Source organism: uncultured Marinobacter sp. (assembly GCF_913055835.1).
Classification (GTDB): domain Bacteria; phylum Pseudomonadota; class Gammaproteobacteria; order Pseudomonadales; family Oleiphilaceae; genus Marinobacter.
The window spans coordinates 1-91,583 of record NZ_CAJXKQ010000015.1 but is presented as its reverse complement, the minus strand read 5'-3'; the positions used below and the strand labels follow the sequence as shown (position 1 = coordinate 91,583).

Below are 91,583 nucleotides of genomic sequence, written 5' to 3'. Positions count from 1 at the left end.
GGTGCAGCTTCCCGGGACACGCTGTAAATACGTCCATGTACGCTTGACTGCAGCATCCATGCTGCAGACAGTCCCGGGAAGCTGCACCCGCCCCACCCTTCAAACTGTATTCGGGGAGTCTGATGAACTCCCCCTCCGCTCCTGGCACCAACGACACGGCCCGGAGCAACTAAATTAAAAGTTATCAGGCATCTTGGCCTTGGCCCGCGCTGCTTCGCGGGAAATCAGACCCTTCTGAAGCAGCCGCTCGAGGCACTGATCCAGAGTCTGCATGCCGAGGGAACCACCGGTCTGGATCGACGAATACATCTGCGCGATCTTGTCTTCCCGGATCAGGTTCCGGATCGCGGAGGTGCCGATCATGATTTCGTGCGCCGCGATCCGGCCACCGCCCATTTTCTTCATCAGGGTCTGGGAAATAACGGCCTGCAAGGACTCCGACAGCATCGAGCGAACCATGGACTTCTCTTCCGCCGGGAACACGTCGACCACCCGGTCAATAGTCTTGGCGGCGGAGGTGGTGTGCAGCGTGCCGAATACAAGGTGGCCGGTTTCCGCGGCTGTTAGCGCCAGCCGGATGGTTTCCAGATCCCGGAGCTCACCAACCAGGATGATGTCGGGGTCTTCCCGCAGGGCTGAACGCAGCGCTTCGTTGAAGCCCAGGGTATCCCTGTGAACTTCCCGCTGGTTGACCAGGCACTTCTTGGAGTCGTGTACAAATTCGATGGGGTCCTCAATGGTGAGGATGTGCTCGTAACGGGTGTCGTTGATGTAGTCCATCATCGCCGCGAGGGTGGTGGACTTACCGGAACCGGTGGGGCCGGTTACCAGCACCAGCCCACGCGGTACGGACGAGATATCCTTGAACACCTGGCCCATACCCAGGTCTTCCATGGTCAGGACCTTGGAAGGGATGGTCCGGAACACTGCACCGGCGCCACGGTTCTGGTTAAAGGCGTTAACACGGAAACGGGCAACACCGGGTACTTCAAAGGAGAAGTCGGTTTCCAGGAATTCCTCGTAGTCCTTGCGCTGCTTGTCGTTCATGATGTCGTAGATCAGCCCGTGGACTTCTTTATGCTCCATGGGCGGCAGGTTGATGCGGCGAACATCACCATCAACACGAATCATCGGGGGCAGGCCGGCAGAGAGGTGCAAGTCAGACGCACCCTGTTTCGCCGAAAAGGCAAGCAGTTCAGTAATATCCATAGGAATCCTCGGAAGGCTTTTTCTTTTATCCCGGTAGCTTCCGCCCGGCGAGGCCCCGGCGCGGTTCACTTGGCATTTCAGTGACCTGCGGGTAACGTGTCACCGTACAAGTGACAGACCGAGCGTGGCAATCTCACACTATGAGCAGCATAGCAGACAACATCGGGAGCGTAACCCGACGCATACAAAAAGCAACATTGCAGGCCGGGCGCGAGCCGGGGGCCGTGCATCTGCTCGCCGTGAGTAAAACCCGACCGCCGGAAGATCTGCGGGAAGCCTTTTCGGCCGGGCAGCGTGCCTTCGGTGAGAACTACCTTCAGGAAGCCCTGGAAAAGATCGAGGCGCTGTCTGATCTCGAAGACCTGGAGTGGCATTTCATCGGCCCGATCCAGTCCAACAAGACCCGGCAGATTGCCTCTGCCTTCGCCTGGGTGCACAGCGTGGACCGCCTCAAGATCGCCCGCCGTCTCAGCGAACAGCGGGCCCCCCAGTTGCCACCATTGAATATCTGCCTACAGGTCAATATTAATGAAGAAGACAGCAAATCCGGCTGCACTATTGAACAGCTGCCGGATCTGGTGGCGGAAATTGGCGAATTGCCAAACCTCAGTCTGAGAGGACTGATGGCAATTCCGGATCCGGATCAGCCCGAAGCAGGATTGAGAGCCAGTTTTAGAAAGCTGGCCAATACCCTCAAGCAACTGAAGGCAGATCATCCAGACGCGGGCCCGCTCGACACACTGTCCATGGGCATGTCCGGCGATCTGGAAGTCGCGATTGCGGAGGGCGCTACCTGGGTACGGGTGGGCACTGCACTTTTTGGCGAACGCCCAGTAAAGAGCTGAACCGACCGGTTCCTGCTATGATCAGGGCCGGACGTTTAAACGATCAACCGGGGAGTTAACCTTGAGCACATCACCAACCATTTCTTTTATTGGCGCCGGCAACATGGCCAGCGCCATCATTGGCGGTATGCTGGATAACGGCTATCAGGCCGGCAATATCTGGGTGAGCGCGCCGGATGACGCGCACCTGCAAACGATCCGCAAGCGCTTCGGCGTAAGCGTAACCACAGACAACCGCTACTGCGCCCAGCTGGCCGACATGGTAGTCCTGGCGGTGAAACCACAGGTAATGGCAGATGTCTGTCGAGACATCGCGCCAGTGGTTCAGAATACCCGCCCTCTCATGGTCTCCATTGCCGCCGGCCTGACAGCCGATACTCTGGATGGCTGGCTCGGAGGCGGCTTACCCATGGTTCGGGTGATGCCTAACACACCGTCCCTCGTCGGCAAGGGGGCCGCGGGCCTGTTCGCCAACAAGGAGGTGAAAGACAAGCAGAAGAAGATGGTGGAATCGGTGTTTGAAAGCATCGGCTCGGCCCTCTGGGTTGAGGACGAAAATCTGCTACATGCCGTTACCGCCCTCTCCGGCAGCGGCCCGGCCTATTTTTTCCTGATGCTCGAGGCGCTTGAAGAAGCTGCCACCGAAGCTGGCATTGCCGCCGGAACCGCAAGAGAGCTGGCCATCCAGACCATGGCAGGAGCCGCCGAGATGGCCGCCCGAAGCGAGCACGACCCGGGCCAGCTCAAGCGTAACGTGATGTCTCCTGGCGGAACCACCGAGCAGGCCATCAACACCTTTGAAGAGGGTGGCATGCGTGACCTGGTGGCCAAAGCCTACAAGGCGGCGTTCAAGCGCTCGGAAGAAATGGCCAAAGAACTGGCGGGCAAACAGTAACCGATAACGGAGACACGGCTTCATGCTGGCAGACATTCTGATTACCATCCTGCTGATCGCATCCACCTTCTACATGACCATTGTGCTGCTGCGGTTCCTGCTTCAACTGGCGCGGGCAGACTTCTATAACCCCATCTCCCAGTTCGTGGTCAAGGCTACCAACCCGCCGCTGCGTCCACTGCGTCGCTTCATCCCCGGCTGGGGCGGCGTTGATGGTGCCTCATTGGTTCTCGCGGTCATCATTCAGGGCATCACTTTCTTCCTGATACTGGTTGCCCTGAACGGCGGCATCCCCGCCGTTAATCCGGTTACCCTGCTGGTATGGGCCGTCCTGAACGTCCTGGACCTGATCGTAAAAATCTACTTCTGGTCTGTTATCGCCGTGGTAATCGTCAGCTGGATCGCGCCCGGCAGCGGCCACCCCGCGATTCAGCTGGTTGCCCAGATCACAGAGCCGGTGATGCGCCCGGTGCGAAACATCATGCCTTCCATGGGCGGACTGGACCTGTCACCCATCATTGTGTTCCTGATCCTGAACGTAATTTCGGTGGTGATAGAGCACATGAAAATGGCCGCCGGCCTCGGCTCCATCGGTCTGGGTATGTAAACCCCGTCTCAAATATACACTTTGTAACACTTAGCCACGAAATCCATAATTCCGGGGCTGCAAACTCAACCTTATGTTTTTGCGGCCCTTTTTTGTTATATTCATTAGGCCTCAACCAATCCCTCCAGCTACTGCCCACCGCAAACATAGATAGAACAGGATAGTATTAACGGTAATTAATCCGTCACCCGTGAGCACTCCGTTTTGCCCGGGATACCCGGAAGTCGCGCAGAAGGAAAATCCGATGAACCAACAGGGAACTCTGTCGCAGCAGGTAGAGGCTTATCACAACTGGAAAAAGGAGCTGATCCGGCAGATCGGCCGTTACCGGCTGTGGCTGCAGGATAACAATCTGTTTTCCGACGATGTCAGCACCCGCATCCGCCATGGCCTGGAGCTGCTGATCGAGGATGAGCTCACCATTGCGTTTGTCGGGGAGTACTCCCGCGGGAAAACCGAGCTGATCAACGCCCTGTTCTTCTCCGAATACGGCCAGCGCATGCTGCCCTCGCAGGCAGGGCGCACTACCATGTGCCCCACCGAGCTGTTCTTCGATCGCAGTGCCAACGAGAATTACCTCCTTCTGCTGCCCATTGAAACCCGGAACGGCGACCTGTCCCTGCAGCAGCTACGCAAGCAGCCGGAACGTTGGGTCAAACATGAACTCGATGAGCGCGATCCCGAAATCATGCGCGAGGTGCTGGCCGAGGTTGCCCGGGTGAAAAGCGTACCGCCGGAGGAGGCGCGGAAGCTCGGCTTCGACGAGGATATGCTGGAGCATGACCGCAATAATCCTGGCAACGTTCTGGTGCCCGCCTGGCGCAACGCGCAAATCAGCATCCGCCACCCTCTGTTCGAGCGCGGGCTGCGCATTCTCGACACTCCGGGCCTTAATGCTCTGGGCTCAGAGCCGGAACTGACCATCAGCATGCTGCCCCGCGCCCATGCCGTCATCTTTGTGCTCAGTGCCGACACCGGTGTGACCGCCAGCGATATGACCATCTGGAAGGAACACATCGACACCCAGCACGCGGATCACCGCGCCGGTCGTTTTGCCGTTCTGAACAAGATCGATGTGCTCTGGGATGACCTTCAGGGTGAACGCCACACCAAAGAGGCCATTGAACGCGTGCGCGGCTACACCGCCGATCACCTGGGGATGCGCCAACATGATGTGATCCCGGTTTCCGCCAAACAGGGGCTGGTTGCCAGGGTCAGGAAAGACAGCGACCTGTTTGAACGCTCCAATGTCGGCCAACTCGAGCAGTTGATTATCCAGCGCATCCTGATGCACAAGGAACAGCTGATAACCCAGAGCCTGATCAATGACCTTCTGGGCATGCTCCAGAACAGCCAGGCGGCGATGCAATACCGCCTGGAATCCCTGGAAGAAGAACTCCAGGCCTGCGGCGGTGTCACCATGGACAAGGCGGCTTTGAGCCGTTTGGCCGAGCGAGCCCAGAAAGACTACGACTTCTATTACAAGAAGCTGATCACGCTGCGCTCGAGCCGGCGCCTGATGGACTCCCAGGGTGACCTGCTGAAAAAACTGGTAAGTGAGGATCGGTTCGAAGCCCACGCAGAGCGTATCCGTACCAGTATGTCGAAGAGCTGGACTACCGCCGGCATGAACCGCGCCATGGACCAGTTCTTCGAATTGCTTGAAAGCGACCTGACCAATCTGTTGAGCGAAGGGCACCTGGCCGAGAAGATGGTCGGCGCCATTTACCGCCGCTATAACGAAGACAACAGGGCCCGTCATCTTGAGCCCATCCCGCTCCGGGCCGGGCGTCACGTAATCGCCATCCGGGAGTTGCGCAAGAAGGCCCGACGCTTCCGTATCAGCCCGAAAAATCTGCTGACGGAGCAATCGGTTCTCGTTCGCCGTTTTTTCAACGTCATGGTGGGCGAAGCCCGCACCCTGCACGCTCGCGTGCGCCATGACGTTGAACGCTGGCCGTCCGAGGCCTTGTTGCCGATCATGCAGTACTCCATGGAACAGAAACAGCTGCTGGAGCACCAGATCCGGCGCCTTCGCGACATGGTTCGTAACGACCGGGACAGCCGGACCGAGCGCCAGCGCCTCACCAACACCATTGCTGATCTGCGCAAACAGCTGGAATTGGCCGATGCCATGCAACGCCAGATCCGCAAACCGGCCCCCACCCTGATCCAGCAAAAAGTGGTGAACATCTCCGGGGCCGTCTGAGGTCCCGTCAGAGCAACTATTCAGGCGGTTGCAGCCATCCCGCCCCGGCTTTAAACTGCTGGGCTGGCGATGGCGTTGTCATTGCTTTTCCAGACACTTAAGGACCGAACCAGGAACCACTCGCGCCGATGCCTGATACCCTGCCTGCGGATTCTGTCGGGATTGTCACCCCGCAGACCTATCATTTCGACGCTCCGATCGATCTGGCCTGCGGCCAGACCCTGGAAAACTATGACCTGGTGGTGGAAACCTACGGCATCCTGAATGCCGATGCCAGCAACGCGGTCCTTATCTGCCACGCCCTGAGTGGGCACCACCATGCAGCCGGCTATCACTCGGCCGAAGACCGCAAGCCTGGCTGGTGGGACAGCTGTATCGGCCCCGGCAAACCCATCGATACCGACCGTTTTTTTGTTGTCAGCCTGAACAACCTGGGGGGCTGTCACGGAAGCACAGGGCCGAACAGCATCAATCCAGAAACCGGAAAACCCTTCGGCCCGGAGTTTCCGGTGATTACCGTGGGCGACTGGGTCAAGAGTCAGGCACTGCTGGCGGACCGGCTCGGCATCCAGTGCTGGGCGGCCGTCGTTGGCGGTTCCCTCGGCGGCATGCAGGCTTTGCAGTGGAGCCTGGACTACCCGGATCGCCTGCGGCATGCCGTGGTCATTGCCTCCACACCCCGGCTGACCGCCCAGAATATAGCCTTCAATGAAGTGGCCCGGCAGGCCATCACTTCCGACCGGGAATTTCACGAAGGACGCTATTACGACTTTGATACCGTTCCGCGGCGCGGCCTGATGCTGGCAAGGATGGTGGGACACATCACCTATCTGTCCGATGCCTCCATGGGTGAAAAATTCGGCCGCGAACTTCGCGATCAGGCCTACAAGTTTGGTTACGATGCGGAATTCCAGGTTGAGAGCTACCTTCGCTATCAGGGCGAGCGATTTTCTGAGTCTTTCGACGCCAATACCTATCTGCTGATGACCCGGGCGCTGGACTACTTTGACCCGGCCTACGAGTTCGGCGGTGATCTTTCGAAAGCGCTGGCAGCGGCCAGTTGCGAATACCTGGTGTTGTCGTTCAGCACCGACTGGCGCTTCACGCCCGCCCGTTCCGAGGAAATGGTGAACGCCATGATTGCTGCCCGCCGGAAGGTCAGCTACGCCGAGGTGGATGCGCCCTGGGGTCACGACGCGTTTCTGATTCCGACCCCCAGATACACCGACATTTTCAACGCTTACATGGACCGGGTAGCACGGGAGGTCGGAGCATGAGACCAGACCTCGAAATCATCCAGCAGTGGGTTCAGCCCGGCCACCATGTTCTGGACCTGGGCTGCGGCGACGGCACCCTCCTCGACTTTCTCCAGAGAGAACGGGGCGCCAGCGGCTTTGGCCTGGAAATCAACCCGGAGCACATCACTACCTGCATGGGCAGGGGGGTGGCGGTAATCGAACAGAACCTGGACACCCAGGGATTGGGCAATTTCGATGACGGCAGCTTCGATATCGTCCTGATGACCCAGGCGCTTCAGGCGGTCCGGCGCCCGGACAAGGTGCTGGATGAGATGCTCCGGGTTGGCAGCGAAGGCATTGTGACCTTCCCGAACTTTGCTCACTGGCGACTCCGCTGGGGGTTGACGTTGAGCGGACGTATGCCCGAATCCGAGGCACTGCCGTATAAATGGTATAACACGCCCAACATCAGGCTGTGCACCTTCAAGGACTTTGAGGCTCTGTGCCGGCAAAAGGGCATCCGGATCAAAAGCCGTCGGGTGGTGGACGGCCAGCACCAGAACAGTTGGCTGGCGCGCCTGTGGCCGAATCTGTTGGGTGAGATTGCCATTTACCGAATCACACGGGAGACATAGTGATGATTGCGAAAACCTTCTCCACATTCCGCAACCTGCTGGTAATTGCTCTGATTGGCCTGTTCAGCCTGCAGGCACAGGCCGGTTCGAAAGATTTCGGGGAGTACACGGTGCTCTGGAGTGTTCTACCCAGCACGTTCCTCGCTCCTGAAGTCGCCAAGGCGAACAATCTCCAACGCAGCAAGGGCATCGGAATCGTCAATATTTCCATCATGGAGGAAAACGAGGACGGCTCCATGTCTCCGGTGAGTGGCCAGGTGGAAGGCAAAGTCACCAACGATGTCCAGCAAGTACGTTTTCTGGCGTTCCGCCGCATCCAGGAGGGCGATTCCGTGTACTTTATCGCCGAGTACCAGTATTCCTCCGGGGAGTTGATGACCTTTAATGTTACCGCCCGTCCGACCGGACATCAGCAGGACCTGGCGGTGCGGTTTGCCCATACACTGTTCAGCGATTAGGCCGGTATGACCAACAGACTTGTGATTGCCAGCAATAACAAAGGGAAAATTGCCGAACTGACTGAGTTGCTCTCCCCCCTGGGCATGGAGCCGGTTGCCCAGGGCGATCTCGGCGTTGGTGAAGCCGAGGAGCCGGCGATTACCTTTGTTGAAAACGCGATCCTCAAGGCCCGCCATGCCGCCCGGGAAACCGGGCTTCCCGCCCTGGCGGACGACAGCGGGCTGGCGGTGGATGCGCTCGGAGGCCGGCCCGGCGTCCGCTCCGCCCGATTTGCCGGCGAGGAGGCGAACGACCAGGACAATGTAAATGCCCTCCTTGAGGCCATGGCGAACGTTCCGGACGGGCAACGGGATGCTCAGTTTCATTGTGTGCTGGTGTACCTGCGTCACGCCGACGACCCGACACCCATCGTTTGCCATGGCCGTTGGCCGGGATCGATCCTCAGATCACCGCGCGGCGATGGCGGCTTTGGCTATGACCCGGTATTCCTGGTTCCAGAGCATGAGTGCAGCGCGGCCGAACTGTCCCGCCCCGAGAAAAGCCGCATCAGCCACCGCGGACGGGCCCTGAAAATCCTTATGGAACAGCTCAAGGCCGAGGCCTGACCCCGTTGAACGACGTGCAGACCGGGAAAAGTCAACAGCCAGCGGCGGTTCGGCCGCCGCTGAGCCTGTATATTCACGTGCCGTGGTGTGTGCGAAAGTGCCCCTACTGTGACTTCAACTCCCACGCTTTTACCGGGACCCTACCCGAGTCCGTCTACCTGAAGGCCCTGCTCGAAGATCTCGATCAGGACCTGGGGTTCGCCACCGACCGACCGATAGAAACCGTGTTCATCGGGGGTGGCACCCCATCCCTGATGAGCGGCGAATTCTACGACCGCCTGTTCCGGGAACTGCGGGCAAGGCTCACCTTTGCGCCGGATGCCGAAATCACCCTGGAAGCCAACCCGGGAACACTGGAAGCCGGCCGTTTCGAACTCTTCCGGAAGGCGGGCATCAACCGCCTGTCCATCGGAGTCCAGAGTTTCAATCCCGAACACCTCGAAGCCCTGGGGCGCATTCATGACACCGGTGCCGCCCACAGGGCCATCCAGACCGCTCGCCAGGCCGGCTTCGACAATTTCAATATCGACCTGATGCACGGCCTGCCCGGCCAGACCCCGGAGCAGGCCCTCAATGACATCGAGACCGCCCTGGTCTACGAACCACCGCACCTGTCCTGGTATCAGCTCACGCTGGAGCCAAACACCGAGTTCTACAGTCGGCCTCCAGATCTGCCAGACGACGATCATCTCTGGGACATCTACCGCCGAGGGTCTGACCTGCTGCACCTGCGGGGCTACCAGGATTACGAAGTTTCGGCCTGGAGCCTTTGCGGAAAGGCATCCCGCCATAACCTGAACTACTGGACGTTTGGCGACTATCTGGCCCTGGGGGCCGGCGCCCACGGCAAAATCAGCCTGGCCGATGGCAGTATCCGTCGATACTGGAAGACCCGCCAACCTGAAGCCTACCTGAACCGGATCGGCAGCCGCACTGCCGGCACCGATGTCATCGCGACGGAAGATCTGCCCCTGGAATTCATGATGAATGCCCTGAGGCTGAAAGAAGGAGTGGATGAAAGCCTTTTTTCCAGGCGAACGGGTTTACCCCTGACCATAGTTGGAGTAAAACTTGAACAACTACGAAATGAAAAGCTGCTGGTAAGCGACCGGCTCCAGGCAACCAACCTGGGCCAGCGATACCTCAACAGCCTGTTGGAGCGTTTTCTGTAATGGACTCTGCACCCGGAGTGGCTGCCTTTCCGAGAAGCCTGAAAGCAAGCCTGGTGGTGGCTGCCGTGCTGCTGTTCGCTTTGCTTATGGTCAACCAGCCACTGCAAACCGCTTCCGCCCCCCAAGGTATTGTCAGCTACCAACTGGCCGGTACCGCCGATCAGGCACACGCCATTTTTCGCAGCTGGGGAAGCGACGGGGTTGCCTGGGCAAAGGTTTCACTCTGGCTGGACTTCCTGTTTATTCCCGCCTACATGCTGGCCCTGATACATCTCACAAGGCATTTCACCCGTGATAGACCCGGTATTCGTGAGCGGGTCGGGGCCCGATGGGTACGAGCCCTTTTCGCAACCGCCGGCCTCAGTGATGGCGCCGAGAACATCCTGTTGCTGAACAATTTCAATCCACCCACCGACGAAATGAGCCTCTCCGCCACCCTGTGCGCGCTCATCAAGTTCACGGCGCTCACCCTCGGCATCGCCGGACTGGTGATTATCCGGGCGTCCAGGCGCCATCCCCTGGCGAATCACTGACGCGATTCAAAGGCTGTCAGTTGGTGCGGTAAAACAACAGATCCCAGACACCATGCCCCAGGGTCTCGCCACGCTTTTCAAACTTGGTGATCGGACGGTCGTCAGGGCGCGGTGAGTACCCCCCGGACTCCTGAGTGTTGGCAAAGCCCTCGGACTCGCTCATCACCTCGAGCATGTGCTCGGCGTAATTCTCCCAGTCGGTCGCCAGGTGCAGGATGCCACCCACCCTCAGCTTGTGACGGACCCGCTGGACGAACTCATGCTGGATCAGTCGACGCTTGTGGTGCTTTTTCTTGTGCCAGGGGTCCGGGAAGAACACCATCACCCGGTCCAGGCAGGCATCCGGCAAGCAAAGATCAATCACATCGTTGGCATCGATACTGTAAATCCGGACGTTTTCCAGGCCACGATCCTCTATCTCCTTGAGAAGCGCACCAACACCGGGCTGATGGACTTCAACGCCGATAAAATCCTGCTCGGGAGCCGCTTCAGCCATCTCGGCAAGGGATCGGCCCATTCCGAAACCGATTTCCAGGTTAAGCATGTTGTCCCGGCCAAAGACCTCCCGCGGATCGATCATGCCGTCTTCGCGGCTCAAGCCATACTTCGGCCAACTGCGTTCGAATGCCTTTTTCTGGCCTTCCGTCATCCGGCCCTGGCGCAAAACAAAACTACGCACACCGCGGCGGGTGGTGACCGGCGAATCAGCGGCCTCTTTGGAATCTTGCGGTTCTTTCTGGTCTGTCATCTGCAATCCTTAACCGCAGGCAGCGGGTCATGGTTAACGGAATTTGGCACTAGTTTACCAGAGTGTCCCGGCTCAGGCGGAAACCACCGAGTTACGACCCTGTTGCCGATCCAGTTGCCGGTAGCCCAGCGCCTCGACCAGGTGGTTCTGCCCTGGCTCCCTACAACCTTCCAGATCCGCCAGCGTCCGGGCCACCCGAAGAATTCTGTGTAACGCCCGGGCGGAGAGCCCCAGCTTCTCCATGGCACCGGTGAGGAGCTCCTCACCCTGCCGGTCCAGTCGGCATGCAGCCTGCAGCTCGCGCCCTGACAGGGCGGCATTCAGGCAACCTCGCTCTGTCTGACGGGCTCTGGCCGCCAGAACGCGCTCCCGGATCGCGGCGCTGGTCTCGCCGTCCCCGCCCTGGCGCATCAGTATGTCGCCACCCTGCACCGGCACCTCCACGTGCAGATCAAACCTGTCCAGGAGCGGGCCGGAAATTTTCGATCGGTAACGCGCAACCTGTTGCGGCGTACACTGACACTCGATGGTGGGATGACCACTATAGCCACAGGGGCACGGGTTCATTGCCCCCACCACCTGAAATCGGGCTGGGAAATTCACCTGCCGCGCCGCACGGCTGATCGAGATCTCACCGGTTTCCATTGGCTCCCGCAACACTTCGAGAACCCGACGTTCGAACTCTGGCAATTCGTCAAGAAAAAGTACGCCCCGATGAGCCAGGGAGATTTCCCCGGGCCGCGGGCTGCTTCCGCCACCCACCAGGGCAACTGCCGATGCGGTATGGTGAGGCGATCGGAAAGGTGGCTGCCGCCAGCCCCCGGAACGGACGGGAAGCCCGTATACCGAATGGACGCTGGCAACTTCCATGGCAGCAGCATCATCCAGCCCGGGAAGAATGCCCGGAAGCCGACTGGCGAGCATGCTCTTGCCGGTTCCGGGCGGACCGAAAAACAGCAGGTTGTGACCACCGGCCGCAGCCACCTCCAATGCCCGCCGGGGAACTCGCTGACCGCGAACGTCCGAAAGATCCGGCACCTCGCCCTCGTTAACCGGCGGCTGCTCCAGGGAAGACCTGGGCACTGGCACCAGACGGGCGCGCCCACTCAAATGCTCACACACCGCCAGCAGGTGACCGGCAGCCAGCACGTCACCCTGGCTGGCCAGGGCCGCTTCCTCGGCATTGCCGTGGGGAACCAGCAGGCTCCGCTGATCCTTCCGGGCAGCCAGTACAGCCGGCAATACACCTCTGAGCGGCCGCAATGCACCATCAAGGGACAATTCGCCGAGAAATTCGCAATCAGAAAGACTGTCCGCCGGGATCTGGCCAGAGGCGGCCAGAATGCCCAGGGCAATGGGCAAATCAAACCGGCCACCCTCCTTGGGCAGATCAGCGGGCGCGAGATTAATCGTTATCCTGCGGGCAGGAAACTCGAAACCGGCGTTCAGCAGCGCGCTTCGAACGCGCTCCTTGCTCTCTCTTACACCGGTTTCAGGCAGTCCCACGATGGAGAGCGCAGGCAGGCCGCCTGAGAGATGGACTTCAACGGTAACGGCGGGGGCTGACACGCCAATGGAGGCGCGGGAGTGAACAATAGCAAGCATGACGACCATCCATGGTAGTAGGGGGATACGCTTGCCCGGCATCCTGCCGGGCGTCTCCGGGATTTATTGTTTCTGAAGGGAATTTTCCAGTTCGGCCACCCGCTTCTCGAGTTCGTCCACCTTTTCACGGGTCTTCAGCAAGACCGCCTGCTGAGCGTCGAATTCTTCCCGGGTAACCAGTTCCAGACGGGATAGAACAGCCATCACAGTGGCCCGGGCCTGGGTTTCGAAATCTTCCCGGGCAGCACGGGCCATATCGGGGACGAACTGGCCAAACTGACCCTGCAACTGGGCAAAAATATCCTGTGGACCTTTCACACATCACCTCACAAATTGCTGGAACATCCGGCTTCGACTAAAAGACAGGGCCTGTTGCCGGTTTGCGGGAGTGTATCACACCGCAGCCCCTGCCATACTGTAGGTGGTCAACCCTATAATGGGGATGTGACGGCCAGGAGGCCGCTCCAATTTGGCTCACTGGCTGGCTGCCCGCTTCAATTTGGTGCACAAGTTTGCGCCATTCTGGTACGCGGATATCGTAGCCTATTGTTTTTAAATTATTTTTTTGCGTTGGCATACCCGATGCTAAAGCTCTCGTACGCAATCCGCACAATTGGTGTGCGAGGTGGCAGCATCCCGAACTCAACAATCGGCCGACGGGCCCTCACTGTTGGGACGGCTTTACCAAGGAGAAAGCAATGAAACTTGTGACAGCGATCATCAAGCCTTTCAAGTTGGATGATGTCCGTGAGGCACTATCCGAGATTGGCGTGCAAGGCGTAACCGTCACTGAAGTCAAAGGCTTCGGTCGGCAGAAAGGCCACACAGAACTCTATCGTGGCGCAGAATACGTGGTGGATTTCCTGCCCAAGGTGAAGGTTGAGGTTGCCATTGGCGACAACCTGCTGGACCAGGTTATCGAGTCCATCACCAAGGCAGCCAACACCGGCAAGATTGGTGACGGCAAAATCTTCGTGACTGAACTGGAACAGGCCATCCGGATCCGGACTGGCGAAACCGGCGAAGAAGCGGTCTGAACCAGCTCTGATATTTCGAACAGCCAACGCAAAAAATTTATAACCTGAAAAGCCTCGTGCGGAGGGCTTCATATGGAAAGCAATCTAAATCACATTTTTGAACTCCAGTATGCGCTGGATACCTTCTACTTCCTGATCTGCGGTGCCCTGGTCATGTGGATGGCCGCTGGCTTCGCCATGCTCGAAGCCGGTCTGGTGCGTGCCAAGAACACCACCGAGATCCTCACCAAGAACGTTGCCCTGTTTGCAGTTGCCTGCACCATGTACCTGATCGTTGGTTACGACATCATGTACGACGGCGGTATCTTCCTGAGTGGCGTAACCACGGTCGCGGAAATGGACGATGCAGCCATTGCCGGCGTCATCGCTGCCTCCACCGAGGCCGGCTTCGCCGAAATGGGCGAGTACAGCGGTGCGTCTGACTTCTTCTTCCAGGTCGTCTTCGTTGCAACCGCGATGTCCATTGTGTCCGGTGCCGTGGCCGAGCGTATGAAGCTCTGGGCCTTCCTGGCCTTTGCTGTTGTCATGTGTGGCTTCATCTACCCGATGCAGGGTTCCTGGACCTGGAACGGCGACGCGGTCTTCGGCATGTACGAGCTGAGCTACAGCGACTACGCCGGTTCCGGTATTGTTCACATGGCCGGCGCGGCCGCTGCCCTGGCCGGCGTACTGCTGCTGGGCGCTCGTAAGGGGAAGTACGGTGCCAAAGGCGAGATCCGTGCCTTCCCGGGCGCCAACCTGCCCCTGGCCACTCTGGGTACCTTCATCCTGTGGATGGGCTGGTTCGGCTTCAACGGCGGTTCAACCCTGAAGCTCGGCGGCATCGGTGTTGCGAACGAAGTGGCTAACGTGTTCCTGAACACAAACGCCGCAGCGGCTGGCGGTCTGATCGCGGCCCTGATCGTCGCCCGCCTGATGTTCGGCAAGGCCGACCTGACCATGGCCCTGAACGGTGCTCTGGCTGGCCTGGTTGCCATCACCGCCGAGCCGGCGGATCCGTCTCCCCTGCTCGCAACCATCATCGGCGCCATCGGTGGCACCCTGGTTGTGTTCTCCATCGTGACCATGGACAAGCTGCGCATTGACGATCCGGTCGGTGCCATCTCTGTACACGGTGTCGTGGGTATCTGGGGTATCTTCGCGGTTCTCCTGTCCGACGCAGACGCCACCTTCATGGGACAGCTGGTTGGTATGCTCACCATCTTCGTCTGGGTATTCGTTACCAGCCTGATCGTCTGGAACATCTTGAAGGCCGTCATGGGCATCAGGGTTTCCGAAGAAGACGAGTACGAAGGTGTGGATCTGTCCGAGTGCGGTATGGAAGCCTATCCGGAGTTCGTCAGCGGCAAGCAGTAATCGCTGACAAGAGTAACGCTAAAGGGGCGCCATCTGGCGCCCTTTTTTTGTCTGCCGATTGTATACCTAACCTTCTTCCGGGCGGACCTCGTCTTCCAGTGCATCCACCATGAACTGGGGCATCGCCAACGCGCCCCGATGCACTCCGGCATTGTAGTAACGAGTCACGAACGGCCGGTTATTGGCGTCTTCCTCGCGGAAATAGCGCACCGGATTTTCCTTGCTGGCCATGGTGCAACTCCACCAGCCAGTGGGGTAGACCGGTTGCGGGAACGGCAGGGTCTGTACGTGCTCGAATCCGGCCTTGCGCATGTCCTCGTGAATGCCCTTGATGATGCTGTCGGTGTGCAGCAGCGGTGATTCGCTCTGCTGGACAATAATGCCCCCCTCACGCAGCGCCAGCATGGCATCCCGATAGAAATCCAGGGCAAACAGCCCCTCGGCCGGGCCGACAGGATCGGTGCTGTCGATAATTATGAGGTCGACACTGTTCGGCTCAATGTCCCGCATCCACTGGATGCCATCCCCGAAGAAGAAGTTGGCACGCGGGTCGCTGTTCGCTTCGCACAGCTCCGGAAAGTACTTTTCCGACATGCGGGTTACCCGCTCGTCGATTTCCACCTGCCAGGCTTCCTCAACGCCCGGGTGTTTGAGCACTTCTTTCAGGGTGCCACAGTCACCGCCACCGACAATCACCACTTTTCTGGGGTCCCGATGGGTGAACAGGGCCGGGTGTGTCATCATCTCGTGGTAAAGGAAGTTATCGCGGGTGGTCAGCATCACGCAGCCATCCAGAACCATCAAGTTGCCAAAGGTCTCGGTCTCGTAGATTTCCAGTTTCTGGAACGGTGTCTGCTCCTCGTGGAGCTTTTTCTTCACCTGCAGGGAGAACGCGGTCCCCTGGTCCTGGAATACCTCGGTAAACCAGCCTTCACTGAGTGCTGTCATGTCTTGCCTCCCGCTGTGGGCCATGGGCTGAATTGAAAGGGCGTATTGTAGGGGCGCCCCCTCGTGAGCTAAAGCGATAAACGCGGTGAACGGCCAAGTATTTTCCGCACCGGGTGCTTTTAGCCCGGAGTGGGAATCCATACAATGGCGGCCAGTGTTTCCTGACAGGATAGCAAGCATGAGCGAAGCCAGCGCCACCCCGGCCCACAAGGTATACAACATCGCCCACTGGAGCGATGGCTACATCGGTGTCGACGACCGTGGCCAGGTACTGATCCGTCCGGATCGCGGCCGCAGCCAGGCCCGCATCAACCTTCCGGAATTGACCCGAACGCTGACCGATTCCGGTGTTCAGCTGCCGGTCCTGGTGCGCTTCGTTGATATCCTGCACGACCGCGTCAACCAACTGTGCGGCGCTTTCAACAAGGTTGCTGACGAACACGCCTACCGGGGTCGTTATACGGCAGTCTACCCGATCAAGGTAAACCAGCAGCGCCGGGTGGTCGAGGAACTGCTTGCCGCCGAGCCGGCCACCTCGAAAGGGCAGATCGGGCTCGAAGCAGGCAGCAAACCGGAGCTGATGGCAGTGCTGGCCATGTCACAGCAACCAGGATCGGTGATCGTCTGCAACGGTTATAAAGACCGCGAGTACATCCGCCTGGCCCTGATCGGCCAGACCCTGGGCCATCGGGTGTTCATTGTGGTAGAGAAAAAGTCGGAACTGCCACTTATCCTGGAGGAGGCGAAAGCCCTGGGCGTGTCGCCACTCATCGGGGTGCGGGCACGCCTGGCCACGATTGGCAAGGGTAACTGGCAGAACACGGGCGGTGAAAAATCCAAATTCGGCCTGTCCGCCAGCCAGGTTCTCGATGTGGTCAACACCCTGCGAGAGGCCGGCGCCCTGGATACCTTGCAACTTCTGCATTTCCACCTCGGCTCCCAGATCGCCAATATCCGTGATATCCAGACCGGACTCCGGGAATGTGCCCGCTTCTACAGTGAGTTGCGACAGATGGGCGCACCGATCGGCACGGTGGATATCGGCGGCGGCCTGGGAGTGGATTACGAGGGCACTCGCTCCCGCAGCAGCTGCTCGATGAATTACAGCGTTTACGAGTACGCCTACAACGTGGTGCATGTTCTGCAGTCCGAGTGCGATCGCCACGGCATTCCCCACCCGGACCTGATCAGTGAGTCCGGCCGGGCCCTGACCGCGCACCACTCCGTTCTGGTGACCAACGTGATCGACCACGAGGCACCGGAAAACCGGACACCGCAACAGCCAGACGAGACAGCCTCGGCCCCGCTGCACGATCTCTGGCGCGACCTTGAAAGCCTGCAGGACGCCAACACGCCGCGCTCACTGGCCGAAATCTACCATGACGTGCTGCATGCAATGGCCGATGTTCATACCCAGTTTGCCCACGGCGTGCTCTCCCTGCAGGAACGGGCAGATGCCGAAACGCTCTACACCCGCTGTTGCCGGCTGCTTCGTGATCAGCTGGACAGCAGCAACCGCGCCCATCGGGAAATCATCGACGAGCTCAACGAAAAACTGGCCGAGAAGCTGTTCGTGAATTTCTCCCTGTTCCAGTCACTGCCGGATGTCTGGGGCATCGATCAGATCTTCCCGGTCATGCCGATCAATGGCCTGAATCGTCCACTGAACCGACGCGCGGTGATCCAGGACATCACTTGCGATTCCGATGGGCGGATAGACCGCTACGTAGATGGCCAGGGCACCGAGACCACCCTGCCCCTGCCTGAAGAAAAAACCGGTGAGCCTCTGCTGATGGGCTTCTTTATGACCGGCGCCTATCAGGAGATTCTGGGCGACATGCACAACCTGTTCGGCGACACCCATTCTGTGGATGTCCGCCTCAGGTCAGACGGTGGCCATGACATCAGCGAACCCATCACCGGTGATACCGTGGCCAAGGTGTTGCGCTACGTGAACTTTGCACCGGATGCCTTGATGGATGCCTACCGAAACAAGTTCGCAGCCTCCACCCTGGCACCGGAAACCCAGTCGGCGCTGCTGGCGGAACTGGCCGCCGGGCTGGATGGCTACACCTACCTGGAAGAATAGCCAGCGTCAGGCTCTCTGGTGCTCCCGACGCCAGGCGCTCGGGGCAAGGCCTTCCCATTTGCGGAAGGCCCGGCCAAAGTTGGAAGGATCACTGTAGCCGAGGGCATCGGCAATCTCGTCGATCGTTAACTCATTTCGTCGAAGCAGCTCCAATGCCCGGCGATGGCGCAGGGAATCCTGCAGCTGCTGGAACCGGACACCCTCGGCTGCCAGCTGCCTGCGTAAAGTCCTTGCGGACACCTGCAGGTGTTCGGCCACCTCCTCGAGTGCCGGTAGCCGTTGGCTCCGCCCTGTCTCAAGCAGGCGTATAACCCGTTCGGAGACGGGCGTAGCGCCCTCAATGAACCGCATTTCCTCCTCGCACTGGGCTTCGGCAATCCGACGAGTCACCGGATTGGACAGTGACATGGGCGAATCCAGAAAAACCCGCTTGAACCGCAGCTGGTTCACTCCGCTGCCAAACGTGATCCGGCTGCCGAACAGCTGTCGATAGGCCGTTGCATCTTCAGGCTCCGGAAAATCCAGAAGGCAACGGCCTCCGTCCAGAAGCCTCTGGCCGAACAGCAAAAGATTCACATCCATCAACGAGGCCATCACCACATCAACGTTGAACCGGTACAGATCCTCAATACTGTGGGCCAGGTCCAGCTGGATTACGGCCTCATGGCCGTCCACGAAAAAGGACAGCTTCATGTAAACGAAACGGATCTGGAAATACTTGATCAACACCGTGAGCGCCTGCTCGAGAGTGTCGCAACTGATGGCGGCCTGGGCCAGGGAACCGTGGGTGGTGAACTTCAGTCGTTTGCCGTACTCGAGCCCCAGGGCCAGATCGCCGCTTTGAAGCAGGCTTTCGCGACACAGGGCGCTGAACTGATCAACCGTGATGAAATTCTCCGGGTGACCCAGCATGGAAGGCCGGATACCGGAGGCCGACAGAAGTCGGGACCGCTGCAAGCCTCGATCCTCCGCCAACTGGCAGAGAATATCCGCATAGTGCGCCCGGATGACGGGCAGGTTTCCGGTAATGCCGGGTGCATTCATGGGGATGGCTGTCTTCCGGTATCGGTGTATTGCTCAGACTAGACCGCTCTGCAGTTTCCGGCAATCACCGGCGAGACGACCGGCAACCGTCGCTGGCGCCAGATTTCTGCATCTTTTTTCCAAACGTGCTGATCCACTGAATAAACGAATCCGTAAATTCAGTCACTGACAAACCCGGGACGAGTGCATAGAATGATGACCAGAACAAGCTCAAATCATGCGACTGTCAAGGAGCGTCCGGTGACCACACTGGATCAGAAGCCAGCCAGTTCCGAGGGCCGGAAGGACCCGTGGAGCCAGATGCTGCAAAAAGTGGGCAAACACCAGGATCGCGAGGCGTACCACGCGCTGTTCGAGCATTTTGGACCGCAGATCAAGTATTACGCCATGGCCAACGGCCTGGCGAGCCACGCGGAAGAGCTCGTGCAGGAAGTTTTTGTGTCAATCTGGAGACGCTCTTGTCTCTACGATTGGCGGAAGGCAGCTGCATCAACCTGGATTTTCACCATCGCCCGTAACCAGCGCATTGACATGCTGCGGAAAATGCAGCGCACGAGTGCTGAAATGCCGGTTGAGACGGAAGATCTCTGGCAGATTCCGGGCGAAAACGAAAACGAGCCTGTCACCTCTTTGCACCGCCTGATGTCCGAGAGGCGAATCCGGGAATCCCTGAGCCATTTGCCGGAAGAACAGATTACGGTGATTGCCAAGGTATACATGGAAAACAAGTCGCACCAGATGGTTGCTGATGAGTTGGACATACCGCTCGGCACCGTGAAAAGCCGGGTTCGCCTGGCACTGAACAAACTGAAAGTGATTTTGCAGGACCAGAACGTATGACACGGCACCATCCCGACAGCCTGAGCCTGATGGAGTACAGCGCAGGTAACCTGAGCGAGCCACATGCTCTGTGCATCAAGCTCCACCTGGACAAGTGTTCCCATTGCCGCAGTCGTGTGGACACACTGGACAGTCTGGGTGCTGTGATGATGGAGCAGCAGCCGAAGGTAACGGTCTCAGAAGGCATGTTTGATAACATTCTCTCAAAGATCGACAGCGAGCCGGCAGACGAGCCAGCCGTGCCGGTGATCCCAAGAGTAAGCGCTTTGCAGAAGTTGCTTGGCGAAGATCTCAATAGCTTACCCTGGAAACGGCAGCTTGGAGATGTAAGCGTACTGGACATTACCGACCGTTTCCCAGGCCAGAAGGAACAGGTGGTACTGCAAAAGCTGGCCGCAGGTGGCAAGGCTCCGGCCCACACCCACCGTGGTGAAGAGACTACCATTGTGCTGCAGGGCGCCTTTGCCGACCAGAAAGGCGTGTTCAATCAGTGGGATTTTGTGGTGCTGACCGACGAAGATGAGCACAAGCCGGTAGCGGTTGGCTGCGAAGACTGCATCACACTGTCTGTACTCAGCGCCCCGGTGAAGCTGACCGGCACGTTTACCCGGATGCTCAATCCGTTTATCCGGTAACCGGCCAAGGTTGGCACTGGCGTGAGCTGAGTAAGCAAAGGGGCGATAGATCATCGCCCTTTTTTTGTGGCTGCTGCGAACGCACACCCCATTACCAGGGTAGCTCAGAGCCATCCCAGCTCAGGAATCGCCCGTTATCCTCCTCACCTACTCCATCAAGTACCGCAAGCAGGTTGGCCGCGGTTTCCGATGGCGTGTGCACCTTCAGCTTGGCCAGGGACTGACTGAACGGCTCACTCAATGCCGACTCGGTGGTGCCCGGATGCAGGGACACGCAGGCTATCGGCTTGCACCGGCGGGGCAGCTCGATGGACAGGTTGCGCACCAGCATGTTCAGCGCCGCCTTGGAGCTGCGATAGGCGTACCAGCCGCCAAACCCGTTATCGGTAATCGACCCGACCTTTGCGGAAACAGCCGCCACTCGTTTGAATTCCCGATGCCGAAGCCAGGGTAATAGCGCCTGCGTGAGCAACCCGAAGCCGGCTGCGTTCACCGCAAATGCCCTCGCCAAACTCCCGGCGTCCAGATCCTCGAGACGCTTCTCGGGGAACATGTCCGCCCCGTGGAGCAAGCCGGCAGCATAGATAAAACCATCAACGCCTTCCTGTTTGCTCAGTAACGACTCCAGGGCCTCCGAGACAGCTGCTGGCGACGCGCTGTCCTCGGCATCCCATGGCAGCACCGTACTTTGCTGATGAGTCCGCAAGAACTCCGACGCCTTGCCCGGCTCACGACATAACCCGATCACGCGCGTCTGCGAATCCCGCTCCACCAACCGGGTCGCCAAGGCACCCCCAATTGCACCGGAAACCCCGGCAATCACCACTCGTTTCATGAGACACCTCCTCTGTTGTGGAGGACATACGAAAATTCTTTCCGGCGGACTGCAAAACGGTGAACCGACACATTTAAACGATCGTATGAAACCAGTGTTCAAATCATCCTCCGAGCCCTGTCGCCACTGGCAGGACTCCAGAAAAAAGTGAACGTAGGAGAGTATCCATGCAATACCAGGCTCCGGCGAATGACCTTCGCTTTCTGTTGTTTGATGTATTGGGCGCAGACCGGCTGCACGAGCTGGAGAAATACGCCGATGCCACCCCGGATCTGATTTCTGCGGTCATTGACGAGGCCGGCAAACTCGCTGCGGAAGTCATCCAGCCCACCAACCAGGCGGGCGACCGGGAAGGATGTACCTACGATCCCGAAACCCGTTCGGTGAAAACACCGGATTGCTTCAAGGATGCCTACAAGAAATTTGTAGAAGGCGGCTGGACCGCGCTGGACGCGCCGCTTGAATACGGCGGCCAGGGCCTGCCTCACACCCTGAAGTTCGTGGTAGACGAGATGGTCTGTTCCACCAACCTGTCATTGGGCATGTACCCGGGCCTGACCCACGGCGCCATCAGCGCCCTGCATGCCCACGGCTCCGACGAACTGAAAAAAATCTACCTGGAGAAGCTGATCTCCGGCGAGTGGACCGGCACCATGTGCCTGACCGAACCCCAGTGCGGCACCGATCTGGGTCTGATTCGCACCCGAGCCACGCCCAACGAAGATGGCAGCTATGCCATCGAAGGCACCAAGATCTGGATTACCGGTGGCGAGCACGACCTGGTGGACAACATCGTTCACCTGGTTCTGGCCAAGCTGCCAGGTGCGCCGGATACCACCAAAGGCATTTCGCTGTTCGTGGTTCCCAAGTTCCTGCCGGAATCCGGTGAGCGCAATCCTGCCTTCTGTGGCGGTCTTGAGCACAAGATGGGCATCAAGGGCTCAGCCACCTGCGTCATGAACTTCGAGGGCGCCAAAGGCTGGCTTGTCGGCGAGCCAAACGACGGCATGCGTGCCATGTTCACCATGATGAACGAGGCTCGCCTGATGGTGGGCATGCAGGGCCTTGGCCTTGCGGAAATGGCTTACCAGCAAAGCCTCGGCTTCGCTCGTGAGCGCCTGCAGAGCCGTTCCCTGAGTGGCCCGAAGAACCCGGACGGCCCCGCCGATCCGATCATCGTGCACCCGGATGTGCGCCGGATGTTGATGCGCCAGAAGGTCCTGAACGAAGGCATGCGCGCCCTGGCCCTGTTTGCCGGACACCAGCTGGATCTGTCGGTTGCCCATCCGGATGAAACCGTACGGGAATCCGCCGATGATCTGGTTCAGCTCCTCACCCCCGTTGTGAAATCCTTCCTGACGGACGAGGGCTTCAACAACGCCAACACCGGCCTGCAGGTACTGGGTGGATCCGGCTTCACCACCGACTGGCCGCTGGAGCAGCTGGTGCGGGACGGGCGGATCGCCCGGATCTACGAAGGCACCAACGGCATTCAGGCCATGGACCTCGTGGGCCGCAAACTCAGCCTGAAAGGCGGTCAGCTGGTGCGTACCCTGTTCGGCACCCTGAGCGGATACCTCAAGGACAATCCGGGGGCGCCGCACCGGGAAGAACTGAAGAACGCCATGAAAGCGCTGGAAACCGCCACCATGTGGCTGGCCAGCAACGCGCCGAAAGATCCGGAGCAGGCGGGCGCCGCCGCCACACCCTATCTCCGGCTGATGGCGCTGACAGTCATCGGTTACCTCTGGTCCCGGATGGCCAACGTCGCCAACGAGCAGCTTGCCGCCGGCGAAGGCAACAAGCCACTGCTGGAGAGCAAGGTTGTCTCAGCCCGGTTCTACTTTGAAAAACTGCTGCCGGAAGTCGACTGGCTGCTGGGCGACATTCAGAGCGGCAAGGACAGCCTGATGGCGTTTTCGGACGACCACTGGGCCGCGTGATCCCGACTCCGGCCAGATGTCAGACACTCTGGCCGGAAATGACCGATGAATGACAGCTTGTGACCTTCAGCGCGACACTCTGAAAATTGATAATAATCACGTTGATTAGTGTCTCTGAACTAGTCCTGCCCAGCTTCCCGTCGAACTGGGCATTTTTGAAAGCCACGCCCTGCGTGGCTTTTTTTATGGAGTTTTTTTGTCTGTGCGGTCACTGAGTTACAATTGCGCTCTTTAATTTTGTCCGGCTTTTGAACGGGCCAACACGGGGGCACCATGAACGCCGACGATTACGCTTTCCGCTTTGGCGGAATTGAACGACTCTACGGGCGCCGTGCCCTGGAAGCCTTTCGTCACGCGAACGTAGCGGTGGTCGGCCTTGGCGGGGTTGGGTCCTGGGCAGCTGAAGCCCTTGCCAGAAGCGGCGTTGGCAGCATTACACTGATTGACATGGACGATGTCTGTGTGTCCAACACCAACCGACAGCTCCATGCCCTTGAAGGCCAGTATGGGCGTACCAAGACCGATGCCATGGCAGACCGGTTGCGGGCGATCAACCCGACAGCAGACATTCGGGTGCATTTCGGTTTCCTGACGACAAAGAACGTCAGCGACCTGATTACCGGGGATATGACCGGGGTTATCGACGCCATCGACAGCGTCAAGGCCAAGGCCGCTCTGATTGCCCACTGCCAGCGCCGGAAGATTCCTCTGGTGTGTGCCGGTGGCGCCGGCGGACAGATCGATCCCACCCAGATTCAGGTGGCGGACCTCAGCAAAACCACCCAGGACCCACTGTTGGCCAAGGTACGAAACCTGCTGCGCCGGGAATACGGCTTTTCCCGGAATCCGAAACGTCGCTTTGGAATTGAAGCCGTATACTCCCTGGAGCAGCTGACGTATCCTGCCGGAGACGGTGAAGTGTGCCTGCAGAAACCGGCCACCGACGGCCCGGTGCGACTGGATTGCGCCTCCGGCTTTGGCGCCGCCAGCCCGGTAACCGCCAGCTTCGGTTTTTTTGCGGCCTCCCGACTTCTGAACCGGATTGCCCGACGGGCCAACCAATAGATCAACGGACCTGAAACCATTATGCCAGTCAGTACTGTCCTGCTTCTTGCCAGCATTGGCGTTATCTCACTTTTCTGCCAGTGGCTTGCCTGGCGCGTGCGCATGCCCGCGATCCTGTTCCTGCTGGCGGGTGGCATTGCGGCCGGACCCGTTCTGGGCTTCCTGGCTCCGGAAGTGGTGTTTGGCGACCTGCTGTTCCCGGTTATCTCCCTGGCCGTCGCCATCATCCTGTTTGAAGGCAGTCTGACACTGCGTTACGAGGAAATCCGCGGCCATGGCAAGATGGTCCGCAACCTGATCCCGGTGGGCTCCATTGTCACCTGCATCATCGGTACCCTTGCCGCACGCTGGCTTCTGGATGTCTCCTGGGCTGTCGCACTGCTATTCGGCGCCATTTCCATCGTCACCGGCCCGACGGTCATTGCACCGCTGCTACGCTCAGTACGACCGGATTCGAAACTGGCGAATATCCTGCGTTGGGAAGGGATTATCATTGACCCGGTCGGGGCACTTCTGGCGGTTCTGGTGTTCGAGGGCATCGTCTCCTGGGGCCAGGGTAACGTGTTTGGCCACTCGCTCTATATCTTCGGCAAAACCCTGGCGGTGGGTTTCCTGATCGGTGCCGTTGCCGGCTACCTCAATGGCATTGTTTTGCGCAAGCACTGGATACCCCAGTACCTGCATAACGCCGGCACACTGACATTCATGCTCGGCGTCTACGCCATCTCCAACGAACTGGCCCATGAGTCTGGCCTGCTGACCGTGACCGTCATGGGCATCTGGATGGCCAACATGAAGCAGGTACCCATTGAGAGTATTCTGGAATTCAAGGAATCCCTGAGCGTTCTGCTGATTTCGGCGCTGTTCATTATTCTGGCAGCGCGGGTAGAGTTTGCCGCTATTGCCGAGCTGGGTTGGGGCCTGGTGGCGGTACTGGCGCTGCTGATGCTGGTAGCACGGCCCCTGAGCATTTTCCTGTCCGCCATCGGCACAAGCCTGAACTGGCGGGAAAAGCTCTTCCTGAGCTGGATTGCCCCCCGGGGCATCGTTGCCGCGGCAGTGTCAGCGCTGTTCGCCTTCCAGCTGCAAAAGCTTGGCTATGAAAGTGCCGGGGCCCTGGTACCCCTCGTATTCATGCTGATCATCGCCACCGTCACCCTGCAAAGCCTGACCGCACGGCCGGTTGCCCGCTTGCTGAAGGTTGCAGAACCGGCGGAATACGGCTTCCTGATTCTCGGTGCCAACCCGGTGGCCCGGATGATCGGCAAGGCCCTGAAAAAGTATGAGGTGCCGGTGACCCTGGCCGATACCAACTGGGAGAACGTCCGCCAGGCGCGCATGGAGAACCTGCAGGTCTACTTCGGCAATCCAGTGTCCGAGCACGCGTCGACTCACCTGGATCTGACCGGAATCGGCAAGCTGCTGGTCATCTCCCCCTACAAGCACATGAATTCCCTTGCCACCTACCACTTCCTGGACTGGTTCGGAAACAAGTGCGTGTTCAGCCTGGCAGAAGGTGACCAGGACCAGAAGGCCCGACACCAGACGGCCGAAAAAATACAGATGACCCGGGGCCTGTTCGATGGCGTCAGCTACGCCAAGCTGGCCAGTCTGGTCAGCCAGGGCTACACGGTGAAGACCACGCAACTGAGCGAAGAGTTTGGTTACGAAGAGTTCCTGAACAAATACCAGAACCAGGCCCTGGTACTGTTCACTTTCGACAGCAAGGAACATGTCGCTCCGGTTTGCAGCATGAAAGACCTGAAGCCGGAAAACGACTGGATCCTGATCAGCCTGGTACCACCCCAGGCCAGGAAGGAACGCAAGGAGAAAGAGGGGGAACAGCCTTCAGCTAGTGGGGAACGGCCTTCAGCCGGCGAGGATACACCGGCCGAAGAAAACCCTTCATCGACAATCTAATACCAGCTTGCCGCGCACGTGCCCACCTTCAAGCAGTTCGTGGGCCTGCGCAACATCCGCCAGCGCAAAGGCCTTTTCTATGTGCACCTTGACGTCGCCGTCCTCAATTAGTTCGGCAATCTCATCCAGGTGAAAGACATCGGGGCGAACAGTCATGCCATGGGCGCGTAATCCCATCTCCTCCGCGGCGCTGATGATTTCATCGGCGGTAACTGTGGGGATGGTAACGAGGACGCCCTGCTCGCCGAGAGTATGCAGCGAGCGTTTGCCGGTATCACCACCGACCAGATCCAGCACCACGTCCAGGCCGTAGCATTCTTCGCCGATGTCCGTGGTGCGGTAGTCAATCACTTCATGCACCCCGAGTTCCGCCAGGAAGTCGCGGTTACCGGCCGAAGCCGTGGCAATGACATGAGCACCGCGCTCCAGCGCAAACTGAACGGCGAAATGCCCAACGCCTCCCGCCCCGGCGTGAATCAGTATTTTCTGTCCGGACTCCAACTTCGCCATTTCAAACAGGGCCTGCCACGCGGTCAAAGCCGCCAGGGGCAAAGCTCCCGCAGACACCAGGTCGAGCTCTTCCGGCACAATGGCCAGCTCATCAGCCGCCGCCAGGGCGTATTGGGCATAGCCGCCACCGCCGGCCGGAAATCCAACCATGCCCATCACCCGATCCCCCGCCGCCAGGGTGGTCACGTTGGCACCAACTCCGACAACCTCACCGGCCACGTCGTAACCTGGCGTCCAGGGCAAGGAATTCTCGATCTGCCGGGCCGCGAATCCCAATCCCTTTCGGGTTTTCCAGTCAATGGGGTTAAGCCCTGCCCCGTGCACTCTCACCAGCACCTGATCATCCCCGGGAACGGGCACGTCCGCCTCGACCACCTGAAGGACATCACGTTCACCGAAGCGATCGTAGATCACCTGGTGCATCGTGGCTTCAGCGTTCTGATCAGCAGTATTTTCCATGGGGATCTCCGGACAACAGGTTAAACGGGATTGGCTTTTATCAAGACTAGCTGAAGTAAAGCACAAAAGAGCTCGGGGGACCTAAAGCCCCTTGCCTCCGGCCACCACAGCGGAACCGAGGATTTCGGCAAACTCTTTCGGCGCGCGGGCGGGCCGCTGGCTTTTCATATCGACACAGGCATGAGTCGAGACCGCCCTGACCAGGGTTTTACCATCCGACGGACGCACCAGCTGGAACTGCCGGGCGGAGCGGAAACGACCATCGTAGTCGGTCAGCCAGGTTCCCAACACCAGCTGGTCTCCAGTATTGGCCGACGCCAGGTAATCGATCTCCGTACGAGTGATGGCCATCGCCTTGCCGGTTTTCTCGTGCAGCGACCAGGTCATGCCCAGACTTTCAATGTGGGCCCAGCTGACATCCTCCAGCCAGCGCACATAGACAACGTTGTTGGCATGTCCGAGCCGGTCGGTATCCTCGGCCTGTACCGTTATATCAATCGTGAAGGGCTCCGGAAGATCCCAGGCAATGTCTTGGTGCTGCATCAGTTGCTCTCTCCGAGACCGGGAATGGCCTGCAACGGTAGCCGACCAATACGATCATTGTGAAGTGAACCAAAGTACAGGTTGCCATCATGGGGATTGACCGAGGTAATTTCCTGAAGATGGGTTCCCCGGGTGTCGTGAAGACTGGTAATGACCTCGCCGTCCCTGTCGAAGGCGATCACAAAGCCATATTCCTGTGGGGCAGGTTTCAGGCTGTCCGGGAGCTTCGCCACCAGGTCCTTGAGCCAGGGCCGTGGGTGCATGGCATCCACTTTCGGATTACGAAGGGTAGGAAACGCCACCCAGTAGCGCCCCTGTTCATCCACCGCCAGGTTATCTGGAAAACCGGGAAGATTGTCGGCAAACACCTCTGCCTGCCCGGCTCTGGGCCCATGAATCCAGTATCTGAGGATGCGGTATTTCCAGGTTTCATTCACCAGCACGTAATCACCTTCCGGAGAAACCGCAACGCCATTGGCAAAATGAAGGTTGCCCAACAGGACTTCGGCCTTCCCGGTTTTCGGAGAGTAGCGCAGCAAGCGGCCATGGGGGCGCATTTCCAGCAGATCCAGCAGGTATTCCGGCTGATGGAACTTCGAGCTGGCATCGGTGAAGTAAATTCGCCCGTCATCGGCAATATCAACATCATCGGTAAAGCGGAACAGCGTTCCTTCAGCTTCCCGGGCCAGTACGGTAATCCTGCCATCGGGGCTTATGGACAGCAGGCCTCTCCAGGCATCGGCCACAATCAGGTTCCCCTGACCGTCAAAAACCATACCCAGAGGCCGACCGTCCGTCGACAACCAGTTTTCGACCCGGCCATCCGGGAAGACCCGCACGATGTAGCCATCCTGGGTCCCGGTATAAAGCACACCATCATCGCTGATGGCCGTATCCTCGGGGCCATACACCTGGCCTCGGGCCAGAAGATCCGCCAGTCTCAGCCGTTCATTCGGCGCAAAAGGCCCGGTAAGGGGCGGCGGCGAGGGTGGACTCCAGGCTTTGCTGTCAACAGGAGACGGTGTCAGCAGGAAGCTGCCAAGTAGCAGAAAAACAACCAGCAACCCCACCATCCATTTCATACACTCTGCCCGCCTGTTGTTATATCAATTCCGTGTGTCAGCGATGGAGTTACCTTAGCAGACCGGCCGGCGGGCAGGAAAATACCCGACACGGCCCCGGTCACTCATCGGCACTGAGGAAACGGCGGCACAGGGCGGCAAAAGAGTCGGCTTTTTCAGCATGCAGCCAGTGGCCGGTCCCCTGGATAATACGCAACTGCGCCCGGGGAAACAGTCGCTGGATATCGTCCCGGTGCTTCTCCTGGATGTAAGCGGAATCCGCGCCCTTGAGAAACAGCACAGGGCCATCGAACGGGCCATCGCCCTCGGGCGCCCTGGCCAGGTTCCCATAGCAGGCATCGATAACGGGCAGGTTGAGCCTCCAACGGAACATTGGCCCATCTTCCTGCTGCTCTTCCCTGGGAATCCGCTCCAGGTTCTTGAGAAGAAACTGACGCACACCGGGCTCTTCGACAAAATCGGCCATCAACCTGTCTGCATCCTGGCGGGAGCGCACACCTGTAAGATCGATACTGGTCAACCCTTCCAGAATAGCGTCATGGCGCGGTTTGTAGTTGACCGGCGCAATGTCGGCCACGATCAGCCTGTCCACACGCTCCGGGGCCTGCAGGGCGACCTGCATCGCTACCTTGCCGCCCATGGAGTGGCCCAGCAGACTGACCTTGTCCAGGCCCTGTGCATCCATGTAGGCAAGTACATCGCCCGCCATGGCCGGATAATCCATGGTGTCGGTGTGGGGAGAGCTGCCATGGTTGCGCTCATCCAGCGCATGGATCTGCCATTGGTCTTCCAGACGGCGAGCGATGCCACCGAGGTTATCGAGGGATCCGAACAGCCCGTGCAACAGGATCAGGGGCGGGCCTTCGCCGGTAATGCGGTGATTCAGCGCAACAGTCATGGGCAGTCAGTCTCCGGATTGGTCTGCATTCTCAAACCGGATACATTACCACTGCCAGTCTTTCGAGCAAGTGCCGGTATTGACGGTCATTTTCCAGAGACGAAAAAAAGCCGGGCAGAGCCCGGCTGGAAGGTCATAGACGTTAAGCCTGAGAAATCAGCAATAGAAAATGCTGTTCAGGTACTCGGCGAGCTCAATGACGTTTTTGCGTTCAAGCTCGGTATGCGGTACGAAGATTTCCTGTTCCATAAAATACCTCCTGATTGCCTCTCCATTGCTTCAACCTGATACCCTGATGCTATCGTTAAACCCAGGCGTGACCGTTGACAGGCGGTTGCATACACTTGACATTTTGTATCAGTCATCATGACAGGTCGTTAACTATCAGGCCGTATAACGTGATATCCGCCCAACCCGAGCCCGCCAGCGCTCCCCTGGTGGCTGCCTCAAGCACACTGGCACTGGTCCATTACCTTGAACGCCAGGGCGTATTCAATGCTGCGCGCGTTGAACAGCTGACCGGGCTGGCGCTGGCGGAACTCACTGACCCGGACAGGCGTGTGCCAGCTGATGCCCACTACCGGCTCTGGGAACACGCAGAGCTTGTTACGGGGGATCCCGGCGTTGGCCTGCATGCAGGGCAGTTGGTGGACCCGGAACGAATGGGGCTGGTCGGGCATGTGTTTTTCAACTGCGACACACTGGGAGAAGCGGTAACCCAGTATGTGCGCCTGCATCGGCTGATCAACGAGTCGGTATTCCTGAGCTTCGAGCAGACTGCCGACCAGGCCATCCTTTGCTGGCAGCCGGACAGGGCCGAACACTACTGCCGTCAGGATATGGACCGGACCCTGGCCGCAGCCATCACCCGCACCCGACACTTCATTCATCCGGGTATCCGCGCGGAATGGGTGGAGATCGCTCACCCCGCTCCCGAGTATGCTGACGAGTACGAGAAGCTCCTTGGCGGTCCGGTCCGATTCGATTGTGGCATTACCCGTCTGGCATTCAGTAGCCGGCACCTCGGGCACCCGATTCCCCGCCGTAATCCCTACGTCTATTCCGCAGTGTTGAAACAGGTCAATTCCCTGTTGGCCAGGCTGCAGACCCGGCGCTCCTTTGGCCGCAAGATCCGCCGGCTGATTTCGAAACAGATGGCTACCGAGAGAATTGATGCCGACACCCTGGCCCGCCAGTGCCACATGAGCCGCCAGACCCTTTATCGAAAGCTGAAAAAGGAGGGCCTGAGCTTCCACGGACTGGTAGAGCAGGTCCGCCAGGATAAGGCGCTCAGGTATGTGGCGGCAGACCAGTACGCCCTTGGTGAGATTGCCTTCCTGCTTGGCTTTTCTGAACTCAGCGCCTTCAGCCGGGCCTTCAAGCGCTGGACCGGCACCTCGCCGGCCGAGTACCGCGCGCGGCATCTGGCAACGTCCGGGACAGAGAGCCAAGGTCCGGATTCCGGCAATGGAGAGCGATGATGGACGAACTGTCTCTGGTTGCGATTGCGGTAGGGGTTGTCTACCTGGGCGCCTTCGCCTGTATCTATCGCATTCTGCTTACCTACCGCACAACACAGGGCGCCATTGCCTGGGTGATTGCCCTGATCGGCCTGCCGTACCTGGCCGTGCCCATGTTCGTGCTGTTTGGCCGCCACCGGTTTGGCGGTTACGTGAAGGCCCGTCGGCTTGGTGACGAATCCCTCACCAACCTGCTGAACAGGTTCGAGCAACAAACCACCTCCATTCCGATTCCCACCAGAGACCGGTTTACCGACGAGCTACAGGTGCTCTGCCGGCTCGGCCGTCAGCCATTCACCGACGGTAATCGATGCACCCTGCTCAGGGACGGTGAGGCTACATTCGAGGCCCTTTTCGAGGCCATGGAAGATGCCGAGCACTATATCCTGCTGGAATTCTACATCGTGCGCTCAGACCGGATTGGCCGCCGGATCAAGTCCATTCTCGAGCGCAAACTTGCCCAGGGCGTGGAAGTCTGGTTCCTGTACGACGACATTGGCAGCGTCTGGCTGCCGCGCAACTACCTGAAGCAGCTTGCCGCCGCTGGCGCCCGGGTGGCTTCGTTCGGGAACGGAAACATCCGCAGGCGGCGGTTCCAGATCAATTTCCGTAACCACCGCAAGCTGCTGGTCTGTGACGGCAAAGTCGGCTTTGTGGGCGGCATCAACCTGGGGGACGAATACCTGGGCACCGCCATGGACCAGGAGCCCTGGCGCGACACCCATTGCCGGATTGAGGGCCCGGCAGTCACCGGCCTGCAGCTGGCCTGGCTGGAAGACTGGAACTGGGCCAGCAACGATTTCCCCAGCCTGGACTGGGCACCGGCCAATAACCAGCCGGGCAACGACGAGGTACTGATGCTGCCAACCGGTCCGGCCGACACCTGGGAAACCTGCACCCTATTCTTCCTGAACTGTATCAACAACGCCCGGAACCGTCTCTGGATCGCCTCGCCCTACTTCGTGCCAGATTTCCAGATCATGAACGCACTGCAGTTGGCGGCGCTTCGTGGAATCGACGTGAGGATCCTGATTCCGGAGAAATCAGACAGTCGCCTGATCGGTCTGGCCGCCTACTCCTACCTGGTCCAGGCCTGCAAGACCGGGATCGGCATCTATCGCTACCAGCCAGGGTTCATGCACCAGAAAGTGATCCTGGTGGATGACCGCTATGCAGCGGTGGGAACGGCCAATATGGACAACCGCTCCATGCGGCTGAATTTCGAGATCACCGCCATTACCACAGCGCCGCATTTTATCCGCAGCGTGGAATCCATGCTGGAACAGGATCTGGACAGTTCCCGCCTGATGACCGAAAGCGACTATAAGGACCGCTCGATCCTGTTCCGCCTGGCTTGCCGTGCCGTCCGGCTGCTTGCACCTTTGCTCTAGACCTTCCGATCACTGGCTCCGGAATACCCGATGTGCGACTATGCCTACACGATTCAGCCAGTACGCAGTAGCGACAGATCATCATGAATGCCTTTAAACCCAGAGAAACACTGACCGAACAGGTCGCCCGCCATATCGAGAACCTGATTGCCTTTGGCCAGCTCCGGTCCGGAGAACGGATCTACGAGGGTGCCATGGCCAAACAGATGGATGTCAGCCACGGGTCCATCCGGGAAGGGCTTCTGTTGCTGGAAAAGAGGCATCTGGTTCGTAACGTTCCCCGCAAAGGTGCGTTCGTCACGCCGCTGGACGAGTATTTCGTCCGCAGCCTCTACGAAACCCTGGAACTGTACCTGACCCACACCGGGCGCAAGCTGGTCCGCAACTGGCAGGCTGATGATATGGCCAGGCTGGAGAACCTCTATGACCAGATACAGGCCTGCTACAAGAAAAACGATCTGATGGCCTTCCTGGAACTGGGTATTGAATACACCAAGGCATCGCTGGCCTATGCCGACAACTACTTCATTGTCGCAGCCATCGATGACCTCTGGCCGTCGGCCAAGCGCTGTGCGTTCGTCGCTTTCCAACAGGGAGGCAATCAGGTGCTTGAAGACAACCTGTCGCACATGGAGCAATCCATCAGCGCGATCAAGGATCGGGATGAAGAACGCCTGGCGGAGATACTGCACCGCTTTGCTCTGCAACAGTGTCAGCAGGTTCTCACCGCCATCGAAAAGACCGGCAACAAGACTGCTTGAAAGCCCTCAGTAGAACAGCTGGGTGAAGGAAAAACCGATGTTGAGGTAAGCCGTCCAGTTGTCCTCGTTGTTGTAGGCGGCGGCCAGCTGAACCGGCCCGAGAAAGGTATCCACGCCGGCGAACACACTGGAGGATTTCACCGAGCTGTCCCAGCTTGCCGCATCCAGCGAGGGCCAGGCGTTACCCGCCTCGAACCCGGCGCCCACAAACCAGGGCAGCAGTGGTCCACCAAACGTCTGGCTGGCGTAGGCGGAGACCATCAACGCGTTGTCTCCGGTAATTTCACCGGGCGCGTATGCCGATAAACGCCGAAATCCGCCCAGGCGGACCGCATTTTCAATGCCCGGCGAACCCTTGGTTACCGCATGGGCATACACCAGCCCGGTCAGCGTCAGGCCTTTCCAGCTCTCGGTACCCAACACCAGGCCGGTTACCGAATCGAACTCCCGGTCGGATCCCAACCCTTCCCGTTCGAAACGTCCCCGAAGGCCCGCAAAACCGCCCGCCCGTGGGAAAAACGTATCATCCAGCGAATCATGAACCAGTTGCAGTGCTATGCCACCCTGATGCACGGACCCCTCCGGCGCCACCGGCTGGCCGATCTGCTCATCCACCGTGGCATAGCCCCGGGCATAGATCAGACGGACCTCGGCATTGCCGCCAATTTCCATGCCCAGTGCCAGATCCGCTTTTCGGAAGGTCACGTCCACCTCAGCAATACGCGTGCCCGAGGCATCAAACTGGCTGAAGGTATCCCGGGAATATTCGCCACCGAGCACCAGGAATCGCTCATAGCCGTAATCCAGTGGTTGATACCACTGGCTCCGCAGCCAGGGCTCCGTGCCAAGCTGAACACCGGTCTGCCATTCCCCACCCAGCTCATTCAACTCGGTCATGCGAAGGGATGAGGCAAGGTTGAAACGGGTTTCCCCGTCGAAGTTGTCCTCATAGTTGAGTCCGAAAGACAGGTAGTTGGGGCCCCAACTCTTCTCCTGGACACGTATGGTCAGGACCGTTCCTTCAGGCGACGACGACGTGGAATACGACACGATTTCATAGTAACCGAGGCCATAGATCCGCTTGAGATCAGCCTCCAGCTGCCCGGTATCCAACGGCTCGCCGGTTCTCTGTCGGATTCGCTCCTTGAGGAAGTCGCGGGCCAGCCGACGACTGTCTTCGATCTCGATGCGAGAAATGATACCTGCGCCTGCGTCTCTTGCCGCCACACGGTCCCGCCAGGCCGCCCACGCCTTCCGGGAAACCGCAAGTGGGCGTAGTTCGACACCGTGTCCCCTGGCCGTGCTGGCGCCCAGTTCAAACAGTACCGGAGCATCGTAGAAATCGGCCGAGGTGTAGCCTTCCAGGTCCGGGCGTATCAGCACATCCCGATCCGCAAGCAGATCCAGCTGTTGATCGGTGTTTCTCCGGGTCATGATGGTTGTGAGCTGACCAACCACGGAAAATGCACCCCGCAGTTCGTCGGTCTGCATCAGGCTGTCGGTAATATCTATGGCGATGATAACGTCAGCACCCAATTCCCGGGCGACGCTGATTGGCAGGTTATTGGCGACGCCGCCATCTACCAGCAACCGGCCGTCGCGCTCCACCGGCGCATACACACCGGGAATACTCATGCTGGCCCGGATGGCCTCGGACAGGTTGCCATCACCGATCACCACCTGCTCGCCGGTCTCCAGATCCGTGGCAACGGCGCGGAACGGAATGGGAAGCCGGTCAAAGTCCTCAACCAGGGCGGCGTTGTGGGTCAGTTCGTTGAGGATGAAACCAAGATTCTGGCCGGCAATCAGTCCACCGCCGACGTGCAGGCCATCGGCGCGAACACCGATGCCCGGAACCACCGGAAACCGCCAGTCATCCTGCTTCCGCCGAACCGGCTTGTAGACCCGGCCGGGATCGTCCCGAAAGCTGGAAAGCCAGTCCATTTCGATAAAGCGTTGCTCGATGTCACTGACCGGCATACCGCTGGCATACAGGGCGCCAACCGCGGAACCAGCGCTGGTGCCTACCACCAGGTCAATCGGAATCCGCATCTCCTCCAGCACCCTCAGCACGCCCACATGGGCCATACCCTTGGCGCCACCGCCACTGAGAACCAGCCCCACCCTAGGGCGCTCCTCCGCCGGGGCCAACGGTGCCAGAAGAAACAGGATCGCGGTCAGCAGCCAGAGCCCAACCCGGGGCCAGCAGTTGTGCTGAGTCACAACTGGCTCATTTCCGCTCAGGGGAGTCGTCGTCCGCCAACGAGAGGTGGGATACATCAGGTATCATCGGGGGTGGCAGGTCACGCTCCACACCCAGGTCGCTGCCAGGCGGGGCCAGGCTCCACTCGTCCAGATGCTGGAACATTGGGGGTTCCACTTCGGTCTTCTCGGCCAGGGTGACTCCGACGGGGTCCAGACTCAGACCAGAGCCGGATAGAATCGTATCCACCTTCTCGCCAGCCACCGGCAGGCGATCGCCCGGCTCTGTTTCGGGAACCCCGCCAGCTTTTGTTGCCGCCGGAGATGCAGCGGGCGCCGGCTGCTGACGCGGCTGGTTTGCCGGGGCCGCAGGCCTGGACTGAGGTGCGGTATCGGCCGCAGGCCGGGCGTCAGCCATCGGCTGCACGTAGGCGACCATGCCGTGCTTCTTCAGAACCGCCCGGTACTTCTCGGCCTGAACCTCTTCCAGCTTGTTACGAATAACCACCGGCTGACCACTGAACATACGGTCGACCTGCTCGAGAGAGGCCTTGAACAGGGTGCGGGCGTTATTGCGCGCGGTTTCCAGATCCGTTCCGGGAACGCATTCCCCTTTAAAGACAAGCTGAAACATGCGTTTTCCTCTTAACGTCCACCTTTCTCACATCATAGTTGATCGTGTCCCGCATCGGGAGCCCAGGACACCGCCCGTCACTGTATCGAGAGTGCAAACAATTGAAAAATTAATGTCACATATCACGCAAAATGCGACAGACTCTGCAATAATCAACGGTAACCAAACTTTACACTTGGTTACAGATTAACCGGATTGTCACCAGGGAGTGGCCTCCAATGACCATCAAACATTCGCTTCACATCGCTGCCGCGGCCCTGATGCTTTCGGCGCCCTTTGCTCATGGTGAAAACCTCGACGTCCTGATGAGCCAGGTGTTCCCGGAAGCCCAGGCAACCTATATCGGTTACGAGAGCGTTGAGCGACAGGATATTCCTGCCAGCGCCGCGGTCGACCGCAAGTACCTGATTGTGGACTTCCGACTGGCCTCCACTGAAACGGCCTCTGAACAGCTTCAGGCCAGCGTGCACAAGGTCTGCATGACCCTGCTGAAAGACCGCGACCTGATCCGACAGCTATCAGATTCCGGGTACGATATGGTCTCGGTTGCTTTCGACCGTCGCTCGCAATTCGATTGCCTCTGAGACACCCCCACTTTACTCCTCGCGACCGAGCAGTTTCGGGAAGGCCTCAAGGGCGCTGTTGACCGCATCCAGGTTGAACGCCTCAACGTCCGCTAGCAGCTTCTCCCCGTAGCGCGTCACGGACCGGGAGCGGAACCGCTGGCCCCAGGCCAGCACCCGCCGGGCGAAATCCTTCATCTGTTCCGGATCGCCGCTTTCTCTTACGGTTTCCCATTCATCACCGAAATCCGCTGCCAGCTGTTCCCTGAGCCAGCCCCGTTCCTGCATGCTCAGGGTCTGGGCCAGAAGCCGGTCTGATTCCTTGGGCGCTCCCTCATCTTCTGCCTGTTCACCGGTCGCCTCGACCCGCGGCAAGGTCACGGTAAAGACTGAACCGGTGCCCGGCTCACTCTCCACCTCCAGCTCACCGCCCATCATCCGGGCCAGCTTCCGGCTGATGGCTAACCCGAGGCCGGTGCCGCCGTAGCGGCGCGTGTTCTGCCCCTCCTGCTGCTCGAAGGCATCAAAGATCCGCTCCACCTGATCCTGAGGGATTCCGATACCACTATCACTGACCGTGACGACCAGTTTGTAGTACTGGCGCTCCGCGACTTCTGCAGTTTGCTCCGTTCCTTCGGTCCGGTTCTTCAGCGGCTTCGCCGTAGCCCGCACCGTCACACCACCGTCATGGGTAAACTTGATGGCATTGCCAACCAGATTAAACAAAACCTGCCGAAGCCGGGTCTCGTCCAGCATCATGGCAGCAGGCATGTGTGAATCGACACTCACTTCCAGAGTGATGCCCTGCTCTCTGGCGCGCAGATCAAAGATGTGACGAACATCGTCCAGAAGACGGCGAACAGACACTGCGGAATAGTCCAGCCTCATTTTTCCTGCTTCAATGCGGGACAGGTCCAGTATGTCATTGATCAGCATCAGCAGGCTGCGGCTGCCTGCCCGGATAGCATCCAGATAGTTCCGCTGCTGTGGATCGGTAACGCTGTTGCTGAGCAGATCACTGTAGCCGATCACCGCGTTCATCGGCGTGCGGATTTCATGGGACATGTTGGCCAGGAACTCACTCTTGGCCAGGCTGGCAGCTTCCGCTTCACGGGCAAGACGTTCGGCTTCCAGTTTGGCGGCGCGCAGCTCATCCTCGCTCCGGCGCAGGGCGTTCTCGGAACGAATGCGCTCATCCACTTCCCGGGACAGCTTCCGGTTCCAGTACAGGAAGATCAGCACCACCAGGATGGCAATCAGCACCACCCGGCGCACCACGGTATAATCCGTTTCCTGCTCAATATCCAGGTGGATCCAACGGTTGTAGATGGACTCTGTCTCGCTGGCTTCGAGGCTGCCCAATGCCTTGTTCAGCACCCGGTGCAGCTCTGGACTGTCCTTGCGTACCGCCAGCCGAAGATCGTATTCGTACGGGGTGATACTGGTAATCCGGAGGTTGGAAAGACCCAGCCGGGCCACGGTGTAACTGACCGCCGGAATGTGGGTAACCATAACATCCAGATCCCCGTTGGACAGTGCCAACAGCCCTTCCTCCACGGTCTCCATGGGGTAGAGGTCCAGATTCGGATGGTTGATCAGCAGATAATCGTGGGCCGCCTGCCGGTTCACCACACCCACCCGCTCGCTTCGAAGCTCGCGAAGATCGCCGATAAAACGCCCATCATCCCGGATGGCGAGGGCGATGGGTACGGTCAGGTAGGCCCGGGTGAACAGAAAAGCATCTTCGGTTCGCGGTGTGCGGGACAGTCCGGGGAGTATATCCACCTCACCCGATCGAAGCTGCTCTTCGGCATCCATGCGACTCGCGACCACCGACCGGCTAAACCGAACATTCAGTTGGCTTTCGAGCCGCGTAAGCAGATCCGGAACCAGGCCGGTGGGCCGGCCATCCTGGGTATATTCGAACGGCGGCCAGTCCGAGCGGAAGGCAACCTTCAGATCAGGATGACGCTTGAGCCAATCAATATCCGATCCGGACAACTCCAGCCCGCTGCGCTCCATCGCCGGCTGGTCGACCTGCAGCCATGACTGGCGGATGGTACGGTGCTCATTATGGCTGATGGCGGCAATGGCCTTGTTCAGCACCTGATAAAGGCGATCACTGTCAGTATCCACCCGCAACACCACGTCCACCGGACTGCCGTCGAGCAGCACCGACAGACCGATACCGTTTACCATGGCCGACTGCAGATAATCGGAAACCACAGGCACCGGCGCGAGAAAGGCATCGGCCTGCCCTGAAAGAATCTGCCCAACGGCTTCGCTGACATTAGTCACCGGAACCGGCGTAAACTCTTCAACCGGATCAAGCATGGGGTACTGGTTGGGGTCGCCGGCGATCACGGCAATTCGGCTGCCTTCCAGATCTGCCAGGGTGCGAATGGCAGCATCGCCAGCACTGACGAACAGACCATAGGTGAGGGACATCAGAGGGTCGGTGAAGCGTTTACCGGGAACCACCGGCATTCCTGGCATCCGCGTGGTCAGAACCGCATCGGTTGCCAGCTCGCTCTGAACCGGGCCAGTGCCTTGCCCTGTTGCCAGAACAACGGGCTCCATGGTGACACCAAGCTTTTCTGAAAGCCGGGCAAGGTAATCAATGTAGGTCCCGGCAAGCACGCCGTTACCGGTATCAAAAACCAGCGGCACCTGATCACTGCGAAGACCGATACGGAAGCGGTCCTGCTCTGCCAGCCAGCTCAGTTCCTGTTTGCCAAGCACGGGTGCCGGCGAAGCTTGCGGAGGCTCCGCCCGCACGGGGGATTGAAACAGCGCCAACAGGCAGCATAGTAAAAAGGCAAGGGTAACCTTCACTGGATATCCTTCAGGGTTCCGCTACATTTCAGGGAACAATACCTGCAAACGCCATTGATTTCATTCAGGCAAACCGCCAATGGGAGACGAATATCCATGGACACCAGCAAACACACCCTCAGCACTCTGTTCGAGCAACTTGGCCTGGCGTCCGACGCCAAAAGCATTGAGGATTTTGTCGCCAAATATTCGCCCCTGCCAAGCGAGGTTGCGATCCAGGATGCGCCCATCTGGTCCGAAAGCCAGTCTCACTTTCTGGAAGAGGGCCTGGAGGAAGACAGCGACTGGGCGGAAGTGATCGACGAACTGGACGCCATGATGCGTCACTGAGGGTCGGCACTGTCGCCGATCATCACCTGATCGCGGCCCGCGTCCTTGGCCTGATAGAGGGCGCGGTCAGCGCGGTCAAACACCGACTCCTCGGTGTCGCCAGCAACGAAGCCCGCCAAACCAGCGGAGAAGGTCACGGTGACCGGCTCACCGCGAAAATGAAACGGCAGCTTGCCCACATCCTCGCGCAACTTATCCACTACCGTCCTGGCGTCTGCGGGCTCGGTTTCCGGAAACAGCACCACAAATTCCTCGCCGCCAAACCGGGCCACGAAATCTGTAGTGCGCAAACGCTCCCTGAACTCCCTGGCAACCAGTTGCAGCACCCTGTCCCCGGCCTTGTGGCCATAGGAGTCGTTGATCCTCTTGAACAGATCAATATCCAGCACGCCCACGGTCAGTGAATGACCATAGCGTTGCCAGCGGTTGTACTCGAATGAGAGGCGCTCCTGCCAGGCTTCACGATTGGGCAACTCGGTAAGCAGATCGGTCATGGCGCGCAATCGTTCCTTTCGGACCTGTTCCTGCATTTGCTCGGAGTGGGCCTCCATGGCCGCCACTTTCTCCTGCATCGCCTCAAGCTGCTCGGAAAGCGCACGCTCCCGCTCCGATTCCTGGGTCCGGAAGCGGCCGACCGCCTGACCGATGGACTCAAGATGACGACTGACCGACTGCTTGAGGTCCTGCAGGTTATCACTGTCCCGCAATTGCTGCCCTACCCGCTCAATCTCCTCACGGATTTCCCGATCAAGGTGTTCGGAGGCATCCAGCCGACCAGACTGGGCCGAGGACTGGGCGGCAAAGTGCTCCCGCAGTAACTCCAGACGTTCATCCAGACGCTTCAGGAAAGCCTCGAATTCACGTTTGCTGCGGGTTACCGCGGCAATCACCAGTTCTGCCACGTGGTTCAGCCCTTCCCGCAATTCGTCCCAGTCGTTACTGGCAAGCAGGGATTGCTGTAATGCTCGGGCCCGGGCCTCGGCCGCAGGCTCGAGGGAAACCTGGGTAAGCATCTGACCTAACAACTGGCCTACCCGGCGGGCAATGCGCAATCTCTGGGCGTTGTCTTCAATATCCTGAGCATTGGCCGGGGTGGCCTCCGATTGTTCAGGACTTCCGGGCAGTGATTCGGTGGCAGCCTGCTGTTGTTGCTGCTCCTGCCGCTCTGCCTCTCGCGACTTGCGGGAGAAAAAAGAAGGTTTTCTGTCGTTGCTGGACTGGCGTTCGTCAAGAAGCGCAACCTGGCGATCAATCTGGTCCTGCAATTCCTTCCAGGCATCCACATCCACCCGGTTCTTTCGCAGATCCTTGCGGATTCTCGCCAACAGACGATCCAGCTCCGGGGTCTGGCCTTCGGATGCAAGACTGGTTCGCACCAACATTCTCTCAAGGGTGTTCCGTTCCGCCTTCCACTGCTTTTCCCTGTTATCCGCAGACTCGAGCTCCTGAAGGTACTTTTCCTTCCAGGACTGATCCGATGCCATGGAATGCTCCCGCTTACCCTTGCTGTACTGTTGATGATCGCGAATGTCGTGCCTGCCCGTTGAGGGCATCAGGCGCTCTTGTCGCCGGTCTTGCCATGATACTTATCGCGACGCGCCCTGGGGTGACTCTGGTCATAAACCCGTGCTAAATGTTGAAAATCAAGATGAGTATAGACCTGGGTTGTGGCAATGTCGGCGTGCCCCAGCAACTCCTGTACGGCCCGCAAGTCACCACTGGATTCAAGCATGTGGCTGGCAAAGGAGTGTCGCAGCAGGTGTGGGTGGAGCTTCTGGTCGGCGCCGCGACTGATCCCCCACCGGCTAAGGCGGGCCTGGATGCTTCGGTGGCTGAGTCTCTCGCCCCTCTGGCTGACAAACAGCGCGGTTTCCCCGTCATTGGCCAGCGCACCCCGGTGTGACAGCCATGCCTGAATGGCCGTGACCGCCTTCCGGCCCACCGGAAGCAGCCGTTCCTTGCCGCCCTTACCCTGCACCCGGACTTCACCGCCACGCAGATCGACGGTATCCAGATCCAGGCTCGCCAGCTCCGCCAGGCGCAATCCCGAGGAGTACATCAGCTCGAACATGCATAGATCACGGACCTCCAGGGGATCATCCGGCTGGCCATCCAGTAGATGATTCAGTTGGTCCACGTCCGCCACTCGAGGTAAACGACGACCACTCTTCGGGGCACGGATATCCAACGCCGGATTATCCGAGGCCAGCCTCTCCCTGAGCAGGAACTGATAGAACCGACGGGTCGCGGAGAGGTGCCGGGCAATGCTCCGGCCGGACAAGCCCTCCCGACTGAGAGTCGCCACATAGCGGCGCAAATCGTGATTGGTCACCCGCTGCCAGGCGGTAAGGCCATTCCGGCTGACCCAGCTTGCCAGACGCGAAAGATCGCGCTGGTAGCTATCGCAGGTTCTGGGAGAATGGCGTTTTTCAGAAGCCAGGTGCCGGATGAAATCCGTCAGCGGCCCTGAGAGTTCTTGGGGCACTGCCGGGGGCTCCGGAACCTTCGACACTCTAGCGGGACTCCGTCGCCATATCGGTGACCGGCGCAGCTGCGGTGTGGCGCTGCACCATCGGGGGCAAAAGCCGGCTGAGGGTATCGCTGATGTAACTCAGAAACAGCGACCCCATGCTCTGGTCAAAATAGCCCGGCTGGCAACTGCCGACCGCAAACACGCCCACCAGCTCATCGTGCCTCAGCGGCACCAGGGCCACCGAGGCAATCGGCTCTTCCCGGTCCGGGAACAGGAATTCACGTTCGCTTTCACGGAACTGGCCACACACAGCCCTCTCGCCCTCCAGCAAGCTGCCCAGCCGATCGCGGGCCACGGATGGGCTCACCACATGCAGCGCGCCCTGGGAGGCCTCGGGCAGTTCGAGATCGGTGAACAACAGCACGGAGGCCGCGTCGAGCCCGAAATCACCGCGGATACTGTCGTCAATGGCCGCGGCCATGTCGTTGAGGGTCCGGGCTTCAATCACCTGCATCAATAAACGCTTGCTCTTTTCGAACAACCGGTCGTTGTGGCGGGCGATGGACACCAGTTCCACCAATTCCCGGCGCAGGGTATCCCGCTGCTCGCGGAAAAGATGGACCTGGCGCTCCACCAGGGAGATAGCCCGGCCACTGTCATGGGGCAAGGTCAGGCTGCGCAGCAGTTCGTCCTGGTCGAGAAAGAAATCGGGATTGGCTCGCAGGTAGTCCGCCACCTCTTCCCGGGTGAGCTCACCGGCCTTCTGGCGGGCCGTTTGTTCTGTCATGGAGTACTCCTGGCTGTCAGGATCTTTGTTTATGGGGGCGACCGCTTCTGCGGCGGCGACCACCAGATTCACCCGGCAGCCTTAACTGCCCCTCAAATACGCTGGTTGCAGGCCCTTCCATCATAACAGGGGTCCCTTCACCCTGCCATTCGATGACCAGTTTGCCACCCCGCAGCTCGACTTCCACACGGGAATCCAGCAGCCCCCGCAGGCAGCCGGCTACAACGGCGGCGCACGCGCCACTACCGCAGGCCAGGGTCTCACCGGAGCCCCGCTCAAACACCCGGAGGCGAACATGGGTGCGATCCAGAATCTGCAAAAAACCGATATTGGCCCGGGACGGGAATCGGGGGTGTCGCTCGAGCTTGGGGCCCAGGGTTTCCACGGGCGCCTGGTCCACGTCCTCAACCAGTAGCACGCCATGGGGATTGCCCATGGAAAGGGCGCTCAGTTCCACCGTCTGGCCGTCGACGTCCACTGTGTAGACATCCTTGCGCCGGTCGGCGGCGAAGGGAATGGCCGGCGGATTGAACTCGGGCACGCCCATGTTGACCATGACCATACCTTCGCGCCCCACCCGAAGCTCAATCACACCCTTCGCGGTCTGAACCCGAATCACCTTCTTGTTGGTTAGCCGCTGATCACGGACGAATCGGGCAAAGCAACGGGCACCATTGCCGCATTGTTCCACCTCGGAGCCGTCCGCATTGAAAATGCGATAACGGAAGTCGACATCCGGCAGCCCGGGCGGCTCCACCACCAGCAGTTGGTCGAAGCCAATCCCGAAGTTCCGGTTGGCCAGTTCCCGGATCATCTCCGGTCGTAGACGGAACGGCTGGCTGATGGCATCCACCACCATGAAATCGTTACCCAGCCCGTGCATCTTGGTGAATCGAAGCGTGGGGCCCTGACTCCGGCGTTGCTGTGTCATTTCCTCGCCCCCGCTCATTCAGGAAGGCAGCTCTCGGGTGCGAGCTGGTCTTCGAGAGTTTCACGGCGACGAACCACGTGCACCTGGTCGCCATCGACCATCAGTTCCGGCGGCCGGTTCCGCGTGTTGTAATTGGAACTCATCACGAAGCCGTAGGCACCGGCGGAACGAACTGCCAGCAGATCCCCGGCCTGGAGACGGAGGTGCCGGTCCTTGCCCAGGAAATCGCCGGTTTCACAGACCGGACCCACCAGGTCCCAGGCCTTTTCCTCACCATCCTGATGCGGCTTGACCGGGATGATCGCCTGCCAGGCGCTGTACAGGGCGGGGCGGATGAGATCGTTCATGGCGGCATCAATGATGGCAAAGTTCCGGTGTTCGGTGCACTTCAGGAACTCGACCCTGGTGACCAGGATGCCGGCATTGGCGGCAATGGAACGGCCGGGCTCCAGAATCAGCTCCAGCTTCCGGTCACCCAGGCGCTCGGCCAGCGCCTTCACGTAATCCGACGGCTGCGGCGGCTGCTCCTGGTTGTAGGTGACACCCAGGCCCCCCCCCATATCCAGGTGATGGATGTGAATGCCCTGCTCTGCCAGGGAATCAACCAGCGCCAGCACCCGGTCAAGAGCATCCAGGAACGGGGACACGCTGGTCAACTGGGAGCCAATGTGACAATCCACACCCTTCACTTCGAGATTCGGCATACCTGCGGCACGGGCGTATACCTGGGGCGCTTCGGCAATATCAATTCCGAACTTGTTCTCTTTCAGCCCCGTGGAAATGTAGGGATGGGTACCGGCATCCACATCCGGATTCACCCGCAGGGAAATCGGCGCCTTTACGCCGAGTTCTCCCGCCACAGCGTTGAGCCGGTCCAGCTCGGTATCGGATTCCACATTGAAGCAACGCACGCCCACCTCAAGCGCCCGCTTCATTTCCCACTCCTGCTTGCCAACGCCGGAGAACACCACCCGCGACGGATCACCACCGGCCCGCAGTACCCGCTCCAGCTCGCCCGCCGACACAATATCAAAGCCGGCACCAAGCCGCGCAAGAACGTTCAGCACTGCCAGATTGCTGTTGGCTTTTACGGCATAGCAAACCAGATGCGGGTGATCCCGCAGGGCATCGTCATAGGCCCGGTAATGCCGCTCCAGCGTGGCGCGGGAGTAAACATAGGCCGGTGTACCAAAACGGTCGGCAATGGCAGAGACAGGGACATCCTCGGCGTAAAGCTCGCCGTCGCGGTAGTTGAAATGATCCATGAGTTTCCTGATTCGTTTAACGGGGCCGGGAGGCCGGTGCGCTAGTCGCGGCTTTCTTTTCGGTCCGACTGGTCCCGGGCCGAATCCGCCCCGGAAGTCGTCGAGGCGGCCTGGCTGTCGCGGTACAAAGGACCTTTCTGGCCACAACCGCTCACCAACAGAGCCAGCATCAGCATCATGATCGGCAGAGTCCACGCTCGCATATCAGCTTCCTACCCCTGAGTTCACTATGGGCGCAGTATACCTGACACCCGCCCCGGGCCGCGAGGTCAGCGCGTCTTTGCCAGGTGCCGGTTCAGAGAATCCTCCAGCTCAGACCGGTAATAAAGGTACTGGCTGGTCTGGATATCCTGCTGGTACACCCGGGGGTCGAGGTCATGGGGCAGATGGACATCGGTCAGATACACCGGGTAAGCCTCGTCACTCTGGCGCAGGGACCGAATGTAGTGGGCCACCGCCGGAATGAGCTGGTCGCCGTACTCCTGGACACAAAACTCCTGATCACCACAAAAGATATCGAAGCGCAGGCGGCTGCCACCTTCGTGGATGCCCACGGCCTGTACCTCGAACCCGGGCAGCGGCACACCCGAATCCGATTCCGGCCGGTATTCGGCACGCCAGGTCCCGTCGCGCCGGACAATCTCGTAACACTGGACGCCCGCCACAACGCCAGCGGAATCGGTATGACGCAGCAGCCGACGCTCGATCAGGTTATCGAGAAATCGCAGTACCGGCACAAGCAGGTGTCGGCGGCTGGTCACCGCCTGCTCCCAGCTGAACACCGAGCCCAGCTCGTCGACAACCCACAGCCGGGCCCGGTCGCCCTGAATACGGTAGAACACCTGGATGTTATCCGGTTCGCTGGCCAGGCAAACTGCCCGCAGGGCCGGCTCCTCCTGCAGAGCATAGCGATCGAACACCACCGGCAGGTACCGTTCCTGGGGCAATGCCAGGTGTGCCATCAGCGCCTCGAAGCTCTCCAGGGCGACGAATCCGGGCTCCAGGCCATTGAACTGAAGCAGGAAGTAGCGTCGATCCATCTCGATGACATAGCGCAGCGGATGTGGGCCAGTACCCCCGGCAAAGAAGGGGCGAAGCACATCAGCAAACAGTTCCTGGACCCGGCGGGCGATGGCCGAGCCGTGACCCCGGTTGTGGCAGTGCACCTGAACACCGGGCAAGTCAGCCGGGTTTGCTGCTACCGAGGCCAGGACATTCTTGAGACACTGGATCAGGGTATCGCCGGCGGCGTAGTGCTGAAGGCTCACCTCGTGCCAGCTGTTGAAGGTAATCTGGTCGATGCTGATCACCAGGTTCTCCCGACCACCACTGAAGCCCAGCGAATCGTGTCGGGAGCTGAGCTTGTGAAGCCCCTTTTCCGTCAGGTGTGCCTGGGGATCGACGCCCACGTTCACCAGCAGCAGATTCCTTAAGGGCCGCACACCCCTGGACAGCGCCTCCCGCTCCGCAGGCGGAACCGGAAATGGCAGGAACGCAGACAGGGCGTCCAGCATTTCCCGCAATTCGCTGACCGAGGCAATGCTGGTACCGGCACGGACATTCAGCCGGGTCGAGCGGGTCAGAAGGCCATTGCAGTAGCACCAGACCATCAGTTCCGCCAGATTGCCAGAACGACGGATAACGGGCTGCCAGAAAGCATCCGCAGGGTCTTCGAGATCCCGGTACAGCAGCCATCCGTCCGCATCCCCACCCTGCTCCGACTGATGGTGAAACGCCAGATTTTCCTCCGCCAGCGACGGTGCCAAACCCGGGTTGATCTGTTCAATCTTGCCAGCCTTGCGCTGAAACGCTGCATAGAGCTTGCGGCCCAGCAGGTTGATATCGTTGGCACTGATGGCGGCACGCTGGCCATGCTCCCTGGCCATTTTCGAGAGCAACCGGTAACCATGGGTCAGCTCGTTGACAATGGTTCGGCGCAGGGTGGTGACATCCTCGGCCCGCCAGCGCTGGCGCTCATCCAGCTCCGCCAGCGTATTCTCGGACCAGCCCCAGCGTGTTACCAGTTGCCGCAACAGACGGGCGCGCCACTGCTCTCCGGAAGCCTCGGACCGGGTCAATGGCAAACCGGCTTTCAGGTACAGACTCCGCCGGATCAGGTCCAGCCTCGAGGCCACTTCCGGACCAGCCAGCCAGCCTTCGAGTCGATCGTAAAGCATGACGTAAGGGTCGAGACTGTCCGCATTGGTCTCGCCCCGGAAAACAGCCCGCTTGAACTCGCTGGACAACAAGGCCTCGCCGGTCGTCCGCGCGTAACATTCAATCAGAAGAAGTTTGAGAATGGACTTCCAGGGCGCATCAATCCCCTTGTACAACTGCCAGACACCGGCGCCGAGAAATTCCGCCTCGGGGATCGCCGGAACCGGGCCAAAATCAATGTAGTCCTCCGCACGCACAAACCGGAAATCCACCAGCCTGCGCATACAGTCGTCGTAATTTTCTTCCTGCTCCGGAGGAATCAGCCACCACATGGGCCAGGCACCGGCAAGATGAATGCTGGTGCGGTAGAACTCATCCAGCAACAGGAAATGCTGGGCACTGCCACAGTTCTCACCAGTTACTTCGGCCCGCTGACGGCCTGCACGCCAGTCCGAGGCACAGAACACGAAAACGTGGAGTTCCACACCAAAGGATTCCGCCCAGCGAGTCAGCTTGGCAGCCTTGCGCTCAAGACAGCGGATTCCCCGCTCCGGCAAATCGCTACGGTGGCAGAGCCAGACATCGAGATCGCTGGCCACGGAATGCCCCAGGGTTCCAGGGCTGCCCATCAGGAACATGGCGTCCAGATCCGGCCAGCGTTTGCCCTCATCCTTCAATGAGAAGGTCCTCGCCAGCCGCCGTGCCGCATTGATAGTGGCCGGTGACGGCTGGTAATTGCTCAGACCATAGGGGCAGTCGCTGTCCAGGTAACCGGGCAATGCCGGATGATTGAGATGAAACACCAGGGGCAGAATTTCCAGCACCATCTGCTGGCGATAGGACAAGGCCGAATGCGCGCGGTTCCAGCGCTGCTGATTGACCAGCAGAAACCGGTCCCTCAAACGACGGAGGGTCTTGCGATCTATTCCCTCCTCAAAGTCGAGGGAAATCGGGGCAACGTGGGCGGTCAAGGCGGCTCCGCAGAGAGGTTCTTTTCAGCATCAGTATGAGTATGATGTCGGCATCGTGGCAAAACCTTTAGAAAAATAAAAGCCGGAGAACGCGCGAGGCCTAACTGTTGTGAAAGAATTCATCATCCGCCGCTATCGTTCGGAACAGTCACCGGTCTCCGAACGCCAGACCGCTATACGCATCGACGATGAGGGCAAAGTACTGTTCGCCGACCGCCAGGCCGAGGCAGTGCTCGGTTACGATGCCAGCGAACTTGAGGGCCAGCCAGTGCACCTGATCCTGGCATCACGACAGGACGATCCCTTCGCACCGGCCAACCGCCACCGCATTGAACGCGGCCAGAATGTTCTGGTCACTTTCCGGCACAAGGAGGGTTTTTTCTACACAGCTTCTCTGAGCCTGCGACTCGTCATGCGGGACTCCGACAAGGCGGCCAGCGCCACAATAACCCTGTGCGACAGTTCGACCAGCGATTCCCGGTTGTTACGGGGGGCCGAGAGCAGTGCCGGTTTCGGGATCTGGGAACTGGATACCCAAACCAATGAGATGACCTGGACCGAGGGAATGTTCCAGCTTCTCGAGCTGAGACCCGGCGCCGAAATCACTCCCGAGCAGGCGCTATTCTACTGCCAGACTGGACAGCCCAGGGTGCGAGCCATGTTCCGACGCTGTCTCCGCTCGGGTGAATCGTTTTCCCTGGATCTCGACATTGTCACCTCGCGGCAGAACCCGCGGCGGGTGACTCTCAACTGTCGGGCGCTGAAGCAGGGGGGCAGGATTCCCCGACTCGGAGGCACCCTGGTGGACCGGACCGCCGACATGCAACTCGAAAGGGCCCGGCAGCAGGCGGCTACCATGCTCGAAGCCACTACCAGCGCAACCTCCGATCTGATTGTCGCCGTCGATGCTTCGTTCAACCTGCTCCACTTTAATGCCGCCTGGGCCAGACAGTTTTCCGAAACCTTCGGACGCCAGCCCGAAGCAGGCGATAACCTGAGCGACCTCCTGGAGGAATTTCCCAACGAACGCAGACTGATGGAACGGCTCTGGCACCGGGCTTTCGAACGCGACAGTTTCGTGGTTGAGATGCCCATGGCCCAGCAGTCCCGGGAACTGCCAGTGCATGAATTCCACTACCAACGCCTGACCAACGCGCAGGGCGAAATCACCGGCGCCGTGCACGTGGCCCGTCGCATTGAGCCGAGGCTGAACCACGCCTCCAGCGAGGAATACCGGATACGTCACGACCCGGTCACCGGCCTGATGAACCGCAAGGCGTTTATCGCCCGCGTACTCAGAACCCTGGAACAGAAAACCCATCGCGAATCCTGCGACAGCCTGCTCTATCTGGACCTGGATGAATTCGAACGCTTCAACGATCTGGCTGGAAGCGGCACCTGCGACCGCTACCTGCGGGAACTGGCAGGCAATCTGGGCGTGCGCGTTCGCCAGCGCGATGCCCTGGCCCGCCTTGCCGGCGACACCTTCGCACTCCTGATTGAAAACTGCCCGGAAGCCCGGGCCCGCAAGATTGCCCAGGAAACCCTTAACCTGATCGGGGACTTTGTTTTCGACTGGCAGGGACACAGGCTCCAGACCACAGCTTCCGGTGGCCTACTGATTCTCGACAGCGACGCCCCCGGAGATCCGGAACAGCTTCTGAGCCAGGCGGCCGACCTCTGCCATACTGCCAAAACGTCCGGCCGAAACCGGGTCCATGCTGCGCGGGCCATTGCCCACCAGACCGACGAATCCACCGCCAGCAAACGGGTCGAGCAGATCCGCGAAGCGCTGGACAACCACAACCTGATTCTCGAATACCAGGCCATGAGACCTGTGGCCAGCCCCACCTGGGGCGACCATGTGGAAATACTCTGCCGTATTCCACCAACCGCGGACGATGAAGCGGCGCTGAAGCCCGATGACTTCCTGCCCATCGCCGAACGTTTTGACCTTGCCAAACGGCTGGATCGCCAGGTGATACGGCAAACCCTGGACTGGCTCGGCAACCAGCCTTTGCTGGAACCTCGGCTGAAGTATTGTGGATTCAACCTGTCGCTGGCCAGCGTGCTGGATGACACCTTCGCTGACTTCATGGCGGATGTCCTGCGCCAGTCACCGTTCGACCCGGGCTGTTTCTGCCTGGAAATCAGGGAAGCCCATGCCACCCAGTATCCCGATGACGTCGCGGTGCTGTGCGATGCGCTGCATCGCGCGGGCTTGCGCGTCGCCCTGGACGGCGCCGGCGCATCGGTGGAAAGCTACAGCCTGGCGGCGAGATTGCCGGTGGACATCATCAAACTGGATCGGAGAATGGTTCAGCAACTGGAAGAGGACCCGGTGCAGCAGGTGATGCTGGAAGCCCTGCACCGGATTGCCGAAGCTGCCGGCAAGGTCACCGTCGCCACCTTTATCGAGAGCGATGACGCCCTGCGAAAGGTCCGGACCCTGGGCATTCACTACGGCCAGGGCTACCGGCTATTCCGTCCGCAACCGCTGGACGAACTCACTCCCGCGGCAGTGGACCTGACCACGGGGCGGATCGGCGGCTAACCGCTCCACCCCGTTGCGGGGCTCGAATTCAGCCCAGTTGGGCCCGAGCCCGACCGACAGCTGCGCGAACCTGGTCCGGCGCAGTGCCGCCCAGGTGATTCCGGGCCTGCACCGAGCCTTCCAGGGTCAGCACATCAAACACATCGGCGCCGATGTGATCGGAGAATTGCTGCAGCTCTTCCAGCGTCATATCAGACAGATCACGCCCCTCAGCCACACCGAACGCCACGGACTTGCCAACGATTTCGTGGGCATCCCGGAACGGGACGCCTTTCTTCACCAGGTAATCCGCCAGATCGGTGGCGGTGGAGAAACCGCGCTTGGCCGCCACCCGCATGTTGTCGGCCTTGGACCGGATGGCCGGAATCATGTCGGCGTAGGCTTTCAGGCAACCTTTGATGGTATCCACGGTATCAAACAGCGGCTCCTTGTCTTCCTGGTTGTCCTTGTTATAGGCCAGCGGCTGGCTCTTCATCAGGGTCAGCAGGCTGATCAGGTGGCCGTTGACACGACCGGTCTTGCCCCGAACCAGTTCCGGCACATCCGGGTTCTTTTTCTGGGGCATGATGGACGAGCCGGTGCAGAACCGGTCCGGCAGATCAATGAAATCGAACTGGGCGGAGGTCCAGAGCACCAGTTCCTCGCTGAACCGCGACAAATGCGTCATCAGCAGTGCGGCAAAGCTGCAGAACTCGATGGCAAAGTCCCGGTCGCTGACCGAGTCCAGGCTGTTCTCGGTGGGCCGGTCGAAGCCCAGCAGCCTCGCTGTCATCGCACGGTCAATGGGATAGGTGGTGCCGGCGAGCGCCGCTGCGCCCAGGGGCATCACGTTCACCCGCTTGCGGCAATCCTGCAGACGTTCGGCATCCCGCACCAGCATTTCGTACCAGGCCAGCAAGTGGTGCCCGAAGGTGACCGGCTGGGCAGTCTGAAGATGGGTGAAGCCTGGCATGATGGTGTCCGCCTCACGCTCGGCCAGGTCCAGCAGGCCCGCTTGCAGGCGCTTCAGCTCCTGGGCAATCACGTCGATTTCGTCACGCAGGTACAGACGGATATCGGTGGCCACCTGATCATTGCGGCTGCGGCCAGTGTGCAGCTTCTTGCCCGTGATACCGATACGGTCGGTCAGGCGCGCCTCGATGTTCATGTGCACGTCTTCAAGGCTGACCGACCACTGGAAATTGCCGGCCTCGATGTCTGCCTTGACGCCTTTAAGGCCTTCGATGATCTGGTCCCGCTCCTCGCTGGTGAGCACGCCCACTTCGGCCAGCATGGTGGCGTGGGCAATGGAGCCGGTGATGTCGTGATGGTACAGGCGCTGGTCAAATCCCACGGATGCGGTAAATTTTTCAACAAAGGCATCGGTGGGTTCACTGAAGCGTCCGCCCCAGGGTTTTTCAGAGCTTGTGGTCTGGTCAGACTTTTTCTGATCCGTCATGGTCTATCTTTCCTGCTGACAGCCCGGCATCATCTGGCGGGAACTGGGTACATTGAACGTGGCGGGAGTATACCATTCTGACCCGGGTAAAGGAGACACCCCGTAACGGGGACAAAGGTGTGACAGAGAGCGAGTTCTTCGTTCCGGACCTGTGCCGGGTGAGGGCCGTGTTCCTGTTGCTGGTCACCAGCGAACTGCTGGTTCTGGTGCTTGCCATCGTGCAGGCGGAGCGGGGCTGGATCGACTGGAATTACTTCGGGCTGTTGTCGCTGTTCGTGCAGTGGACCACCCTCACCAGTGCCGCCCTGATCTGCCTTTTGCGCACCCGGCTTGCACGGATGTCTGTCTCCGGTGCGACCACCACCATCGTCGCCATTGTGCTGCTGGATGTGCTGGCGTTCAGCCTGTTTGCCGACAGCGTACTGCACCCCCAGGATGGCGTGGCAGTGTGGCAGGGCGTGGCCAAGAAGATGCTGCTGGCGTTGCTGATCGTGCTCATGGTTCTGCGCTATTTTTACCTGCAGCACCAGTGGCAACAGCAGCGGGAAGCGGAAATGCAGGCGCACCTGGCCTCGCTCCAGGCCCGCATACAGCCCCACTTCCTGTTCAACAGCATGAACACCATTGCCAGCCTGATCGCGGTTAACCCTGAACGGGCGGAAGATGCGGTGCTGGATCTGTCGGAACTTTTTCGCGCCAGCCTTCGCACCGGCGACCAGTTGATCCCGTTGTCCAGGGAACTGGAACTGTGCCAGCGCTACCTGGCCATAGAGGCGCTGCGCCTGGGTGACCGCCTGAAGCTGGAATGGCAGATTGAGGATGGCCTCGAGCAACAGGCCATTCCCCCACTCACGCTGCAGCCCCTGGTGGAAAACGCTATCTACCACGGCATCCAGCCCCGCCCGGACGGTGGCACCGTAAGGATTGAAGCCCAGGCCAAAGGCGAGTTTGTCTATCTGCTGGTCCAGAACCCGAAGCCGGATCAGAATAACCAGCAACACGACGGCAACCGCATGGCACTGGCCAACATACAGTCCCGGCTCCGGGCGCTGTTCGGCGAGCCGGCGGTGTTAAAACACAGCCACCAGAACGATGTGTATACCGTTACCTTGAGGTTGCCGCGGCAAAAGGCTGGCGAACAGAAAGTCCGCAAGCAGTAAACTCATGACCAAGAGAATCGAGACCCGCCATGACTGATGCCCGCACTGTCCTGATCGTCGATGACGAACCCCTGGCCCGGGAACGCATCCGCCGTTTGGTGGAGGCGCTCCCGGGGTATCGGGTCTGTGGTGAGGCGGTCGACGGCGATAGCTCATTGAAACAGGTTGCAGAACTCGAGCCGGACATCCTGTTGCTGGACATCCGCATGCCTGGCATGGACGGCATGGAGGCTGCCAGCCGTCTGAGCCAGCTGGCAAATCCACCCGCCCTGATTTTCTGCACCGCCTACGACCATTACGCCATCCAGGCTTTCGACGTGCAGGCCATTGCCTACCTGCTCAAACCGGTTCGCAAGGAGGCATTGGCAGATGCCCTGGCCCGGGCCGGCAGGGTCAACCGGGTACAGCTGCAGGCACTGAACGGCCAAGCTGCCCAAAGCCAGGAGCAACTGGCAGTGCGCACCCACCGGGGCACCGAGCTGATCGATCTGTCGGAAATCCTCTACTGCGAGGCGGATCAGAAGTACGTCACCATCCACCATGCCTGGGGTGAAACCGTGTGTGACTACACGCTGAAGGAACTGGAAAACAGCTACCCCAGCATTCTACTCAGAATCCACCGGAACACCCTGGTGGGGGTCCGCTTTATCCAGGCACTGAGACGGACGCCGGATGGCCACAACCTGGTCGCTCTGAGGGACGGCCGGGGCGAGCTGCCGGTCAGCCGCCGCCATGCCAGCAACGTGCGCCAGTGGCTTCAGGAGCACCAGCCCGGCTGAACCCCCGGCGCTCCCAAAGGTGGTAGCCGCGGGACTTTTCTGCCGCCACAAGGTAACCTTGGCGGACATTTTTTTCGAACCGACAGTGAGTGTCATGTCCAAACGTACCCTTCGCATTGCAACCCGCAGCAGCGCACTGGCGCTGTGGCAGGCGGAATTCATCAAGGCCGAACTGGAAAGGCTGCACGACAACATCACCGTGGAACTGGTCAAGATAAAGACCCAGGGTGACAAGATTCTGGACGTGCCCCTGGCCAAGATCGGCGGCAAGGGCCTGTTCGTCAAGGAACTGGAAGAAGCCATGCTGGACGGCCGGGCCGATCTGGCCGTGCATTCCATGAAAGACGTACCCATGGAATTTCCGGAAGGCCTGGGGCTGGTAGCTATCTGTGAGCGCGAAGACCCGACCGACGCCTTTGTCAGCAACCATTATGACAATGTTGACGCCCTGCCCCATGGTGCCGTGGTTGGCACCGCCAGCCTGCGCCGCGAGGCCCAGCTTCGGGCCTATCGTCCGGACCTGGAAATTCGCGTGCTGCGCGGTAACGTCAATACCCGGCTGGCCAAGCTGGATGCCGGCGAGTACGAGGCCATTGTGCTGGCCAGCTCCGGCCTGAAGCGTCTGGGCTTTCACGACCGGATTCGCTACTGCCTGCCGGACACCGTCTCACTGCCGGCTGTTGGCCAGGGCGCCCTGGGCATTGAATGCCGGGTGGATGACCAGGATCTGCTGACCATGCTTGAACCCCTGAAGCACAAAGACACCTGGGATCGCGTCACCGCCGAAAGGGCTCTGAACCGTCGGCTGGAGGGCGGTTGTCAGGTGCCAATCGCGGCCTACGCGCTGCTTGAGGACGACGATACGATCTGGCTGAGAGGCCTGGTGGGCGCCGTGGATGGCACCCAGATCTTCCGGGTGGAAGGCCGTGCGCCGAGGGCCGAAGGCGAACGCCTCGGCCGGGAACTGGCCGAGGATCTACTGGCTCTCGGAGCCGACAAGGTGCTGGCTGAAATCTATGGCCACACACCCACCTGAACCCGACCTGAACGGCCGGCGAATCCTGATCTGCCGGCCCGAACCTGAGGCCTCTCGTCTGGCGAACCGGTTTCGTTCGGCCGGCGCCGATGTAAAGATTCTGCCTCTGATTGACCGGGAACCTCTGCCGGAAACGCCCGAGCGCCGCACTCTTATTCTGAGCCTGGATGAATTCTCCCATGTAATCGCCGTCAGCCCTTTCGCCGCCCGCCTCTTGCTCGAAGAGGTGGATACCTGGTGGCCCCAGCTGCCGATGGGCATCCGCTGGTATGGCGTGGGGGCTGGAACGGCGGCGGTGCTTGCAGAGCACGGGCTCAGTCCACGCCGTCCCCCCGAGGGCTGGACCAGCGAAGCGCTGCTGGCACTGCCGTCACTGCAAAACCTCCAGGGTGAGAAGGTTCTGCTCGTCCGGGGCGAAACCGGGAGAGAACTCATTCGGGAAACGCTCGAATCCCGGGGCGCCCGGGTTACCCTCCTGCCCCTGTATCGCCGGTCTCGCCCGGACTACTCTCCGGAGCTGATCCGTGCAAGCCTCGACACCTTTGCTCCGGAAGCCATCGTCGCGCTGTCTGGAGAAACCTTGAACAATCTCATCGCACTATGTGCGAATAGCGGCCATAATCTATACGATAGGTTATTGATTGTTCCCGCAGATCGGGTTGCCGAACAGGCCCGGGCAGCGGGATTCCAAAATCCGTGTATACCAGGAAGCCTTGCCGATAACGACATCGTGGCCACGGTTGCAGCGCAACTTGCCGGCCGGGACGGTGGCTCCGGAAAAGCCAAGTAAGGACGCCCGTGACAGAGACAACGAATCAACTGCCCGCAACCGTTTCCAAGGAACCGCCCGCTCGCCAGAAACTCTGGCCGGTATGGCTGGTCGCCATTCTCGCCCTGATCATCGCAGTTGCCCTGGCGCTCTGGAGCTGGCAACAGTGGAACAACCATCAGGCCGTGATGCAGACCCTCCAGAGCCTGCAACAGGACACCGCGCAGCTTGAAGATCTTTATGGCGACCGGGGCAGCCAGCAGAGCCAGCGCCTGCAATCCCTGGAAGAGAAGCTGGCAAGCCAGCGGGAACTGATTGCCACCCAGCAGCGCCAGATCGACCACAATGCCCGTGAACTGCTGGAAGCCGGAAACCGCACGCGCACCGACTGGCTGCTGGCCGAGGCGGAATACCTGCTGCGCATTGCCAACCAGCGGTTGATGATCGAAAAAGACATTCGCGGCGCCATGTCGGCCCTGGAAGCGGCTGATGAAGTGCTGGCCGAATCCGACGACATCGGGGTCTACCCGGTTCGCCAGCAGCTGGCCCGTGAAATCCTCGCGCTCAAGGGCCTGACCGGCGTGGACCGGACCGGTCTCTACCTGAAGCTGGAAGCGGCCATCGACAGCATTCACCAGCTCACCGACCAGGCCCTGATCAGCGAAAATGCGCCCGGCTTTATCGTGAACGCCGGAGCGGAAGAGGACTCCGAGGCCGGCGGCGAGCCCGGAGCACTGGCGCAGGCCTGGAACAAGGTGAAATCCACCCTGATGCAGGTGGTGGTTGTGCGTCGCATGGACGAGCCGGTAAAACCCCTGCTGTCCCCGGACCAGAGCGCCTATGCCAGACTCAACCTCCAGCTCATGCTGGAAGAGGCCGAAATGGCGGTATTGCGGGGTAATCAGCCGCTTTATGAGCGAGCGTTGACCAAGGCCAGGACCACCATTGATGACTGGTACAACGCCAGCAATCCCCGGGTCGCAGCGCTGAGTGACACCCTGGCGGAGCTGGCAGAGAAAAACGTGGATCCGGAGCTGCCGGATATCAGCCAGTCCCTGGACCTGCTCAAGGAGCGGCTGGCCGGGCGCCTCAATGCCAATAACGGCAATGATGAGGAAAACACCGGCGCTGGCAATGGAGGCGATGATTCATGATTCGCCTGTTACTGATCGTCCTGCTGGCGCTGTTGATCGGCACCGGCCTGTCCCTCGGGTTGCAGTATGATCTGGGGTACATCCGGATTAGCCTGGGCCACTACCTGATCGAAACCAATTTCTGGGTTGGTCTGGGTGTAATCGTTGCCCTGATTGTCCTGACTGTCCTGACCATCAACCTTATCCGCAGGCTCAGAACCAGCACCGGCCTGGTGGCTGGCTGGATAGCCCGTGGCAACGAACGTCGCGCCCGGCGGCGGACCACCCAGGGGCTTCTGGCGCTGGCCGAGGGCAACTGGCCCCGGGCCCGCAAACTGCTTACATCCTCCGCCAGCCATGCCGACACACCCCTGATCAACTACCTGGCCGCTGCCCAGGCGTCATTCGAATCCGGTGATCATGAGGCCGTGGATGAATTGCTGCGCAAGGCTTTCGACAGCACCCCCGGTTCCGACATGGCCGTCGGCATCACCCAGGCCCAACTGCAACTGGCCGGCAACCGGCTGGAGCAGGCCCTGGCCACTCTGGTTCGCCTGCGCAAGCAGTCGCCCCATCACCCGTTTGTTCTGAAGCTGCTGAAGAACACCTACCTGCGCCTGGAAGACTGGCGCGAATTGTCCAGGTTATTGCCCGAACTGCGAAAGCGCAGCGTGCTTCCGGAAGCGGAGCTCAATGATCTCGAGCGCCAGGTGTGGCACAACCTGCTGGAGCGTGCCGCTGAGGATTGCCGGCGCCAGCAGAAACAGGACCCTGACGCATCGCTGGAACCGCTTACCAGGCTCTGGGACGAACTGCCGGGCTTCCTGCGTCGCGATGAATACACCATCCGGGACTACGCTCGCCTGCTGGCCAGCCTTGGCGACGAGGCTCAGACCGAAACCCTGTTGCGCAAGGTGCTGCGCAATCACTGGAGTGATGAGCTAATCAACCTGTACGGGCGGGTGAAAGGCCAGAAGCCGGATGAGCAATTATTACTGGCGGAACAATGGCTGAAAGACCGACCGAACAATCCCGAACTCTTGCTGGCCCTCGGCCGGCTGAGCCTGCGCAACGAACTCTGGGGCAAGGCCCGGGAATATTTTGAAACCAGCCTGCGGCTCAAGCGAAGCCGGGAAGCATTGGCGGAGCTGAGCCGACTGAATGCCCACATGGGCGAGGAAGAGGCCAGCGTCAAACTGCTGATGCAGGGACTGGCCAAGGATAACGGGCTGCCGGAACTGCCGATGCCGAGGGCCTGATTCAGGTCCTTGGCGCGTACTCCAGCACGTCAGAAAAGAACGCAGCCTCGGGCAAACCCGCCTCTACCAACGCATCCATCAGCGTGTACACCATGGTAGGCGAACCGCTGGCGTGGACCTCCACATTCTCCCAGTCCATACCGGAAGCGAGAACCGCTCGAACCAGCTGATCGTGATGGCCGGCCCAGTCATTGTCTTCGTCATCTCCCACTACCGGCAGGAAGGTGAAGCGCGGCCACTCGTCCTGCCACTGCTGTGCCAGGGCGCGAAGATACATATCCTCATGCCGACGCACCCCCCAGTACAGCTTGACCGGCTGATCGTAGGACGTTTCACGGAGGTAATCCACCAGGCTTTTCATCTGGGCAAAGCCGGTGCCGGCGGCCACCAGCAACAACGGCTTCGTTGGCGCTGATGCCAGACACGCCTTGCCGTGAGGCAGCTCAACGGTCACTTCACCACCGGACGTCAGGGCATCAATGACTTTTTGCGCGGACACCCATTCCGGGGTCGCCTGGATATGCAACTCGATATTCTGGGCCGACGGGCTGCTGGCGATGGAAAAATAACAGGGGTCTGCATCGGGCAGGTTGACCGACAGATACTGCCCGGCATGAAACGACAACTCCCGGCGCCGCGGAAGCTGCAGCTCAACGCGATAGACATCGTGACTGATGGAACGTACGTCCACAACTTTTGCCTGAAACTTGCCAGGCTGATTGTTTCCAGCTGCCATAACGGCGGGTATCTCCAGTTCCAGGTCCGTGAGCGCGATACTTCGGCACATCATCAAGCGCTCGCCGACCTCTATAGTCTGTTGGTTCCGGGTATTTAGCGCACTGCCGGCCAGTAATCGGGCCTCGCAGATTTCACATACCCCATTGCGACAGGCCGAGGGCACATCAATGCCGACTTGTGCAGCAGCGCCGAGCAAATCTGCACCGGGTTCCGCTGTGAAGGCAATACCCGAGGGCAAAAGCCGCACCGCCCGTTGTTTACTGCCCTTATCACTCGGGGCGGGATGCCGTACTTTCAATGCCCAGGGTATCCCACATTTCGTCGACGCGTTTCTTGACGTCGTTTGTCATGGTGATGGGTTCGCCCCACTCACGGGTGGTTTCGCCAGGCCACTTGTTGGTGGCATCCATACCCATCTTGGAACCCAGTCCGGAGACCGGCGAGGCGAAATCCAGGTAATCGATGGGCGTATTCTCCACCAGCGTGGTATCCCGGGTGGGGTCCATCCGGGTAGTAATCGCCCAGATTACGTCTTCCCAGTTGCGGGCATTCACATCGTCATCCGTGACAATCACAAACTTGGTGTACATGAACTGCCGCAGGAACGACCATACCCCCATCATCACCCGTTTGGCATGGCCGGGGTACTGTTTCTTCATGGTCACCACTGCAAGCCGGTAGGAACAGCCCTCTGGCGGCAGGTAGAAATCCACGATCTCCGGAAACTGCTTTTGCAGAATCGGGATAAAGACCTCGTTCAGCGCCACACCGAGAATCGCCGGCTCATCGGGTGGACGACCGGTGTAGGTGCTGTGGTAGATCGGATCCCGGCGATGGGTGATCCGTTCTACGGTGAACACCGGAAAGTGGTCCACTTCGTTGTAGTAACCGGTGTGATCGCCAAACGGCCCCTCCGGTGCCGTGTCATCCGGATAGATGAAGCCTTCGAGCACAATCTCGGCACTGGCTGGCACCTGCAGATCACTCAGACCTGCCTTCACCAACTCGGTCCGGCTGCCACGCAGCAGACCGGCAAAGGCATATTCTGACAGGGTATCGGGCACCGGCGTTACCGCCCCGAGAATGGTCGCCGGGTCAGCGCCGAGGGCCACAGCCACAGGATAGGGCTGGCCCGGATTGGCTTTCTGGAATTCCTGGAAATCCAGCGCGCCACCCCGATGACTCAGCCAGCGCATGATCAGACGGTTACGGCCAATCACCTGCTGCCGGTAAATGCCCAGGTTCTGGCGCTCCTTATGGGGCCCGCGAGTAATCACCAGCGGCCAGGTCACCAGGGGCCCGGCATCACCAGGCCAACAATGCTGCACCGGAATCTGGTACAGATCCACCTGGTCTTTCTCGATAACCACATCCTGGCAGGGCGCGGACCGAAGTACCTTGGGACTCATGCGCATCACCTGCCGGAACAGCGGCAGTTTTTCGATGGCATCTTTGAAACCCTTGGGGGGATCCGGTTCCTTGAGAAAAGCCAGCAGCTTGCCGATGTCCCGCAGGGCCGTGACGTTATCCTGCCCCATACCCAGCGCCACCCGCTTCGGTGTCCCGAACAGGTTGGCCAGTACCGGCATGTCATAGCCCTTGGGATTTTCAAACAACAACGCAGGACCACCTGCCCGCAGAGTACGGTCGCAGATTTCGGTCATTTCCAGATGAGGGTCGACTTCAACGCTGATCCGTTTCAGCTCGCCCAGCTTCTCCAGCTGGTCGATGAAGTCTCGCAGGTCGTTGTATTTCATCGGTTACTCCGTTCAGATATGCCAGTACTACGGAGGTCTTTGTTCGCTGGACTGCTTTTTTCGGAGTTAGAACAAGGTGGGGACCTGCTTTCCCAGACACGCCGTGAACCCATCCCTGGGGGCTTGGTCTTGCCATCCATGGCAAGACACAGTCTGGGAAAGCAGGTCCCCACCTCGTTCTTCAGATCACCAGTTATTCGCCAGGCGCTCTGATTGGAGAGACATCAACGACGCTTCATGGACTGGAAGAACTCGTCGTTGGTCTTGGTGTCCCTGAGCTTGTCCAGCAGGAACTCGATGGCGGCAGTGTCGTCGTCCATGGAGTGCAGGAGCTTGCGCAGGATCCAGACCCGCTGGATGTCCGCCTCACTCATCAGCAGATCCTCACGGCGGGTGCCGGAGCTCCGAATGTTGATGGCCGGATAGGTCCGCTTCTCGGCAATCTTGCGATCCAGATGGATCTCCATGTTGCCGGTTCCCTTGAACTCCTCGTAGATCACCTCGTCCATCTTGGAACCGGTGTTGACCAACGCCGTGGCAAGAATGGTCAGGCTTCCGCCCTCTTCCACGTTACGGGCCGCACCGAAGAAACGCTTGGGTTTTTCCAGGGCGTGGGCGTCAACACCACCGGTCAGGACCTTGCCTGAGGACGGGATCACCGTGTTGTATGCACGAGCCAAACGGGTGATGGAATCCAACAGGATGACCACGTCCTTCTTGTGCTCCACCAGGCGCTTGGCCTTTTCAATCACCATCTCGGCCACCTGCACGTGACGGGCGGGCGGCTCGTCAAAGGTGGAGGCGATGACTTCGCCGCGCACGGTGCGCTGCATCTCGGTCACTTCCTCTGGGCGCTCGTCAATCAACAGCACCATCACATGGCACTCAGGATTGTTGCGGGTAATGGACTGGGCAATGCTCTGCATGAGCAGTGTTTTACCGGCCTTGGGCGGAGAAACGATCAGGCCACGCTGGCCCTTGCCGATGGGTGCAACCAGATCCAGTACCCGGGAGGAGAGATCCTCGGTACTGCCGTTGCCGGCTTCAAGCTTGAGGCGCTCGTCCGGGAACAGCGGCGTGAGGTTCTCGAAGAGAATCTTGTTACGGGCGTTGTCCGGCTTGTCGAAATTGATCTCGCTGACTTTCAACAAGGCAAAGTAGCGCTCGCCGTCTTTCGGCGGGCGAATCTTGCCGGCAACCGTGTCGCCCGTGCGCAGGTTGAAACGGCGGATCTGGCTGGGGGAGACGTAAATGTCGTCAGGCCCTGCCAGGTAGGAGGCATCGGCGGAACGGAGGAAGCCGAAGCCGTCCTGCAGAATTTCCAGTACGCCGTCGCCATAGATGTCTTCGCCGCTTTTTGCGTGCTTCTTCAGGATGGTGAAGATCACATCCTGTTTGCGCGAACGAGCCAGGTTATCGAGGCCCATTTCTTGCGCAATATCGAGCAATTCGGGCACGGATTTCTGCTTGAGTTCAGTAAGATTCATAGTTTGTTGGATTTTCAGGAATGGAAGTAAACGAGTATTGGAATGACAGGGGCGCCCCTGAACGTATTGATCGTAAAAAAACACTGAGCTTGGTGCTGGCCAGTTGGAGCAACCGGTGTAGATGGAGTCCGGAATTAAGGTACTGAAGCCAGAGAGTGGGAACAACCGTTCGCCGGGCAAGGAGGATCATCGGCCACCTGACTGGCGAATGTCAAGTGCACTGCACAAATTAACGACAATTTCACGCCAAACCAGCCACAACCGGCCTGTGGCGCCTCCCCCTGATGGGTTACTCCCTTCCATTGGAAGCCCGTGATGGCGATACTGGCGTATAACCATTTTTCCAGGATTCGGGAGCCCATCCATGAGCAGTATACCCAGTACCGAAATGAAACCCCTCAACGTTGCCCTGCTGACCGTATCCGATACCCGTGGGCCTGAACAGGACACGTCCGGGCAATACCTGGAGGACAGCGTGGTTGCGACTGGCCACAACCTCGTTGCCCGCCGGATTCTGCCTGACGACGTGTATCTGGTGCGGGCACTGGTATCGAACTGGATCGCCGATTCCCAGGTGCATGTCGTGATCATTACCGGTGGCACCGGCCTGCTTGAACGGGACAGCACACCGGAGGCAATCAGGCCGTTGCTGGACAAAACCGTAGAGGGCTTCGGCGAGGAATTCCGCCGTCTGTCTGCCGCCGAGATCGGATCATCAACGGTCCAGTCACGGGCGATGGCGGGCATGGCAAACCATACGGTCATTTTCTGCCTGCCCGGCTCAACCGGTGCCTGCCGGACCGGATGGGAAGGCATTCTCCTCAGCCAGTTGGACAGTCGTCATACACCGTGTAACTTCTCGGGGCTGGTCCTTCGCAAACCGGAAAAGCCCATGCAGCGACTCAACGAAGTGATTGGACAGCGCGCCAAGCGCTGAGGCGAGAAGACACCCTGATCGGAGTTCGGATTTGATGGCAAACCCAAACCTCACGCCACTGGAAGATGCCCTGGACCACCTGTTGTCAGAGGCCCCGGTGGTAGCGCAGATTGAAACCGTGGCCCTTGCCGACGCACTGGGCCGGGTTCTTGCCGAGAACCACTATGTGCCGGCCGATGTGCCGCCAGCAGACAACAGTGCGGTGGACGGCTACGCCCTGCGCAAACAGGATCTTCATGGCGACCAGCCTGTACCCGTGTCGGCACGGATTCCGGCCGGTGCAGCGCCAGAGCCCCTCAAACCCGGTACAGCTGCACGCATTTTTACCGGCTCGGAGATTCCCGAGGGTGCCGATTCGGTGGTCATGCAGGAGAGGGTGGAAGTGACCGACGCCGGCATCCTTGTGCAGGCAGAGGTAGACCAGGGCCAGAATATCCGACGCCGGGGCCAGGATCTGACACGGGGCGAGCTGGCCCTGAAAAAAGGCACACAGGTGCGCCCCAACGAGATGGGGCTGCTGGCTTCCATGGGAGTTGCGCGGGTTGCTGTTCTGGCAAGGCTGAGAGTTGCCATCCTCTCGACCGGCGATGAGCTTGTGGATCCTGGCACGCCACTCGGGCCCGGACAGATCTACAACAGCAATCGCTTTACCCTGATGGGACTGCTCTCCGAAGCGGGCTGCGAGGTGGTACTGTGCGAGACTCTGCGGGACAAGCGCGAGGCGACCCGGGAAACGCTTCTGCGTGCGGCAGAATCCGCCGACCTGATTATCACCAGCGGTGGCGTATCCGTGGGTGAGGAGGATCACGTGCGCGCGGTGCTGGAGGAGTACGGCAGCCTGTCGCTCTGGAAAATGGCGATCAAACCCGGGAAACCTGTGGCTTTTGGCGCCATCGGTGGCACGCCGGTACTGGGATTGCCCGGAAACCCTGGGTCTGTACTGGTGACCTTCCTGATGGTGGGCATGCCCTATATCCGGAAACGGCAGGGGCGGAATCCCAAAGCCCTCTCCGGTGAGCGGATACCAGCCGACTTTGCCATTTCCTCGGCGTCGGTGCGCCGGGAATTTGTCCGGGCCCGGAAAGAAACCCGCGGATCGGAGCCGGTGGTGGCCGCCTTCTCCAATCAGAGCTCCGGCATCCTGAGCTCTACCTGTTGGGCGGACGGCCTGGCCGTGGTACCCGAAAATACCACGGTAAGTCCCGGCGACCTGCTAACCTACTACTCGTTTGCGGAACTGTTGAGCTGACCATGAGTGATAACACGATTACGGTGCGTTTCTTCGCCCGCCTGCGCGAGGAGCTGAAAACCGAACAACTGGCTATCGAAGCCAGGCCCGGCCTGACAGCGGGCGATGTGCTGGCAGAGCTGGCGGATAAGGGCGGGCCCTGGAGCCAGTTGCAGGGCGACCAGCCCGTGATGATCGCAATCAACCAGGCCATGGCGAAACCGGGTTTCGAGGTAAAAGCCGGCGATGAGCTGGCCTTTTTCCCGCCCGTCACCGGAGGTTGAGATGATTTCGGTCCAGGCTGAGGATTTTGATGTTGCCGCTGAATACGCGGCCCTTCGAGACAGCGGTGCCGGCACCGGCGCCATTGCAACCTTTACCGGACTGGTACGGGACAACGGCGACCTGCAAGGCGTCTCGGGGCTGTACCTTGAACACTACCCCGGGATGACGGAACAGGTCATCCAGGGGCTTATTGATGAGGCCTCGGAACGCTGGGATGTGCGCAAGGCAAGGGTTATCCACCGGGTGGGGCGGCTGGCGCTTTGCGACCAGATTGTCTTCGTGGGGGTGTGTAGCGCTCACCGGGGGGACGCGTTCGCGGCCTGTGAGTTCATCATGGATGCCCTGAAAACCTCGGCCCCATTCTGGAAAAAGGAGATTACCTCGGGCGGCGAGCACTGGGTGGAACAGAAAGAATCCGACCTGGCCCGCTCCGAAGACTGGAACTAACCGGCCATAAAAAAACCGCCCGGGAGCCTCGGCTCAGGGGCGGTTTCCGGTGACCCGACTGCAATCAGAGATTGCTGTCCAGGAAGGCCGCCAGCTGGGATTTGGAAAGTGCGCCGACTTTGGTGGCGTCCACATTGCCGTTCTTGAACAGCATCAGAGTGGGGATGCCACGGATGTTGAACTTCGGCGGGGTCTGCTCGTTTTCGTCAATGTTGAGCTTGCAGACTTTCAGCTTGCCGTCGTATTCATCGGCAATTTCTTCAAGCACCGGCGCAATCATCTTGCAGGGACCGCACCACTCAGCCCAGTAGTCCACCAGCACGGGAACGTCGGACTGAAGTACATCCTGCTCAAAAGAAGCGTCGGTTACATTTACGATATTTCCGCTCATTACCTTTTCCTGATTCATGCACTACTGCTGCACAACGGCATTTCCCGGGGAGATCACCCTACCGGGCGCAGGTGCTGTTGACTGACGTTGAAGGCTGACCAGGTTTGCAGGCAGCCTTTCACCCAAATCACGGTACGCCATACTTTACGCGATTGATCCGCCGGATGTGAAGCGGTATGAACCGATACACGCCTGACCCGGGTCAAATAGGCGGTTTTCCGGTTACTGACAGGCCTGAGGGATTTCGCTTATAGTACCCGGCACGTTCATCTCAAAAGGATTCCGACCACGTGACGGCCGCATCCACCGCCGAAAACGCTGCTTCCTCACCCGAGGTGCTGGCAGCCATCGACATGGGCTCGAACAGCTTCCACATGGTGGTTGCCCGACTCGTGCATGGGGAAATCCGGACCCTCGAGAAGATGGGAGAGAAGGTGCAGCTCGGGGCCGGGCTGGATCAGTATAACCGGCTGACCGAAGATGCCCAGGAGCGGGCCCTGGCCTGCCTGGGGCGCTTCGCACAACGGCTGAAGGGCATGCCGCCGGAAGCGGTGCAGATTGTTGGCACCAACGCGCTTCGCGTGGCGCGCAATGCTCACCAGTTCATGACCCGGGCGGAAGAAGTACTGGGCTACCCGGTAGAGATTATCGCAGGCCGCGAAGAGGCACGCCTGATCTACCTGGGCGTTTCCCATACCCTGTCTGACGATATCGGCCGGCGACTGGTCATCGATATTGGTGGCGGCAGCACCGAGTTTATCATCGGCCAGCGGTTCGAACCCCAGGAGCTTGAGAGCCTGCACATGGGCTGTGTTTCCTTCCGGAACCGCTATTTCCCGGACGGCAAGATAACCAGGCGCCAGATGGACAAGGCGGTGACCCATGCCGAGCAGGAACTGCTCAATATCCGCCAGCACTACCGTTCGGTGGGTTGGCAGAGCGCGGTGGGCTCATCCGGCTCGATCAAGGCCATTGCAAGCGTCCTGGCAACCCTGAAAATTACCGATGGCACCATCACCCTCGCCGCCATGCAGGAGCTTCGCAAGCGCCTGGTGGATATGGGTAAAACAGAAAAACTGGGAGACCTGGGTGTTCGCTCGGATCGCCAGAGCATTTTCCCGGCCGGATTCGCCATCCTGATGGGGGCATTCCAGTCATTGGGCATCCGGGACATGTCGTTCGCAGACGGCGCCCTGCGAGAAGGCTTGCTCTACGACATTGTCGGGCGAATCCAGCACGAGGACGTCCGTGAGCGGACCATTTCCGCCCTGCAGGAGCGGTACCATGTGGACCAGGAACACGGCGCCGCCGTTGAGGAAACGGCCGTGGCCGCCTGGCAGCAGGTGGCCGATGCCTGGGGGCTGAACACGGCAGCAGATGAAGAGGTCCTGCGCTGGGCGTGCCGCCTGCACGAGATCGGGCTGACCATATCCCACAGCCAGTATCACAAACACGGCGCCTACCTGTTGCGATACTCGGACCTGCCCGGCTTTACCCAACAGTTCCAGCGGGACCTCGCCACACTGGTGCGCGGCCACCGACGCAAATTCGCTTCCGCTATTTTCGAGGGGCTGGATCCGGAAGACATCGCAAGGCTGCGTTACCTGTGCGTATTGGTTCGCCTGGCGGTTCTGATTCAACACCCACGCAATATGGAATCACCTCCGGATTTCATCCTGACCGCCCATAAAGACAAGCTGGTGCTGGAGTTTCCGGCGGGCTGGCTGGATGACAGACCACTGACCCTGGCCGACCTGGAAAACGAGCGGGATTATCTCGCCAAACAGGATTTCGTTCTGGAACTGAACGGCGGCTGATGGCATTCAGCCGCTCAGCTCTGACTCCAGGGATTCCACTTCTTCGCTGACTTCAAGCCACTGGGCCTCCACCTCTTCCAGGCGGGCGGTGGCGGTGGCCTGTTCTGCCAGCAGTTCTTTAAGGCGTGTTTTGCCGCTGTCGTCATAAAGCCCCGGATCGGACAGCTGCTCCTCCAGAGCCGACAGCCTCTGTTGAAGCTGCTCCATTTCCTTTTCCAGGGCACCCTGCTTCTTGCGATAGGGGCTAAGCTTCTGGCGAAGGGCCGCCTCTGCCCGCTTGCGTGCCTTACGGTCATCGGCACTCTCTCCCACTGCCGCCACCACCTCGGCAGTCTCTTCGGCAGCCTGCTGACCGGCTGGCTGTCGCCTGGGCGCTTCCGTATCGTCTTTCCGGCGGTCCGCCAGCCAGCGCTCGTAGTCCTCCAGATCACCCTGGTATTCCGTCACCCGACCATCATTGACCAGCCAGAACTCGTCCACCGTATTTCTCAGCAGGTGCCGGTCGTGGGACACCACCACAATGGCGCCTTCGAAGTTCTGTAGTGCCATGGTCAGGGCCTGGCGCATTTCCAGATCCAGGTGGTTGGTGGGCTCGTCGAGCAGGAGCAGGTTCGGTTTCTGCCAGGCAATCACCGCCAGCGCCACCCGGGCCTTCTCACCACCGGAGAATGAGCGAATGGCGCTCAGGGCCTCATCGCCGTGAAAATCAAATCCACCAAGGAAGTTCCGGATACTCTGCTCTGACGCTTTGGGCGCCAGCCGCTGCAAGTGGAGGAACGGGCTGGCATCCAGATCCAGCGACTCCAGCTGATGCTGGGCAAAATACCCGATGGCCAGATGCTCTCCGCAGGTGCGATCCCCGGACATCAATGTCCTGTCACCGCGAAGCGCATCCATCAGGGTGGACTTGCCGGCGCCATTGGGACCCAGCAGGCCAATGCGGCTGCCGGGTAGCAGGGTCAGGTTAATACCATCGAGGATCGGGGTATTGCCGTGGCCCGCCTTGCCATTGCGTATCGACAACAATGGGTTGGAGACCTTTTCCGCCACTGGAAACTCGAAACTGAAGGGCGAATCGATATGGGCAGGAGCAATGCGTTCCATCCGTTCCAGCGCCTTCACCCGGCTCTGGGCCTGGCGGGCCTTGGTGGCCTTGGCCTTGAACCGGTCGATGAAACGCTGAATTTCGGCGATTCTGGCCTGCTGGCGTTCGAAACCGGCCTGCTGCTGGGCCAGACGCTCACTGCGCTGACCTTCAAAGGCTGAGTAATTACCCGTATACAACTCCAGTTTTCGCCGGTCGAAATGCACCACATGGGTGGCGACCCTATCCATGAAATCACGGTCGTGAGAGATGAACAGCAGGGTCCCGGGATAGCGACGCAGCCAATTCTCCAGCCACAGGCAGGCATCAAGATCCAGGTGGTTGGTAGGCTCATCCAGCAGCAACAGATCGGAAGGTCGCATCAGGGCCTGGGCCAGATTAAGCCGGATCCGCCAGCCACCCGAAAACGCCGACACCGGTCGGTCGGCGTCCTCGTCACTGAACCCCAGCCCCCGTAGCAGTGCCTCGGCCCGGCGTGCCGCAGACCAGGCCTCGTGCACATCCAGTTCTCCGTGTATGCGGGCAATGGCATGGTCATCGCCCGCCGTTTCCGCCCTGGCAAGCTCCGCTTCCAGGCGGCGCAGATCCAGATCGCCATCCAGGACAAAATCCCGGGCACTGCGGTCGGTGGCTTCGACTTCCTGTGCCATGTGGGCAATGCGGCAACCGCCGGGCAGGGAGACTGTTCCCTGCTCAGGGGCCAACTGGCCCAGCAAGAGCTGGAAAAGACTGGATTTGCCGGCACCATTGGCACCGACGATCGCGACACGCTGTCCGGGCTGCACGGTGAGGTCGACGGATTCTAGCAACCAGACGCCGCCCCGTTGTAAACTGAGATCGGTTATCGTTAACATGTTTTCATTTTATCAACGTATAGTGTTCAGGGAAGGCACAGCGCCTATGTCGGTCGGCTCGGCTACCATCCCGGATTATTCGACATCGCCGCTGGAATTGCCGGCAGACTTGGAACCGGAGAACCCGCTTTGGCGTTTTGCATTGGCGTTCTGGAAACATCCGGACGTTCAGAACAGCTGCCTGGCGCTTCAGGATAAGGGCTGGAGCGTGACACGGATTCTCGGTGCAGCCTGGCTTGCACTCTCTGGCAGGGTCTTCACCGGAGTCGAGGACGCTACGGTAACAGAGTGGCGGAACCGTGTAACCGTTGCGCTGCGCAGTGCGAGAAAATCGCTGCCCGGCAGCGCCGACAACTGCCGTAATCTGCGTACCGGCATTGCTGGCCTGGAGCTTGAAGCCGAACAGATCGAACTGGCCCTGAGCTGGCGAACGCTAATGACCAACAACCCGGAGTCCGCCGACATGCAGGGACGCGACACCCTGATCATCACCAATCTGGTTGCGGCTGCACCGACATCACCCGTTGATGACAGTGCCAGGGCCCTGCTGAATACACTGGCCGATACTCTGGCCCACTTCCCCAAGGGAGACCATCAGCCATGATGATGAAATGGCTCATACGGCTCTCGTTTCCGGCTCTTGGATTACTGTTATTGCTGATTTTCTTCGGCCTGAACGATCCGGAGCAGGTATCCGAACCAGTGGCAGAAGAGGAACAACCCGAAATTCCTGCTTTCGAAGGCCTGGTGCCCTCGCCGGTCCCTACCGAGGGCCCCGAGATCGTGTTCAAATGGCAGGATACCGACGGCAACTGGCACTATGCTGACCAGCCCCCGGAACAGGGCCGCTGGAACACTCTTGCCATCGAACGGCGGGACAAGGCCTTTCAGCGCCTCCAGCCCCAGGAGCCGGAAACTGATTGGCGATCCCCCTATAACGCCCCTTTCTCTCTGGGACCATCCGCCGCCGGCACCAACGGCAGCTGAGCTGACACGTCTGTTTTCTTAACACATGTTCAGTGGCATCTGACGCCGGAACCCGTTACCTTCTGCGTTCTGACAAACACAACGCGGGGCCACGCCCCGAATACCGACGTTAAAGGATAAAGCAATGAAGAAAGCACTCCTGGCACTGGCAGTGACCGGCCTCGTAGCCGGTTGCTCGACACCCCCCGAAGCCCCTGAACAGCCGAAGCTGGAATCCACCGACCAGAAGGTCAGCTATGGCATGGGCCTGGTTCTGGGTGAGCGCATGGGCAACGACCTGCCTAACCTGCAGATGGACCAGTTCCTCCAGGGCATCCAGCACGGCCACGCCGGCGATGAAGAAGCCAAGCGCATGAGCCGAGAGGAAATCCAGCAGGCCCTGATGACTTACCAGCAGCAGCTCCAGGAAGAGCAGGGCAAGCAGATGGAAGAACTGGCGCAGAAGAACCTGGAAGCCGGCGAAGCCTTCCTTGCCGAGAATGCCGAGCGTGAGGGTGTCGAAACGACCGAGTCCGGTCTCCAGTATGAAGTACTTGAGCAGGGTGACGGCGAAAAGCCGGCTGCAACCGACACCGTCCAGGTGCATTACACCGGTGAACTGCTGTCCGGTGAAGTGTTTGATAGCTCCCGCGAGCGCGGCGAGCCGGTAACCTTTGCCCTGAACCAGGTTATTCCAGGCTGGACCGAGGGCCTTCAGTTGATGAGCGAAGGTGCCCGTTACAAGCTCTACATTCCTTCTGACCTGGCCTATGGCCCGGGCGGCAACCGGGCGATCGGACCGAACGAGACCCTGGTGTTTGATGTCGAACTGCTCGACGTCAATCCCGGCTCCGGAGACTAAGACTCCAGTCAGGCAGCGATCAGGTCCGTCGCTGCCATAAAAAAGCCCCAGTCCGGCGTCACCGGGCTGGGGCTTTTTGTTTCAGGCGTTTGTCAGGCGGAGGCCACTTTGCCAGCGTGAGCATTGTGAAGGTGCTCGATCAGGAAATCCTCCATCTCGAACCGGGTCTCGAGGGTTTCACCCAGCTTCGACAACTCGCCGAACAGCTCTTTCACATCGTTTTCAGACAATTCCCGGCCATCCAGACGGTCGTTGAAATTAAGGGCTACCTCGGTGGTCTGCTCAATCCGGGGGTAAACCTTGGCCGCCAGTTCGAGACCGCCATCGTTGAATTCCCTGGCTTCGCGGACCAGCTGTTCATAGATTTCGAAGTGGCCGGTAGAGACGTAATCCACCAACACTTCACACAGGCGCACGAACTTTTCTTTCAGCGCTTCTGTCTGAGAGAAATCATTCTCCCCGGACAGGTCGCAGTAATGCACCAACAGCTCCTGACGTTCCTTGAGCCAGCGATCAATCAGTTCGCTGACGCCACCCCAGCGCTCCCTGGCATTTCGGCAATTTTCCAACATGACGCCTGTTCTCCGCTTGTCTTCGGTACTTCTGTGTCGGTTTTGATTTTTATTAGGTTTGGATCAAGTTACCCCATGGCTGCGGTCCGCCGCAACCGTTTCAGCTCCGAATCCATTCCCGGGGTTTTTGCCGCCGAAACATCAGGACCAGACCGGTGATAACCAGCAGCGAGAAAAACACAGCCGTCCAGCCGGGGATACTCAAACCCAGGAACCGCCACACCACTTCGGCACAGTCTCCGGTCCCCCTGAGTGCGGTAGACAGCACCTCAAACCAGGGCAGGACATCCAGCATGTAGTCAACCGAGGGTCCACACGCTGGCACCTGGTCTGCCGGCAGGCTCTGCAGCCACAACTGCCGCCCCGCGACGCCCAGCCCGGCACCGGCGGTCAGCACCAGAAGCAAACCATAGATGCGGACACCGAATCCGGTGGGGCCCTGGAGGAAGGCCAGGAAACTCACCAACCCGGCTCCCATGAAGCCAAAACGCTGTAACCAGCAAAGCGGGCAGGGCTCCAGCCCCATCACATGCTCCATATAAAAGGCCACACCCAGAAGTGCGGCACATACAAGGAAAATAAGCCCGAAAACCCATCTGCTGGTCAAAAGAACACCTCGAATCGTGAATTGAAACTGCAAGCGGCCACAGGGCCTGCTATTCTCGTCACTTAACCCTAAACCACGATCAACTTCAAGCCTATGACACGCCAGCCAAAATCCGTTCTGACGCTTCTGTTTCTGTTGTTCGCCATGATCCCCTTACCCGCCGTTTCCCAGGACGAAGAGAATTCCGAGGAGGAAGTGGCTGAAGAGGAAAGCGGCGTTACCGATTACATCAGCATGGATCCGCCGTTCGTGACTCACGTGGGCACCCCCGGGAACAAGCCGACCTACCTGAAAGCGGCCGTGACATTGCGGGCCCGGAGCACCGGCGCACGGCCGGCACTGGAAGCCCACATGCCCCGATTGAGACACGAACTGGTCATGCTGTTTGGTGAACAAACCGACACGGATCGCCTCACATCAATGGAGGGGCAGGAGGCGTTGCGCGAGGAGGCAAAACAAAGAATCAATGCGGTTCTGGAGGAGCAGCAGACCGGCGAGAGTATAGCCGGTGTGCTGTTTACAGAATTCGTGGTGCAGAAATAAGGCCGGGACCGACCAATAAATCAGGCGATCCGTGAAAACAGATCGTCTGCCTGGTCCCGGTCATCCCGGGCCACCTGATCGGCATCGTCCCAGCCGGCTTCCCAGGCGGCAATGACAACCTCACCCCGATAGGGGCAGCGGGCTTTATCCATGCCCATGTTGGCAGCCATGTAGCCCTGACGGTACGCCTTATTGAGCGCTTCCACATCCCAGCCGAGTTTGATATCCCTTGCCATAGCCGTCTCTCCCGATCCCGATGTTACAAAAATTAACAGCCGGACCGGGGGGGAGACAAATCTTTGTTCGGTTTCTGTGCGTCAGGTCCGCAGACTTCTGCGACAGTCGCCAAACTTACCGTTCAGGAGCGCAGATACTGTTCCAGAAACTCACTGAACGGCAGGGTATCGGCACGCTCCATCTGCGCCTGCTCGGCCAGGGAATCTGCCGTCATGGTATCAAACGCCTGACGGACACTCGGATCGAGGCCTTCCTGTCTCAGAGTTTGCTGATGCTGCCGGGCCATTTCCATACCCCACTCCCGATGCCCCAGGCCTGAGGAGCGCATGGCGTCCAGAACCCGGGCAGACGGCACCGTCCACTCACCGGTCAAGGTCTCGCGCTGGGCAGCCAGGGCACGACGGTAAGTATCATCCCCCCGCCAGCCATCCAGCAACTCGGCAAGCGGTTCCAGTTGCGCCAGGATATCGGTCGCGGCCTCTGAAACCGGGGTACGCTCCCCGGCACGGCACAGTTTCAATTCACGGAAACGACCGTTGGACACCACATCCTTGTAGTTGTCATCTAGGCGCTCGCATTCTTCATCGCCAATGCGGGGCGAGTCAGACAGCAGGCAATCCAGAAGGAACAGGTCCAGGAAATCGATCTGGGCCTCATTCACGCCCACTGGTGAGAAGGGATCAAGATCCAGACACCGCACCTCGATGTACTCCACACCCCGGGCCTCGAGGGCCTGGATGGGTTTTTCTTCCCGCTGCGTGGTGCGTTTGGGGCGCACGGCGCTGTAATACTCGTTTTCGATCTGCAGGACGCTGGTATTGATCTGGATGAACTGGTCGCCCCGGCGGGTGCCGATTTCCTCATAGGCCGGCCAGGTGGTGTGGATAGCCCGGTCCAGAGTCTGGGTGTAGGTGCTGAGCTCATTGAAACAGATATTCAGGGAGGCCTGGGCATTGTTGTGGTAACCCAGATCGCCCATCCGCAGGGACGTAGCGTACTCACCGTACCAGGTGCGCTCGTCAAACTGCTTGAGGTCGTGGCTGACACCGGCTACAAAGCTGGCATCCAGTGCCGGCGAGGCACCGAACAGCAACATCAGCAGCCAGCTGCGGCGGCGGAAGTTGCGGATGAGCCAGAAATACTGGTCCGATTTGAAGTCTTTTAGGCTTTGCTCATTGCCGAGCAACTCCTGCCACTTTTGCCAGAAGCTATCGGGTAGCGAGAGGTTATAGTGGGCTCCTGCGATGCTCTGCATCATACGCCCGTACCGCACCGCCAGCCCCTGCCGGTAAACGTGCTTGAGCTGGCCAATGTTCGAGCTGCCGTACTCCGCGATAGGGATGCTCGGATCGCCATCCAGCTCACAGGGCATGCTCGCCGCCCAGAAGACTTCGTCGCCAAGGTTCTGCTGCACGTAGGTATGGATATCCCGCAGCGACTTCAGCATGCCCCCGGTGCTGTTGAACACCGGTGTGATCAGCTCCAGCAAGGCCTCTGAATAGTCGGTAGTGATCCTCGGGTGGGTCAGTGCCGAACCCAGGGCTTCGGGATGCGGGGTCTGGGCAATGAAGCCGTTGCGATCCACCCGCAGCCCTTCTTTTTCGACACCCTTTAGAAAACCATCCCAGTCGCTGGCAGCGAACTGACGAAATACGGAATGGCGGGATTCAGCCATGGTCGACTCCTGCTGCGGCCGGTTTGCTCTTGTGCACAACCGGCCGGTGAAAAGATTGTAAACCCGTCAGCGGTCCTTGCGCGCCGAGGCGAGTGCCTGGGCCAGCGCACCAGCCATGGCGCCCTGCGGGGATTTCTGACCGTTACTGCCACCACCGGCGTTCCGGTTACCAACCTTGCGGCTGGCCCCGGTACGATTGGCGGCCATCGGCTTGCCCTCGTTTTTCTCGCCGGGCTGATCATCCATACGCATGGTCAGGGCAATACGCTTGCGCGGGATATCCACGTCCAGCACCTTGACCTTGACGATATCCCCGGCCTTGACCACCTCACGGGGATCCTTGACAAACGTGTGGGACAGCGCAGAAATATGCACCAGACCGTCCTGATGCACGCCAATGTCCACGAACGCACCGAAATTGGTGACGTTGGTCACCGAGCCTTCCAGCACCATCCCGGGCTTGAGATCATTCAGGGTTTCAACGCCCTCCTCGAAGCTGGCAAACCGGAATTCGGGGCGCGGGTCCCGCCCCGGCTTTTCCAGTTCCGAGATAATGTCCTTTATAGTCGGCAAACCGAACTGTTCTGTTACGTAGTCCTGGGGATTCAGACCACGCAGGAAGGCAGAATCGCCGATGATATCGTCCACCTTGCGGTTATTCTGCCTGGCGATGGCCTCGACCACGCCATAGGCTTCCGGGTGAACCGACGACCGGTCCAGGGGGTTCTCGCCGCCGGCAATACGCAGAAAGCCCGCCGCCTGCTCAAACGTGCGGTCGCCCAGCCGGGTGACTTTGAGCAGCTGTTTCCGGTTACGGAACATGCCGTTCTGGTTGCGGAACTCGATGATGTTCTGGGCAATAGTCTGGTTCAGGCCGGACACCCGGGCCAGCAATGGCGCTGAAGCGGTATTCAGATCCACGCCCACGCCGTTTACACAGTCTTCCACCACCGCGTCGAGACTGCGGGACAGCTGCACCTGGGAGACATCGTGCTGGTACTGCCCTACCCCGATGGATTTCGGCTCGATCTTTACCAGCTCCGCCAGCGGATCCTGCAGCCGGCGGGCAATGGATACCGCACCACGGATGGTGACATCCAGGTCCGGCAATTCTTTGGAGGCAAACTCGGACGCGGAATAGACCGACGCGCCGGACTCACTGACCACGATCCGGGCCAGCTTCAATTCGGGATAACGCTTGCTGAGGTCGGCGACCAGCTTCTCGGTCTCCCGGGAGGCGGTGCCGTTACCGATGGCCACCAGCTCGATCTTGTACTCCCGACACCAGGCCGCCAACTGCTCGATGGAGCGGTCCCACTGGTTCTGGGGGGCATGGGGGAAAATGGCACCGTGGCCCGCCACCTGACCAGTGCCATCGATAACAGCCACTTTCACGCCGGTGCGCAGCCCGGGATCAAGACCAAGGGTCGGTCGCGGACCGGCCGGCGCCAGCAGCAGTAGATCCTTGAGGTTGGCAGCAAACACATTGATGGCCTCGGTTTCGGCGGCCTCACGGACCTGCGCCATCAGGTCGGTTTCAATCTGGGTGGAAAGCTTGACCCGCCAGGTCCAGCGCACCACTTCCGAGAGCCATTTATCGGCGGCGCGGCCGTTGTCCCGGATGCTCCAGCGGGCGGCAATACGCTGCTCGGCCGGGTGCGGCGTGCGGCGGTCATCGTCGGCATCGCCGACTACAATGGTGTATCCCAGGATGCCCTCATTACGGCCCCGAAGAATGGCCAGGGCGCGGTGGGACGGCACTTTTTTCAGGGGCTCGACGTGGTCGAAATAATCCCTGAATTTGGCCCCCTCGTTTTCCTTGCCTTCTACCACGGTCACTTTCAGCTGGCCTTCCTGCCAGATGAAGTCCCGCAGGCTGCCCAGCAGCTCGGCATCCTCGGCAAAGCGCTCCATGAGTATATAGCGCGCGCCATCAAGGGCAGCCTTGGTGTCTTCCACGCCCGCCTCTTTATTCAGGTAGCCCTGGGCAGTGGTCTCCGGGTCCAGAGTCGGATCGTCATAAAGCGCGTCAGCCAGCGGCTCCAGACCCGCTTCCCGGGCAATCTGGGCCTTGGTCCGGCGCTTGGGCTTGTAGGGCAGGTAAAGATCTTCCAGGCGGTTCTTGGTATCGGCGTCCTGGATGGTGGCCTTGAGTTCGTCGGTCAGTTTGCCCTGCTCCTCGATACTCTTGAGGATGGTCGCACGACGGTCTTCCAGTTCACGCAGATAGCGCAGACGTTCTTCCAGGTTCCTCAGCTGGCTGTCATCCAGTGAGCCTGTGATCTCTTTCCGGTAGCGGGCGATAAACGGAACGGTCGCGCCCTCGTCGAGCAGTTCGACGGTGGCATTAACCTGTTGCTCGCGGACACCGAGTTCCTCGGCGATACGCCTGGAGATACTGTTCATGCAACCTCTGTCTGATGCTTTGCCAATAAACCAGCAAAGGTACAGCGGCTTACTGCTGCAGGCAAGCGGCCTGGCCCCGCTTGTTCAGGAATTGCACAAGATCGGCCCACGGCATGGGGCGGGCGTAGTAATAGCCCTGGATTTCATCGCAATGCTGCTGACGCAAAAACTCCAGCTGGCCTTCGGTTTCCACGCCTTCGGCCACCACGCTGATCTGCAGGCTATGGGCCAGACTGATGATGGCCCGGATAATGTGTTCGGCATCTGCCGAATTGCCCAGCTCCTGCACGAACGACTTGTCGATTTTCACCAGCGAGATCGGCAAGTGCTGGAGATTGCTCAGGGAGGAAAATCCGGTTCCAAAATCGTCCAGGGCGAAGCTGATACCCAACTGGTTTAACTCCCGCAGGCAGCGCTGGGCATACTCCGGATCGTGCATCATGGCACTCTCCGTCAGCTCCAGTTCCAGAAGGCTGGTATCCACGTTGGCATTGAAGATGATCCGGAAAATGGTCTCGGTCATCTTGCGATCATGAAACTGCCGGAACGACAGATTGACGGCGAACACCAGGCCCGGGAAGCCAAGCTCGGCCGACTCCTGCAGACGCTTGCAGGCCTGCTCGATCACCCAGTAACCGATGGGCACGATCAGACCGCTGCGCTCGGCCACCGGGATAAATTCGTCCGGCCCTACCAGCCCCCGCTCCGGATGATTCCAGCGCAGCAGGCATTCCACGCCCCGGACCTCCTCGGTGGCCAGATCAATTCTGGGCTGGTAGTAAAGTTCCAGCTCCTTGCCCCGCAGGGCGTTGCGAAGGTCCGCCTCCAGGCGAAGCTGGTAGCCGGCGGAAATGTGCAACTGCCGGTCGTAGAAACGGTAGCTGGTGCCCGGGTCGCGCTTGGCTTCGAACATGGCCCGGTTGGCCCGGCGCAACAGATTTTCCGCGCTGTCACCGGCTTCCGGGTAGGTGGCAACGCCCAGGCTGGCACTGACCACGACGGTCTGGCCATCAATGGTAACCGGCTCATCCAGGGCGTTAACCACCTTGCGGATAATCTGGGTGATATCAAGGGAATCCTCGACCTTTTCGACAATAATGGCCAGCTCGTCGCCCCCGATACGCATCAGCGAATCCACCCGACGGAGGGAATGGCGAAGCCGTTCAGCCAGCTTCATCATCAACTGGTCACTTTTCTGGTAGCCAAACGACTCGTTGATGCTGCGGAAGTCATCAATGTTGAGATGCAACAGAGCCAGCCGGTGGCCTGCGCGCTCGGCCCGTAGAAGTGCTTGCTGGAGACGATCGAAGAACAGATCCCGATTGATGAAACCGGTGGCCACCTCACGGCCCAGTTGGCCATGGGCAGATTCGGATAACTGATCACGGTACCAGAGGCACTTCAAGGCCCGCCGGAAATTCCAGTGGTCCAGGTTCTGGCGACTGAGATAATCAGCGGCGCCGGCCGCCAGCAATTCGGGCGCCCGCTCCACCGGAGGCTCGGCACTCAGGGCAAGCACGGGCTTTTCATTGCTGGCGACCGCAAGGTACTGTAGAAAGGAAGCTTCAGACCCGCCATGGAACACGCAATCCCAGACGATGACATCAAAACTGGCGTTGCGGATCAGATCATCACAATCCACAAGGTCCGGACACCAGGTAGCGTCCGCACTGATCTCGACGTCACCCGCCAGAAGAGCATTCAGCCAGAGAAAATCAGCATAATCTGGTGTCAGAACCAACAGGCGCAAGTGTCCGGGCCTCATGGTTTCCAGTGGCAGTGTCATCAAGCAGGATCCATTTATGCGTGAACAACCGAGTCCGTTCTGTTAATCATAGTCGATAGATCCTCAAGGTACAGTAACTCTGCGTGGTGTAGAATAAGTCCACGCTCTTTAATCCCGTTTCGTTCCATTCTGGCCATTTATTTGTGAACAAGCTCAACCCGAGACAAAGCGAAGCAGTCCGCTACGCCGATGGCCCGATGCTGGTGCTCGCCGGTGCCGGCAGCGGCAAGACCAGCGTGATCACCCGCAAGATTGCCTACCTGATCGAGCAACTTGGGATCCCGGGGCGTCATATTGCCGCCGTCACCTTCACCAACAAGGCTGCCCGGGAAATGAAGGAGCGGGTTGGCCGGATCGTTGACCGGAAGCTGACCCGGGGCCTGATTGTATCCACTTTTCATAATCTTGGCCTCAACATGATCCGGGAAGAGCACACCCATCTCGGCTACCACCCGGGTTTTTCCATTTTTGACGCCGAGGATGCCAAGGCCCTGTTACAGGATCTGATGCTCCGGGAAGCGAGTGCCGAGGCCGGCGACGAGCTCAACGACATCCAGATGACCATTTCCTCCTGGAAAAACGCCATGCGCGGCCCCGCCGAGGCCCTGAGCAAGGCGGCGGATGAGCGGGAACAGCGCATTGCCATCATCTACAAGAAATACAACGAGTACCTGAAGGCGTACAACGCGGTGGATTTCGACGACCTGATCCTGCTGCCGGTGATGCTGTTCCGCTCTCACCCGGACGTGTTGGCCAAATGGCGCCGGAAAATCCGCTACATGCTGGTGGATGAGTACCAGGACACCAACGTATGCCAGTACGAACTGGTCAAGCTGCTAGTAGCTGAGCGCGCCGCGTTCACAGTGGTCGGCGACGACGACCAGTCGATTTACGCCTGGCGCGGCGCCCGGCCGGAAAACCTGGCCCAGCTCAAAGAAGACTTCCCGAGCCTGAAAATCGTCAAGCTGGAGCAGAACTATCGTTCCACGGCCCGGATCCTGCGCAGTGCCAACACCGTAATCGCCAACAATCCCCACGTATTCGAGAAGGCCCTGTGGAGTGACCATACCATCGGCGAGGAAATCCGGATTGTCCGGTGCCGCAACGAGGACGCCGAAACCGACCGGGTCGCCACCGAGATTCTCGATCAAAAGCTAAAGAAAGGGCTCGATTTCCGGGACTTTGCCGTGCTGTACCGGGGCAACCACCAGGCACGCCTGTTGGAAATGAAGCTGCAGGCCTACCAGATTCCCTATCGGATCTCAGGCGGTCAGTCTTTTTTCTCGAAGAACGAGATCAAAGATGCCATGTCCTATCTGCGCCTGCTGATCAACCCGGATGACGACGCCGCATTCCTGCGGGTGGTCAATGTGCCGCGCCGGGAGATCGGTCCGCGCACCCTGGAGCAACTGAGCCATTATGCCCGCTCGCGGAATGTCAGCCTGTTCAAGGCGCTGGGCGATATGGGGGCAGAGACCCATGTGACGGAAAAGGGGCTGGACCGGCTCCGGCGCTTTGCCCACTGGGTCGATGCCACCTGCGAACGGCTGCATAGCGAGAACCCGGTTCCTGTGATCAAGCAGCTGTTCACCGACATCGAGTACGAGGAATGGCTTCACCAGCACTCGGGCACCCCCAAGCAGGCCGAGCGGCGGATGGAGAACATCTGGTATCTGGTGGAGTCCATCCAGCGTATGCTCGATGACGGCAAGGGCACGGCCGATGAGCTGGGCATCGAGGACGCCATTACCAAACTCATCCTGCGGGACATGATGGAGCAACGCGAGGAAGAGGACGACAGCGACAAGGTTCAGCTGCTCACCCTGCACGCCTCCAAGGGCCTGGAGTTTCCCCATGTGTTCATCATGGGACTTGAAGAGGAAATCCTGCCCCACCGCAGCAGCATCGAGGAAGGCAACATCGAGGAAGAGCGGCGACTGATGTACGTGGGCATTACCCGCGCCCGGGAAACACTGACGCTGACCTATGCAGCAACCCGAAAACAGTACGGCGAAAAACTGGAGACCATCCCGAGCCGATTCCTGGATGAATTGCCCGAGGAAGACCTGAAATGGGAGGGAATGGGCGATCTGGATGTAGAGGCAAACCAGAAAAAGGGCAAGGCGACCCTGAGCGCTCTGTTGGGCGACCTCGGCCTTTAACGAAGAGCCAGATGCAAAAAAAGCCCCTTTACGGGGCTTTTTCAACAGGCAAAACCATTATGCTTACTGGCTTTGCTCCACAAGGTGCTCAACGGCTGCCTGGATTTCTTCATCCGGGCAGTTGGCACAGCCACCCTTGGCCGGCATGGCATTAAAGCCATTGATCGCATGACTGACCAGCGTGTCCAGCCCCTTGTCGATACGGGGAGCCCAGGCGTCGGTGTCGCCAATCTTGGGTGCACCGGCAGCGCCGGTTGTATGGCAGGCCATGCATACGGCGTCATATACTTCACTGCCTGAACGAGGGCCGGAACTGGCTGTCTCGGTCGGAGCAGCTGCACTGCCGCACTCTTCACCCTGAAGGCATACTTCGCCTACCGGCTGGATACGTGCACGGATCTCATCTTCGACACTTGCCATTACGGCGCTGGCTGTAAGGCCTGCAACGACCAGTACAGCAGCCAGGACTCTCTTCATCTTCACAATGCACCTCGCATTTGAGCGTTATAATCTTCGGTCGCCGCATTATAGCGACTGAAACCTGGCAAAAAAACCAAACAGCAAAATCATAAATTGATTTCAACCATTTTAATTGCGATTTCGTAAGTGAGAGGGAGTTTCGCGAACAATCCGGTTACCATGGTGTTCGCCGACGTTTTACCATTCAGGACCTGTTTCCATGACCAATTCGGAACCGACTTCACCCCACCCTTTACGCAAACCGCTGCTGATTGCAGAGTTTACGGCGCTTGCTGTTCTGCTTGCTTCCATGGGATGGTTTTCCAGTCAAACCAGCGGCGGTGAGACTATCAGCGCCGGCTGGCTGCTGATTCCAGCCTTTGCCAGCCTGGGGGTCTTTCTCAGCTTCATTGGACTCATGTACCTGCGCTGGGTTGTCTCTGCAGATGGCGGCAACCGGTTCAAGCACAAGCTTGTATTTTCGCTTCTGGCAGTCACCCTGATCGGCGTCTGGATTTACGGAATAGCCAACACCTGGTTCAGCCTGACTGCCGGCTAGGAGACCTCCCCCATGACATCCTCACACCTGTTGGCGCCAACAAGGGCTCTCACGGCACTTTCTTTGTTGGTACTGTCGGTATCCGTGAACGTGGCGGCGCAGACCAATGAGACGCCCGCAATCGACTCACCCGAACAATGCGCGCTGATAGACGATGGCATCAAGCGCCTGGCATGCTTTGACAGCCACTACAAGCCGACAGAGCGTCAGGCCGAGGCCTCCGAGAGCGCGAAAGAACAAGCCGAGAAGAGCGCGGAACCGTTGGCACCGAATGGCAAAGATCTCGATGCGGTGGCCGGCAACGCGCTGGAGGGCGATTCCGACGCGGGCGTTATGGCGGCGCTGGTAGATCGTTATGTCGCGGCTGAAAAGGCCGTATTTTCATTCTCTGGCAGCTTCGTGGGCCACCGTCCGACCTATATCCTGCCCGTGAGCTGGGTGAAAGACCCGAACGAATCCCCTTCCAGCCCCAGGCTGGGGTCCATCGGCTATGACTACGATCTGGAACGGGAAGAAGCCAAGTACCAGATCAGCTTCAAGGTGCCATTGCTGACGGGGATTCTGGATGACCGCACAACGCTCTGGTTTGGTTACACCCAGACCTCGTTCTGGCAAGTTTACAACCAGGACGATTCCGCGCCTTTCCGGGAAACCAATTACGAGCCGGAGATATTTGCCCGATACCAGACCGACTGGGATATCGGACCGGGCCGGCTCAATGGCGTAACCCTTGGCTTCAACCACCAATCCAATGGCCAGTCGGAGCCCCGGTCCCGAAGCTGGAACCGGATTATGGGGTCTGCCGCCTACAGCTATGATCGATGGCTGTTTATGGTTCAGCCCTGGTACCGGATTCCGGAGAACAGTGAAGATGACAATGCCGATATCGAACGCTATCTGGGGTATGCGAATTACTATGCGGTGTACAAGCTGACCGAAGATCGCACGTTTTCTTTACGGCTGATGAATAACCTGCGGTCGGATGACAACAAGACCTCGGTGGAGTTCGGGTACAGTTTTCCGATGGGGGATACGGTGAAGGGGTTCTTCCAGTACTACAACGGGTATGGAGAGAGTCTGATTGACTATAATCACCGGATTCAGCGGTTTGGTATCGGCATTATGCTGAACGACTGGCTCTGACTTTGCCTTGACGATTTGGTGCAAGACCGCTCGTCACGGTTCCCTCTCATGAAACTGTGCGGAGCCATGGATGGCGGAGCCCAAGCGTCACATGGACGTGCCGCAAGGAGCGTGTTTCAGGAGAGGGAACCGCGCCGATCGGCCCCATACGTCTGCGTTACCCTTCCTTGTTCAACCTGTCCATTTCAGCCAGCAGTTCCTTTGTTTTCTCTTCCATCAACGGAATATTAGCCCGCGATTCTACGTTCAACCGCACCACCGGCTCGGTGTTGGACATCCGGAGGTTGAAGCGCCAGTCGTCGAATTCGATGCTTACGCCGTCCACGTGGCTGACGCTTTTGGCGCCAACGCTGTATTTGGCTTCAATCGCGTCGATGACCTTGGGGGGATCGGCGATGGTGCGGTTGATTTCGCCGCTGGCCGGGTAGGCTTCGATTCGGGCATCAATCAACGACGACAATGTCTGGCCGGACTGGCAGAGGCGTTCGGCGACCAGCAGCCACGGGATCATGCCGCTGTCGCAGTAGGCGAAGTCGCGGAAGTAGTGGTGGGCGCTCATTTCGCCGCCGTATACGGCGTCTTCATCGCGCATTCTCTGTTTGATGAAGGCGTGGCCTGTTTTGCTTTCGATGGCTTCGCCGCCCGCGGCTTTGACCAGATCCAGGGTGTTCCAGGTCAGGCGCGGGTCGTGGATGACTTTGCCGCCACCGGTTTTGTGCAGGAACTGGTCGGCAAGCAAGCCGACGATGTAGTAGCCCTCGATAAAGCGGCCGTTTTCGTCGAAGAAGAAGCAGCGGTCGTAGTCACCATCCCAGGCAATACCCATGGCGGCGCCTTCTGCGATAACGGCGTCCGCCGTCGCCGCCCGGTTTTCCGGGAGGATCGGGTTGGGTACGCCGTTGGGAAAATGGCCATCCGGCTGGTGGTGCACTTTCACGAACTCAAAGGGCAGGTGCTGTTCGAGTTCATCGATCACGAGGCCGGCGCCGCCGTTACCGGCGTTGCAGACAATGGTCAGCGGGCTGAGAGAGCCGGCATCGATATACCCCAGGAGATGGTCCACATAGGCGCTCATCACCTCGAGCGGCTCGTAGCGGCCCTGTTCGGGCGCATCACCGAAAGGGTCCAGTACCCGGTCGCGGATTTCGTTCAGGCCGTTGTCGGAGCTGATGGGCCGGGATTCGGGGCCCACCATTTTCATACCGTTGTGATCTTTGGGGTTGTGGCTGGCGGTCACCATGATGCCGCCATCCATCTTGTAATGGCTGGTGGCAAAATACACCTGCTCGGTGCCACACAGGCCGATATCAAAAACATCCGCACCGGCTGCCATGAGGCCAGAGCTGAGTGCCTCGGCGATGTCCGGGCTTGAAAGACGGATGTCGTAGCCCACGATCACTTTCTTCGCGCCAGTGATTTCCACGTAAGCGCGCCCGATTTTTTCGGCCAGGACCGGATTCAGTTGATCCGGCACCCGGCCTCGCAGGTCGTAGGCTTTAAAACAGGACAAGTCCATTGTCTGAAATTACTCCGCGGCGGATGACTGAAGCTGGATGTAGTTCTGGATGCCCATCTGGGAAATCATTTCCAGCTGGGTTTCCAGCCAGTCGATGTGCTCCTCTTCGCTATCGAGAATGCTGCGGAACAGTTCACGGCTGGTGAAGTCCTGCACCTCCTCGCAATAGAGGATCGCCTCTTTAAGGTCAGTGTGGGCAGTTTCTTCCAGTTTGAGATCGCAGGAGATCATTTCCTCCACGTTCTCGCCGATCAGCAACTTGTTCAGATCCTGGAGGTTGGGCAGGCCTTCGAGGAACAGGATCCGCTCGATAAGCTGATCCGCGTGCTTCATCTCGTCGATGGACTCTTCGTATTCCTTGGCGGCCAGCTTGGTAATGCCCCAATCCTTGTACATGCGGGAATGGAGAAAGTACTGGTTGATCGCGGTCAGCTCGTTACCGAGGACCTTGTTCAAGTGCTGGATTACCTTTTTATCGCCTTTCATGGTCGGGCTCCCTGATGGCCGAATGAATCAGCCTCTTAGGATAGCCCCTAATGGCGCAGGAGAAAAATAGAGCCGGACAATCGTGCCGGTCAGGCAGGCTGGGCGAGCATATTGGCCATGGCCAGGTAGTCGGGCGTGCGACTCTCGCGCAGGATCTCGCGGGCAGTGCAGGCACAGCGTCCGCACTGGGTGCCCACACCCAGCTCTTTGCCAAGCTGGCGCATGGAAGAAATGCCGTTGTCGGCAGCTTCGCGAATTTCCCGGTCGGTTACGCCGTGGCAAAGGCAAACGTACATAGCAGTGACTCACCAATGACAATAAAAGTTAGTGATAATTATTGTCATTGGCATCTCGGAATGCAAGCCCTCTGGCTTAAATTTGTGCAACTTTTTGTATTGAGGGTCTCACGAATCCCGGGTCAGATTCCGGGAGCCGGCTTCGGTAACCACCACGTTGTCTTCGATACGAATACCCCCGCAGCCTTTCAGGCGGCCGATCAGCTCCCGGTTCAGATGCTGCCCCAGCGCCCCATCCAGCAATGGCTGCAACAAGGAAGGGATAAAATAGAGACCCGGCTCGATAGTCACGACCATGCCGGTTTCCAAACGGCGAGTCAGGCGGAGAAAGGGCGCGTCGTCCGGAGGCGGCGTTGGCTTTCCAGCCACGTCGTGAACCTGGACACCCAGAAAATGACCGATGCCATGGGGGAAGAACACACGGGTGATGCCTTTTTCGACAATGTCCTCGTCATCCAGGCCGGCTACCAGACCGGTCGCCGACAGCAGAGCGGCAAGCCCCTGATGGGCCTTACGATGAATGTCGATGTAATCCACGCCAGGCGCGACCATGTCGCAGAGCCTGATCTGGAGCCGATCGAGACCGTGGATCAGCGCCGCGAAGTGCGGCTCATCCGGTCCTGCCGTGGTGCGGGTAATGTCGGAGCAGTAGCCACGAAAACGGACCCCGGCATCAATCAGCAAACTCCGGGGCTGCCCCGGAGGCTGCGTATCGTAATACTGGTAGTGCAGCGTGCCGGCGTGCTCGTTCAGTCCGATGATGCTGTGATAAGGCGCATCCGCTTCCCGCTGACGGGTCGCCTGCTGGTAGGCCAGGTTGATGCCAAACTCGCTGTCACCGGCCAGGAACGCCTCCCGGGCGGCCTCATGGCCTTTGAGAGCAAGCCTGTTGGCCTGCGCCAGACACTCGATTTCATATTGGGTCTTGCGCACGCGGGTCTCATCCAGTGCCCTCAATAGCGCGTCGGGATTTTTCTCACCCGGGATATTCGCAATCAGGGCGGGATCCCCGATCACTGCAAGGCTTTCGGGATCATCCAGCAACGGGGCCTCGGGTGAGTCACTGCTGCGAACCTCGATAAACTGCTGCCAGGGCTCTTCCGTCAGTGGTGAATTGGCGTGCCAGAAGTCCACCGGCTCGAACAGCCAGAGCACGGGCTGGTGCCCGGCCCGAATCCAGAGCCAGCAGTGTTCGCGACCGGCCAGCCCGGTCCAGTGAAGGAACGGACCGTAACCCTGAAAATGCCACGCCTGGTCATCTCCATATCGGAAAGGCGCGGCGCCAGAAGCAATGAGCAGGCTGTCGTAGCCATGCTCTGCCAGAGCCGATTCGTATCGGGCCTGCAGTTCTTTCAGGTGATCGATCTGCACGTGCAACAGGGCATCATCAGGCATAGCCATCTTCCAGTGTGTTCCAGAGTGTTAAAAGATCGTCCGAGCGGGTGTCGCGGAGACGGATCAGCCGAATTTCCAGAGGAACATCCCAGCTTTCGTCCCCGGCTCGCACCAGGCTGCCGAACTGTTCGCTTTTCTCCGTCATGCGCCGGGGCAACCACCCCATGCCGAAACCCTGTTTTACCAACGCCTTGATGCTGGCGGACTGGGTATTCTCGTTCAGGGGTAAAAGATTGGCCGTCAACCTGCTGCGGGCAAGATGGCCTTCAATCGCGGATTGCAGGAAACCACGACTGTGATAGGCGATCAGCGGTACCGGCTGTTCCGGGCTGCCGGGCAAGGCAAACCGCGGATGCCCCTGATCGTCAGCAACACTGACCGGAACCAGGGATTCACGAGCCAACACCAGCCAGTCGTAACTGTCCGCAGTCAGCCTCCCGCCCCAGGGCAGATCTGGATGCCAATAACACAGCACCAGATCACACTCGCCACTGTCCAGCGCCTCCAGAAACTGCTCCCCCACCCAACTGGTGGCGTTCAGGTTCAGCTGCAAACGCTCGGCAATGCCCGCGTCTTTCGCCCAGCCCTGGTAGAAGTGCGAGAATAGCCCCTGGGTGGAGCCGACACTGATCCTGGCAGACACCTCGGCTTCAAGGGCGGCAATGCGATCACGGGTATCCCGTACATCCCGGGTGATCCGCTCGCAAAGCTCGCGGAATATTTCTCCTGCCGGGGTCAGCGAGAGTGGCAACGTCTGACGATTGATCAGCGTGCTGCCCATGGCCTCTTCCAAAAGCTTGATCCGGCGGCTGAACGTAGGCTGGCTCACGTGCTGCAATTCGGCAGCACGCGAGAAATGGCGCGTTCGGGCCAGCGCCAGAAAATCATCCAACCAGCGTACTTCCATGGAGTCCCCTGAGGGTATGTCGTTGTATCGATACGAGTTCTGCTGCTGGCATCATAGCCTATCGCAGCGGCGCCGTTACAACCTGCCCTCTTCCACCGCGTGGCACGCAACCTGGATTCCGCCATCCGTGGTGATCAGCTGGGGCACTTCCTGCCGGCATCGCTCGTTGGCATAGGGGCAACGGCCGTGGAACACGCAGCCGGATGGCAGGTTCACCGGCGTAGGCACTTCCCCCTTCAGCCGTATGTGGTTGGGGCGGTCGTCCTCCAGTTTCGGAATAGCCGACAACAGCGCCTGGGTGTAGGGATGTCGGGGCGCGGAAAACAGGGTTCGGGTGTCCGCAAGCTCACAGACCCTGCCCAGGTACATCACCGCCACCCGGGTGCCAAAATGCTCCACCACCGCCAGGTCGTGGGTAATAAACAGATAGGTCAGCCCGTGGCTTTCCTGGGCGTCCATCAGCAGGTTCAGAACCTGGGCCTGGATGGACACATCCAGGGCCGAGATGGGCTCGTCCGCCACGATAAATTCCGGATCCACTGCCAGAGCCCGGGCAATGGCGATCCGCTGGCGCTGGCCACCGGAGAACTCATGGCCAAATCGACTGCCCCAATCCGGGTCAATTCCCACCGAATGCATCACTTCGTGGATCTTGTCCCGCACCTGAACCTGCGACCAGTCCGGATGGTGGAACCGGATCGGTTCCTCCAGGGTCTGCTGGATGGTCATGCGCGGGTTCAGGGAGGCATAGGGGTTCTGGAAGATCATCTGCATCTTGCGACGGTAGGGCAGAGAATCCTTGCGCTCGAGATTATCGATACGCTGACCGTCGTAGTGGATCTCGCCGGCGCTGGGCGAGAGCAAGCCCATAACCGTGCGGGCCACGGTGGACTTGCCACAGCCGGATTCACCGACCACGCAAAGGGCCTCGCCCTTCTGCACTTCCAGATCGACACCGTTGATGGCGTGCACGGCTTCCTGCTTGCGGCGGAAACGGCCTCCCTCGAAAGTGATCTGCTCCAGCAAACTGCCGGACAGGTCAAAGCGTTTCTCCAGACCGCGAATACTTACCAGTGGGGAGGTCATGATTCGGCCTCCTGCATGCGTTTCTCCTGCTCAATCAGGTTGGCGACTTCGTAACAGGCCACATTCACATTGCCCGAACGGACATACTCCGGCATCGCCTGCTTGCACTGCTCGGTGGCGAACTTGCAGCGGGGATGGAACGGGCAGCCCGAAGGCACGTTCTTCAGCGATGGCATGGAGCCGGGAATCTGGAACAGCCGTTCACCCGGCTCACCCATCTGGGGCAACGCGTTGATCAGCCCCTGGGTGTACGGGTGCTGGGCATCGTTGATGATTTCCCGGGTTGGCCCCTGCTCGATGATTCGCCCGGAGTACATGACCAGCATCCGCTGGGTCACCTGCGAGACCACGCCCAGATCGTGGGTGATCAGCATCAGCGCCACATTCTCCTGTTCGCACAGGTTCAGCAGCAGGTCCATGATTTCCGCCTGGATGGTCACATCCAGAGCCGTTGTGGGCTCATCGGCGATAATGATTTCCGGGTCCAGCAGCAGAGCGATGGCAATGATCACCCGCTGGCGCATGCCCCCGGAAAGCTCATGGGGATACTGGTCCAGACGCTTCTCCGGAGAGGGAATCTGCACCTTCTGCAGCCGATCCAGGGCAATGGCACGGGCTTCTTTTTTGCTGATCTTCCGGTGGGCCAGGATGGCCTCTACCATTTGGGTGCCAATGGTCAGCACCGGATTCAGGGTCATCATCGGATCCTGGAAGATCATGGCGATGCGATTGCCGCGGATCTTACGCAGCTCCCGCTCGCTCATGGCGGCCAGGTCCCTGCCCTCGAACAGGATCTGCCCGCCAGCGATGTAGCCCGGCTTGGCAATCAGATTGAGAATGGAAAAGGCGGCCACCGACTTGCCCGCACCGGACTCCCCCACCAGGCCCAGCCTCTCACCTTTGTCTAGGGTGAAGCTGATACCCCGCAGCGCGGTCAGGTCGCCACCACGCACGGCAAAACGCACATCCAGATCTTTTACTTCCAACAGTGCCATGGTGTTACCCCTTGTACAGCCGTGGGTTCATCACATCCCGCAACCAGTCACCCAACAGATTTATGACCAGCACGAGCACCACCAGCACCAGGCCCGGGATCAGGGTGATCCACCAGGAACCGCTCTGGATGTAGTCAAAGCCGGATTTGATCAGCGAGCCCAGCGAGGGCTGGGTTTCCGGCATACCAAGACCCAGGAACGACAGCGCCGCCTCGGAAATAATGGCGTTCGCGATCTGCACCGTCGCAATCACGAAGATCGGCGACAGGGTATTGGGCAGGATATGCCGGAACATGATCCGACGTGTCCCGAAGCCCATAACCTTGGCCGCATCCACGTACTCCTTCTTCTTTTCCGCCAGCACCGAAGCACGAACGGTGCGGGCAATCTGGGGCCACTCGGCCACACCGATGATGAAGATCAGCATGTAAATGGCGATCTCACCGAACATCAGGTTACCGAAGCTGGCCTTGAACACCGCTCCCACGATGATGGCAACCATCAGGGTAGAGAACGACAGCTGCACGTCGGCAATGCGCATCAGTACCGCGTCTACCTTGCCGCCCAGGTAACCGGCCAGCAGGCCGAACAGAATGCCCAGGAACGCCTGCAGAACCACCGCACCGAAGCCGATCATGAGCGACACCCGGGTGCCGTAGAGAATGGTGGACAACAGGTCCCGCCCCTGGGCGTCGGTGCCCAGGGGGAATGCCGGATCAGCCCCGCTCATGCCCACCGGGGGCAGCTCGGAATTCATGATATTGATCTGCGCCAGATCGTAGGGATCGGCGGGCGCCAGCAGGGGCGCAAACACCGCCGCCAGCACCATCAACAGCAGCACGGCGAAGCTGACTATGGCCACCTTGTCGCGCTTGAAGCTGTACCAGAAGAAGGACTCGCGGAAGCGGTCCCAGCGGGAAACCGTTGCCGTTGTCATGCTTTCTTTCCTGTCAGTTTGACGGTGGGA

84 protein-coding genes are annotated in these 91,583 nt (G+C 59.6%); 42 read left to right on the top strand and 42 right to left on the bottom strand.

Going from position 1 to position 91,583, the window contains the following annotated elements; genetic code table 11:
• Positions 1 to 174 precede the first annotated feature (174 nt).
• Positions 175 to 1,209: a type IV pilus twitching motility protein PilT gene (locus tag QZ534_RS10390; protein ID WP_058091364.1), complete on the bottom strand. Its 1,035-nt coding sequence runs from the start codon at positions 1,207 to 1,209 to the stop codon at positions 175 to 177.
• Between the two features lie 140 nt (positions 1,210 to 1,349).
• Here QZ534_RS10390 and QZ534_RS10385 point away from each other — a divergent pair, with 140 nt between their 5' ends.
• The 10 genes from QZ534_RS10385 to QZ534_RS10340 all read left to right on the top strand — a co-directional run bounded on the left by QZ534_RS10385 (position 1,350) and on the right by QZ534_RS10340 (position 10,407).
• Positions 1,350 to 2,054, top strand: a complete 705-nt coding sequence (locus QZ534_RS10385; RefSeq protein ID WP_296934261.1) for a YggS family pyridoxal phosphate-dependent enzyme — start codon at positions 1,350 to 1,352, stop codon at positions 2,052 to 2,054.
• A 61-nt stretch (positions 2,055 to 2,115) separates the two neighbouring features.
• Positions 2,116 to 2,949, top strand: a complete 834-nt coding sequence (gene proC / locus QZ534_RS10380; RefSeq protein WP_296934259.1) for a pyrroline-5-carboxylate reductase — start codon at positions 2,116 to 2,118, stop codon at positions 2,947 to 2,949.
• A gap of 22 nt (positions 2,950 to 2,971) precedes the next feature.
• A complete protein-coding gene (locus tag QZ534_RS10375; protein ID WP_296934257.1) occupies positions 2,972 to 3,556 on the top strand; it encodes a YggT family protein in 585 nt (194 codons plus the stop codon).
• A gap of 244 nt (positions 3,557 to 3,800) precedes the next feature.
• Complete coding sequence (locus QZ534_RS10370; protein WP_296934255.1) at positions 3,801 to 5,765, top strand: dynamin family protein; 1,965 nt, start codon at positions 3,801 to 3,803, stop codon at positions 5,763 to 5,765.
• A 128-nt stretch (positions 5,766 to 5,893) separates the two neighbouring features.
• On the top strand, positions 5,894 to 7,042 hold the full coding sequence (locus tag QZ534_RS10365) for a homoserine O-acetyltransferase (RefSeq protein ID WP_296934253.1): 1,149 nt from the start codon (positions 5,894 to 5,896) through the stop codon (positions 7,040 to 7,042).
• Positions 7,039 to 7,638: a methionine biosynthesis protein MetW gene (gene metW / locus QZ534_RS10360; RefSeq protein ID WP_296934251.1), complete on the top strand. Its 600-nt coding sequence runs from the start codon at positions 7,039 to 7,041 to the stop codon at positions 7,636 to 7,638. Before QZ534_RS10365 ends, metW begins: the two co-directional genes overlap by 4 nt.
• A 2-nt stretch (positions 7,639 to 7,640) precedes the next feature.
• Positions 7,641 to 8,096 (top strand): DUF4426 domain-containing protein, encoded by a 456-nt coding sequence (locus tag QZ534_RS10355; protein WP_296934249.1) that lies wholly within the window; start codon positions 7,641 to 7,643, stop codon positions 8,094 to 8,096.
• Between the two features lie 6 nt (positions 8,097 to 8,102).
• Positions 8,103 to 8,702, top strand: coding sequence for an RdgB/HAM1 family non-canonical purine NTP pyrophosphatase (gene rdgB / locus QZ534_RS10350; protein ID WP_296934247.1), 600 nt, complete (start codon positions 8,103 to 8,105; stop codon positions 8,700 to 8,702).
• A gap of 5 nt (positions 8,703 to 8,707) precedes the next feature.
• Positions 8,708 to 9,874 carry a radical SAM family heme chaperone HemW gene (gene hemW / locus QZ534_RS10345; protein WP_296934245.1) on the top strand — a complete coding sequence of 389 codons (1,167 nt, stop codon included), beginning with the start codon at positions 8,708 to 8,710 and terminating at the stop codon, positions 9,872 to 9,874.
• Positions 9,874 to 10,407, top strand: a complete 534-nt coding sequence (locus QZ534_RS10340; RefSeq protein ID WP_296934243.1) for a hypothetical protein — start codon at positions 9,874 to 9,876, stop codon at positions 10,405 to 10,407. The genes hemW and QZ534_RS10340 overlap by 1 nt, the downstream gene beginning before the upstream one ends.
• A gap of 16 nt (positions 10,408 to 10,423) precedes the next feature.
• Here the strand turns inward: QZ534_RS10340 and trmB are convergent, their stop codons facing one another.
• From trmB to QZ534_RS10325, 3 genes are all read right to left on the bottom strand, one after another.
• Positions 10,424 to 11,155 (bottom strand): tRNA (guanosine(46)-N7)-methyltransferase TrmB, encoded by a 732-nt coding sequence (gene trmB / locus QZ534_RS10335; RefSeq protein WP_296934241.1) that lies wholly within the window; start codon positions 11,153 to 11,155, stop codon positions 10,424 to 10,426.
• A 72-nt stretch (positions 11,156 to 11,227) separates the two neighbouring features.
• The gene (locus QZ534_RS10330) at positions 11,228 to 12,760 is read right to left on the bottom strand and encodes a YifB family Mg chelatase-like AAA ATPase (RefSeq protein ID WP_296934239.1); all 1,533 of its coding nucleotides are present in this window, start codon (positions 12,758 to 12,760) and stop codon (positions 11,228 to 11,230) included.
• A gap of 63 nt (positions 12,761 to 12,823) precedes the next feature.
• Positions 12,824 to 13,078, bottom strand: coding sequence for an accessory factor UbiK family protein (locus QZ534_RS10325; RefSeq protein WP_296934237.1), 255 nt, complete (start codon positions 13,076 to 13,078; stop codon positions 12,824 to 12,826).
• 380 nt (positions 13,079 to 13,458) lie between these two features.
• Here QZ534_RS10325 and glnK point away from each other — a divergent pair, with 380 nt between their 5' ends.
• A complete protein-coding gene (glnK, locus tag QZ534_RS10320) occupies positions 13,459 to 13,797 on the top strand; it encodes a P-II family nitrogen regulator (protein ID WP_004578958.1) in 339 nt (112 codons plus the stop codon).
• A gap of 72 nt (positions 13,798 to 13,869) precedes the next feature.
• A complete protein-coding gene (locus QZ534_RS10315) occupies positions 13,870 to 15,153 on the top strand; it encodes an ammonium transporter (protein WP_296934231.1) in 1,284 nt (427 codons plus the stop codon).
• Between the two features lie 66 nt (positions 15,154 to 15,219).
• On the opposite strand, the gene speE is transcribed toward QZ534_RS10315, so the two are convergent.
• Positions 15,220 to 16,101, bottom strand: coding sequence for a polyamine aminopropyltransferase (gene speE, locus QZ534_RS10310; protein WP_296934229.1), 882 nt, complete (start codon positions 16,099 to 16,101; stop codon positions 15,220 to 15,222).
• A 178-nt stretch (positions 16,102 to 16,279) separates the two neighbouring features.
• Between speE and speA the strand changes: the two genes are divergently transcribed.
• Positions 16,280 to 18,190 (top strand): biosynthetic arginine decarboxylase, encoded by a 1,911-nt coding sequence (gene speA / locus QZ534_RS10305; protein WP_296934227.1) that lies wholly within the window; start codon positions 16,280 to 16,282, stop codon positions 18,188 to 18,190.
• Between the two features lie 6 nt (positions 18,191 to 18,196).
• Here the strand turns inward: speA and QZ534_RS10300 are convergent, their stop codons facing one another.
• Positions 18,197 to 19,234: an AraC family transcriptional regulator gene (locus tag QZ534_RS10300; RefSeq protein WP_296934225.1), complete on the bottom strand. Its 1,038-nt coding sequence runs from the start codon at positions 19,232 to 19,234 to the stop codon at positions 18,197 to 18,199.
• A gap of 240 nt (positions 19,235 to 19,474) precedes the next feature.
• Between QZ534_RS10300 and QZ534_RS10295 the strand changes: the two genes are divergently transcribed.
• Entirely contained in the window at positions 19,475 to 20,074 is a 600-nt protein-coding gene (locus QZ534_RS10295) for a sigma-70 family RNA polymerase sigma factor (RefSeq protein ID WP_053114200.1), read from the top strand.
• Positions 20,071 to 20,709: a ChrR family anti-sigma-E factor gene (locus QZ534_RS10290; RefSeq protein ID WP_296934223.1), complete on the top strand. Its 639-nt coding sequence runs from the start codon at positions 20,071 to 20,073 to the stop codon at positions 20,707 to 20,709. The genes QZ534_RS10295 and QZ534_RS10290 overlap by 4 nt, the downstream gene beginning before the upstream one ends.
• A 91-nt stretch (positions 20,710 to 20,800) precedes the next feature.
• On the opposite strand, the gene QZ534_RS10285 is transcribed toward QZ534_RS10290, so the two are convergent.
• Positions 20,801 to 21,544 carry an SDR family oxidoreductase gene (locus QZ534_RS10285; RefSeq protein WP_296934221.1) on the bottom strand — a complete coding sequence of 248 codons (744 nt, stop codon included), beginning with the start codon at positions 21,542 to 21,544 and terminating at the stop codon, positions 20,801 to 20,803.
• 167 nt (positions 21,545 to 21,711) lie between these two features.
• On the opposite strand from QZ534_RS10285, the gene QZ534_RS10280 reads away from it, so the two are divergent.
• From QZ534_RS10280 to QZ534_RS10270, 3 genes are all read left to right on the top strand, one after another.
• Positions 21,712 to 23,487, top strand: a complete 1,776-nt coding sequence (locus QZ534_RS10280; protein ID WP_296934220.1) for an acyl-CoA dehydrogenase C-terminal domain-containing protein — start codon at positions 21,712 to 21,714, stop codon at positions 23,485 to 23,487.
• 273 nt (positions 23,488 to 23,760) lie between these two features.
• Positions 23,761 to 24,552, top strand: coding sequence for a tRNA cyclic N6-threonylcarbamoyladenosine(37) synthase TcdA (gene tcdA, locus QZ534_RS10275; RefSeq protein ID WP_296934219.1), 792 nt, complete (start codon positions 23,761 to 23,763; stop codon positions 24,550 to 24,552).
• A gap of 21 nt (positions 24,553 to 24,573) precedes the next feature.
• Positions 24,574 to 26,472, top strand: coding sequence for a sodium:proton antiporter (locus QZ534_RS10270; RefSeq protein WP_296934218.1), 1,899 nt, complete (start codon positions 24,574 to 24,576; stop codon positions 26,470 to 26,472).
• Here QZ534_RS10270 and QZ534_RS10265 read toward each other — a convergent pair.
• The 4 genes from QZ534_RS10265 to QZ534_RS10250 all read right to left on the bottom strand — a co-directional run bounded on the left by QZ534_RS10265 (position 26,458) and on the right by QZ534_RS10250 (position 29,964).
• Positions 26,458 to 27,441 carry an NADP-dependent oxidoreductase gene (locus QZ534_RS10265; protein WP_296934217.1) on the bottom strand — a complete coding sequence of 328 codons (984 nt, stop codon included), beginning with the start codon at positions 27,439 to 27,441 and terminating at the stop codon, positions 26,458 to 26,460. The two genes, QZ534_RS10270 and QZ534_RS10265, sit on opposite strands and share 15 nt — an antisense overlap.
• Positions 27,442 to 27,522: 81 nt before the next feature.
• Positions 27,523 to 27,984, bottom strand: a complete 462-nt coding sequence (locus QZ534_RS10260; protein ID WP_296934216.1) for a thioesterase family protein — start codon at positions 27,982 to 27,984, stop codon at positions 27,523 to 27,525.
• Positions 27,984 to 29,066 (bottom strand): SMP-30/gluconolactonase/LRE family protein, encoded by a 1,083-nt coding sequence (locus tag QZ534_RS10255; protein ID WP_296934215.1) that lies wholly within the window; start codon positions 29,064 to 29,066, stop codon positions 27,984 to 27,986. The genes QZ534_RS10260 and QZ534_RS10255 overlap by 1 nt, the downstream gene beginning before the upstream one ends.
• Positions 29,067 to 29,166: 100 nt before the next feature.
• On the bottom strand, positions 29,167 to 29,964 hold the full coding sequence (locus QZ534_RS10250) for an alpha/beta fold hydrolase (protein WP_296934214.1): 798 nt from the start codon (positions 29,962 to 29,964) through the stop codon (positions 29,167 to 29,169).
• Positions 29,965 to 30,362: 398 nt separating this feature from the next.
• Between QZ534_RS10250 and QZ534_RS10245 the strand changes: the two genes are divergently transcribed.
• The 3 genes from QZ534_RS10245 to QZ534_RS10235 all read left to right on the top strand — a co-directional run bounded on the left by QZ534_RS10245 (position 30,363) and on the right by QZ534_RS10235 (position 33,636).
• Positions 30,363 to 31,445 (top strand): AraC family transcriptional regulator, encoded by a 1,083-nt coding sequence (locus tag QZ534_RS10245; protein ID WP_296934213.1) that lies wholly within the window; start codon positions 30,363 to 30,365, stop codon positions 31,443 to 31,445.
• Positions 31,445 to 32,875, top strand: coding sequence for a cardiolipin synthase (gene cls, locus QZ534_RS10240; protein WP_296934212.1), 1,431 nt, complete (start codon positions 31,445 to 31,447; stop codon positions 32,873 to 32,875). Before QZ534_RS10245 ends, cls begins: the two co-directional genes overlap by 1 nt.
• A gap of 83 nt (positions 32,876 to 32,958) precedes the next feature.
• On the top strand, positions 32,959 to 33,636 hold the full coding sequence (locus tag QZ534_RS10235; RefSeq protein ID WP_296934211.1) for a GntR family transcriptional regulator: 678 nt from the start codon (positions 32,959 to 32,961) through the stop codon (positions 33,634 to 33,636).
• 6 nt (positions 33,637 to 33,642) lie between these two features.
• Here the strand turns inward: QZ534_RS10235 and QZ534_RS10230 are convergent, their stop codons facing one another.
• Positions 33,643 to 35,859 carry a patatin-like phospholipase family protein gene (locus tag QZ534_RS10230; protein ID WP_296934210.1) on the bottom strand — a complete coding sequence of 739 codons (2,217 nt, stop codon included), beginning with the start codon at positions 35,857 to 35,859 and terminating at the stop codon, positions 33,643 to 33,645.
• Positions 35,860 to 35,866: 7 nt separating this feature from the next.
• Positions 35,867 to 36,472: a hypothetical protein gene (locus QZ534_RS10225; protein WP_296934209.1), complete on the bottom strand. Its 606-nt coding sequence runs from the start codon at positions 36,470 to 36,472 to the stop codon at positions 35,867 to 35,869.
• Between the two features lie 218 nt (positions 36,473 to 36,690).
• Between QZ534_RS10225 and QZ534_RS10220 the strand changes: the two genes are divergently transcribed.
• Positions 36,691 to 37,056: a hypothetical protein gene (locus tag QZ534_RS10220; protein ID WP_296934208.1), complete on the top strand. Its 366-nt coding sequence runs from the start codon at positions 36,691 to 36,693 to the stop codon at positions 37,054 to 37,056.
• Positions 37,057 to 37,068: 12 nt separating this feature from the next.
• On the opposite strand, the gene QZ534_RS10215 is transcribed toward QZ534_RS10220, so the two are convergent.
• A complete protein-coding gene (locus QZ534_RS10215; protein ID WP_296934207.1) occupies positions 37,069 to 39,870 on the bottom strand; it encodes a transporter substrate-binding domain-containing protein in 2,802 nt (933 codons plus the stop codon).
• Between the two features lie 96 nt (positions 39,871 to 39,966).
• On the opposite strand from QZ534_RS10215, the gene QZ534_RS10210 reads away from it, so the two are divergent.
• On the top strand, positions 39,967 to 40,200 hold the full coding sequence (locus tag QZ534_RS10210) for a DUF2789 domain-containing protein (protein ID WP_069184830.1): 234 nt from the start codon (positions 39,967 to 39,969) through the stop codon (positions 40,198 to 40,200).
• Here the strand turns inward: QZ534_RS10210 and QZ534_RS10205 are convergent.
• The 7 genes from QZ534_RS10205 to QZ534_RS10175 form a co-directional block, all read right to left on the bottom strand.
• Entirely contained in the window at positions 40,194 to 41,753 is a 1,560-nt protein-coding gene (locus tag QZ534_RS10205; RefSeq protein WP_296934206.1) for a GGDEF domain-containing protein, read from the bottom strand. The two genes, QZ534_RS10210 and QZ534_RS10205, sit on opposite strands and share 7 nt — an antisense overlap.
• Positions 41,753 to 42,685: a tyrosine recombinase XerC gene (xerC, locus tag QZ534_RS10200; RefSeq protein ID WP_296934205.1), complete on the bottom strand. Its 933-nt coding sequence runs from the start codon at positions 42,683 to 42,685 to the stop codon at positions 41,753 to 41,755. Before xerC ends, QZ534_RS10205 begins: the two co-directional genes overlap by 1 nt.
• A 28-nt stretch (positions 42,686 to 42,713) precedes the next feature.
• A complete protein-coding gene (locus tag QZ534_RS10195) occupies positions 42,714 to 43,460 on the bottom strand; it encodes a DUF484 family protein (protein ID WP_296934204.1) in 747 nt (248 codons plus the stop codon).
• A 16-nt stretch (positions 43,461 to 43,476) separates the two neighbouring features.
• Positions 43,477 to 44,391, bottom strand: coding sequence for a diaminopimelate epimerase (gene dapF / locus QZ534_RS10190; RefSeq protein WP_296934203.1), 915 nt, complete (start codon positions 44,389 to 44,391; stop codon positions 43,477 to 43,479).
• Between the two features lie 14 nt (positions 44,392 to 44,405).
• Entirely contained in the window at positions 44,406 to 45,656 is a 1,251-nt protein-coding gene (gene lysA / locus QZ534_RS10185; protein ID WP_296934201.1) for a diaminopimelate decarboxylase, read from the bottom strand.
• Positions 45,657 to 45,697: 41 nt separating this feature from the next.
• Entirely contained in the window at positions 45,698 to 45,859 is a 162-nt protein-coding gene (locus tag QZ534_RS10180) for a lipoprotein (RefSeq protein ID WP_296934200.1), read from the bottom strand.
• A gap of 66 nt (positions 45,860 to 45,925) precedes the next feature.
• Positions 45,926 to 48,784, bottom strand: coding sequence for a class I adenylate cyclase (locus tag QZ534_RS10175; protein WP_296934199.1), 2,859 nt, complete (start codon positions 48,782 to 48,784; stop codon positions 45,926 to 45,928).
• 109 nt (positions 48,785 to 48,893) lie between these two features.
• Between QZ534_RS10175 and QZ534_RS10170 the strand changes: the two genes are divergently transcribed.
• The gene (locus QZ534_RS10170) at positions 48,894 to 51,338 is read left to right on the top strand and encodes an EAL domain-containing protein (RefSeq protein ID WP_296934197.1); all 2,445 of its coding nucleotides are present in this window, start codon (positions 48,894 to 48,896) and stop codon (positions 51,336 to 51,338) included.
• 28 nt (positions 51,339 to 51,366) lie between these two features.
• Here QZ534_RS10170 and argH read toward each other — a convergent pair whose 3' ends face one another.
• Positions 51,367 to 52,776: an argininosuccinate lyase gene (gene argH / locus QZ534_RS10165; RefSeq protein WP_296934195.1), complete on the bottom strand. Its 1,410-nt coding sequence runs from the start codon at positions 52,774 to 52,776 to the stop codon at positions 51,367 to 51,369.
• 119 nt (positions 52,777 to 52,895) lie between these two features.
• Between argH and QZ534_RS10160 the strand changes: the two genes are divergently transcribed.
• From QZ534_RS10160 to QZ534_RS10135, 6 genes are all read left to right on the top strand, one after another.
• Positions 52,896 to 53,936, top strand: coding sequence for a sensor histidine kinase (locus QZ534_RS10160; protein ID WP_296934194.1), 1,041 nt, complete (start codon positions 52,896 to 52,898; stop codon positions 53,934 to 53,936).
• Positions 53,937 to 53,965: 29 nt separating this feature from the next.
• Positions 53,966 to 54,715 carry a LytTR family DNA-binding domain-containing protein gene (locus QZ534_RS10155; RefSeq protein ID WP_296934191.1) on the top strand — a complete coding sequence of 250 codons (750 nt, stop codon included), beginning with the start codon at positions 53,966 to 53,968 and terminating at the stop codon, positions 54,713 to 54,715.
• Between the two features lie 94 nt (positions 54,716 to 54,809).
• Entirely contained in the window at positions 54,810 to 55,751 is a 942-nt protein-coding gene (gene hemC, locus QZ534_RS10150; RefSeq protein ID WP_296934189.1) for a hydroxymethylbilane synthase, read from the top strand.
• Positions 55,732 to 56,541, top strand: a complete 810-nt coding sequence (locus QZ534_RS10145; RefSeq protein WP_296934188.1) for a uroporphyrinogen-III synthase — start codon at positions 55,732 to 55,734, stop codon at positions 56,539 to 56,541. Before hemC ends, QZ534_RS10145 begins: the two co-directional genes overlap by 20 nt.
• Positions 56,542 to 56,549: 8 nt before the next feature.
• Positions 56,550 to 57,674, top strand: coding sequence for a uroporphyrinogen-III C-methyltransferase (locus QZ534_RS10140; protein WP_296934186.1), 1,125 nt, complete (start codon positions 56,550 to 56,552; stop codon positions 57,672 to 57,674).
• Positions 57,671 to 58,912 (top strand): heme biosynthesis HemY N-terminal domain-containing protein, encoded by a 1,242-nt coding sequence (locus tag QZ534_RS10135; RefSeq protein WP_296934184.1) that lies wholly within the window; start codon positions 57,671 to 57,673, stop codon positions 58,910 to 58,912. Before QZ534_RS10140 ends, QZ534_RS10135 begins: the two co-directional genes overlap by 4 nt.
• 1 nt (position 58,913) lies before the next feature.
• On the opposite strand, the gene QZ534_RS10130 is transcribed toward QZ534_RS10135, so the two are convergent.
• The 3 genes from QZ534_RS10130 to rho all read right to left on the bottom strand — a co-directional run bounded on the left by QZ534_RS10130 (position 58,914) and on the right by rho (position 62,894).
• Positions 58,914 to 59,948 carry a 2Fe-2S iron-sulfur cluster-binding protein gene (locus QZ534_RS10130; protein WP_296934182.1) on the bottom strand — a complete coding sequence of 345 codons (1,035 nt, stop codon included), beginning with the start codon at positions 59,946 to 59,948 and terminating at the stop codon, positions 58,914 to 58,916.
• Positions 59,920 to 61,407 carry a 4-hydroxy-3-polyprenylbenzoate decarboxylase gene (ubiD, locus tag QZ534_RS10125; RefSeq protein WP_296934180.1) on the bottom strand — a complete coding sequence of 496 codons (1,488 nt, stop codon included), beginning with the start codon at positions 61,405 to 61,407 and terminating at the stop codon, positions 59,920 to 59,922. Before ubiD ends, QZ534_RS10130 begins: the two co-directional genes overlap by 29 nt.
• A gap of 224 nt (positions 61,408 to 61,631) precedes the next feature.
• Positions 61,632 to 62,894 (bottom strand): transcription termination factor Rho, encoded by a 1,263-nt coding sequence (gene rho, locus QZ534_RS10120; RefSeq protein WP_296934178.1) that lies wholly within the window; start codon positions 62,892 to 62,894, stop codon positions 61,632 to 61,634.
• A gap of 364 nt (positions 62,895 to 63,258) precedes the next feature.
• On the opposite strand from rho, the gene moaB reads away from it, so the two are divergent.
• Genes moaB through QZ534_RS10100 form a run of 4 tightly spaced genes read left to right on the top strand, consistent with a single transcriptional unit; the run spans position 63,259 to position 65,791 of the window.
• Positions 63,259 to 63,831 (top strand): molybdenum cofactor biosynthesis protein B, encoded by a 573-nt coding sequence (gene moaB, locus QZ534_RS10115; protein WP_296934176.1) that lies wholly within the window; start codon positions 63,259 to 63,261, stop codon positions 63,829 to 63,831.
• Between the two features lie 34 nt (positions 63,832 to 63,865).
• Positions 63,866 to 65,080 carry a gephyrin-like molybdotransferase Glp gene (gene glp / locus QZ534_RS10110; protein ID WP_296934175.1) on the top strand — a complete coding sequence of 405 codons (1,215 nt, stop codon included), beginning with the start codon at positions 63,866 to 63,868 and terminating at the stop codon, positions 65,078 to 65,080.
• Positions 65,081 to 65,082: 2 nt separating this feature from the next.
• Positions 65,083 to 65,343 (top strand): MoaD/ThiS family protein, encoded by a 261-nt coding sequence (locus QZ534_RS10105; protein ID WP_296934173.1) that lies wholly within the window; start codon positions 65,083 to 65,085, stop codon positions 65,341 to 65,343.
• Position 65,344: 1 nt separating this feature from the next.
• Positions 65,345 to 65,791 carry a molybdenum cofactor biosynthesis protein MoaE gene (locus tag QZ534_RS10100; RefSeq protein ID WP_296934171.1) on the top strand — a complete coding sequence of 149 codons (447 nt, stop codon included), beginning with the start codon at positions 65,345 to 65,347 and terminating at the stop codon, positions 65,789 to 65,791.
• Between the two features lie 64 nt (positions 65,792 to 65,855).
• Here QZ534_RS10100 and trxA read toward each other — a convergent pair whose 3' ends face one another.
• Positions 65,856 to 66,182 (bottom strand): thioredoxin TrxA, encoded by a 327-nt coding sequence (gene trxA / locus QZ534_RS10095; RefSeq protein WP_008169901.1) that lies wholly within the window; start codon positions 66,180 to 66,182, stop codon positions 65,856 to 65,858.
• A gap of 290 nt (positions 66,183 to 66,472) precedes the next feature.
• On the opposite strand from trxA, the gene ppx reads away from it, so the two are divergent.
• The gene (gene ppx, locus QZ534_RS10090) at positions 66,473 to 67,999 is read left to right on the top strand and encodes an exopolyphosphatase (RefSeq protein ID WP_296934169.1); all 1,527 of its coding nucleotides are present in this window, start codon (positions 66,473 to 66,475) and stop codon (positions 67,997 to 67,999) included.
• A 6-nt stretch (positions 68,000 to 68,005) separates the two neighbouring features.
• Here ppx and QZ534_RS10085 read toward each other — a convergent pair whose 3' ends face one another.
• Positions 68,006 to 69,958 (bottom strand): ATP-binding cassette domain-containing protein, encoded by a 1,953-nt coding sequence (locus tag QZ534_RS10085; protein WP_296934167.1) that lies wholly within the window; start codon positions 69,956 to 69,958, stop codon positions 68,006 to 68,008.
• Between the two features lie 46 nt (positions 69,959 to 70,004).
• Between QZ534_RS10085 and QZ534_RS10080 the strand changes: the two genes are divergently transcribed.
• The 3 genes from QZ534_RS10080 to QZ534_RS10070 all read left to right on the top strand — a co-directional run bounded on the left by QZ534_RS10080 (position 70,005) and on the right by QZ534_RS10070 (position 71,786).
• Positions 70,005 to 70,562, top strand: a complete 558-nt coding sequence (locus QZ534_RS10080; protein WP_296934165.1) for a DUF2390 domain-containing protein — start codon at positions 70,005 to 70,007, stop codon at positions 70,560 to 70,562.
• Positions 70,559 to 70,945 carry a DUF4124 domain-containing protein gene (locus QZ534_RS10075; RefSeq protein WP_296934163.1) on the top strand — a complete coding sequence of 129 codons (387 nt, stop codon included), beginning with the start codon at positions 70,559 to 70,561 and terminating at the stop codon, positions 70,943 to 70,945. Before QZ534_RS10080 ends, QZ534_RS10075 begins: the two co-directional genes overlap by 4 nt.
• A 124-nt stretch (positions 70,946 to 71,069) precedes the next feature.
• Positions 71,070 to 71,786: an FKBP-type peptidyl-prolyl cis-trans isomerase gene (locus tag QZ534_RS10070; protein WP_296934161.1), complete on the top strand. Its 717-nt coding sequence runs from the start codon at positions 71,070 to 71,072 to the stop codon at positions 71,784 to 71,786.
• Between the two features lie 92 nt (positions 71,787 to 71,878).
• Here QZ534_RS10070 and rsd read toward each other — a convergent pair whose 3' ends face one another.
• Together rsd and QZ534_RS10060 are read right to left on the bottom strand one after the other, a co-directional pair.
• Complete coding sequence (gene rsd / locus QZ534_RS10065; protein WP_296934160.1) at positions 71,879 to 72,358, bottom strand: sigma D regulator; 480 nt, start codon at positions 72,356 to 72,358, stop codon at positions 71,879 to 71,881.
• A gap of 100 nt (positions 72,359 to 72,458) precedes the next feature.
• On the bottom strand, positions 72,459 to 72,965 hold the full coding sequence (locus QZ534_RS10060; RefSeq protein WP_296934158.1) for a disulfide bond formation protein B: 507 nt from the start codon (positions 72,963 to 72,965) through the stop codon (positions 72,459 to 72,461).
• A gap of 93 nt (positions 72,966 to 73,058) precedes the next feature.
• On the opposite strand from QZ534_RS10060, the gene QZ534_RS10055 reads away from it, so the two are divergent.
• Positions 73,059 to 73,508, top strand: coding sequence for a flagellar basal body-associated FliL family protein (locus QZ534_RS10055; protein ID WP_296934156.1), 450 nt, complete (start codon positions 73,059 to 73,061; stop codon positions 73,506 to 73,508).
• Between the two features lie 20 nt (positions 73,509 to 73,528).
• Here QZ534_RS10055 and QZ534_RS10050 read toward each other — a convergent pair whose 3' ends face one another.
• From QZ534_RS10050 to QZ534_RS10035, 4 genes are all read right to left on the bottom strand, one after another.
• Positions 73,529 to 73,744 (bottom strand): hypothetical protein, encoded by a 216-nt coding sequence (locus QZ534_RS10050; protein ID WP_064228462.1) that lies wholly within the window; start codon positions 73,742 to 73,744, stop codon positions 73,529 to 73,531.
• Between the two features lie 122 nt (positions 73,745 to 73,866).
• On the bottom strand, positions 73,867 to 75,420 hold the full coding sequence (gshA, locus tag QZ534_RS10045; protein WP_296934154.1) for a glutamate--cysteine ligase: 1,554 nt from the start codon (positions 75,418 to 75,420) through the stop codon (positions 73,867 to 73,869).
• A gap of 66 nt (positions 75,421 to 75,486) precedes the next feature.
• Positions 75,487 to 77,826 (bottom strand): Tex family protein, encoded by a 2,340-nt coding sequence (locus QZ534_RS10040; RefSeq protein ID WP_296934152.1) that lies wholly within the window; start codon positions 77,824 to 77,826, stop codon positions 75,487 to 75,489.
• Between the two features lie 49 nt (positions 77,827 to 77,875).
• Entirely contained in the window at positions 77,876 to 79,612 is a 1,737-nt protein-coding gene (locus QZ534_RS10035) for an EAL domain-containing protein (protein WP_296934150.1), read from the bottom strand.
• Between the two features lie 143 nt (positions 79,613 to 79,755).
• On the opposite strand from QZ534_RS10035, the gene rep reads away from it, so the two are divergent.
• Positions 79,756 to 81,774, top strand: a complete 2,019-nt coding sequence (gene rep, locus QZ534_RS10030) for a DNA helicase Rep (protein WP_296934148.1) — start codon at positions 79,756 to 79,758, stop codon at positions 81,772 to 81,774.
• A gap of 63 nt (positions 81,775 to 81,837) precedes the next feature.
• Here rep and QZ534_RS10025 read toward each other — a convergent pair whose 3' ends face one another.
• Positions 81,838 to 82,251: a cytochrome c5 family protein gene (locus QZ534_RS10025; protein ID WP_296934147.1), complete on the bottom strand. Its 414-nt coding sequence runs from the start codon at positions 82,249 to 82,251 to the stop codon at positions 81,838 to 81,840.
• A 202-nt stretch (positions 82,252 to 82,453) separates the two neighbouring features.
• Between QZ534_RS10025 and QZ534_RS10020 the strand changes: the two genes are divergently transcribed.
• Positions 82,454 to 82,792 (top strand): hypothetical protein, encoded by a 339-nt coding sequence (locus QZ534_RS10020; RefSeq protein WP_296934145.1) that lies wholly within the window; start codon positions 82,454 to 82,456, stop codon positions 82,790 to 82,792.
• A 12-nt stretch (positions 82,793 to 82,804) separates the two neighbouring features.
• Positions 82,805 to 83,935, top strand: coding sequence for a phospholipase A (locus QZ534_RS10015; RefSeq protein WP_296934143.1), 1,131 nt, complete (start codon positions 82,805 to 82,807; stop codon positions 83,933 to 83,935).
• A 157-nt stretch (positions 83,936 to 84,092) separates the two neighbouring features.
• Here the strand turns inward: QZ534_RS10015 and QZ534_RS10010 are convergent, their stop codons facing one another.
• From QZ534_RS10010 to QZ534_RS09975, 8 genes are all read right to left on the bottom strand, one after another.
• Positions 84,093 to 85,451 carry a phosphomannomutase gene (locus QZ534_RS10010; protein WP_296934141.1) on the bottom strand — a complete coding sequence of 453 codons (1,359 nt, stop codon included), beginning with the start codon at positions 85,449 to 85,451 and terminating at the stop codon, positions 84,093 to 84,095.
• A gap of 9 nt (positions 85,452 to 85,460) precedes the next feature.
• Positions 85,461 to 85,937, bottom strand: coding sequence for a bacterioferritin (bfr, locus tag QZ534_RS10005; protein ID WP_296934140.1), 477 nt, complete (start codon positions 85,935 to 85,937; stop codon positions 85,461 to 85,463).
• Positions 85,938 to 86,026: 89 nt separating this feature from the next.
• Positions 86,027 to 86,233, bottom strand: coding sequence for a bacterioferritin-associated ferredoxin (locus QZ534_RS10000; RefSeq protein ID WP_248185256.1), 207 nt, complete (start codon positions 86,231 to 86,233; stop codon positions 86,027 to 86,029).
• A 108-nt stretch (positions 86,234 to 86,341) separates the two neighbouring features.
• Positions 86,342 to 87,628, bottom strand: coding sequence for a Xaa-Pro dipeptidase (gene pepQ, locus QZ534_RS09995; RefSeq protein ID WP_296934135.1), 1,287 nt, complete (start codon positions 87,626 to 87,628; stop codon positions 86,342 to 86,344).
• Positions 87,621 to 88,535 (bottom strand): LysR family transcriptional regulator, encoded by a 915-nt coding sequence (locus QZ534_RS09990; RefSeq protein ID WP_296934134.1) that lies wholly within the window; start codon positions 88,533 to 88,535, stop codon positions 87,621 to 87,623. Before QZ534_RS09990 ends, pepQ begins: the two co-directional genes overlap by 8 nt.
• Before the next feature lie 75 nt (positions 88,536 to 88,610).
• A complete protein-coding gene (locus tag QZ534_RS09985; RefSeq protein ID WP_296934132.1) occupies positions 88,611 to 89,621 on the bottom strand; it encodes an oligopeptide/dipeptide ABC transporter ATP-binding protein in 1,011 nt (336 codons plus the stop codon).
• Positions 89,618 to 90,616: an ABC transporter ATP-binding protein gene (locus tag QZ534_RS09980; protein WP_222466017.1), complete on the bottom strand. Its 999-nt coding sequence runs from the start codon at positions 90,614 to 90,616 to the stop codon at positions 89,618 to 89,620. The genes QZ534_RS09985 and QZ534_RS09980 overlap by 4 nt, the downstream gene beginning before the upstream one ends.
• 4 nt (positions 90,617 to 90,620) lie before the next feature.
• Positions 90,621 to 91,553 carry an ABC transporter permease gene (locus QZ534_RS09975; protein ID WP_014575818.1) on the bottom strand — a complete coding sequence of 311 codons (933 nt, stop codon included), beginning with the start codon at positions 91,551 to 91,553 and terminating at the stop codon, positions 90,621 to 90,623.
• Positions 91,554 to 91,583: the final 30 nt, after the last annotated feature.

Coding starts and splice junctions, on each gene's coding strand:
- QZ534_RS10390 (WP_058091364.1), bottom strand. CDS start 1,209: ATGGATATTACTGAACTGCTTGCCTTTTCGGCGAAACAGGGTGCGTCT.
- QZ534_RS10385 (WP_296934261.1), top strand. CDS start 1,350: ATGAGCAGCATAGCAGACAACATCGGGAGCGTAACCCGACGCATACAA.
- QZ534_RS10375 (WP_296934257.1), top strand. CDS start 2,972: ATGCTGGCAGACATTCTGATTACCATCCTGCTGATCGCATCCACCTTC.
- QZ534_RS10370 (WP_296934255.1), top strand. CDS start 3,801: ATGAACCAACAGGGAACTCTGTCGCAGCAGGTAGAGGCTTATCACAAC.
- QZ534_RS10365 (WP_296934253.1), top strand. CDS start 5,894: ATGCCTGATACCCTGCCTGCGGATTCTGTCGGGATTGTCACCCCGCAG.
- metW (WP_296934251.1), top strand. CDS start 7,039: ATGAGACCAGACCTCGAAATCATCCAGCAGTGGGTTCAGCCCGGCCAC.
- QZ534_RS10355 (WP_296934249.1), top strand. CDS start 7,641: ATGATTGCGAAAACCTTCTCCACATTCCGCAACCTGCTGGTAATTGCT.
- rdgB (WP_296934247.1), top strand. CDS start 8,103: ATGACCAACAGACTTGTGATTGCCAGCAATAACAAAGGGAAAATTGCC.
- QZ534_RS10340 (WP_296934243.1), top strand. CDS start 9,874: ATGGACTCTGCACCCGGAGTGGCTGCCTTTCCGAGAAGCCTGAAAGCA.
- trmB (WP_296934241.1), bottom strand. CDS start 11,155: ATGACAGACCAGAAAGAACCGCAAGATTCCAAAGAGGCCGCTGATTCG.
- QZ534_RS10330 (WP_296934239.1), bottom strand. CDS start 12,760: ATGCTTGCTATTGTTCACTCCCGCGCCTCCATTGGCGTGTCAGCCCCC.
- glnK (WP_004578958.1), top strand. CDS start 13,459: ATGAAACTTGTGACAGCGATCATCAAGCCTTTCAAGTTGGATGATGTC.
- QZ534_RS10315 (WP_296934231.1), top strand. CDS start 13,870: ATGGAAAGCAATCTAAATCACATTTTTGAACTCCAGTATGCGCTGGAT.
- speE (WP_296934229.1), bottom strand. CDS start 16,101: ATGACAGCACTCAGTGAAGGCTGGTTTACCGAGGTATTCCAGGACCAG.
- speA (WP_296934227.1), top strand. CDS start 16,280: ATGAGCGAAGCCAGCGCCACCCCGGCCCACAAGGTATACAACATCGCC.
- QZ534_RS10300 (WP_296934225.1), bottom strand. CDS start 19,234: ATGAATGCACCCGGCATTACCGGAAACCTGCCCGTCATCCGGGCGCAC.
- QZ534_RS10290 (WP_296934223.1), top strand. CDS start 20,071: ATGACACGGCACCATCCCGACAGCCTGAGCCTGATGGAGTACAGCGCA.
- QZ534_RS10285 (WP_296934221.1), bottom strand. CDS start 21,544: ATGAAACGAGTGGTGATTGCCGGGGTTTCCGGTGCAATTGGGGGTGCC.
- QZ534_RS10280 (WP_296934220.1), top strand. CDS start 21,712: ATGCAATACCAGGCTCCGGCGAATGACCTTCGCTTTCTGTTGTTTGAT.
- tcdA (WP_296934219.1), top strand. CDS start 23,761: ATGAACGCCGACGATTACGCTTTCCGCTTTGGCGGAATTGAACGACTC.
- QZ534_RS10270 (WP_296934218.1), top strand. CDS start 24,574: ATGCCAGTCAGTACTGTCCTGCTTCTTGCCAGCATTGGCGTTATCTCA.
- QZ534_RS10265 (WP_296934217.1), bottom strand. CDS start 27,441: ATGGAAAATACTGCTGATCAGAACGCTGAAGCCACGATGCACCAGGTG.
- QZ534_RS10260 (WP_296934216.1), bottom strand. CDS start 27,984: ATGCAGCACCAAGACATTGCCTGGGATCTTCCGGAGCCCTTCACGATT.
- QZ534_RS10255 (WP_296934215.1), bottom strand. CDS start 29,066: ATGAAATGGATGGTGGGGTTGCTGGTTGTTTTTCTGCTACTTGGCAGC.
- QZ534_RS10250 (WP_296934214.1), bottom strand. CDS start 29,964: ATGACTGTTGCGCTGAATCACCGCATTACCGGCGAAGGCCCGCCCCTG.
- cls (WP_296934212.1), top strand. CDS start 31,445: ATGGACGAACTGTCTCTGGTTGCGATTGCGGTAGGGGTTGTCTACCTG.
- QZ534_RS10235 (WP_296934211.1), top strand. CDS start 32,959: ATGAATGCCTTTAAACCCAGAGAAACACTGACCGAACAGGTCGCCCGC.
- QZ534_RS10225 (WP_296934209.1), bottom strand. CDS start 36,472: ATGTTTCAGCTTGTCTTTAAAGGGGAATGCGTTCCCGGAACGGATCTG.
- QZ534_RS10220 (WP_296934208.1), top strand. CDS start 36,691: ATGACCATCAAACATTCGCTTCACATCGCTGCCGCGGCCCTGATGCTT.
- QZ534_RS10210 (WP_069184830.1), top strand. CDS start 39,967: ATGGACACCAGCAAACACACCCTCAGCACTCTGTTCGAGCAACTTGGC.
- QZ534_RS10205 (WP_296934206.1), bottom strand. CDS start 41,753: ATGCCCTCAACGGGCAGGCACGACATTCGCGATCATCAACAGTACAGC.
- QZ534_RS10195 (WP_296934204.1), bottom strand. CDS start 43,460: ATGACAGAACAAACGGCCCGCCAGAAGGCCGGTGAGCTCACCCGGGAA.
- dapF (WP_296934203.1), bottom strand. CDS start 44,391: ATGACACAGCAACGCCGGAGTCAGGGCCCCACGCTTCGATTCACCAAG.
- lysA (WP_296934201.1), bottom strand. CDS start 45,656: ATGGATCATTTCAACTACCGCGACGGCGAGCTTTACGCCGAGGATGTC.
- QZ534_RS10180 (WP_296934200.1), bottom strand. CDS start 45,859: ATGCGAGCGTGGACTCTGCCGATCATGATGCTGATGCTGGCTCTGTTG.
- argH (WP_296934195.1), bottom strand. CDS start 52,776: ATGACGGATCAGAAAAAGTCTGACCAGACCACAAGCTCTGAAAAACCC.
- QZ534_RS10155 (WP_296934191.1), top strand. CDS start 53,966: ATGACTGATGCCCGCACTGTCCTGATCGTCGATGACGAACCCCTGGCC.
- hemC (WP_296934189.1), top strand. CDS start 54,810: ATGTCCAAACGTACCCTTCGCATTGCAACCCGCAGCAGCGCACTGGCG.
- QZ534_RS10145 (WP_296934188.1), top strand. CDS start 55,732: ATGGCCACACACCCACCTGAACCCGACCTGAACGGCCGGCGAATCCTG.
- QZ534_RS10135 (WP_296934184.1), top strand. CDS start 57,671: ATGATTCGCCTGTTACTGATCGTCCTGCTGGCGCTGTTGATCGGCACC.
- ubiD (WP_296934180.1), bottom strand. CDS start 61,407: ATGAAATACAACGACCTGCGAGACTTCATCGACCAGCTGGAGAAGCTG.
- rho (WP_296934178.1), bottom strand. CDS start 62,894: ATGAATCTTACTGAACTCAAGCAGAAATCCGTGCCCGAATTGCTCGAT.
- moaB (WP_296934176.1), top strand. CDS start 63,259: ATGAGCAGTATACCCAGTACCGAAATGAAACCCCTCAACGTTGCCCTG.
- glp (WP_296934175.1), top strand. CDS start 63,866: ATGGCAAACCCAAACCTCACGCCACTGGAAGATGCCCTGGACCACCTG.
- QZ534_RS10105 (WP_296934173.1), top strand. CDS start 65,083: ATGAGTGATAACACGATTACGGTGCGTTTCTTCGCCCGCCTGCGCGAG.
- QZ534_RS10100 (WP_296934171.1), top strand. CDS start 65,345: ATGATTTCGGTCCAGGCTGAGGATTTTGATGTTGCCGCTGAATACGCG.
- trxA (WP_008169901.1), bottom strand. CDS start 66,182: ATGAGCGGAAATATCGTAAATGTAACCGACGCTTCTTTTGAGCAGGAT.
- QZ534_RS10085 (WP_296934167.1), bottom strand. CDS start 69,958: ATGTTAACGATAACCGATCTCAGTTTACAACGGGGCGGCGTCTGGTTG.
- QZ534_RS10080 (WP_296934165.1), top strand. CDS start 70,005: ATGTCGGTCGGCTCGGCTACCATCCCGGATTATTCGACATCGCCGCTG.
- QZ534_RS10075 (WP_296934163.1), top strand. CDS start 70,559: ATGATGATGAAATGGCTCATACGGCTCTCGTTTCCGGCTCTTGGATTA.
- QZ534_RS10070 (WP_296934161.1), top strand. CDS start 71,070: ATGAAGAAAGCACTCCTGGCACTGGCAGTGACCGGCCTCGTAGCCGGT.
- rsd (WP_296934160.1), bottom strand. CDS start 72,358: ATGTTGGAAAATTGCCGAAATGCCAGGGAGCGCTGGGGTGGCGTCAGC.
- QZ534_RS10055 (WP_296934156.1), top strand. CDS start 73,059: ATGACACGCCAGCCAAAATCCGTTCTGACGCTTCTGTTTCTGTTGTTC.
- QZ534_RS10050 (WP_064228462.1), bottom strand. CDS start 73,744: ATGGCAAGGGATATCAAACTCGGCTGGGATGTGGAAGCGCTCAATAAG.
- gshA (WP_296934154.1), bottom strand. CDS start 75,420: ATGGCTGAATCCCGCCATTCCGTATTTCGTCAGTTCGCTGCCAGCGAC.
- QZ534_RS10040 (WP_296934152.1), bottom strand. CDS start 77,826: ATGAACAGTATCTCCAGGCGTATCGCCGAGGAACTCGGTGTCCGCGAG.
- QZ534_RS10035 (WP_296934150.1), bottom strand. CDS start 79,612: ATGACACTGCCACTGGAAACCATGAGGCCCGGACACTTGCGCCTGTTG.
- QZ534_RS10025 (WP_296934147.1), bottom strand. CDS start 82,251: ATGAAGAGAGTCCTGGCTGCTGTACTGGTCGTTGCAGGCCTTACAGCC.
- QZ534_RS10020 (WP_296934145.1), top strand. CDS start 82,454: ATGACCAATTCGGAACCGACTTCACCCCACCCTTTACGCAAACCGCTG.
- QZ534_RS10015 (WP_296934143.1), top strand. CDS start 82,805: ATGACATCCTCACACCTGTTGGCGCCAACAAGGGCTCTCACGGCACTT.
- QZ534_RS10010 (WP_296934141.1), bottom strand. CDS start 85,451: ATGGACTTGTCCTGTTTTAAAGCCTACGACCTGCGAGGCCGGGTGCCG.
- bfr (WP_296934140.1), bottom strand. CDS start 85,937: ATGAAAGGCGATAAAAAGGTAATCCAGCACTTGAACAAGGTCCTCGGT.
- QZ534_RS10000 (WP_248185256.1), bottom strand. CDS start 86,233: ATGTACGTTTGCCTTTGCCACGGCGTAACCGACCGGGAAATTCGCGAA.
- pepQ (WP_296934135.1), bottom strand. CDS start 87,628: ATGCCTGATGATGCCCTGTTGCACGTGCAGATCGATCACCTGAAAGAA.
- QZ534_RS09990 (WP_296934134.1), bottom strand. CDS start 88,535: ATGGAAGTACGCTGGTTGGATGATTTTCTGGCGCTGGCCCGAACGCGC.
- QZ534_RS09985 (WP_296934132.1), bottom strand. CDS start 89,621: ATGACCTCCCCACTGGTAAGTATTCGCGGTCTGGAGAAACGCTTTGAC.
- QZ534_RS09980 (WP_222466017.1), bottom strand. CDS start 90,616: ATGGCACTGTTGGAAGTAAAAGATCTGGATGTGCGTTTTGCCGTGCGT.
- QZ534_RS09975 (WP_014575818.1), bottom strand. CDS start 91,553: ATGACAACGGCAACGGTTTCCCGCTGGGACCGCTTCCGCGAGTCCTTC.